A 114,717-nucleotide genomic window follows, 5' to 3' on the forward strand; every position below is an offset into this window, starting at 1 on the left:
GCGTGCGCTTCTGAATCCCTGAGCCATTGGCCACCATGGTCCCGGCCACCCCCGAGGACAGCACATGGGTGGTCGAAACCGGCAGGCCAAACATGTCCGCTGCGCCAATGGTGCACATTGCTACCACTTCGGCCGAGGCGCCTTGTGCGTAGCTCAAGTGGGTCTTGCCGATCTTCTCGCCCACCGTCACCACGATGCGCCGCCAGCCGACCATGGTGCCCAGGCCCAGGGCGATGGCCACGGCGACTTTGACCCACAGCGGAATGTAGCGGGTGGCGTCATCGAGCTGGGTCTTGAACAGTTGCAAGTGGCTGCGGGTATCGGCGTCGAAGGCCACCAGCTGATGCTTGTCGATCAGGCGGATCGCCTCGCTGGTCAGGTACATGTCATTGCGCACGTTGGCCATGGCCTCGGCCGGCACGCGGTTGAGCGAACCATAGCCTTTGACCTGGTCGCCGATCATCCCGGTCAGCGCAGCCAAGGCCGGCACCAGCTGCGGGCTGGCCTTGGGCGCGGTGATGAAGCTGGTCAGGGTCTGGCGTGGGTCCTGCGCAAGCAATTGCGGGTCGCTACGCAGCAAGGCCTGGCGGGTGACTTCGGCGACAGCAGAAAACTGCAATGCCTGTTCACTGGGCATGGTCTTGTTCAGCGCGTAGGCCATCGGCAGGGTGCCGACCAGGATCAGCATGATCAGGCCCATGCCTTTCTGGCCGTCGTTGGAGCCGTGGGCAAACGACACCCCGGTACAGGTCAGGATCAGGATCCCGCGGATCCACCACGGCGGCGGGGTCTTGCCTTGCGGCGCTTGATACAGCTCGGGGCGCTTGATCAGGATGCGCAGTGCCAGCAGCACCAACGCTGCGCAGGCAAAGCCGATCAGTGGCGAGAACAGCAAGGCATAGCCCACCTTGCTGGCCTGGCTCCAATCCACTCCGCTGGTGCCCTCGCGGCCGTGCATCAAGGCGTTGGCCACACCCACGCCGATGATCGAGCCAATCAAGGTGTGCGACGACGAAGCCGGCAGGCCCAGCCACCAGGTGCCCAGGTTCCAGATGATTGCCGCCAGCAGCAGGGCGAAGACCATGGCAAAGCCTGCGCCGGAGCCCACCTGCAAAATCAGCTCGACCGGCAGCAGGGCAATGATGCCGAACGCCACCGCGCCACTGGAGAGCAACACGCCAAGGAAGTTGCACAGCCCCGACCAGACCACAGCCACCGGCGCCGGTAGCGAGTGGGTGTAGATCACCGTGGCCACCGCATTGGCAGTGTCATGGAAACCGTTTACGAACTCGAAGCCCAGGGCGATCAAAAGGGCCAGGCCCAGTAACAGAAAAGGCGTGACCGTGGTCACCACTGTGCCGCTGGCGCTGACGTCCTGCTTCAGGCTCCAGGCGGTATACGCCAGACCCGCCAGCAGCAGGCCGATAAACAAGCTGAGGGTGGCGCGCCCCGGTTTGTGTGACAGCTGCGGGCGCGAATCGTGGTGGCTCAGGTCGGGTTGGCTGGCCAGTGACGGGGTTGCCATGATGGCTCCGATTGACGTCGGGCAAGGTTGCCGAAGGCCTTCAGCATAGAAACAATTCGTTACCAGGACGTGACCTCGGTCAATGAACGCCCTAGGCTGATAGGCAAAGAATGTCGCAGGAGAGGGCAATGATTCGCTGCAAACGGGTCTACGACGCGCTCGAGCCCAGTGACGGCCAGCGGGTGCTGGTTGACCGCCTGTGGCCGCGCAACACGCGCAAGGACGAGGTGCATGCACTGTGGCTGCGCGAGATCGCGCCGTCGGCTGCCTTGCGCAAGGCGTTCCACCAAGGCGAGGTGGATTTTGCCGGCTTCAGCCAGCGCTACCAGCAGGAGCTGGCCGCGCATCCCGAGCATTGGTATCCGCTGCTGGACCTGGCCGCCAAGGGCAACCTGACCTTGCTGTATGCCGGCAAGGACACCCAGCACAACAACGCCCAGGTGTTGGCAGCCTGGCTGGAAGATGAGCTGGAGCGCCGGGGGCCGGGCAGTTCGCCGGTGTGCTATGCCCCTTGAACTGATCCGCGCCAGTGACCAGTACCGCAACTTCGCCCGCGACCTTACCCGGCGGGCGATGCTGCCTTATTACCGCGAGTTCGACTTGCTGTGGATCGAAGAGGCCTTCGATGAAGCCTGGGGCTGGCGCGAACAGTGGCTGGTGGTCGAAGGGCCGCAGGTGCTGGGTTTTTGCAGCTTGAGCCAGGACCGGCAGGCGTTGTTCATTCGCGAGCTGCATCTGCTGCCTGAACAGCGTGGACGCGGGGTCGGCAGTTGGGTGTTGGAGCAATTGGCGCAGTGGGCGGGCGAGCGGCGGCTGCCGCTGGTGCGCCTGATGGTATTCAAGAGCAACCCGGCGCGGCAGCTGTATCTGCGTCACGGTTTTGTCGAGATGGGCGAGGACGAGTGTTTCGTGCGTATGCAGCGGACGGTTGGCTGATGGCGGGGGCAGTGCTGGCCTCTTCGCGGGGCAAGCCCGCTCCCACGAGGTCCGCGTCCATCGTGTGGGAGCGGCGGTGCGCCGCTGCGATTTGTCCTGCAATTAGGTATTACTAGAGCAATTCACCGCCAGCCGATCAACGTTGCGTCACCCGCACCGTTTCGCCCTGGCGCACCGTGGCATCGAGCAACGCCCCTTGCACCGGCATCAAATCGCCAATCAGCAGATTCTGCAGCACCGGCTTGCCATCGAAACTGTTACCACCCAGTTCCACCACGCGCATGCCTTCGACGCGCACCACCGCCTTGCCGACCTGCCCCAAACGGTTGCCGCTCAGCAGCAAGGGCCCTGCCATGGGCGTGCCATTACGCAAGCTGATCGCATACTCCGGGGTATTGCCAATGCGGTTGCCAATCAGCGTCAACGCCGCCACTTCGCTGGCATCGATAGCGCTGCCCTGGCTGCTGGCCAGCAGGTTGTCGTCGATCACCAGCGGCGCTGCCGGAGTGGGGGCGAGACTGCGCAGTTGAATGCCGTTGCCGCGGCTGTCGCCTATGCGGTTACCGACCAGCAAGACGGCGCCTTGTTGCTCGCTGACTTCGATGGCGGCTTTGGCGGCGCCGAGAATCAGGTTGTCCTCCACCCGCGCACGGGTCTGTCCACGCAGGCGCACGCCACTGTTGTTGTCGACCCCGCGCAGCTGATTGCCCGTGACGCTCAGCTGGCTGTCGCGGGCATCGATGGCGTACTGCTGGGACTGCTCGAACTGGCTGCCTTGGATGCTCGCCTGGCTGTGTTGCAGCTCCACTGCGGTGGACAGCTCGCTGAACTGGCTGTCGCGAATCAGCACCGTCGCCGGGCGGCTGTTGGGCGACTGCTGGGCACTGAGGGCGGTGGTCAGGCCGCGCGAGAGGTTGGCGTTGTAGCCCAGGCGCTTGAGGGTCGAGCCTATCACCTGGGTGTGGCTGCCAGCCCAGGCGATCACGAATGGCCGCCAGGCGCGATCGGTGTTGCCCGGTTTGTCGCCCGCCATGCTCTCCAGGTTGGATTGGTTCAAGCCCAGCCAGCCCTGGTTGATCAGCGCGGTGCCGGCGAAGCTGGACAGGTACAGGCTGGTGCCTTCCAGGACCAGCCCGGCATCGGCGCCGATCATCAGCGGGTAGCTGAGCAGGTAGCCATCTTTGTAGCGCTTGATGATCCGCGGGTCGTTCAACGCGTCGTGCAGTTGCGCCAGGCTGATGCTCCCGCCGCGCAGCATCACCACCTGGGGGTGATGCGCCTGGTAGCCGGCGATCGCCCGGAACAGGCCGTTGTTGACGAACGGCTCGAACGGCCAGCTGCCAGCCTGGGACGAGAACATCGGTTGCAGGCTGACACTGGCGCGGCCTGCCGGGCGCGGGCGTTCGGCCTGGCTGAAGGTGGTCGCCTGGCGTGCCTGCTGGCGCAGTTGCTGCAGATGCAGTTGGTGCTGTTCAGGCTGCAGCACCTCCAGTGCCTGGTTGACCGCCAGCGTCTGGGTGGCGGCCTGGGCAGTGTTGGCCAGCAGCAGCGCGGCCAGGCAAGTGAGGGAGAAGCGGGCGAGCGGGGCCATAGGGGACTTCCTTGTTCAACGCAAAGGGGAATAAGCCGGCTGGATCGGGCCGCCGAGCTGACTGTAGTTGTCCACTTCGCCGTCCTCACTGTCGTACAGCTCGCGGGCCAAGTGATGGCTGGGGTTGCGCTGCAAGAAGGGGATCAGCCAGGCCAGCTTGTACGGCGCGACATCGACTTGCGATTGGCCCTTGAGCTCGGGCAACTGGTCCGGATCGAGCACGCTGCGCGCGGCGAAGTTGGCCAGCAGGTCGAGGGTCTGCTGGTCTTCGGCGCTCCACGGCAAACCATTGGCGCGTGCCGATTCTGCCAGCAGCACCAGCGGCACCAGGGCGTATTGGCTGTAGGTAGCGGCCAGTTTGGAGCGGGCGACTTCCAGCGGCAGGTAGGCATAGCTGCCGTCGCTGCTGCGCACTGCTTGTTCGAGACCACGGCGCAGATTGCCGTCGGCCCACTGGATGAAGTCATCGCGCCCCACCAGCATGCCGGTAGCGGCTACGGCCCAGGCGGCCCAGTAGTCGTGGTTGTTGAAATACACACCGCTGGCGCTGCGGCGCGGATCGTACTCGCGGATGACCTGTTCACCCAGGCGGGTGAACCAGTCTTTCTGTACGGGCGTCAGCTCAAGCTTGCCGGCGCTGGCCGACTGGGTCAGCAGCACGGCGCCGGCCATCGACGCCAGGGCCCATTTGCGCGCGGCCATGCCGGTGCTGCTGGCGTCTGGGTTGAGCAGGGCGCCGGCGCTGGCCCAGTGTTGCAGCCACTGGTCCTGGCAGGCCAGGGCCATGTTGGCGTCCTGCGGTTTCTTCGCGCGCTGGAAGCGTTTGCTGGCGTAGATCAGACCGCCGACGAACTGTTTGACCTGCTTGGCGATGCGTTCGCTGTCGGCATCGGGGCTGGAGCGCAGGGTCGACTTGCTGGCGTCACGTTGGTCGTATTTGCTTTCCAGGCGCAGGGTGCCGGTGTAGGGCGCTGGCGGCTCCTTGTTGCAGGACAGGGTGCGGTAGTCGGCGATCATTGCCGCCTGCGGGGTGGCGCGGGCAGGCCAGATCGAGTGTGCGGCTTGGGCTTGGGGCAGCAATAGGGCGGTAGCGAGGGCCAGGAGGGTTCGGCGCCCAGGCATGCCCGTTGCTACAGGTTTGGATGGGTACTCAGCTACCGGCATCGACTCGATCCCTGTAGGCGCTGGCTTGCCTGCGATGGGCCGCAACGCGGCCCCAATCACGCGGTTCAAAGGCATAGTCGAGTTTCCACGTCAGTAGCCGCGCTACCGGCCTTGGTCGGCTCGAGGAACACCGAAAGCAGGTTGGCCCCGGCATACGCCGGATCCTTGCTCAGCTCCAGGTAATACTGCCCGCCGGTCACTGCCGCCTCACGACGGAACCACACTTTGTCGCGTGCGCCATTGTCGTAGTAGACGATCACGTAGAAGTCCTTGACGTTCTTGTCACTCAGGCGGATGTCGAGAAACCCTTTCGATCCACTGAGCGACTTGCGCTCACTGCCGGCATTGGACAGTAGCTCGATACGCTCGCCAATCTTCAGTGCTGGGCGTTGCAGCTTGGAACTGAGCACCTCTTGCGAGGCCTTGCAGCCACCCTGTACCGCCGGCACCAGTTGCCGGTACATCAGCGGCGAGTCGAGCCGGTAGTTGGCTGGCAACTCCCAGACGATCAACTTGGGTGGCGCCTCGGCCTTGTAGTCGTCCGACAGCAGGTACTCGAGCAACGAGCCATCCTCGCCGACACCGGGCAGGGCGTAGTTGAGGATGTCTACGCCCAGGTATTGCTTGAGGTAGCCGTCGAAGTTGAACTGCTTGCTCTCGTCTTCGCGCGCCGCGGCGTTACTGTCGCCGACCAGAATCACTTCCGGGTCCGGCGCCTCATCGAACAGGGCATCGGCGCCGTCCGCCACCGGGATGGTCTGGTAACCGCGCACGTACTGAAAACCGTAGTTGTTGCCACAGATGTAGCTCAGCGCCAGGTTCAGCGTGCCGTCCTTGGGCACCATCACCCCAGGCTCGGTGCGGTACTCCTTCTTGGTCAACCCGGCATAGAACGGTTGGCGGCGGATTTCATCGGCCATCAAGCGTGCGGTCGCCTCGGCGCCTGCTGGCGTCCAGTGGTGGTCGCGGCGGAAGAAGAACTCTTTGCTGGGCGGCTGCTGCACCAGCTGCATCATCGGCGCCACCACCGCACCGCCCTGGCGCAACTGGCCGAGGTAGGCGGCCAGGTTTGCGCTGGCGCGGTTGTAGTCAAAGCCCAGCGGGTGCTCGCTGGGCAGCTTGTCGCGGTGCATCAGGCCACGGGTCGGCTGAATCGCCATGGCCACGTGAATGCCTTGCTGGTCGAAGGCCTTCATCAGCCGGGCGAACTCCGGGCGCATCGGGGCCGGGATGCCGAACTCGTTGGTCAAGTCGACCACCGAGCGGAACAGCCAGCGGTCCTTGCCGGGCACGATCTCGCGCATCAGCTTCATACGCCCTTCGGCGTAGCGCTGCGGGTCGCTCAGGGCCGGGCAGACCATGCACTGCAGGTTTTCGCAGCCAGATTTGGCCGCAGCGCTCTGCTCGGCGGCCTGGCCGGCCTGGCTGAGCAGGGCCAAGGCGGCGCCCAGGCCCAGGGTTACGAGGATCTTCATGTGCCATTCATCCTTGCAGCGGGCGGTCACTCGGTCGGGTCGATGCTGTTGGCCAGGCTCATGCTGCGCCCACCTGGCAGCAGCACGTAGCTGTAGGAACGGCCTTTCTTGAGGAACAGTTCATCGAAGCTGGCCACCTTCTGCTCGGCCTCATAAGCGGCAAAGCCGATCTTGATCTCGTTGACCATGCGGCTGCCGGTCTGGCCATTGCTCAGCGGGTCGACGATCACGTGCTTGCCATCCACGGTCTTCAGCGCGGCCTGCTTGTCGGTCAGGTTGTAGAAGGCGATCTGCGCTTTCTTCGGCTCATTGACGTACTTGTCGGCGATCAGCGTCAGTTGCTTGCCGTCGTAGACCACGGTGCTGGCCGCATTGGCCTTGAGCTGGGGTTCGATGGCCTTGCCGCCGATGGCGATCTTGTGCGTACCGGCCGGGATGAAGCGGTAGCCGCTGAGCTGGCCGGCGGCGACGCGCTGCGGATTGACCTTGCCGCTGAGGCTGACATCGATGTTGCCCTCAGACAGGTTGAGCACGCGCACGAAGGCCGAGTCGGCCGGCGCCACGGCGTCGTACAGGTCGGCGTTGCCTTCGGCGGCAAGGGCGCTGTGGCTGGCAGCAGCCAGGGCGATGGCGGTAAACAGGCTCGAGAGTTTCATCAGGTACTCCTTTAATCGTCAGAAATGCTGGGGCTGGGCGCTACGGCTCAGCGATCCCGGGCGGTGGGCGAGCAGGGTGCGCAGGGGGAACTCCCAGACCACGGTGTCGATCTGCGGGTTGCTCAACTGGTCACTGGCAAGAAACTGGCTCATCGCCTCGAACGGCCCGCGGGCCTCCACGGCGATCGACAGCAGGTCGCGGTTCAGCGCTTCCTTGAGGAAGCCGACGAAGTTCCAGTCGTCGATCTTGCTGTAGCTGGTGCCGACCAGCAGCAGGCTCTGATCTTCCTCAGCGAACAGGTCGTCAGTGTTCTGCTCGGCCTTGAGGGTTTCGTACAGCTCGATCTGGTTGGGGCCGAACTGCGGCGCCAGGCGGCTATGGTCGAACTGGATGTAGTTCATCAGGTCGCCCTTGATGCTCTTCTCGCCGGACTTGTGCGACACATACACCTGGTCGCCCAACAGCTGCGGACGCTGGCGAGCCAGCTCGTAGGCTGACAGCCGGGCACCCTCCGGGCTCCAGTGGGTATCGGACTTGAGGAACAGTTGCGGCCCATTGAGGTTGCTGAGGAAGGCCCCCCGCAGCGGCACCACGTCCAGCTGGCGCGCCTGCAACTCGCCGACGAAGCGGTCGTACAGGCTCACCACGCGTGGGTCGAAGGCGTGCTGGGCATGTTCGGCATACACGTCGAGCTTCATCGGCAAGGGCAGCAGCACCAGCTTCTTGCCATGCTCGGCCAGCTGCTTTTCAACCTTGGCGATCTGCTCCAGCTGGGTGGCCACATTGGCGTCGAGGTCATTGGGCACGCGGTATTCCTGGCTGGTGTAGAGCCAGCCCTGCTTGCCCAGGACGACACCCTTGGTGCCTTCGCCGAACAGCTGGAACTGGGCATCGGCCCACAGCTCCACTGACGGGTCACGCAGGAAGAAGCGTTTGTCGTAGGCCTGCTCGAACTTGCGCAGCAGCTTGCCGTCGACGAACAGGTTCCAGGTGTCAGTCTGGGTGCGCGCGAAGCTGAACACTGGCGGCAGCGAGTAGACGAACATCGCTGCCAACACCAGGGCGAAGAGAATGCCGTTGACCTTGCTGGCCGTATTCATCACCGGATACATGGCCGTCTCCTAAAACTGGAAATACAGGAAGGGCGAGAACGAATTGGCCGCCAGGCTGCTCAACGCCAGCAAGAAACCACCCCACAGCAGCACGCTGTGCAGCGCGCCGACGTGACGCATGAAGTAGCCCTCTTTGTTGCCGGCGTAGAAGCGCACGTTGTTGATCCCGGCCAGCAGCAGCCAGACCAACGCCACCAGGGCAAACGACATGGCCATCTTCGAGGCACCGAGCACATACAGCTCCAGCGAGCCAAAGCCGTTGAAGCCGAACAACGCCTTGTAGATATCCAGGCTGTGGCGCAGGTCCATGGTGAAGAACAGCGGCATGCTCAACACGATCAGCAGCGCCGTACGCAGGTTGCGGCCCAGGTGGTAGGGCGTGGTGATCTTGGTCGCCAGGTTGAACTTGCGCTCGATGACCATGCCGACGCCAAAGAACAGCCCCCAGCAGATGAAGGCAAAGCTCGCGCCGTGCCACAGGCCCGACAGCAGCATGGTCCAGATCAGCGCCGGCAGGGCGCCGGTGACGCGCTTGCGCACCAGCGGCATGTACACGTAGTCGCGCAGAAAATGCGCCAGGGTCATGTGCCAGCGTGCCCAGAACTCAGTGATGCTTTGCGACACATAGGGCTGGTTGAAGTTCTCCGGAAAGCGAAAGCCCATCATCAGCGCCAGGCCCAGGGCCATGTGGCTGTAGCCGGCAAAGTCGAAGTACAGCTGCAGGGTCGAGACCACCAGGCCGAACCAGGCATCGCTGAACTGCAACGCGCCTTCACCAACGAACAGCACGTTGATCGGCGCCAGGCGGTCGGCGATCAGCACCTTCATGATGAAACCGAGCATGAACCGGCACACCCCCAGCGAGAACAGCTCCAGCGAATGGGTGCGCTCACGCAGCTGTGGCGCCAGTTGGCTGTAGCGCAGGATCGGCCCGGCCACCAGGTGCGGGAACAGCGCGACGAAGGCGGCGAAGTCGATGAAGCGGTTGGTCGGCGTGGCATCCTTGCGATAGATGTCGACGATGTAGCTCAGCGCGTGGAACACATAGAAGGAGATCCCCAGCGGCAGGAAGATGTTCTCCAAGGTCCAGGTATTGATGCCCAGCGGTGCCAGCAGCACGGCCAGCACTTCGGCGCCGAAGTTGGCGTACTTGAAGTAGCCCAGGGTCGACAGGTTGCCGATTATCCCGATCCACAGCAGGCGCAGCGCCCAGCGCTTGTCGCCGGCATCCAGGCGACCCTTGATGCGCAGGCCGAACCAGTAGTTCCAGTAGGTGATCGCCACGAACAGCAGCAAGAAGTCCGGCCGCCACCAGGCATAGAAGATGTAGCTGGCGGCGACGATCACGGTCGAGCGCCACTGTGGCCTGGACAGGAAATACACGGCCAGGAACAGCGGCAGGTAGAGGAACAGGAACACATTGGAGGCGAAGATCATGGCAGGGTCCGTCCTTAGTAGCTGATCACCACGCCGACGCTCAGCTGGTAGTCATCGCCGGTTTCCAGCGCACTCCCGGCATTGAGGTAGCTGGCGCTGACCAGGGCGTTGATATCCAGGTGCTTGCCGTCCAGGGCTACCGGGAACATCTTCCAGTAGTAGTTGACGTCGAGCATTTGCCCGACGTTGCGCCCATTGCCTTGGGTGCCTCGGTCGATGGCGCGGTTGCGCTCGGCACGTTGGTCGCCGTTCATACGGATCGGCAGGGTGCCGTCTTCATCGCGCAGGTTGAGCTGGGTCACGCGCAGGTCGAGGGCGCTGCGTGGGGTCGGGCGGGTCTCCAGGGACACGCCGTAGTAGCTCAGGTTGCGCAAATCGAGGGCCACGAACGAGCTGGTCAGGCGAGTGCTGTAGGAGCCACTGCGGGTGATGCGGTCCGACTGGATGGCGTTGAGGCGAAAGCCATCGTTCTCGTCGCTCGGTTTGTCGGTGAGGCCGCCGCGCAAGGCAACCCGTGGGGTCCAGGGCAAATCGTCGAAGCGCTTGCCCAGCTCGCCCAGGGCCGCCCAGCCTTTGCTGTTGTGGCCGTTGGTGGTCTGGCCGCGGCCGTCGGTGTTGTCCATCTTGCCGTCCAGCGCGGCCAGCTCCAGGTGGTAGTCGCTGAGCACCGGGTAGGCCAGGTTGTCACCGTTGAAGAACAATCCGTAGCGCACGCCCTTGAAGTCGTAGCGGTCGTCGGCGTCATGGCCGCTGTGATCGTTCTCGTGCATCAGGCGCACGCCGACCCGGTTGTTCTGGCTCCAGCGATAGGCGTATTCACCCATCACATAGGTGGTGCGTTCTTCGCTGTCGGCCAGCGAGTTGACGTCGGTGTTGTAGTTATGGAATTTCTGCCCGACGGCGATGAAGGCATCGGAGAACGTGTCCTGATAGTTGAAGCGCAGCGACTCCAGGCTGTCATCCCACCAGATGCCGTAGGTGTCGTAAAAACGCTGACGGCCGAGCGACAGCGAGAAGCGCGGGTCATCGCCGATCAGGTTGCGTTTGACGTACAACTCACGCAGTTCGGCGTACCAGCCTTCAGCTTGTTCGCGGGCCGTGTTGTTGGTCGATTCGTTGGTCAGGTTGCTCGACTGGCTGGAGTCGTAGTTCAGCCACAGGCGGCCGTAGACCATCCATTTGGCCCAGCGCTTTTCCGGTGAATACCAGGCGAAGGACGGCTCGTAGCGCAGGCTGTAGAACATCTCGCGGTCGCTGCCGACTTGCGAGTCTTCTGGGCCATAGCCGGTCTGTACGGTGAGCTTGTTGAAGAACTCCGAGGTGATCACCGGCTCGCTGCCATCGGCCGCAGCAACGCGCACCGGCTCGTTGCTGTCGGCCTCGGGGCCAGTGATTTCTTCAGCCGCCCACGCCGCTGGCAAGGGGGCCAGGGCGAGCAGGGCGCCGAACAGGGGGGAATGCGCTTTCACAGAGTAGCCTCCTTCAACAGATCGTTGCGTGCGGCCAGGGCGCGCTCGATGTCATCCTTGGGCAAAGTTCTTTCCAGTCGGCGGACCAGGCTGCGCGCACCGCGCTCACCCATGTCCAGCGCGATGCGGGCATAGGTGTAGGCTTTGACGGGGTCGTGGCAGATGGCGCGGCCATAGGTGTGCAGGGTGGCCATGCGGTACCAGGCGGTGGAGGAGCCCTTGTCGGCTTCTTCCCGGAACAGTGCCAAGGCTTTCTCCTGATCTGGCTGGTCTTCGACGCCTTTGCTGTAGTACTCGGCCAACAGCAAGCCGGCATCGGGGTAGCCGCTGGCGCGCAGTTCGTCGATCAGCGCGCGGGCTTTGTCCGGGTCCAGGGTCAGCCAGTTGTTGACCATGTAGAACGACGCTTGCAGGGCCTTGGCTCGGGTCGGGTCGCGCTGGCGCACCTGATCGATCAACGCTTGAGTCTCCTCGGCGTTGTGCTCGGTGGGGTTGGAGATCATGTAGTTGGCCTTGGACACCATCGCCGGCACGAAGCCACGCGCGACGGCATCGTCCCGCCAGCGCTGGACCTGCGCAGTGGCCAGCGCCAGGGCCTCGGCCTGGGCCTTGTCGCGGGCCAGTTGCTCAGGGCTTGGCGGCAGGTTGGCGGCGGCAGGATTGCTGGCTTGGCGCTCGAAGCGATCAGCCTCCTGTTCGGCACGCTGGACGCTGGTGATGTTGTCGAGCAAGGCGGCGATGCGGTGGACGATCTCTACCGGCAGTTGCGCACGTTCCGGCTCCAGCTGGGTGGCGAAGGCGCGGAACGCCTGGTCCTGGTTTTCGCCAAGGAACGCGTAGTAGCGATCGATGGCGCGTACGTCGGTACGCGCCGCCTCCCGGTACCAGCGCTCGGCGCCGGCGCGATCGCCCTGGCGCTCGGCCAGTACCGCGCGGTACAGCTGCGGCCGGCAGTTGAGCAGGCACGACTGCTCATACAAGCCGAGCAGTTCGGCGGCCTGCGGCACGTCGATCAGCTCTGGATATACCAGAAACACCTCCAGCGTGGTGCTGGCGTTGCGTGGATCGAGGCGGCTGGGATAGCGGCTCAAAGCCTGCTCGACCCAGGGCCGCTGGGCTTGACGCAGGCTTGGCGTGCGGTCGATCAGCCGCGCCAGCGAAGCGAGCGCCGGGATCAGCCCGCGGCCTTCGGCGAAGGCCTGGTGATACAGGCCAACCACTTCCTGGGCACTGGCGTCGGCCCGACCCGACAGCACGTCGCCCAGCAGCAGGGCGCTGGCCAGGTCACCGCGGCCGACCAGCTCGCGCAGGTCGCCAGTGACGTCGGCGCTGGGGTCCTTGTACAGGGCGTAGCGGATCTGCTCCAGGCTCTGCCCGGCACAGGCCGCGCTGGCGCAGGCCAGGGCCAGGCTGGCCAGCAGCAGGCGCGAAGGCGTCTTCAGCTTCATCAGGTCATCTCTCTCGACGCGCTCAGTTCGCGCTGGCAAACGGCAGGCCCAGGAACAGGTCGACCGCCACCGCCTTCTGATAGGCCGCTGCCGGCAGCGGGCTGTCTGGCTGGATGGTCAGCGCCAGGTTGCGATTGACTTCATCGACTCGCGCATCGACCACCTTGCCGCTGTAGTGCTGGTCGAGGCCGAACACCTGCATGTCCACCGAACGCACGCGGCTGACATCTTCGAGCTTGTCGAACGGCACGTTGGCGCGCACGAACAGGCCCTGATCCTTGGGCAGCAGGTGCATCAGTGGAGCGTCCTTGTAGCCATAGCCATTGAGCGGTTGGCTCGGGTAGTACACCTGGCAGTCGCACGGGCTGTTGATCACCGTCTCGATGGTGGCGCGGCCAAGCAGGGCTTGTAGGTCGCCAGGGGCGAGATCGGCCACCGCCTTCATGTCGGCCGGGCTGGTAAAGCTGGTCGCCAGCTGTGTGGAGATGCTTGCCAATGGCTGGCCGGCCTGGACTTCAGTGGTGCCGGCTGGCAGCAGGTACTTCACATAGCCGTTGTCGGGCATGCTGATGATCTGTGCGTTGGTCGCCACTTGCGCCTGCACGGCAGGAATGCGGAAGAACAGCAGGTAGCCCTTGTAGCCGACGAAACCCAGGGCTGCCAGGCCCGCGGCGGTGTACAGCAAGGTGCCGGCCATGGCCTTGAGGCGCGCGCCGGGGGTGCGTGCAGTGGCGTGCTTGTGCTTGCGTTCCTTGATGTAGTTTTCCCGCTGCATCACGTTGAACAGGCCATTGATGTCGGCGATCTCGCCAGACATGTAGGCGGTGATGATGTAGCGCAGGATGTCGCGCTTCTGCGCATCGAGGTCGACGAATTGCGCACCGACCTCGTTGCCGCGCTGGGAAACGATGCGCACCTTGCCTTCGATCGCCAGGTCGACCTGGTTCAGGCGCAGCTGGATCGAGGCGTCATACAGCGCGCCGATCTTCAGCGGGGCTTCGTGTAGCAGGCCGATACCGCCCAGGGAAATATCCTGCAGCTGGGTTTCGAAGGCAGTCTGGCCGCCACTGGAGAGGCGCACGCGGGCATTGATCCGAGTGCGCACGTACTGGCGCTCGTCGATCGCCTCGTGAACGATGTTGGCTGCGGACTTGCTCGGGGCTGCGGGGATGTTGGTTGTACTCATGTGCAGGCGCCTTTCCTTAACGTTGCGAGAGTTCTAGAAGCACGGTGATGACCCCGAAGAAGATGGCGATGGAGCTCAACAGCATCGCCTTCGAGGACCAGCGATTGAGGCTGGCGTCGAAGTCGACGCTGCCGGTGGCCAGGGTGGTTTTCTGCCGCGTCCAGCTTTGCTGGTCCATGTGGAACATCGCGTAGACCTTCATCACCGAGCCGACGATTTGGTTGTAATAGAGAACGAAGGGGTACATCGGGCTGACGGGGTGGCCGGCGAAGACGAACAGCACCGTCACCAGGCTGCGCGAGATCAATACCCAGAACAGGTACACCAACAGGTACTGGATACCGAACACCAAGCCGGCTACCACCGAGGCGGTCAGGCCCATCAGGCAGGTCCACATCGACACCCGCTGATCGAGCAGCACGTACAAGGTGAACAGCCCTAGGCGCGCACGGCCGAGCAGGGCGGTGGCACGGAAGTTCTGCCGCAGCGAGTTGCCGTACCAGCGGAACATCAGCTGGCGGGTGGCGACCCAGAAGCTGTCGCTGGGCGGGTGCTCGACGGTCAGGGTGTGGCTGTCAGGTACATAGAAGGTGTCCCAGCCGGCGCGCATCAGGCTCAGCCAGCTGGACTTGTCGTCGCCGGTGAGAAACTGGAAGCGCCCCAGTCGCCAGTGTTCGAGGAAGTCCGCCTCGACGTCGCGGATGAAGTCCGGGTCGGTCATCACGCTGGCGCGGAAGAACGACAGGCGCCCGGTCAGGGTCAGCACCCGATGCGACAGGGCCATCGAACACATGTTGATGTGCCGTTGGACGAAGCGCATCGAGTGCCACTGACGCATCCAGCGGCTGCCTTCGACCTCGCAGAACTCGTTGGTGGTCAGGCCGCCAACGTTGGGCAGCACGGCAAACAGCTTGACCGCCCGCTCGACGCAGCCAGGCAGCATCATGGTGTCGCCATCGACCACGCCGACCACCGCGTCTTCCATCGGCATCTGCCGCGACAGGGCGCGGAAGGCGTGGGCCAGGCCATCACGTTTGCCGGTGCCGCGGGCACGCACGATCACCAGCTTGATGTCGTCGCGATCGCGCACCTCGTTGCGCATGATGTCCTTGATGAAGTTCTCATCGCCTTTCTCGACGATCGAGGCGATCACCGTGCACGGCACTTTCAGCCGTTGCACTTCCTGGAACACCGACTGGTAGACCTTGAAGGTGGTCAGGGTCGGGATACGGAAGCTGGTCACCACCATGAACATGTGCGAGGGCAGCGCGGCATCGCCCAGGCGCTCGACCTGGCGGCGCATCCGTGGAAAGCGCCAATGCAGGAAGTACATGCCACGCAAGTAATGGACGATGGCGTTGCCATAGCGCCACATGCCCAGCGTGCCGATGATGAAGATGAACAGGTGATGGTTCGGGTCCAGGTACTGCGGCGCGATCATCTCCGACGCCAGCGCGATCAGCCCGGCCAGGCACGCCCAGGCGCAGAAGCTGGCGGCTGCGCGCAGGTAGCCGGGGGCCTCGAAAGGTCGCTGTTGCACTCGTTCCATGTAGCCTTTGCTCCTGTTTGCGCCCACCCCCACCCTTGAAAGGGCGGGGCGGGCGCGTGTCGGTTACCAGCAGATACCTTGGCGCTGGGTGTCGCTGGTGCCGTCCATGAAACCGACCAGGTCGATCACTTGCTTGTCGCCGCCCAGCTGCAGAGCATTGGCGAAGCGTTCGTCGTTGTTGCCCAGGACGATCACCTCGGCCTCGTCGATCACCTGCTCCAGGTCGCTGTGCAGCAACGACGAGACGTGCGGGATAACCGCTTCGATATACTCGCGGTTGGCGCCGAACACCCGTGCGTACTCGACGTTGGCGTCATAGATGCGCAGCTCGTAACCCTTGCCGATCAGCTGTTCGGCCAGGGTCACCAGCGGGCTTTCGCGCAAGTCGTCGCTGCCTGCCTTGAAGGCCAGGCCAAGCAGGGCGATCTTGCGTTTGCCCTGGCGCTCGATGAGGTCAAAGGCGATGTCGACCTGGTTGCGGTTGCTGGCCATGATCGAGGCCAGTAGGGGATGCTCGACGTCGAGCTGGCCGGCGCGGTAGGTGAGGGCGCGCACGTCCTTGGGCAGGCACGAGCCTCCGAAGGCAAAGCCTGGACGCAGGTAGTAACGCGACAGGTTGAGCTTGTAGTCCTGGCACACCACATCCATCACTTCACGACCATCGACGCCCGACGCCTTGGCAATGTTGCCGATCTCGTTGGCGAAGCTGACCTTGGTCGCGTGCCAGACGTTGCAGGTGTACTTGATCATCTCGGCGACTTCGATCGACTTGCGAATCACCGGCGCATCGAGGCCTTCATAGAGCGAGGCGAGCAGATCGCCCGACTGGCTGTCGAGCTCGCCGATCACGGTCATGGCGGGGAAGTCGTAGTCCTGGATGGCTGTGCTTTCGCGCAAAAATTCCGGGTTGACGGCAACGCCGAAGTCGACCCCGGCTTTCTTGCCCGAGCTCTTTTCCAGAATTGGAATCACCACGTTCTTGACGGTGCCCGGCAGAACGGTACTGCGCACCACGACCGTGTGGCGGCTGCCTTTGTCGCGCAGGGCGGTGCCGATTTCGCGGCATACCGCTTCCATGTAGACCAGGTCCAGGTCGCCGTTTTTCTTGCTAGGCGTGCCGACGCACAGCAGCGACAGGTCGCTTGCCAGAATCGCCGCTTGCACATCGGTAGTGCCGCGCAGACGGCCATTGCGTACACCGTCGAGCAGCAGCTGCTCAAGGCCCGGTTCGACAATAGGCGACTTGCCCTGGTTGATCAGGTCAATCTTGGCCTGGGAGATATCCACACCCAGTACATGATGCCCACGAGACGACAAGCAGCCCGCGCAGACCGCGCCCACATAGCCAAGTCCAAAGATACTGATATTCATAGATCCCTCTCCCAAGGCGCGGCAAGGCCGGCCGAGATTCTCAGTTCAAGAAGTGTTCAAAGTGGCAGACGCGCAGAAGTAAGCCGCGCTCAGGAAGTGGCGTTACAGGCTGTTTCTTAGTGGTCTATTTTTATCCTAAAGGCGTTTTTGTTTGTTTCGCAAGCTTTCAAATTGCTCGCATTGAAAATACTTTAATCGCGGCATGTGAAAGTTTAAAAACCGTTATGAATCAACGAGTTAAAGTTTGTCGTTAGTTAGGCGTCAAAAAATAGATTGCTGTGGTGGTGCCGAGAAAATGGCGTCAAAAGCGCGCTTGTTTGGCTTCCTGCGGTTTTTTTCATCGCTCGTTTTTTGTCATTTATTTGTTTGCGGTGCTGTTGCTCGATTGATTTTCCTGCTCTCGGACTCACCGTAAAACCTTGTTTTAACTGGGCGCTATACTGAATGGGCGGGACAATCTTCGAGTGTGACCTTTAGCTGTTTTGCGTGCTGCAAACGCGCCCCTTGCGCGGTTTGGATCCCATTGGCATAGTTCCATCTGGATTCATGGCTATTCACATGGGTGCGGGATGCATCCGTTCTGGGTTGTAAAGACAAGGAGTTGCAAATGAAAGGATTCGGGCCGCGTTTAAGGGAAGAACGCGAACGGCTGGGGCTCACTCAGCGCGTGTTCGGCGACATTGGTGGCGTCGAACCCAACGCCCAGGGCAAATACGAAAGCGGTGAGCGAACCCCGCGAGTCGATTATCTGGCCGCAGTCGCAGCTAAAGGGGTCGATGCGCTATATGTCCTCAGTGGTCAGCACACTCCGGCGCCGCTGGACAGCCTCAGCGCTGACGAAGACCGCCTGCTGGGCGCCTTCCGGCGCTTGCCGCCCAGCGATCAGGCAGCCCTCTGGCACTTGGTCGGACGCTTGCTGGGGGAGTCCGGTAGTGATGATTCTGTAAGGATTCGCCGGCTAGATCGTCAGGCATATCTCTAGGACGCATTCCACTAGGTTCAGGCTGAAATTTTTTGTTAAGGTGGCGGGATCCAATCGCCCCCATGACGAGGTGTCTGCTTGATAAGGGTCCTAGTGGTCGACGATCACGATCTGGTGCGTACCGGCATTACCCGCATGCTCGCCGATATCGACGGCCTGCAGGTGGTGGGTGAGGCGGATTCCGGGGAGTCGGCCCTCAAGCTTGCCCGTGAGTTGAAACCCGATGTGGTCCTGATGGACGTCAAGATGCCGGGTATCGGTGGCCTGGAGGCGACCCGCAAGTTGCTGCGCAGCCATCCGGACACCAAGGTGGTGGCCGTCACCGTGTGCGAGGAAGACCCGTTCCCTACGCGTCTGCTGCAAGCCGGCGCTGCCGGTTACCTGACCAAAGGTGCGGGGCTGGATGAAATGGTCCAGGCGATCCGCCTGGCGTTCGCCGGCCAACGCTACATCAGCCCGCAGATCGCCCAGCAGTTGGCACTCAAGTCGTTCCAGCCCCAAGGCTCGCCGTTCGATGCGCTGTCGGAGCGGGAAATCCAGATCGCCCTGATGATCGTCGGCTGCCAGAAAGTGCAAATCATCTCCGACAAGTTGTGTCTGTCGCCCAAGACCGTCAATACTTACCGTTATCGGATCTTTGAAAAACTCTCGGTTACCAGCGACGTCGAACTGACCTTGCTGGCCGTTCGCCACGGTATGGTCGACGCAAGCCTATAAAAGCCGCTCATGTCCCAAGTCTTTGATGCCAGCGCGTTCCTGGCGACCTGCAGTGGTCGCCCGGGCGTGTACCGTATGTTCGACGCCGAGGCGCGGCTGCTCTATGTGGGCAAGGCCAAGAACCTCAAGAAGCGTCTGGCCAGCTATTTCCGCAAAACCGGCTTGGCACCGAAGACCGCCGCGCTGGTTGGACGCATTGCCCAGGTCGAAACCACCATTACCTCCAACGAAACCGAGGCGCTGCTGCTTGAGCAGACCTTGATCAAGGAATGGCGGCCGCCCTACAACATTCTCCTGCGCGACGATAAGTCCTACCCTTATGTGTTTTTGTCTGACGGAGCCTTCCCGCGCTTGGGGATTCACCGTGGCGCGAAAAAAGCCAAGGGCCGCTATTTCGGCCCGTACCCTAGCGCCGGTGCTATCCGCGAGAGCCTGAGCCTGTTGCAGAAGGGCTTCTCGGTACGCCAGTGCGAAGACAGCTACTACGCCAACCGCACCCGACCTTGCCTGCAATACCAGATCAAACGTTGCAAAGGCCCGTGCGTAGGGTTGGTCTCCCCTGAGGAGTACGCCGAGGATGTGCGCCACTCGGTGATGTTCCTCGAAGGCCGCAGCCAGCAGCTTGGCAACGAGCTCAACGCCGAAATGGAACAGGCCGCCATGGCGTTGAACTTCGAGAAAGCCGCCGAGCTGCGCGATCAGATCGCCTTGCTGCGCCGGGTCCAGGATCAGCAGTACATGGAAGGCGGCTCCGGTGATGTCGATGTGGTCGCGGCGTTCGTCAACCCTGGTGGTGCCTGTGTGCACCTGATCAGCGTGCGCGGCGGGCGGGTACTGGGCAGCAAGAACTTCTTCCCCCAGGTGGGTATCGAGGAGGAGGTCAGCGAAGTCATGGCCGCCTTCCTGTCCCAGTACTATGTGGGCAATGCCGAGCGCGAGCTGCCGGGCGAACTGATCGTCAATGTGGTGCACGAGGACTTCGAAGCCATCAGCGAAGCCGTGCACACCTTGCGCGGCCGCGAGTTGGCCATCACCCACCGCGTGCGCGGCACCCGTGCGCGCTGGCAGCAACTGGCCGTGACCAACGCCGAGCAGGCGCTCAACGCGCGCCTGGCCAATCGCCAACACATGGCCGCGCGCTTCGAGGCGCTGGCCCAGGTGCTGGGCCTGGACGAGGTCCCGCAGCGCCTGGAGTGCTACGACATCAGCCACTCCAGCGGCGAAGCCACGGTGGCCAGTTGCGTGGTGTTCGGTCCCGAAGGCCCGCTCAAGTCCGATTACCGGCGCTTCAACATCGAAGGCGTCACCGCTGGCGATGACTACGCCGCCATGCACCAGGCGCTGATGCGCCGCTATGGGCGGATCAAGGACGGCGAGGGCAAGCGCCCCGATGTGCTGCTGGTGGACGGCGGCAAAGGCCAGCTGAACATGGCCCGTGACGTCATGCAGGAGCTGGGCATGACCGACATGACCCTGCTCGGCGTGGCCAAGGGCGTGACCCGCAAGGCCGGTTTCGAGACCCTTTACCTCAATGATGTGGCCCACGAGTTCACCCTCAAGGGCGATTCTGCGGCCCTGCACCTGATCCAGCAGATTCGCGACGAAGCCCACCGTTTCGCCATTACTGGCCACCGCGCGCGGCGCGGCAAGGCTCGCACCACCTCTAGCCTGGAAGATGTCGCAGGGGTTGGGCCAAAGCGCCGACGCGACCTGCTGAAACACTTCGGCGGCCTGCAAGAGCTCAACCGCGCCAGTGTCGACGAGATCGCCAAAGCACCGGGAATCAGTAAAAAGCTCGCCGAGTTGATTTATGCCAGCCTGCATAGCGAGTAGAATGCCTGGCTCAACCCGCAGCCAGTCGTACCGATGAATATTCCAAATCTGCTCACCGTTCTACGCGTCCTGCTCATCCCGATCTTCATTTTGCTGTTCTATGTGCCCTATCACTGGAGCTACATGGCCGCCAGCACAGTGTTCGCGATAGCCGCCGCGACCGATTGGCTCGACGGCTACCTGGCCCGACGCCTGCAGCAGAGCACCCCGTTCGGCGCCTTCCTCGACCCAGTGGCAGACAAACTGATGGTCGCCGTGGCCCTGGTGCTGCTGGTGCAAGTGCACGCCAACTTCTGGCTGACCCTGCCGGCTGCGGTGATCATCGGCCGCGAAATCGTCGTTTCGGCCCTGCGCGAGTGGATGGCTGAACTGGGGGCGAGGGCACACGTCGCGGTCTCCAACCTGGGCAAATGGAAGACCGCCGCACAAATGCTGGCGCTGGTGATCCTGCTGGCCAACCCACCGGTGCTGACCTTCTGGGTGGTGCTTGGCTATGGCCTGCTGCTGGTTGCCGCCGGCCTGACCCTGGTGTCGATGATGCACTACCTGATCGCCGCCTGGCCGCACCTGCGCGAAGGTTCCGAGCAGAAATAAAGTTTTTTTGAATCAAGGGGTTGACGTTGTTTGCTAGATCGCTAGAATAGCGACCTATCACGACGCGGGAATAGCTCAGTTGGTAGAGCACGACCTTGCCAAGGTCGGGGTCGCGAGTTCGAGTCTCGTTTCCCGCTCCAAATTCGATCCTTAGTGCGTCGCTGGGATCACAAGAAAGAGGCCTTAGGGCCTCTTTTTTGTGCCTGGAATTTGGCTCGCGCCTAAGCAGATGGGGCACGGCCAGGCTTGATCCTTTTCCCCTACTCATCCAGTAACCATCCGCTATCGCCCTCGACGATCACCCCACCGTGATCGCTGCGATCACCTTGGCGCGCGACGCATTGGCCGTCTATTTGATACTGCGCGGTGCCACTGACAATCAACGCCCCGCAACTGGTGCGATCTCCCACTCGAGCGACGGCTTTGCCATTGAACCGATAGCTCGTACTGCCGGTTTCCACCACGCCTGGACCATGTATCGGGCAGTCATGGCGATGGCCCACCAGGGCAACGGGTTTCATAGATTAGCTCCTGCAGAGGGTGCCGTACGCGACTCAAGGTCGATATCGGTTGGCCATTGAACTTTCGGGGCGATGCAGTGAATAGGGCTTAATTGCGAATCATCGTTCCAGTCTCGGGGAGGGTGGACGAACTCGGGCAGGGCCTGTGGGCCTTGTTGCATGAACAGCTGGGCAAGTGCCCAATATTGCTTTCCTCGCTCGATATCGTGGGTGAAAAACAGGCGGTCGATTACCTCTTCGGTGCCGGGCTTGATGACCGAAATCACGACGTTTTCGATTAGACCGCCATTGCCCATCGGTGCGTATACGCTGCAGGCTTCGGCGACCAGGTCATCCCAGTCGTAGACGACCGGGCGTACACCCCAGCGTTGGCGGCTGAATAGGTGGAATCGGTCAAAGTGGTATTGGTAGAAATAGACTTTGCGGCGTAACCGGTTGAAGCGGATGGGTTCGTCGCGGGGGAGTTCAATATCCATGCGTATGGTGGGGATGACTAGCCAGTACATTGCAGTTATGAATAACGATCCAGCGATCATCATTACAGGGCCAATCTCTTCTCTGGCTGTCAGTGCCAGATATAGAAAAAACAATGCGGCGGCGCTGTTTATTACGACGCAAATTCCGCCGCCGAAAATATTTACACCTCTAAGCCTTATTGTAGAGCGTGGTAATTCTAAGTAGGTTTTGCAAAAATGGTTTGGTGGTGTCTTAAGTTTTGCTGTGAGATAGCGTGGCTGTGGCGTGTCATTAGGCTTGTTTAGATCGTATTTCCAGCCTGGTGCACGACGCGGCAGGGGTGGTGTTTGAGTTTTCATTCGGACTCACTCTCAAAATGTTGCAGGTCATGTAACTGAAGTGATTTCGTCAAGTTTGTAGATGAGTGCAAATTTCCATGCGGCGTGTTTCGCCTAAAATTAAAAACGATGTATTGATTGCCAAGTTTATGCAGATTTGCAAGTGACACCGGACCTCATAGGCTTTAGCCCGAGAGCGGCGCGGTACGTGATTCGAGGTCGATCGCCTCGGGCCATCTAACTTTAGGGGCAATGCGCCGAATAAAGCTTAATTGTGCATTATCGTTCCAGTCTCGGGGAGGATGGACAAAATCGGGCAGGGCCTGGGGACCTTGTTGCATGAACAGCTGAACAAGGGCCCAGTATTGCTTTCCTCGCTCGATATCGTGGGTGAAAAACAGGCGGTCGATTACCGCTTCGGTGCCGGGCTTGATGACCGAAATCATGACGCTTTCGATTAGACCGCCATTGCCCATCGGTGCGTATACGCTGCAGGCTTCGGCGACCAGGTCATCCCAGTCGTAGACAACCGGGCGTACACCCCATCGTTGGCGGCTGAATAGGAGGAGTCGATCAAAGTGGTATTGGTAGAAATAGACTTTGCGGCGTAGCCGGTTGAAGCGGATAGGTTCGTCGCGGGGGAGTCCTATGTCCATGCGGATGGTCGGGATGACTAGCCAATATAAAACAATAGAGAAGCCAACTGTGAAAACTATGAGGCCCACGCCCGCCTCCCATTGGTGTGTCAGCGTCTCATAGAGGAACTGCAAGAGCCACACGGTATAGCTCGCAGTCAGTATTGTGCCCACGAGGCTGCCAAGTCCTCGTATTCTTAACGATGACCTGGGGAGTTCGAGATTAATGTTGTTGATTTGGTTTGGTGCGGGATATAGGTGTCTTAAACTTAGATTTAGCTCAGGCGGCTCATTAGGTTTGCTTAAGTCGTATTTCCGGCCTGGCGAACGGCGCGGCATGGTTGGTGCGTGGGTTTTCACTCGACGTCTCTCTTAAGAAATGGTGTGGAGTATGTGTTTGATTCAATGGGAGCGCGGCGCGCTGCGTGATTCAAGGTCTATCTCTTCGGGCCAATGAACTTTAGGGGCAATGCACCGAATAGGGCTTAACTGCGAATCATCGTTCCAGTCTCGGGGTGGGTGGACGAACTCGGGCAGGGCCTGGGGGCCTTGTTGCATGAACAACTGGGCAAGTGCCCAGTACTGCTTTCCTTGCTCAATATCGTGGGTGAAGAACAGGCGGTCGATTACCTCTTCGGTGCCGGGTTTGATGACCGAAATCACGACGTTTTCGATTAGACCGCCATTACCCATCGGTGCGTATACGCTGCAGGCTTCGGCGACCAGGTCATCCCAGTCATAGACAACCGGGCGTACACCCCAGCGTTGGCGGCTGAATAGGTGGAGTCGGTCAAAGTGGTATTGGTAGAAATAGACTTTGCGCCGTAGCCGGTTGAAGCGGATGGGTTCGTCGCGGGGGAGTTCTATGTCCATGCGGATGGTGGGAATAATCAGCCAGGACATAAGGGTCGCAAAGCCAAAGCAGGCAAGAATGAGGTGGGTTCCAATCTGAAGGTTTTGTGCCAGCATTAAATATATAATGAATAACAGCCAGGTTACATTGATTGCAAGCATCAATGTGCCGCCGATTATTCCAATTCCTCTGACGTTGAGGGTGCTTCTGGGTAGCTCAAGAAACGCTTCGTTAATATGGTTTGGCGAGGGTTGCAAGTAGCTTGAATCTGGATGCGGCTCTGGGATTTCATGAGATTTTGGTAAGTCGTACTTCCAGCCTAGCGCACGGCGCGGTAGAAATTTCTGCTTTCTATTCACTTGTTCTTCTGCTCTTGAATGATTTCGGCGTATGCATCTACAGCGCTTCTGTCCGGCCAATAGGTGACAGACAATGTTGCCGCTAAGATGTTGTGCTTGCCGATATCGGGATTCAATTCGATGCTTCCGCTGATCTCTTCATGGTAAAAGTGGTCGCTTGTATGGGGGCGAGTTTGGTGTCTGGATTTATTCACCACGATGCTGTCTTTTTTGTAGTCAGGAAATTTTGGAAGTCGAGAGGCTTGTAGTGAAACCTGTCTCAAGGATGTCGTGGAATGCGGTAAGGGGAGGAATTCGCCGCTAATGATAGTCTCGCCGCCGGTGTAGTTAGGTGAGTGACCATCTCCATGACGGTGCACAGTTAGCGTCCAGTGATAGGCGGACCTAGTCTCATCAAATCGAGGCAGAATTATTCTAAATTTTATAAAATGCTGGGTAGCTAAGGTCGCCAATCCTCCAGTTTTCGAACTTGTTGTTGGGTCAGCTCTTAGGGTTTTGAACTCCAGGTGGGTGAGAAGTCCTAGCGTGGCCGCATTGAGTTCAGCAAAAGCGATGTCGGCATGTTCCGGTTTGTTCCAGTGAACGACGGGAGTTTCATTAGCTTTACCGAAATAACATCGCTTGACCCAACGTTCCAAGGGTGTCGATTCAAGTTGTTCAGCCCATTGTGTAAAATTGTACGCGCTAATCGAAAGAATGATGGCGATGCCTAGCGGGCCTAGAAGCGCCGGATGGGTAATGGCTGCTACGGAAAAATAAACTCCAAAAGCTGATGTTACGGTTGCCATGAAGTAAGGTAAGGCTGCTAGTTTGTTCCCTTCAGCAAAAGTGCGTTTAACTGCCAGACTCGTTTGAGCTGCATCCAAAACGCCCGTCACCGCACTTACCATCGCGCCCACTCTAACCAACGAGTGGCCCACCGCTACCCCCGAGCTTGCACCTGACGCCCCGGCCGCCGCCAACGCCGCGCTTTTCTGAACCTGCAAAGCGCTCTGCCGGACAATCAACCCGACCGTTTCAACGCTCCCCCCGAGTATCGCCAAGCTGGAGCCCTGCAACGCCAGCCAGGCTTCCATGGACTTATCGCCAATTTCGGCCTCGGCCTTTTGCATGTTCTTTTCCAGGCTGTCACTGAGCAGGTACAGCCCGCCCATGGCCAGTAGCAACTCCCAGCTTCCCGCGACCCCGCGCAGCCCTGTGAAACTGGTGCCAAGCAACTGCGCCGCTTGTCGCGAGGTCACCCGCAGGCCCTGCAGCGCCTGGCGCGCATTCGGCTCCAGGGTGCCCACGGCGACGGTCAGATCGAGCATCGTCACCTGCGCTGCGCGGTTCAATTCCACAAGGCTGGCGCGTGTGCCATTGACCAGCGTGTCGCGCACTTGCTCTGCCGTTCCTTGGACCCAGACGCTGACGACAATCACGCTGTGCGCCAGCTTCGGATCGAGTACCGCCAGGCTCAGCAGCCCGTTCTGGATGATCGGCCGAACCTTGCGCAGGCTGGACTGCGACTGCTGCTGCAACTCCTCAAGGCTCACTTGCATGCGCTCGCGGGCCTGGGCCATCGCGGCATTGGCGGTATGCTGCATCTGCCGCAAGTGGGCACTTTGCAGGGCGTAGTACTCGCTGAGCTTCATCTGCACCTGCAACTCGACCAGCTGTACGCCGTTGTACAACCACTGGCTGGCACAGTTCAGGCGCATCACCGCACGCTGAACCCCGGGGCCTGCCAGCGGGTGCAGGCGTTGGCTGGCCGCGTTGAGTGCGCCTTGCGCGTCGCTGATCGCTTGTTGCAGCGCAGTGCGCAGGCGCAAGCCGGCATCGTCGCTGGCAATGACCTTGCTCAGCGCCGCATAGAGCTTGTCGCTGTCGTTCCACTCGGTGGGATCGGTGATGGAGAAGCTTGGCAGCAAGGCCGCCAGCAACGACTGATCGCGCAGGAGCAAGGCGCGATAGGGCGGGCTGTGCGGGTCTTGCAGCCATTTCAGCCAGAGCGCTGCGCTGCTGCCTGCAGCGGGCTGCGCCTCGCGGTTGGCGGTTGGCGCTTCGCTGATGCCGCCAGCCAGGCACAGCGCCATGGTCTTGCAGTAGGCAATGCCAGATTCGCGATCATTGCCGTCATAGTCGTATTGCTCGATGCGCTTGAACGTTGGGCTGGCGCACAGCGACGCGTAGAACCTGGCATTGAGGTCAATGTAATGTTGGTACTGCGCCTCCTGGCGGTCGTACTCGGCTTGGAAGGCGGCGCGCATCGGTTCGTGATAGCGCTGCTCGAGCCGCTCGTCGCTGTTCTGCGCCGTGTAATCGACTATTCGCTTGCGCTCCACCGCAGGGTCGACGAACAGCGGTGGGCCATCGCCGGTCTGCGCGTCGAACGCTGGCGTCTGTTGCTCGGCCCACTGCCGGTGCATGGCGCGGATGCTCAACAGCAGTTGCGAGGTTTGCAGTTGATAAGCCCGCAGCGGCTCTTCACGCCATCGCTGCCGGGTGCTGATCCAGTTCAGCCGCGCATGGTTGAACTCCTGCACCATGCCAACCGTGTCATCGAGGTCCAGGGCGAGCACGCCGTGCTCCAACTGGTGCTTGGCGATGGCGTTGAGCACATAGCCGCGCAGCGCAGTCTGGCGCAGGAAGCGGCTGTGAAAGCCATGCACGCTGTCGAAGTCGCCGGGCTGTTGTTCGGCGTATTCGAAGACCTGGCGATCGACTTTGAGGGCGTCCGGGGTCATCGCCAGGCCCAGTTCGCCAGGGGCATTGCGCACCTGGGCCAGGTCCAGCACCTGAAAGCGCTCGGGCGGGGCCTTGCCATCGCGGTAGGCATTGAGCACGCTCGGCGGCCAGGCATCGCTGGAGAAGGCAATCCAGGCGCTGCTGTAGGTCTTGCTGTCGAGGGTGAGGAAGGCAGACGGGATGTCGTGGTCTTTGCCCACGCACCGTTTGGGCAGCGGTCGCGGCGATGCCGGTGGGGGTTCGAGCGGGTTGAAGCGGCGCAAGTGAGCGTGCTCGGTGACCTCGAAGGCCTGCCAGACCTTGCGGTCGAGCAGCACATACAGGTAGCCCATGCGCAAGGTTCGCAGGCCCAGGCGGGTTTCCACGGGTTTGCCGCCAATTACGGGCGCGTTGTAGGCGGGACGGGTGTCGGGCACCAGCGCCCGGCGCAGGGGCAGGATTGGCAGGCCTTGGCGTTCGCAGGCCAGGCACTGGTCGGGGGGCATCGCCGACTCGGCGATGGCGTGGGCGATGTGCCGGCTGATGGTCATGAGTGCACCTCGGCTGCTGGCAAAGTGGTTGTCACGTGTTTCCAGTTCGCATTGGTGTATTGAGCGAACTGCTGCCCAAGCGATCGCTGCCCCTGCGCAGCGCTGTCGATCATGGCGCGCACGCTAGGGTGGTTAGGTAGCGCCGGGTGCAGACATAGCTGGTGCACCACCAGGTTGAGAATGTCGTCGACTGCGCTCAAGCCGAGCGCTCGCGCGTGACGGATATGTTCGGCCACCTGCGTGGCCGCAAAGCGGGTGATGGGCGTGAGTTGTTGCGCCAACGGACCTGTACGCAATGCCCGCCAGCTCGCCAGCACTGCCTCGATCAACGCCGTTTCTTCCTGGCCATCGCCAGCGTTAGCGGGAATCGGCCGGTGGGGCTGAGCTTCGCCGGTTACCCGAGCAGGAGCGCCGCCGCTGGTTAGAAACAGCCAATGCTTGATTGGCCACCAGTGGCCCTGGTCCGCTTGAGCGAAGGCTCCGGCGTACAGCTCAAAACGCACCGGTTCGAACAGCGGGTAAAAACCTACTGCGCCGGCACTGTTCTGAATTCGCCCCATGGACGACAGATAAGCGGCAGTCGCAGGGGCGGGTGCGCTGCTAAATAGCCACGCGCATACCTGGCGTTTACGGCGCCGCAGATCCCTTATCGCGGCGCTTGCTGTCTGCTCAAGCAAGCGCGGGCAAAGGCTGTTACCGGGGGATGCCAGGCAGGCCAGGATCGGCAAAGTTTCAGGAGAGTGGGCGAGGTCTGCACGCCAAATCCGGGTCAACGCACTTTCGCCCAATGCCTGGCGCAAACTGCCCGAAAGCGTCTGATCACTGGTAGCGGCTATCGCCAAGGGGTCTAGGAGTACGTAGCAGTACAGCTGGGGATCGTGATGTTTGCCGACGTACTCGATCAAGGCCTGGGTGCTCATCAGGCGTTTTCCTCGCACCGGCTGCCTTCGTCAGCAAGCAACTCCACGATCACGCTGTTACCGGCACCGGGGGTACTGGCTTGGGTCGGACCCTTGAACGTGAGCGTCAGGCCATCGAGGGTGATGCCGTGTTGATCCAGAATGATGCTGCCGCCGGGGCTTCTGAACTCAATGCGCTCATTTACCTGTAGTTGGTAGACAGTGGTCTGATGATTGACACCCTGACCGACGCTCACGGTCTGCCGGCCGTTGACGACCAGCTCGTTATCGCCGCCAACTGTTTGGTAGTGATTGGCATGGGTTGACTCGCGGCGCTCGTTACCCACCTGCTCGAGCAGATCCTGGCCAATGCTCACTTGGCATGTTCGACCTATGCTGTGGCTATGATCGCGACCCGTTTGCTGTCGTAGGTCGTTACCCACCGCGGTTTGCTCATCGTTACCCACGCGCTCGACACGGTTGCGGCCGATGCAGCTTGTTTCGTCATTACCAACGTGGTTGTTCTGATCCCTCTGCGCATGAATGAACACCTCCTCATGCCCCAGCTCATCCTCGAAACGCAGCTCATTGAAACCTTGGCCCTTGTGGGTCTGGCTTTTGATGGTCATGCGGGTCTTGTGCTTGGGCAGCTCGTACGGCGGTAGCTGGTTGGCGCAGTAGGTGCGGCCGGTGATCAGCGGCTGGTCGGGATCGGCGTTGACGTAGTGGATGATCACTTCCTGGCCGATCCGGGGGATGGCCATCGCGCCCCAGCTGCCGCCGGCCCAGCCTTGCGAGACGCGCACCCAGCACGAGCTGAACTCATTTTCCTGGCTGTCGCGGTCCCAGGGGAAGCTGACCTTGACCCGGCCCCATTCATCGCAATAGATCTGCTCGTTGGCCGGGCCGACCACGGTGGCCATGTGCGGGCCGTCGATATGCGGCTTGGGCAGCAGGGCGGGTTTCCACTCGATGCGCCCGGGAATCAACGTCGCCTGTTGCAGGTAGCGGGTGCCCTGGTCGGCGCCCACCGCCTCTTGCTGCAGGCTGGTGAACTGGCAGCCCTCGTGGTGCACGCCGATCACCCGCCAGTGGACGTTGAGGTCTTCGCGCGGGTGGTCGATCAGGTTGAAACTCAAGCCCGGTTGCAGGCGCACATCGTCGCCTTCGACCTGGGCGATGCGTGCATCGTGGCGCAAGGCGGTGAGGCGGTTGTGGGTGAACGGCTTGCCGACCACATCCCGCTTGTAGCGTCCGGGATAGTCGAAGCGCTCGTAGGCCGGGGACTGGTGCTGCAGGTCGCTGGCCGTGGCGGCATGCTCCTGGCGGTAGGCGGGGTGCTTGAAGCTGTAGTCGCGCTGCACCTGGCGGGCGCTGCGCACCTGTTCGCTGTAGCGAAAGCGGTGCAGGGCGGGTTTGGCCTGATCGCCGCCACCGTTGGGCTGGTAGAGTACGGCGATGGGGTCGGCGTCGGGTGTTTCGACGTCATCGACGAAGCCTTCATCGTCGTCTTCGGCCTTGATCACGCTGCGGCTGATCAGGCCCATCTCCAGCAGGCGGTCGGTGATGATCAGTTGATGGCCGGTGGCGCTATGCTCGAAGCTGTAGATAAAGCCTTCTTCGGCGGCCAGGCGGGACAGGAAGTCAAGGTCGGTTTCACCGGCCTGGACACAGAATTCGCGAACCTGATGGTCGAAACAGGCCACCAGGCTGACGTTGCTCAGCCGCTGGGCCTGGAACATCAGCTCAAGGATTTGCGGCACGGTCTTTTGCTGGAAGATCCGCCAGTTCGAGCGCAGGCTGGCGCGGGCCAGCTGCGGTTCGACCAGTGCCTGGTAGCGGGTGCGAGAGAAGCCGCTGTCACCCTGGCTGAAGCTGCTGACCAGGCCGTGCACGTAGCGCACCGGGCGTGGGCCGTCCCAGATAGTGAACAGCACAGGCTGGTCGAGCAGCTGGGCAAAGTCGACGTCGGCGTCTGCGCTGACCAGCTCCAGGTTGAGCTTGAACGGGGTGCTCAAGGCTTCATCGAGGGTGAACGAGACCACCTCGAATGCGGCGTCGCCGACCAAGGGTTGCACGCTGTAACGAAGATTGGATTGGCGGGGCATACAAGTCCCTGTGCGCGGTCTGAGAAAGAAAATGCCCGGGCAGGCTGACCCTGCCCGGAGCACTGCTGTCAGGAGGCGATAGGGTTGCGCCAATCGTCAGAACCCTCGGTCCCCGAGGTTTCGTGGGTCCAGGTGATTTTGCGATAGGACAGGGATACTTCGATCAGTTGGGTGTAGTTCTCGTTCTTCTTGTCTTGGGCGTGCGGCAGCACGGTGTTGATGTTGACGATGGTTGCGTCCTCAAGTTTGGTCGTGAAGAAATGCTCCTGTTTGCCCTCCACTGAAGTGCGGTACCAGTTGACCTCGACGGTTGGCAGCATTTCTCCGCTGGCCAGTGCGCCATACATCAGCGGCGTGGCTTTGTTCAGCGCGCTGGTGAAGGTGAAAGGCTTGTGCACCCGTTGGCCGGCAGGTTGACCACTTTGCGGATCGGTCGGGACGATCACCTGGTGTTTGATTTCCTGTACCAGGATCTCGTCTTCATGACCCTCGACAAAGACGTTGCCGACCGAGTCGGAGGTGAAGGCCCCAGCAGTGATGTTGCCCTGGGTTTTGCCTTCGATCTTGATGTAAGCGGGTGTTGGCATGGCAGACTCCTGTGTCCATGTAAAAGCACGCAGCCCTCAAGGGCAGGCGTGGCCATCGCGGGTCGATGGGCTTGTCAGCAAGGCATGGGCCTTGCTAATTCGTTGAATTCCAATCACGTGCTTGCCGGTCACTGCAGGATGCCGTTGAGCGACTGCAGCACCTCGGTGGTAATCACATGCAGGCGGTAGCTATAGAAGGCGTACAAGGCGGCAAGGGCGACTGCGCTGATCACCAGTGGGCTCCACCATGGCCATTGGCGGTTCATCCGAAAGTTACGCGGCGCGACATTGGTCAGTGGGTCGCTCAAGTACTCCGGGACCGGGCCTCGCAGTTCGCGAATCTGCCGGTGTAGCTTGACGATGAGGCTCTGCAAGGCCTCGTCGCCCTTGGGCAGGATGGCGTATTTGCCCTTCAAGCCCATGCACAGGCACAGGTACATGAACTCCAGCACCTGCTGATAGCGCTGTGGTTCGAGCATCATTCGCGAGAGCACGGTAAAGAACTTTTCCCCGCCCCAGGTTTCCTGGTGAAAATCGCTCAGCAGCGGCTGTTGGCTCCAGCTGGAGTTCTTGCCCCAGGGGGTGCTCATCACGGTTTCATCCAGGTACAGGCACAAGGAGTAGGAATAGGCCAGCAGGTGCGCAGGCTCATAGTTGTGCTGGCGCAGCTCTGCCAAGACGCTAGTGATCTGGTTGTGGACGTCCTTGTACAACTGCTTGATGTCTTGATGATCGTCCAGTGTCTGCAAGCGCATGGCCAAGCCAAACAAGGGCATTGCCGCATCGATCATGAGGTTGCTGAAGGCGCCGCGCAGTTGAAATTGCGGGTCAGCTGGGTAGCCCGGGTAGCCGGCTGGGGCCGCATCGCGCGATGCCGTGCTATGGGGTTGTTCGAGCAGCCCGTGCAACTCGGTATCGATGGCGCCAGGGGTATTTTGCTTGTCGCTCATGTCATTCGCTCCTGATCGCCCAGAATTGCAACTCAAGTCCTGGGAACTCGCCGGCGATATGCAAGCCAAAGCCGCTACTGTCGTTCATCACCTGCCAGGCCGGATTGCGTCGATCGAGTTCGAAGTAACTAAAGCCTGCATGGAACGGCAGCTCGCGCGGGGCTACCGGCAGCGGCAGCAGGGGAATACCAGGCAATTGCAGCGGCACCAGATCGGTCAGCGCTTCAAGTGAGGTGACCTTGGCTTTCTGCGTGAACTGCTGGCGCAGCGACTCTGCTGGCACGCTGGCGCGTATCGCCAGGATGAACTGCGCGCTGTCCAGCAGGCGCCGGTCTTCGAGGGTTGCGACCAACACACCGTACTGGCGTTGCTCAAGCGGCAGTGACACCGCCCGAGGTTGCAGGACAATGCTCAAGGTGCGCCGCAAGGCGTCCTCCAGCGGTTTGAAGGAAGTGTGCAACGCGCTGTGCTGATAAGCCGGATACTCCTGTGGCAAGCGACTCTCATCCGTGAAGGTCACCAGTTCGCCACAGGCTTGGCTCATGGCCAGGTATAACTGCTCAGGGTGGGTATGCGGCTGTCGCGCCAGATGCTGGAAGCACGGCCACCAGCGGTTCATGGCTTGCAGCAGATTGAAGTCACTGATGTCGGCCACCCCCGACTGTCCTGACGAACCTATCCGTGTCGCAAGGTTGCGAGCGCGCTCGCGAAGGGTATTGCAGACTTCATCGAGAAAACGTTTGAGCGAGGGCACCGCTTGCACAGAGATGCAGGTGGGGTAGACGTTTTCGTCCAGCACCAGGCTGCCGTCGGGGCGACGCTCCAGAATGCGCCCTAGGGCTAGGCGGGTGTAGGCGCTGGCGTCTTCACTGTCTCGTTTGAGTTGCAGGTTGAGCACTGCCAGATCCACAGCCGCGATGTCGCCGTCGTCGGTATGGGTATCTTTGATATCTTCGGTGTTGGCGATGTAGCGATAGTTGGCGCTACTGTCTGGCCAGCGTACTTCACGGCCGCCGTCGCTGCGCAGTGGCAGGCACAGGTACACGTCTTTCTGGTGCGTGAGGTTGTCGATGATTTCCAGCGGTGCAGGAGGCGGCAAGTCGCCGGGGATGTCGAACACCGTGCCGTCGGGCATGACGCCTCGAGCGCGAGTAATGGCGATTTTGCCAAAGCATAAGTACTCCTGATTCAGCTGCAATTCGCTGAACCCATAGAACGAGCTATTGAGGCTGCTCAGGCGCTGGTGAACGGCGGCTTCGCTGGCCCTCGCCAACTGCTGAAAGTGTTGCGGCTTGACGAACAAGCCCTCGCGCCAGACGACAGGGTTGCGTGAGCTCATGGGCGCTCCGAATCAGAAGGGTAGGTGCAGGGGGACAACAGCCAGGTGAGCATCAGCTTTCTTCCTTGAGCAGGATCTGTGAGTCGTTGATCTGCACGGCGAGCACCACCTTGCGACCACGCGGCTGGACGCGCAGGACCTGCTTCCAGGTGGCGTCCTGTTGGTTGCTGTAGTTAGCAATTACGGCAATGAAGCGGGTGTCGGCATCGATCGCTTCGAAGGGCACGAACTTGAACTGACCAGGCGTCAGGAGATAGTCATCGTCACGTATGTAAGTGCTGCGCAGGGCCTTGGCCGGTTCTTGTTCCAGGCCCGAGTAGACGGTGTTATGCAGCAGTGAGTCGTCCCGCAGCTGGAAGATCTTGATAGCGATAGGCGTGGCGATCTGCTCAGCCGATACCATCTGCGGCTGCGCCAGGCTCAGGTGCACTTCCGGATCGTCATAAGTGCCTGGGCTGCTGTCCTCCATGGACGAGCGCGGCAGGGTTGGCTGTTCCTGTTCCTGCTCTATAGGAGACACGGCTGGAAATTGCTCTTGCAGATACGCCAGCAGTACTTCGACCTTTTCAGTCAAGACCTGTGGGTTGCCAGCTGTGAGGCTGACTGCATAGGGGCTTGGCTCCAGCACTGCATCGGCAACCGGGGCATCAAGGCTTCGTGGGTTGCCATTGAGGGTGGGGCTGGCATACAGGCTGAAAGCAACCTGGGTTGGCTGATCACTCGCAGCGCCCACCGGTATGCTGGGGTCCATCAATACCTGGCCAACCTTGCCCAAGACCGTGCAGCCCGGCAGGGGTAGAAACAGTGCAGCGATTATCAGGGGACGCAGTTTCACAGCTTTTCCCCTGGGCGGATATTGGTCATGGTGGTGTCTCCAGCTGGGTGCAAAGTAGATGGCGCATCCAGTGCCAGTAGGGGGTCGCAGCCACTATCGGCTTTGAACGCCTGGCAGATGTCGAGCACGGCGGGGTAGGTGGGGGTAGCTGGCTCTAGGTCCAGGGTGCCGGCCGGCAGATCGTTCACCAAGGCATCCAATAGGCGCTCGCCTGGCTCGAACAGCTCTTCCAGGGCGCCGCGCCTAACCTGCTGGTTGGGCTGGTCGCTGTGGTAGTGGACCAACAGGCGATAGGCGCCGATACGCAGGCAATCGCCTTCCTGCAGGCGCACCGCAGCCGTGCCTGCAAGGCTCAGCTGGTTGTCATTGAGGAAGGTCTGGCCGCAGCGATCGATGGCGCAAAAGCTCTTCTCTCGCCAACGAATCTCGCAATGGATGGGCAGAATGCGCCGCTCGCGATCGATCAACAGCCAGTCGGCGCCGAGGCTGCCGAGCGTGCCGCCGCGGTTGTCGAATTGATGGCTGACGGTGACGCCATGCTGCAGTTGATCGGGATTGCTGATAGTCAGGGTCACTTTCATGAGCGCACCCTGATGAGTACCTTGGGGCTGGTCGCGCCGTGCCGATCATCGATAAAACTGGTCCAGCCCAGATGGCTGCCTTGCGTGCGGCTCAAGTTGAACGGTGGCAGTTGCTGCTGTTTGAGACGCAGCTCCAGGTCATAGGCCAGGCCGTCACGCAGGAGGAAATCAATCAGCGCTCGCAAGCGCCCAAAATTGATACCGCTGGGCAGGAAAGCGCGTAGTTGGGCTTGGTCAAGATCACCAATCAGGATGGCGAACTTGCTGCTGCGGGTACGGCTGCGATCACCGACAATGAAGGCGCTGCCCAACTGACCATTGGTCAGGCCAAGACTGACCCTCTGGCGGACATCGAATGACACCGAGCGCTTTTCAAATTCGCGGATCTGCACCTGCCGCAGATCAAAGCAGTGGGCGATGATCCCGGCCACCGTGCCGGGGGCGCGGCTGCGGCTGGCAATCACCCCGGCAAAGCTGAGCAGACGGCTCCAGGGCAATGCCGTATCAACCCGCAGTTGCTCGTTACCCAGGCCGATCAAGGCGTAGATATAGGCAGAAAAGTGGTCGCTGGCTTGGGTCTGGAAGCGGATGTAATAGCGGTATTTGCGCCAGATCCGGTGGAGCAGGCTGAGCAAATAGTGATTGAAGAAATCGAAGAATGCCGGGCGCACGCCTTTGCCCTGGGCATGCTCGTAAGCGAGCTGATCCAGGTAGTAGCTGGGCAGTGGTGAGTCTGTACCGTGCAGTCCCAGGAAGGTGGTGCAGACCCGGTAGCGGTCATCGTTTTCTGCCCGCTGAGGCAGGCGCTGCGCTTCCAGCACGTCGGCCACCGGAAAGGTCAGGCGAGGGTCGCTGCCAAGGCGTAGCCGCGGCTGCGTAGCGTCTGCTGGCCTATGTGGTTCAAGGTCATCATCGTGCAAGCCATGCAGCCTCTCCAGCAATTGGAAGAAATTGTGCAGATGAGCTTCGGCGAGCAGCGTGTCGGCTAGATCAGCGGTTGTCTGCCGGTCAGCAAGGGCCATGTGTAGTGCTCGTTGTTGGTGGTGTTGATCACTTCCAGTTGATGGAAGGAATTGATGCTGGCGTAGAGGGCAAAGAAGTGCGACAGCACGCAGCCGAACAGGTACAGGTCGCCTTCGCAGCGAAAGGCGTCCTGATCGAGTTGCAAGTGTGTGCGCAAGCCGCGAACGGGCAGGCCCTTGATCAGCCAGTCCAACGGTTCGGTCTTGGCTTGGCCAATGCCATCGAGGCGCTTGCGCGTGGCGCGTGCCTGCTGAATGTCATGCAGGGCGGCGAAGTCGTAGGCACCGAGCACCGCCTTGAGCGGTTCGGCCGAGAGCAGCGAGAGATAATTGAGCGACAGGTTGGAGATCAATGTCCATTGCAGCTGGCCATCCAGTACCGGTCGGTACGGCCGGGTCGGTCGGCAGATGTTGCGGTAGCTGGCCAGCGGTGGAGTGGCCTCGGTGGTGACACTGATGTCGCCAATGCCCAATGCCAAGGGTAAATCCCGATTGGTACAGGTCAGGTCGACCGAGGCGGTTTCCAATTGCCCGACATACAGGCTTTCGTCAGCGCGGACGAACGCCATGCGGTGCACCAGCCCGTCGCCGCGCAACGACTCTTCGACCCGGCAGCGGTAATACAGCGCGGTGCGTCCCTGGGCGTGTTCGATTTCATGGGCGAACGATTCAAAGGGTTGGAACACGCGTAGCTGCTCACCTCGGCTGCCATCTGCGGTTACTCGCCAGCTGGCCACGCGGTCGACGCTGAAGATCTCGTAGGCCTTCGGGCGCTGACCACTGGGCGTCAGCCGCACCTGCTCGGCCTGGCCAGACAGGTCGATGGGTTCGGCGCTGTGCTCGAACAGGTTGATGGCCGGCGTGCAGAACAAGCTGAAGTCAGCTTTGCTGATACGCATCGAGCTGGGCAATGGCCGGGTGAAGTGAAATTCGATGCGCACCCTGCGGCTGTCCTGGTTCGGCCACAGTTGGGTGAGGCCAGTCAAGCTGAAGAAGTGGAAGCGCTGCGGGAAGACAAAGTACTCCTGCACAATCCGGTAGCCGTCGAAGACGTTGCGCGGATAAGGCAGCAAGGCATCTTCGGGGCTAAACCCGGGAAAGCTGACGGTGCAAGCCGGTAGCCTGCGCACTTCACCGTTGATGATCACGCTGATGTTTTTCAGGTATTGCGATAGCCACAGGTACAGCGTTTGAGCGCTGCCATGATCGCCACTGAGGTGGAAGTCCAAGCTGTGGCAGGCCAGAGTGTTCAGCGGGCGCTCAACCAAGGTGTTCAGCTCAATGGCAACGCTGCAGTTGTCGAGTGTCTGTGTGGCACTGGCCTGGTGGACCTCAAAAGGATGAAGTGTCACCTCGGTACAGGTTCGATACTCGCAAGCGATGCCGTCCACAGGGCGGGAAAACAGCCGTGAGCCCTTGGCCACGCGTTGTGACTCACTCAAAGACTGCTCCAGCGGGGTGAACTGGATTATCGTCGCGCTGGGCAGCGGCCGTAGATAATTGGGCCATAGCATCTGCAGCATTGAATGGGTCAGCTCGGGCAGGTCATCGTCAAGTTTCAGGCGCAGTTTTGCCGTGAGAAACGCAAAGCCTTCGAGCAGTCGCTCGACATCTGGGTCGCTACTTTCTTTACCTAGATACTGCGCGAGCTGCGGGTTGTCCCGAGCAAAATCGGCACCCAGCTCGCGTAAATAACGCAGCTCTTCGCTAAAGCGTTGTTTCAATGGCATGGGTTACCTCACCCGGGTGTAGCGATTTTGGCCGTTGACCAGCAACTCGATCTGCAACTGCTCGGCACGGTTGTTTACCCGCACCTGGCAATCGAGGCGAAAGTGCAGCTCCAGCGGGGTGTTGGCGTCCGGTACGCCATGCAAGGTGCGAATGCGGATGCGCGGTTCATAGCGTCCAATGGTGCGACGGATGTCGGCACTCACTTGAGCCAGCAAATCACCGCTCCTCAGGTCGTGGCCGTTGAAGTCGCGCAGGCCCAGGTCAGGGCTGCTTTGCGAACAGCCCTGACGAGTATTGAGCAGTGTCTCGAGGTGGCGCTTGATGACCTCGAATATCTGGCCTGCCTGCTCATGGCGGCATTGCTGTCGACTGGGTGGGTTATCTGCAGCCAGGCGATCGAACAGGCTGCTCATTCGTTATCGAGCCGACCGACCAGGGAGATCTCGAAGTTCGCTCCCATGTACTTGAAGTGTGGTCGCACAGCCAGGGATACCTGGTACCAGCCCGGATCACCGGCGACTTCCGAGACTTCGACTTTGGCGGCGCGCAGTGGTCGACGGCTACGTACGTCGGCCGAGGGGTTTTCTTGGTCGGCGACATACTGCTTGATCCACTTGTTGAGCTCGCCTTCCAAGTCGGCGCGTTCCTTCCAGCTGCCGATCTGTTCACGCTGGAGCACTTTGATGTAGTGGGCCAGTCGGTTGACGATGAACAGGTACGGCAGTTGGGTACCGAGCTTGTAGTTGGTTTGCGCCTGCTGGCCTTCTGGCGTCTTGGGGAACGCCTTGGGCTTTTGTACCGAGTTGGCCGAGAAAAACGCCGCGTTGTCACTGTCCTTGCGCATGGTCAGGGCAACGAAGCCTTCTTCGGCCAGCTCGAACTCCTTGCGATCAGAGATCAACACTTCGGTCGGTATCTTCGCCTGCAGTTGGCCCAAGGACTCGTGCAGATGCACGGGCAGGTCCTCGACGGCGCCTCCGGATTGTGGGCCGATGATGTTCGGGCACCAGCGGTAGCGAGCGAAGCTGTCGTTGATGCAGCTGGCCATCAGGAAGGCGGCGTTGCCCCACAGATAATTGTCATGCTGACCGTTGATGGTCTCGTCATAGCTGAAGCTGCTGATGGGCTGCTCATGGCGGTCGTAGACCGAGCGCAGCATGAAGCGCGGCAACATCATGCCGACATGGCGGGCGTCTTCGCTGTCACGGAACGATCGCCATTTAGCGAATCGCGGCCCCTCGAAAATGTCTTTGACCTCCTTGAGGTTGGGCAAATCTTCGAAACTGCTCAAGTTGAAGAATTCAGGGGCGGGTGCGGTAATGAACGGCGCATGGGACATTGCACCTACCGAAGCAACATAACTTAATAGTTTTATATCGGGCGAGGAGGGGCCGAAGTTGTAATTACCGACCATGGCCGCCACCGGCTCGCCACCAAACTGGCCAAAACCTGCGGTATAGACATGTTTGTAGAGCCCGCTGCTGGTAATGTCGCCGGCATTGTCGAAGTCTTCGAGGAGTTCGGTTTTACTGACGTGGAGCACTTCGAGTTTTATGTTCTCTCGAAAGTCGGTGCGGTCCACCAGTAGTTTCAAGCCGCGCCAGGCCGATTCAAGTTGCTGGAACTCGGGTTGATGCAGGATGGCGTCCATTTGTTTGCTAAGGACTCGGTCGACCTCAGCAATCATCTGGTCCACGCGATGCTTGTTGATCAGTTGATCAGGCTCATCGCTTTTGAGGATGTTGGATATGAATGCAGCGACGCCTTGCTTCGCGACTTGATAGCCTTCTTGACTGGGAGTGAGCAGGGTTTCGGCCATGATCTGGTCGAGCAAGGTCTGGTTGCCGGTTGTCTGGTCAGCAACGTCAGAGGTGAGGGTCTGGGTATTTTGGCTGGGCATGGTGACGCTCCGTTGTCAGTGCTTCATTGACCTGATGCTCAGGTCTTGGCTGCTTCAGTCTTGTTCGGTGGCTTCGATCACCAGATCCAGCTCATGGGCAAGCTGCTTGCGTGCCTGCTCGTCAGTGAGCAGCTGTTGCAAGTGCTTGCGAAAGGCGGGGACGTTGCCCAGCGGGCCTTTCAGGGCCACCAGGGCTTCGCGCAACTCGAGCAGCTTGTTCAGTTCAGGTACTTGGCGGGCGATCTGGTCTGGGCCGAAGTCATTGATCGAGTTGAATTGCAGGCGCACTGCCAGTTCAGCATCGGGGGCTGCGCTGAGGCTCGAAGGCACGGCCATGCTCAAGCTCACAGCAGCCTCGCTCAGTACGCTGTTGAAGCTGTGCTTGTCGATGCGCATGAGCTGGCGATCTTCCAGGGTGCGTGTATCGATCAGGCCGAAATCGCCCAAGACCAGCATCTTGTGGGGCAGTTCTATTTCGGCCTGCTGGTCGCCGGTGGCAGGTACGTATTTGATGTTGATACGTTCCTTGGGGGCGACGGAACTTGAGCTTTTAGCCATGCGCTACATTAACTCCCTGTTAAGTTTGTAGGATGTTTCTTACATTGCTTCCCGTTAGGGTTGTTTTTGTAGGTTTATTCGTACAGTTGGTGTTGAAATTGTACTTATTGTTTATTTGTGATTTTGCTTTGCATTTAAACGATGCATGGGTGAAAGTGCCTTGGTCGAGTTTAAAAGTGTAAAGAAATATTTGTTTGTGACCTGGCCTGAATCTGCTCTAAGCTCTGCGCTTGTCGAGTTTTCTAGCTTTGTACGCGGCGCATTGCTCTTCAGGTAAATGCTTTGGAAGTGTGCGCCCGTATGGGTGTATGAGAGTGGAGTAGAGCTGCGGTGAACAAACAATGCACTTATGGAATGGGTGTTTTATTGTTGCTCGGCTTGGGGCAAGTGTTCGCCGAGCCTGTGCGCGATTGCACGCGGATTGTTTCCAATGTCGAACGTTTGGCCTGTTTTGATGAGGCGGCCGGAACCCCTTCGCGGGTGCCGCGGGTAAAAGCCACGTGGTCAGCACCGGAGCTGAGCGCACCTAGCGTGGCTCGGGTCATGACCAACGAGGCCCAGCGAATGCCGGACGACCTGGCGTTTCGCATGAGCGTGCAGCGTGAGGGGCAAGCGGGGCAGGCGCGACTGGTGATTTCGGCGCCTGCGATCGCTGCGGTCGAGCCGCGGCCTTACCTTGCGATCAGCTGCGTGCAGAACATCTCCAGATTGCAGTTGATCACCGCGCGACCTGTTGAGGGCAGCCGAGTGGTACTGCAGCTGCGCACCGAGCATCGGGCGACCAATGCGCAGCCCTGGCAAGTCATGGAAAACGGCCAAGTGTTGGATGCTGGCCGGGGTCTACCGGCTATTGAGCAGATCAGGGCGTTGATCGGCGCCAAGCGGATCCACATCGTCAGCGACCATCCGGCGCTCGATGGGCTGAGTTTCGATGCTCAAGGGCTAGACCCTTTGATTGATCAGGCGCGCCAAGCATGTCGTTGGTAGCCAGGGTGTCGAGCGATGACATCGCCAGGCTGCTGGCGCCCATTGACCCCAAGCTTGCCGCAGGTCTGTTCGATATCGAGGATGAGACCTACCAGGCGATCGATCAGGAGATGGTCAAGCTTGGCGGATTGCATGAAGGTGCTATCGATTGGCCATTCATCGAAGAAGCCTCCCGCCAGTACCTCAGTAGCCACTGCAAGCATTTGCGCATCGTCGGCCATCTGAGTGTCGTGTGGTTGCGCAAGCGCTGTTGGGAGCACTGGTGCCACACGCTGCAGTTGCTGGCGGGCATGGTTGAACACTATTGGGAAACCGCCCATCCCAAGCCCGGCCCGACGGGATTTCTGGGCAAGCGCAAATTGGTTGGTGTGCAGGTCAAGCGACTGACCGAAGCGCTGCCTCAGCTCGACCGCTTTAGCTATACACCGGCCTGTGCCGAAACGGCGCAGAAGGCGATTGCCTCCTTGTTGCAACAGGCGAGCTCGGCGCAGCTTGATCTGCCGGCGTTGCAGGCGCTTGAGCGCTTGCTGGTAATGCACAGCGAGTCTGTCATTGGAGTCGGCAACGAACCTGCTGGCAAGCCTGTTTCACCCGCTCGCAATGCTACCCCGCTCGCTGAAGCATTCCTCCCGGCCAAGACCACCGCGTCGCTCGGCAACGAGCGCGAAACCCGGCGCGCGGTGCTGAGCATGGCCGAGTTCATCAATCAGCAAGACCTGTACGACCCGACCGGCTATCAACTGCGAAGGTTTGGCTTGTGGGCGCACATCCAGGCTGCGCCGGGCGCCAGGCAGGATCATCGCACCGAACTGATGTCGGTCCCGACAGACATCGTCAGCGGATACGAGGAGGCGCTGTCGAGTACCGCTATTGATCCGGCCCTGTTGCTGCGAGTGGAGAAAAGCGTCACTGCTTCGCCGTATTGGATTCGCGGCAGTTTCCTCGCTGCAAGCATCGCATCGCGTTTGGCCATGGCTGAAGTCGCCGAAGCGATCCGCTGCGCAACGGCGCGCTTCGTCCGTCGCCTACCCGCCGTGCAACAGCTGTGTTTCAGCGATGGCGTGGCGTTTGTCGATGAGCAATGCCTGGCATGGCTCAAGGGCGCAGAAGCATCGCCTGCCCAGGGCGCAGGCTCGCAAGAATTTCTTGGGCTGCGCGAAGCGTTGGTCGAGCAGATGGAAGTTGAAGGGGTGGAAGCGGTGTTGTTGCGCCTACAGGCCCTGCAAACACAGCACAGCTCGCCGCGCGAGCGCTGCCATACCACGCTGATCGCTGCCGATCTGCTCGGTACCCGTGGCGTGTCTTGGCTGGCGCACGACCTGTGCGCCAGTGTTGCCCGAACCATGCAGGCCACCACCGCCCAGATGTGGGAGCCGCAGGTTTATCAAAAGCTCAAGCACTACGCAGGCACGTCATCACTGATTGACCAGGACAAGGAGTAGCAGTCCCCGATGAGCACATATTGGAGACATCTGAAACGTTTGGGCTTGCCGCTGGCCACCCGCGCAGGGCTGGCCATGCCGCTGCTGCTCGCAGCGGCTGGGGTGTTGTTGCTGGTCGCCATCTGGTGGCTTGGCCCGCAGTGGACTTGGCGTGCGCAGCAGCCCCTGGCCAGTCTGGCGCACCGCAGTATCGCCAGTTTGCTGGTGGTACTGGTGCCTTTGCTGTGCGCGTCGCTGGTGCTAGTTGCGCGCCTGCGTCGGCTCCAAGCACAGCGTCAGCAGGAGGCCGCTGTCGAGGCAGATCCGAGCCTGCCGTTCGTGCAAGCACAGGAGCGAGCGCTCGAACGAGGGCTGGCAAGCTATCTGGACAATGCCGGCGGTCGTCGTGGGCTCTATCAGTTGCCGTGGTATCTGGTTGTCGGTGAGCAAAACGCTGGCAAGACCAGCTTCATCACTCGTTCCGATCAGCATTTCTCTCTGACCCGTATCAGCAAGGCACAGGCGCTCAGTCGCCAGGATGACGATCTCGCCTACCCGGTGGACTGGTGGATCAGCAATGAGGCAGTGATCATCGATCCTCCTGGCGAATTGATTACCCAGCAGTCACTTGAGGGCCTTGTGCCTGACGCTGACGGCAAGCCGTCACCCGTCCTGCCTGTGGGTACTCAGGCCAAGCTCTGGCTGCACCTGCTGGATTGGCTGGCGCGCAAGCGCAGCCGTAGAGCCTTGAATGGTCTGGTGCTTGTGGTCGATCTGGCATCGTTGTTGCGTTCGACGCCCGAGCAGCGCATGGCCTTGGCTGATGTGCTGCATACCCGGCTGTATGAGGTGAGCCGTCAGCTGGGCTCACGTTTGCCTTTGTACGTGGTGCTGAGCAAGTTCGATCTGCTTGACGGTTTCGATCAGCTGTTTGCGCGCATGAGCCAGTCTCAGCGAGAGCACATGCTTGGATTCAGCTTCAAGCTCGATGCCATTCGTTCATTCGACGCGTGGCTGGATGAGCTAATCGCCCATTACGATCAGTTGATCGAGATCGCCCAGGAAATGGTGCTCGATAGCATGAGCGGCTTGAGCAGCGCTGAGCAGCGCCAGCGGCTGGTTTCGTTGCAGGGGCAGTTGATGGGGCTGCGCCCGGCATTGATGACGTTCCTTCAACACGCATTGGCCAGCGATCGCTTCACGACGCCGGCGCTGGTGCGCGGACTGTACTTGTCTTCGGTGTTTCAGCAGGGAGAGATGAACAACGCGTTTGTCCGCGAAGCGGCGCAACCCTACAAGGTTCTGCCACCGCTGAGCGATGGCAAGCCGCAAGGCAAAGCCCTGGTCTATTTTGCCCAGCATGTGTTCAAGCGGGCGATATTTCCCGAAGCGGGATTGGCGGGTGACAACGTCAAAGTCGCTCGCGACAAACGCCGTCTGTTGTGGCTCAGTTCGGGCGTTGGTGTGCTGGCCTTTGCCGTGCTTGGGACAAGCTGGCATCGCTACTTTGATCACAACCGGGAACAAGCGATCAGCGTGCTGGCCAAGAGTCAGGCGTTCAGCGAGGGTGAAGTCGATCAGCGCCTGGATCCTACCGGCCGCAACCTGCTGGTGCCTTTGGATCAGATCCGAGAGGCCGTTTCGGTGTTTGGCGACTATCGCGCTGCGTGGCCGGTGGTGGCCGACTTTGGCCTCTACCAGGGCCGTGCAATTGGTCCGATGGTCGATCAGGCCTACCTGACGCTACTGTCGCGGCGTTTCCTGCCGGCCCTTGCCAGTGGAGTCGTCGACGCGATAAATGCCGCCGACGAGGGTAGCGAGCAACAGATGGCGGCGCTCAGGGTCTATCGGATGATCGAGGACCGGCAGAACCGGCGAGCGAAGTGGGTAGAAGATTGGATGGCACACCAATGGCAATCTGCTTACCCTGGGCAGGGGCAGCTACAGCGTGACCTTATGCGTCACCTGCAGTACGCCTTGGCCTACGCCGACACCGATCTACCGCAGTTCCGGCAGCGAATCAGTGAAGTCCAGCAGATACTGGGTAAAGTCCCGCTGGCGCAGCGTGTCTATGCAAGCCTTAAGCGGCAGGCTCAAGATCAGTTGCATACAGGCTTGGATTTGCGCCATCAGATAGGGCCTGCGTTCGACGTCGTCTATCAGCCAACCTCAGAAAACGTGACAACGAGCGACCGCATCCTGCTGGCGCCATTGCTGACGGCTAAGGGTTTCAGGGACTATTTCGAACCGCACAGCGAGCACATTACAGACATGGCCATGATCGACCAGTGGGCCCTGGGTGAGCGGCGTCAACTGGACTACTCCGCGGCTGACCGCGCTGCACTGACTGAGAAGATCAGCAGCCTGTACCGCGCTGACTACATCGACAGTTGGCGACGGGCGTTGAATGAGTTTACGGTGACGGACTTTCACGACTTGAGCCATGGGGTTTCGGTCCTCGACCACATCACAGGACCAGCAGCGCCGCTGCGCCGCTTGTTGGAGACGGTGCGCGACAACACCACCATCGATTCGTTGGCCGCCGCACAGTCCAAGCAAGCAGAGGCTGTCACGGCGCTGGCGGGAGGTGTGGAGCCTGCCCAACAACAGGCCGGAGGAATACGCAGGGCGTTCACCGGCTTGAATGAAATGCTCGAGGCGAGGGGTGAGCGGCCAAGTTATTACGACGAAACCCTCAGCGCTATCATCGCGCTCTATGACTACGCCAAGGCCGTGCAAGATAGCCCCGATCGAGGCAAGGCTGCCTTGCAGGTGGTGCTGCAGCGCTTTTCGATGAAGGGGCCTGATCCGATTGCAACCCTGCAGCGGGTCTCTACCGGCCTGCCTGATCCCATCCGCCAGCAGGTTAAAAAGGTTGCCGAGCAAACTGCCCAAGTGTTGGTAATCGAAGCTTTGCGAGAGCTGGAGCGGCGTTGGGATGCTGATGTCTACAGCTTCTTCCAGCAGCGGCTCGCGGGGCGTTATCCATTCCTTGCGCGAGCCCCCGATGCGGCGTTGGATGATTTCGAGGCCTTCTTTGGGCCCAAGGGGCGCCTGCAGCAGTTCCAGGATCAATACCTTAAGGTGTTTCTGAAGGACAACCTCGATGCACTTTATGCCGACAATCGTGGCAGCTACCTGATACGCACCGATGTCATCGAACAGTTAGAGATAGCAGATCGAATCCGCGAAACCTTTTTCGATCACCGAGGCAATCTGAGTGTGCAGTTCAGCATCGAACCCTTGGGGCTCAGTGCGAACCAGCGTACCAGTGTGCTTGACCTGGATGGCCAGCTGATTTCCTACACCCATGGACCCAGCTTGATCACCGGGGTGATCTGGCCCAATACCTTGAACCCGCAGGTGCGTAGCAACCTGACCTTGCTCAAGCTCAATGGCAACAGCAGCAGTCTCGAGTATCGCGGGCCCTGGTCGATGTTCCGCTTGCTCAGTCGGGGCGCCCTCAATGGGCGTACGGCGACCAGTGTCGACCTGAGCTTCCGTACAGGAGACGGCATGATGCGTTATCAACTGAGTTCGGAGAAAGCATTCAACCCGATCACCCAGCAGCCGTTCAAAGGCTTCAGGCTACCGCGCACCTTGCTTGAGCAAGGTAGCCCGCGGGCGGTTCAGGCTGCGCTTACCAGCACTGGCGTACGGTAGGCGCAAGGAGCGAGTCGAAAGCAAAACCGGGCCATCAAGGCCCGGTTTTTTTATCGTGTGAGAGACCACTTACTCGGTTGTCTTCGGCGCCCAGCGCAAGATCACGCAAGCAATCACCGCCGACAGCAACGACCCCAGCAGAATCCCGATCTTGGCCTGATCGATCAGCTCCGGCTGCCCTGGAAACGCCAGTTCGCCAATGAACAGGCTCATGGTAAAGCCGATTCCGCAGAGCATTGCCACCCCGTAGATCTGCAGCCAGCTGGCGCCCTGCGGTTTAGAGGCCAAGCCGGTTTTCACTGCCAGCAGCACCCCTGCGAACACGCCCAACTGCTTGCCCAGCAACAGGCCAAGGGCGATCGCCAGTGGCAGTGGCGCCAGCGCATCGCTCCAGCTCAGGTTGGCGAACGAAACACCGGCGTTGGCAAAGCCGAATACCGGCACGATCAGGAACCCTACCCAGGGCGCGATGGCATGCTCAAGCTTGAGCAGCGGGCTGTCGCTGGTGCCTGCGCTGTACGGAATCAGCAGGGCGCCGACGACGCCGGCAATGGTCGCGTGGACACCGGACAGCAAGGTGAAGTACCACAGCGCCGCAACGCCGATCAGGTAAGGCCACAGCGTCACCACGCGCATGCGGTTAAGGCCAAGTAGCAGGGCAACGATGCCCGCTGCAGTGCCCAAGGCGAGCAGGTCGATCGATGAGGTGTAGAACAAGGCGATGATCGCCACCGCACCCATGTCATCGATGATCGCCACTGACACCAGCATCACCTTCAATGACAGCGGCGCGTGCTTGCCGAGCAGGGCCAGGGCGCCAACGGCGAAGGCGATGTCGGTGGCGGCGGGGATCGCCCAACCGCTGGCCAGGCCCGGTTCGACCGCTGAAACCTTGAGGTAGATCAGCGCGGGTACGGCCATGCCCATTAGCGCTGGCAGCGCCGGCAGACGGCGTTGCTCCCAGGTCGCCAGGCGGCCGTCGACCATCTCGCGCTTGATCTCCAGGCCTACCATCAGGAAGAAAATCGCCATCAGGCCATCGTTGATCCAGTGGTGCACGGTCATCGGGCCGAGCTTGTCAGTGAAGGTCGGGCCTACCGGTAGATGCAGCAGGTGTTGATAGGCGCTGGCCCAGGGGCTGTTGGCGATGACGATGGCGAGGGCGGCAGCGAGCATCAGCAGCACGCCACCAGCAGCCTCGCTGGCCAGCAAGCGCTGCAGCAAGGGCCGGCGCTCGGCGGTAGGTAGGGAAACGTTCATGGGAAGGTCCTCGTTCATGGATTCGCCCTCGATGCCGCTGCGGTTGGCCAACTAGCGAGCACAGCAAAGCGCCGGTAGGGGTTGACCCGAACCAGTGCGGCGGTAGGCGAGAAGAAGGGAAGGGGCGTGCGCAACCCGGCTAAAAAAAGCGGGAACGGCAAACACCATAGACATTGGACAGCTGCATGCAACATGGACGGACTCTCGGAAAACAAATGAATGTTCTCCGTATTCGGGATGGCTCCCGGGCGCACGCAGCACACGCCAGGCGAAAATTTTACAGAATATTGGCGGCAATGTTCCAGTTTTATGCATCGAAATGTTGCTAATAGCCGGTTTTGGTCAGCAGCGGTTTATCCCTCGGTACGTGCGTTAGAAGCGCTCCTCCAGCCGTCACGGCGCTCCAGGGGCATGAGCTGGCTCGAACTGGGGTGCTTGGCCTATCTTGTTAAAATGCATATTAGGTTATTCCTAAAATCAATTTAATTAATTAAGAAATGCTCTATAGAGTCTGTCCCAGACAGCTAGTACCTGGCCAGGGACAACCCTTAAGGAGCACCATGCCAATCCGCTCGCGTTTTCTGCTTTTCGCCGCCGCTTTGCTGGCGGCTACCCAGGCGCTCGCCGCCGACCGCCTGACCCTGCGCATTGGCGATCAGAAGGGCAACATGCGCGCTCAGCTCGAAGCTGCCGATGCCCTGCGCGACTTGCCCTACGACATCCACTGGGCCGAGTTCCCCGCCGCCGCGCCGTTGGCCGAAGCACTGAATGCTGGCGCCATCGATGCCGGCATCATCGGCGATGCGCCGCTGTTGTTCGTACTGGCCTCCGGAGCGCCGGTCAAAGCGGTTGCGGTGGACAAATCCGACCCCTATGGCACGGCGCTGTTGGTGCGTCCGGATGCGCCTCTACAGTCTGCAGCTGATCTCAAAGGCAAACGCATCGCTACCGGCCGCGGCTCGATCGGTCATCACCTGGCACTCAAGGCTTTGGACAAGGCCGGCCTGAGTGAAAAGGACGTTGAGTTGCGCTTCCTTGGCCCAGTCGACGCCAAGATCGCATTGGCCAATGGCTCTGTCGACGCCTGGTCGACCTGGGAGCCCTATACCGCACTGGCTGAGTTGAGTGGCCAGGGTCGGGTGCTGGTCGATGGCCGTGGCCTGTCCACCGGCAACAGTTTTCTCGCCGTGACCGATAAGGCGCTGCACGACCCAGCTCGCCATGCGGCTTTGCAGGACTACCTCAAGCGGCTGGCTGGCGCTCAGGTGTGGGCGTATCAGCACCTGGACAGCTATTCGCACACCCTGGCCAAGATCATCGGCTTCCCTGAGGACGCCGCTCGCCTGCAGTTCGAACGACGCCAGTTACGCTGGCAGGCTATCGACGCCAAGACCATCGCCGAGCAGCAGGAAACCGCCGACTTCTATCACGCCCATGGGCTGATGACTCAGCGCCTGGATGTGTCACCCACCTTCGCCAAAGATTTCAGCGTGCCGAACGCCGAGGCGGTTGCGGCGCAACATTGATCGGGAGAACAGCTCATGCTTGCATTCAAACACTTGCGCCATCTGGCCGTTGGGCTAGTGCTCGGCGGCTTGCTGCCGGGTATCGCCAACGCCGAACAGACCCTGCGCATCGGTTATCAGAAATCCTCGACCTTGCTCACCCTGCTCAAAGCCCGTGGCACCCTCGAGCAGCGTTTACAGGCCGAGGGTATTCGGGTTAGTTGGCATGAATTCCCCAGTGGCCTGCCGTTACTTGAAGCGCTGAACCTAGGCAATGTCGACCTGTCGGCAGACGTCGCCGACACGGTCCCCGTGTTCACCCAGGCCGCGGGCGCGCGCTTGACTTACTTCGCTCGAGAAACGCCTTCACCCAGTGCCCAGGCGATCCTGGTGCCTGCTGATTCTCCGCTCAAGACCCTCGCCGACCTCAAGGGCAAGCGCGTGGCCGTGACCAAGGCGGCGGGCAGCCACTATCTGCTGATCCAGGCTCTGGCCAAGGCAGGCTTGACCTTCAAAGATATCAAGCCGGCCTACCTGATCCCCGCCGATGGCCGCGCCGCATTCGAGAACGGCAAGGTCGATGCCTGGGTCACCTGGGACCCGTATGTAGCCAGCGCCCAGCGCCAGCAAAATGCGCGAATCCTCGCCGACGGCACAGGGCTTGCCAGCTATCAGCGCTACTACCTGGCTGGCAGTGACTATGCCAAGGCGCATCCTCAAGTGCTGGAGCAAGTCTACAGCGCGCTGCGTGACATCGGCGCCTGGACCAAGGCCAACCCCGCGGCCGCAGCACGTGTACTTGGCCCGCTGTGGGGCAACCTGGACAGCGCTACGGTGCAGCAGGCCAATGCCCGGCGCAGCTATGAGGTGCAGCCGGTACAGGCGGATAACCTGGTTGAGCAACAGCGCATTGCCGATGCTTTCTTGCGTGAAGGCCTGCTGCCCAAGGCGGTAGATGCGCGTGCGGTGACCCTGTTCGAGCCGCGAGTGGGGAAATGAGTGCCTGAAACGGGGTAGTGCAGACATAGCTAGTGCCGTTGCCCTGACGTTAGAGGGTAGCTACGGGCAGTCCATGGCAAGGCCCTCGAGGCGCTCGACGCGCTCGACGCGCCGTGAGCCTGAGCGAACTTTGCAAAGCACCATTGCTTTAAGTAATGCCGATGCTGGCTTGTGGGATGGTCTGCTTAGGGCCTTCTCATCAAGGACAGGATTGCCCCATGACAGCAGGATTGTTTCGCCAGGATTGCGTTGATGCACTGATTGCCAGCCAGCTACCCGCTTGGCTGACCGGCTCATCGGCAGAACACATTGGCCGGCTGCGCATCAGCCTGAACCAGCAACAGCGCAGTCAGCACCAGCTGGCGGCGCTGTTTGCCAAGATTACGCCGCTCGATACATTCGCTGAACGCGTGCTCGCCAATGGTATGCAAGCGGAATTTAAGCTCACCATCGATGTGCGTCAGGCCAAGCTGCGTCGCACCAGCAGCGTCATCATTGCCCCAGTTGCCCCCGGCGCGCTGGGCAGGACCGTGAAGGAAACCCGCGAAATCAGCCTGCTGGCAGCTGCGCTGCATAACTTCGCTGCGGCCGAGAGGGCGCCATCGGGTGGGCTTGAAACTGCCGTACTGGTGGACGCTCAAGGCGCGCTGGCGCCGTCGGTGCAGTCGTTCATGACGTTGTGCCGTAGCCTGGACATTGGTGCGCAGTACCAGCAGCACTTGCGCTCAGTCCTACCGGCGACCGGCGCTGCCGGAAAGAAAATCGAAGCGTTGCTGGAAGAGGGCGCTCGGGCAAACCTTGACGCGGCTGTACGCCTTGCGGCGCTGCGCGGCGATATTGATCAGCGCACTTATTTCCAATTCCTTCCGGTCGTGGCCAAGGCGTCGGTGGTGGCCTCCGATGCTTCGCGGCTGCTGCCTTTTGATCTGCGGGTGCTGGGTATGCAAGTACGCGGGGCGGTGGCGTTCGAAGTGCGTCGCGGTGGTTTGGCCTCTGCGCCGTTGGAGGGAGTAGTGGTGTGGATTCCAGATGATCCGCAGGGCGCGCTGAGCCGCTACGAAACCTGGGATGAGTTGTTTTCAGGTCTGGGCCGGCGGTTACAAAGCCCAGGCTACCAGGCGTTTTTCCAGCGCTTTATCAGTGAACGTGATCGTGTCGCGTTCACTAGTGCCCTGGCGCGTCTGTTGAGCGCTGGCACAGCGGCTGCGATCGAACTTGACGGGCGCTACTTCAGCATCGGCACGCCACTGTTCGCCCATCTACGTAAAGTGCGCATCGACACCGTGCTCGACGACGCGCGGGTGTTGGCCACGCCCAGTGCCGAGGTAGTCAGCGCAGAGCGCGACAGGCGCTCGGACGCCTATGCCAGCGCCGGCTTGAGTGTGCTTGGCTTGGCTAGTTTTTTCCTACCTTCACTTGGCTTGCCATTGTTGGGCATTGCTGCTTGGCAAATTGCCAAGGAAGTCTATGAGGGGTATACCGATTGGCGCTTGGGCGATCGTCAGGGCGCGCTCAATCACCTGCTGGGGGTCGCTGAGAATCTGGCCATTGGCACTGCGGTTGCGGCAGTGGGCGTAGCCGCTGGCAGGCTGATCGAGCGATCAGCGTACGTTGATGCGCTGATCCCGATCCAGGCCGCAACAGGTGCGCTCAAGTTGATCGACGCCGAGCTGCCTGGCTATGCCCTGGGCGATCTCGGCTTGAAGGTGGGAGAGCGCAGCGACATGGCCGGTCAGTTGCGGTTGCGCACGCCCTCGGCAACCTATCAAGTGCTCGAGTCTGCTGCTGGCGAGGGCCTGCGCATCCAGCATCCGAGCAATCCTGATGCCTATATGCCGCTGCTGGAGGACAATGGCGAAGGTGGTTGGCGCCATGAGCTGGAAACCCCCCAGCAGTGGCAGGGTGCCGCGCTGCTGCTGCGTCGCTTAGGCAGCGACTGGGCCGAGCTGGATGAGCACACAGCAGAGCGGATCATGCACATCACCGGCTTCGATGAAGATCGCCTGCGCCGCTTGCATCTGGATCATGCACCAGCCCCGGCGCGCTTGCACGACGCATTGCGCGTGTATCAACTGCGTGAACAGCAGCCCGGCCTGATCGGCGCTGCATTCGACCAGCAGTTCGCCGCCCTGCAAGAGGCATTGACGCCTGCCCAGCAATTGTTGCGCCGCGACTTCCCCAGCCTGAGCGCACGTGCAGCGCAGCAGATCGTCAGCCAGGCAAGTGCCGAGATGGTCGAGCAGATGCTTACCTCCCAGCGCGTGCCGCTGGCCCTGGCGAGCGAAGCGCGTTGGTTGATCCGCGATTATCGACTGGACCGCGCCTGTGCCGGTTTCTATCAGGCCTCGGCGATCAACGCTGATGGACAACGTCTGGCACTGGGCCTGATCGCCGACTGGGCGCCATGGCCGTCGGCAGTGCGTATCGAGTTGCGCGATCTGACTTCGACCGGCGCCCTGCTGGCCGAAGCGGGCCCGGCCATGGCCGCGCAAGTGCGGCTAATCGTCAAGACTGCGGAGGGTTATAAAGCCCTGGCAGCCACTGGCGCCTTGCCGACGACTGCTGCACCGAGCGACAGCTTGTTCACCGCGCTGTGGCTACATCTGGATGAGGCGCAGAAGCAGCTCATGGGGGGCGCTGGGCGCTCAGCACAACAGTTGGCTGAGGCCCTGGCAGTTCGTGCGTCGACTCGACGCGAGCGAGTCGCTCAGTTGCTGGGTATGGCGCCGATCAAAGACAGTGTGCGTGCGCCGGTGCGCTTGGGTGATGGTCGTCTGGGCTACCCGTTGAGCGGTGGGCAGCCCGACAGGATACTGACCGGGTCGGTACTCACTACCGAAGATCAAGCCGCTCGACGCTCGATCCATGCCGGCTTGCGTCAGCTCTTCCCGCATTGGCACGCGGCGGATGTAACCTGGATGGCCCATCAGCTTGGCCAGCGCCCCGCAAGGACGATGTGGACCGCCTTTAGCGAACTGAGCAGCCAGGTGCGTGGTTTGCGATCGAGTCTATGGAGCTGGTACGTCCAGGCGACAGGTGCAACCTACACCAGTCGCCAGCGCGTTGGGCGGTTGCTTGCTCAGGCCTGGGAACCTCACGACTTCGGCCCCGGTGGCACGAGTACCTTGAGAGTCGAGGGCGAGCGTGTCGGCACGCTGCCCACGTTACCGGCCAACGTGCACTTCGCTCATATCCGCAACCTCAGCTTGAGCAACATCGGTTTGGCGACACTCGATCAGTCATTTTTGGCTCATTTTACCAATCTGACCAGCTTGATCCTGAGCGGTAATCAATTGACCACGATTGCGGATTTGGCGTCGTTCACGCGTTTGACGCGATTGGACCTGCAGCGCAATCAGCTGAGCCAGGTTCGCGGACTTGGCCAGCTTACGCAGTTGACTCTCTTGAGCCTCAATGACAATCAGCTGAGCGAGCTACCAGGGCTGGAAAACCTTACGCGGTTGCTGCGTCTGGACTTGCAGGACAATCAACTGACCGGCGTACCTGGCCTTGAAAACCTCGTTTCACTGACTCAACTGGACCTCAGCGGTAATCACCTGACGGCACTCACTGGGCAGCTTGAACGCTTGACTGGGCTGCAGTACCTGAACTTGAGCAGGAATCAGCTTACGGTTGTACCGCCGGGTATCGAGCGCATGGCCGGGTTGAATCAGTTGAACCTGGCCAACAACCAGCTGACGGAACTGCCTGACTCGCTTGGCCAGTTAGTCGGGTTGCTGCATCTGCATCTGGGCGCGAACAACTTGTCTGCGGTGCCAACTGCGCTTGGCAATCTGACGCGATTGAGGATTCTCAACTTGGCCTCCAACCAGCTCACTGAAGTTCCGCTTGGTCTGGAACGGTTACGGCAAATGACCGAGTGTTATCTGGGCAATAACCAGATCGTCATCGATCTCGCAGGCGGGCAGCGGCTTGAGGCATTTAGCCGCTTGCAGACCTTGAGCCTGAACCGTAACCCGATAGGCATGATCCCGCCGCTGCGCAATTTGGACCACCTGCGTCACTTGGCGCTACGCGAGGCCCGCTTGACTGAGTTTCCGCTAGCGTTCCTGCAGGCCCATCCGCAGCTGCATGTAGATATGGCCGGCAACTTGATCGTGGAGTTGAGTGAGCAGGCGCTGCAATGGGTCCACCAGCATCCGCATCGGGTCAATCTGGCCAATAATCCGTTGGACGAGCAGGCTTTGGCGCGCTGGCGGGCTGCACAGATGCGTATCGATACCTTGAGCCGCCAGGGACGTAGTGTTTAGTGGGAACAAGCGAGGCTTTGACAGGCCTGGGAAACCGCGCTCATTGAGGCAAAAGACCTGAATGAGCGCGACTCGCAGCAGGCTTAGCCGGCAATCGCCGACGGCGCCGACTGCAGCTGCCAGCGGCTGCGCAAGCTTTGCAAGGCGTCATCGAGGATCGAGGCGCCGGTTTGCTCGCGAGCGTTGCGCTCACGGCGCATCACATCATCGAGCACGCCCAGCAGATTGCGCGACTGGCGTGCCGAGGCCGGTGTGGTCACATCTTCGGTGAGTTCACCTTTGACGTAGGTGCGCACTCGCTCGCTTTGGCTGGCTTGCTGAGTAGCACTGGCCTCTACTAGCCGGCCTTTGTCATAGGCCAGGCGGGTGGAGCTGCTCGATTGGTCGTTGATCTCGTGGTAGCTGTAGTTCTGGGATTCGCGGTCCATCCCAAGCTGCATGTCCACCAGGGGGTTCAGGCCTTTGTGATAGGCAGCCTTGAGTTCAGCTTGCTGGTCTTGTTGCACTGAGCGGTTCAAGCCACTGCCCTTGAGGCTGGTCGACTGCGAAGCGCGATAGCTGAAGCGGTCTGATTCCTCAGGGTGCAGGGGGTTGCTTTGCCCAGGTGTCTGGCTGATCGAGGCGGAAAAGTCCGCCAGGCCACTGAGCAAGGCGCGCGAGCCGGTATCGATCAGCGAGATACGGTCGTTGACTGCCTTCTTGCCATTGTCCGCGGCATTGAGCTGCGTGAAAGCGTCCTTGAACTGGCGCATCAGGTTCTCGTCGCCCTTGCCACGTTTTTGCGCCGCGTCGAACTGGCTCAGGTAGTTGTCGATCGCCGCCTGACGCTGCGCTGAGCTGCCAAGCCGGGTGCTGGAGGCGTCGAGGTCAAGCTGCACGCGCCCTGACGGACCTTGCAAGGCCAGGCTGCGCGACTGCTCGTCCAGGCGCAGGTCAAAGGTCTGTTTTTCTCCGCCTACATCAAGGCTGGCGTTGAGCTGTAGTGAGGTGAACAGCGCAGGATCGACCTTTACCAAGTCGCCAATCTGTACCCGCGGTGGTACTTGGGTCAGGCCGGTGAGGGCGGACTGGAAACCATCCGCCAGCCCGGCCAGGCCCTTGAGTTCGTCTGCGTTCAGCTGGCCGCCTTGCACTTCTGCGCTCACCGCCAGCCCTTGTTCGCCGCTGGCCAACGACAGCGTCACCGTAGCGCCTGAAGCCGTAGTGAGATTGAACGTCACCTTATTGGCGGCGTTTTCGCGCAGGCTGTCCTGTTGCAGGCGCAGTCCTGTGGCATCAGGTTGTTCAGTGCCTGAGAAGGTGAGCACAGATTGCGAGATGTTGTGCCCACCATTGGCCGCTAACTGGTCGAGCAGTGCTGCGCCAATGCCGCCGAAGCGGCCGCCATTGGACGAGGCTTGCACCGCGATGGTCATGGCCGTGCCGAGCTTGTTGCCGCTGTCTTTTTCCCAGATGTAGCGCACCTGGCCAGTGCTGGCCAAGCCGTTGGGGCTGTAGGTTTGCACCGGCGTGGTTTGACTCTGGCCGAGGCTCACGCTAGTGCTGGGTGTGGCTGCGGCGGTGTTGCTCTGGCTGTTGGTGCTAATGGGCGCCAGCGTACGCACCGGTGGCGTGTAGACAGGTGTGAAGCGCTGTGCGGCAGTGATCGCATTCATGGTCGGCTTCCGTGCAGATCTTAGGCTGTAGCCCTTGATATCGGCATGCCACTAGAAAACCTGAGGACTTATTGCGCTCTGCGTGTTCAGCCAGGAGATTACGGCAGCGCAAAAACCAACCAGCCCGCTCAAGGGCGGGCTGGAGGGTGAAGCGATAACGATCAGCGTCGACGGAACAGCGGCAGCGGTTCGTCAGTGGCGGCCTGGTAGGTCACCGAGAAGTCCTTCAGGCCTTCAAGGGCATCCACTGGATCCTTGTCGGGGCGAATGGCGAATGCATCGAAACCGCAGCGAGCCAGGAAGAACAGCTGGTCGCGCAGGACGTCACCGATGGCACGCAACTCACCTTTGAACTTGTAGCGGTCACGCAGCAGGCGCGCATTGGAGTAGTTGCGCCCGTCGGTAAACGCCGGGAAGTTCAGGGCGATGACCTGGAAGTGCTCGACGTCGTCACCGATCTCTTCGGCTTCTTCGTCGCTATCCAGCCAGATGCCCAGGCCACCATCGCGCGCCTTGAGGGCATGCGCGTGGTCGCGCCACAACTGCAGCGGCACGATGTAGTCGTCGCAGTTGGTCAGCTCGTCGAACGAGGTTTCCTTGGGCAGCAGGTGCCAGGTTTCGTCGACCAGCTGATTGTTCTTAATGATTCGCTGCATAGACGCGCTCCTTGAAGGGGTCGATGCCAATACGTTGGTAGGTGTCGATGAAGCGCTCTTCTTCGGTACGTTGTTCAACGTAGACGTCGATCAGCTTCTCGATCACATCAGCCATTTGGTCTTGCGCGAAAGACGGGCCGAGGATCTTGCCCAGGCTCGCGCCACGCGCGGCGTTACCGCCCAGCGAGACTTGGTAGAACTCTTCACCTTTCTTGTCCACGCCGAGAATACCGATGTGGCCAACGTGGTGGTGGCCGCAGGCGTTCATGCAGCCGGAGATGTTCAGGTCGATCTCGCCGATGTCGAACAGGTAGTCCAGGTCATCGAAACGGCGCTGGATCGATTCGGCGATCGGGATCGACTTGGCGTTGGCCAGCGAGCAGTAATCGCCGCCTGGGCAGCAGATGATGTCGGTCAGCAGGCCAATGTTCGGCGTGGCGAAGCCGCTTTCACGCAGTTCCTGCCAAAGCGCATGCAGCTGGCGCTGCTCGACGTCGGCCAGGATGATGTTCTGCTCGTGCGAGGTGCGCAGGAAACCGAAGCTGTAGCGCTCGGCCAAGTCGGCAACGGCGTCGAGTTGCTTGTCGGTCAAGTCGCCTGGGGCAACGCCGGTCGGCTTGAGCGACAGGGTCACGGCAACATAGCCCGGACGTTTGTGCGCGCGAGTGTTGCGCGAACGCCAGCGGGCAAAGCCTGGGAATTGTTGATCGAGCTCGGCGTAGTCGACGTTGTCCAGGGCCTGGTAGGCCGGATCGACGAAGTGACGCGAAACGCGCTCGACTTCGGCCTCGGTCAGGGTGGTGTTGCCGCCACGCAGGTGGACCATTTCGGCCTCGACCTTCTCGGCGAAGACTTCTGGGGTCAGTGCCTTGACCAGGATCTTGATCCGCGCCTTGTACTTGTTGTCACGGCGGCCGTAACGGTTGTAAACGCGCAGGATCGCGTCGAGGTAGCTGATCAGGTCCTGCCACGGCAGGAACTCATTGATGAACGAACCGACTACCGGGGTACGCCCCAGGCCGCCACCCACCAGGACCCGGAAGCCCAGCTCGCCGGCCTCGTTGCGCACCGGCTCCAGGCCAATGTCGTGCACTTCGATGGCGGCGCGGTCTTCCTTCGAGCCGTTGACGGCAATCTTGAACTTGCGCGGCAGGTAGGCGAACTCGGGGTGGAAGGTGGTCCACTGGCGGACGATCTCGCACCATGGGCGCGGGTCGACGATTTCGTCGGCGGCGACGCCTGCGAACTGGTCAGTGGTGGTGTTGCGCAGGCAGTTGCCGCTGGTCTGGATCGCGTGCATCTGCACGGTGGCCAGCTCTGCCAGAATCTCGGGGATGTCTTCCAGCGCCGGCCAGTTGTACTGCACGTTCTGGCGGGTGCTGATGTGCGCGTAACCCTTGTCGTAGTCGCGAGCGATCTTCGCCAGCATGCGCACCTGAGTCGAGTTCAGCTGGCCGTAAGGCACCGCGACACGCAGCATGGGCGCGAAACGTTGGATATAGAGGCCGTTCTGCAGGCGCAGAGGGCGGAATTCTTCTTCGCTCAGCTCACCGGCCAGGTAGCGGCGGGTCTGATCACGGAACTGCTTGACGCGGTCCTCGATGATCCGCTGATCGTACTCGTCGTATACGTACATAAAAGTCCTGTCTCAGGCTGCATGCAGCTAATCGCGCGCACGGCCGCGCACTCCGGTTCGGAGCCGGGGAACGATATCAGGTTGTATTTATGCGCTAAAGTGATGTTTTTGCATATGAAAAGAACTAAACGGACTAAGTGAGACTGACTGGCATTTATCCGCGCAGCCGGGGCGAATAGGTATAATCCGCGGTTTGCTCCGCAAGGATATACCTCATGCTCAAGGCGCTGCTGCGCACCGTCGGTCAGGGCCTGTGCTTGAGCCTGCCCCTGGCAGCGGGCGCGCAGGCCGCTTCGGTGGTGTTTCTCAATCCGGGTCACTCCAATGAAAACTTCTGGGTCAGCTACTCGCGCTTCATGCAGGCGGCAGCACAGGACCTGGGGATGGAGTTGCGCGTGCAATACAGCGAGCGGCGTGCGGACCTTGCCCTGAGCCAGGCGCGGGCGATTCTCAAGGGGCCGCAGCGGCCCGATTACCTGGTGCTGGTCAACGAGCAATACGTGGCGCCGGAGATCATCCGCTTGTCACGTGGCAGCGGGGTCAAGCTGTTTCTGGTCAACAACGGCCTGACCGCGACCCAGGCCAGCAGTATCCAGGCCCAGCCCGAGCGCTATGCCCCGGTTTTGGGGACTCTCACCGGTAACGACGAGCAGGCTGGCTACCAGATGTTGCGCGAGATGGTCGCGTTGCTGCCGCGCTCCAGCGGGCCGGTGGATCTGCTGGCGTTCGCCGGGATCAAGACCACTCCCGCCTCGCAGCTGCGTGAGCAGGGTATGCGCCGCGCTTTGGCTGATTTCCCTCAGGTACGCTTGCGTCAGGTGGTGTATGGCGGCTGGAGCCGGCAGCGCGCGTACGAACAGGCTCAGTTGCTTCTCGAGCGCTATCCGCAGACCCAATTGGTCTGGTCGGCCAATGACGAAATGGCATTCGGCGCCATGCAGGCGTTCGAGGCGGCTGGGCGCAAGCCGGGCGTCGATACCGTATTCAGCGCCGTCAACAGCTCGCCTGAAGCCCTGCGTGCGCGCATCGATGGGCGCCTGGGGGTGTTGATGGGTGGGCACTTCAGTGTGGGTGGTTGGGCCATGGTGATGCTGCATGATGATGCCCGGGGCGTGGCGATCAACCGTGATGGTCTGCGCGAGCACAGCCTGCCCGTGCTGCAATCGATCGATCAAGCCAAGGCCCGGCGTTGGCTCAAGCTGCTGGAGGAGGACGATCATGGCGTTGATTTCCAGCGCTACAGCGCTGAAGGGCGGCCGGCCGATTATCAGTATCCTTTTCTTACGTCACCCGTCGACTATTGAAAGACCCTGCTTGAGGGAAGGGCATTGCTCGTCTTAACTGCTGGTGGTGAAGTGCATTCCCATAACCACTACAAGAGGCAATGCAATGGGAAACTCAACCAAGGTCCGCAAGCCTGACAGCAGTGTCGATGCCTGGGCGATCCTGTGCCTGATCGTTCTGGTGGTCGTCACCGCTGTGTATTGGGTCAGCCATCAGTAGCGCAAAAACTTCAGACCGTGGATTCAACCTGAACCGCCCGTGGAAGGGATTTCCACGGGCGGAGTGCGTTTTAGCGGGCAGTCAGGTGCAGGGCCAGTTGCACCAGGCCGATCAGCACCAGGATGAAGATCAGGGTGAACAGCGTGCCGAGGGCGATGAAGTGACTGGCCTTGCCGTGGGTGAAGTCACGTGCGCGGTTCTTGCCGCTTTGCACGCCAAAGGCGGCGGCGAGAATGCTGTGCAGCATTTGCCAGAAGGTGGGCGGTTTGCCCTGGCTTGAGTCATCCATGAGGGGCTCCTGAAGGTTTTCAGAAACGATCAGGGACAAGTGTAGACCTTTCGATTTTTGGGGCCGCTTTGCGGCCCTTCGCGGGACAAGCCCGCTCCCACAGGTACCGCGTCGTTCGGATAGTCAGCGCTATCCTTGTGGGAGCGGGCTTGTCGGGGCGCCGAACCGCCGTGAAGGGACGCAAAGCGGCCCCAATCAATCTCAGCTGTCGTACCCGAGGTTCGGCGCCAGCCAGCGCTCGGTCACGCTCAACTCCTGGCCCTTACGCGCGCTATAGCGCTCGACCTGGTCCTTATCCACCTTGCCCACGGCAAAATACTGCGCCTGCGGATGGGCAAAGTACCAGCCACTGACCGCCGCCGCCGGGAACATGGCGAAGTGCTCGGTGAGAAACACACCGCTAGGGCCCGTTTCGCCAATCGCCGTGCCGTCGAGCAGGCGGAACAGGGTTTCCTTCTCGGTATGATCCGGGCAGGCCGGGTACCCCGGGGCAGGGCGGATGCCGCTGTACTGCTCCTTGATCAGCGCCTCGTTATCCAGGTGCTCGTCGCGGGCATAGCCCCAGTGCTCTTTACGCACCTGCTCATGCAGCCATTCGGCGCAAGCCTCGGCCAAGCGGTCGGCCAGGGCCTTGACCATGATCGAGCTGTAGTCGTCGCCTTTGTCCTGATAGGCCTTGGCCACCTCCTCAGCGCCAATGCCCGCGGTGGTGATGAAGCCGCCGACATAGTCGGTGACGCCGCTGTCCTTGGGCGCGACGAAGTCGGCCAGCGACAGGTTCGGCTTGCCATCGGGCTTGATGGTCTGCTGGCGCAAGTGGTGCAGGGTGGCCAGCGTCTGGCCGTCGTCGCCATACACTTCGATGTCGTCATCGGCGACCTGGTTGGCCGGCCAGAAGCCGAACACGGCGCGGGCGCTGATCAGCTTTTCGTTGATCAGCTTGTCGAGCATTTCCCGGGCATCTTTATACAGCGCCGAGGCCGCTTCGCCGACTACCTCGTCGGTGAGAATGCGCGGGAACTTGCCGGCCAGGTCCCAGGAGATGAAGAACGGCGTCCAGTCGATGTATTCGGCCAGCACCCGTAGGTCGATGTTCTCCAGCACCTTGACGCCGGTGAAGGAAGGCACCGCCGGCGAATAAGTGGCCCAGTCGTACTTGGGCTTGGCGGCGATCGACTGGGCGTAGCTCAGGCGCTCGGTGCGGGCACTGCGGTTGGCGGTGCGTTCGCGTACCTCGACATACTCCTGGCGAGTCTTCTCGACGAAGCCGGCCTTGAGTTCCTTGGACAGCAACTGGGTGGCCACGCCGACCGCGCGCGAGGCGTCGGTCACGTAGATCACCGCATCGTTGGAGTACTTGGGCTCGATCTTGACCGCAGTGTGCGCCTTGGAGGTGGTAGCGCCGCCGATCATCAGTGGCAGATGGAAGTCCTGGCGCTGCATTTCGCGGGCAACATGCACCATTTCGTCCAGCGAGGGGGTGATCAGCCCGGACAGGCCAATGATGTCGCACTTCTGCTCGCGGGCGGTCTGCAGGATCTTCTCGGCCGGGACCATTACGCCCATGTCGACGATGTCATAACCGTTGCAACCGAGGACCACGCCGACGATGTTCTTGCCGATGTCGTGCACATCGCCTTTGACCGTGGCCATGAGGATCTTGCCCTTGGCTTCAGGTTTGTCGCCTTTCTCGGCTTCGATGAACGGGATCAGGTGGGCCACGGCCTGCTTCATCACCCGCGCCGACTTGACCACCTGCGGCAGGAACATCTTGCCCGCGCCAAACAGGTCGCCAACCACGTTCATGCCGCTCATCAGCGGGCCTTCGATGACTTCAATCGGCCGCGCCGCTTGCTGGCGGCACTCTTCGGTGTCTTCGACGATGTAGGCGGTGATGCCTTTGACCAGCGCATGTTCGAGGCGCTTGTCGACAGGCATCGAGCGCCATTCTTCGTTTTCCACTTCCTTGGCCGCGCCGCCGCCTTTGTAGTCGTCGGCAATGGCCAGCAGGGCGTCGGTGCCTTCCGGGGTGCGGTTGAGTACCACGTCCTCGACCTTGTCACGCAGTGCGGGCGGGATCTCGTCGTAGATCTCCAGCTGGCCGGCGTTGACGATACCCATGGTCAGACCATTCTGGATCGCGTGGTAGAGGAACACCGAGTGGATCGCCTCACGCACCGGGTTGTTGCCACGGAACGAGAACGACACGTTGGATACCCCGCCACTGGTCAGGGCGTGGGGCAGGTGGTCGCGGATGTAGGCGCAGGCTTCGATGAAGTCCACGGCATAGTTGTTGTGCTCTTCGATGCCGGTGGCGACGGCGAAGATGTTCGGGTCGAAGATGATGTCTTCGGCCGGGAAGCCGACTTCATTGACCAGGATGTCGTAGCTGCGTTTGCAGATCTCACGCTTGCGCGCCGCGGTGTCGGCCTGGCCGACCTCGTCGAAGGCCATCACTACTACCGCAGCGCCATAGCGCTTGCACAGGCGGGCGTGATGCTTGAAGGCTTCGACGCCTTCCTTCATCGAGATCGAGTTGACGATGCCCTTGCCCTGGATGCACTTGAGGCCCGCTTCGATCACTTCCCACTTGGAGGAGTCGATCATGATCGGTACGCGGGAGATGTCTGGCTCACCGGCGATCAGGTTGAGGAAGCGAACCATGGCTGCCTGGGAGTCGAGCATCCCTTCGTCCATGTTGATGTCGATCACCTGGGCGCCGGCCTCGACCTGCTGCAGGGCGACTTCCAGGGCCTCGGTGTAGTTCTCTTCGCGAATCAGGCGGGCGAACTTGGCGGAACCGGTGATGTTGGTCCGCTCGCCGACGTTGACGAACAGCGACTGGCGATCGATGGTGAACGGCTCCAGGCCCGACAGGCGGCAGGCCTTGGCGATCTCGGGGATTTCACGCGGCTTGTACTTGGCCACCGCTTCGGCGATAGCCTGGATATGTGGCGGGGTGGTACCGCAGCAACCCCCGATGATGTTGAGAAAACCACTGGCGGCGAACTCTTCGACCACGGCGGCCATCTCGGCCGGCGTTTCGTCGTACTCGCCGAAGGCGTTCGGCAGGCCGGCGTTGGGGTGCGCCGATACATGGGTGTCGGCCTTGGTCGACAGCTCTTCCAGGTACGGGCGCAGGTCCTTGGCGCCGAGGGCGCAGTTCAGGCCCACGGAAATTGGCTTGGCGTGACGCACCGAGTTCCAGAACGCTTCGGTGGTCTGCCCGGACAGGGTCCGGCCGGAGGCGTCGGTGATGGTGCCGGAGATCATGATCGGCAACTCGATGCCGTCATCTTCGAACACTTGCTGCACGGCGAAGATCGCCGCCTTGGCATTGAGGGTGTCGAAGATGGTTTCGATCAGGATCAGGTCGGCACCGCCGGCGATCAGGCCGCGGGTCGCTTCGATGTAGTTGGCGACCAACTCATCGAAGGTGACGTTGCGATAGCCCGGGTCGTTGACGTCCGGGGAGATCGAGCAGGTGCGGCTGGTCGGGCCGAGCACGCCAGCGACGAAGCGTGGCTTGTCTGGCGTCTCCAAGGTCTTGGCATCGGCCACGCGGCGGGCAACCCGCGCGCCTTCGACGTTCATCTCGTAGGCCAGCGATTCCATGCCGTAGTCGGCCTGGGAAATCTGCGTGGCGTTGAAGGTGTTGGTTTCGAGGATATCGGCCCCGGCGTCGAGGTAGGCCTTCTCGATCGCAGCGATGATATCGGGCTGGGTCAGCAGCAACAGATCGTTGTTGCCCTTGATGTCGCTTGGCCAATCGGCAAAGCGCGTGCCACGATAGTCGTGTTCCTCCAGACGGTAGCTTTGGATCATAGTACCCATGCCTCCGTCGAGGATCAGTATGCGCTCCTTGAGGGCTTGCTGAAGTGCTTGGAGACGAGCGCTACGGTCGGACATAGGACTACCTGGTCGGGCGAATAACAGAAGGTGCGCAATGATAGCAAAGCTGTGCGGTTTTTAGGCACGCTGGGCTTTTGCATGAATTTCCCTCATGTTGACGCACCCCGCGACCGGTAGGCAATCGTGATGGCTTTACTAGAAACCAGGACAATCTGCACATGGTGCATCGCTGTTTACTTGCCATGACCACCGCCTTGACCCTGATGATCAGCGGTCTGGCGGTGGGGCAAGCCCCGCAATCGAGCCCGGCAATCTCCTACACCCGGGATATCCAGCCGATCTTCACCGAGAAATGCGTCGCCTGCCACGCCTGCAACGACGCCGCCTGCCAGCTCAATCTGGGTAGTGCCGAAGGCGCCGAGCGCGGAGCCTCCAAGGTGCCGGTGTATCAAGGCGAGCGGAGCCAGGCGGTGCCTACCACGCGGCTGTTCTACGACGAGCAGAATGAACAGGGCTGGCGCCAGCAGGGCTTCTATTCGGTGCTCGATCGCCAGGGCAGCCAGGCCGCGCTGATGGCGCGTATGCTCGAGCTGGGGCACAAGACCCCACTGACGCCCAACGCCAAGCTCCCTGAAGAGATCGTGTTGGGGCTCAACCGCAACAACATGTGCCCCTTGCCCCATGAGTTCGACGCCTATGCCGGCGCCCACCCCAAGGAGGGCATGCCGCTGGCGGTCACCGGCCTGACCGATCAGGAGTACCAGACCCTGCAGCGTTGGCTGGCGGCCGGTGCGCCGGTCGAGTCGCAGCCGATCCAGCCCAGTGCGGTCGAGGCCAAGCAGATCGCCGATTGGGAAGAGCTGCTAAACCGCCCAGGTTCCACCGAAGCGCTGGTAGGCCGTTGGCTGTATGAGCACCTGTTCCTGGCGCACATTCATTTTGTCGGCGGCGAGCAGGAGCATTTCTTCCAGTGGGTGCGCTCACGCACGCCAAGCGGCCAGGCAGTAGACTTGATCGCCACTCGCCGACCCAACGATCCACCGGGCACCGACTTCTATTACCGCTTGATGCCGGTGCAGGGCGTGATCGTCCATAAAACCCACATCACCTACCCAATGGGGCCGCAGAAGCTCAAACGGGTCAAACAGCTGTTCTACAGCGGCGACTGGCATGCCGCCGCGCTGCCGGGTTACGGCCCGCGTCACCGGGCCAACCCGTTCGAAACCTTCGAGGCGATTCCGGCCGTGGCGCGTTACCAGTTCATGCTGGATAACGCCGAGTATTTCGTACGCACCTTCATTCGCGGCCCGGTGTGCCGCGGGCAGATCGCCACCGACGTGATTCGCGACAACTTCTGGGCGCTGTTCCAGGAGCCTGCGCATGACCGTTATGTCACCGATGCCCAGTACCGTGGCGAGGCCACGCCGCTGTTGGCCATGCCTGGCCAGATCGATGATGTTGGTAGCGTGCTGAGCCTCTGGCACGCCTACCGCGACAAGCGTAACGAGTACGAGAAACTGCGCCGCCAAGCTTATGCCGAACTGCCGGCGCCGGGCTGGTCGACCTTGTGGGCGGGCAACGACAACGCGTTGCTGAGCATCTTCCGCCACTTCGACAGCGCCTCGGTGACCAAGGGCTTGATCGGTGACGTGCCCAAGACCACCTGGCTGTTCGACTATCCGTTGTTCGAGCGCACCTACTATCAATTGGCAGTCAACTTCGATGTGTTCGGCAACGTCTCGCACCAGTTGCAGACGCGTCTGTACTTCGACTTGATCCGCAATGGCGCCGAGGTCAACTTCCTGCGCCTGATGCCGGCTGACAAGCGTGGGGCAATCCTCAGCGACTGGTACCAGAACAGCGGCAAGGTGAAGATGTGGCTCGATTACGAGGACATCGACACCGATACCCCGAGTGGGCTCAAGCTCGATGAGCGCGACCCCAAGCGCGACTTTGGCCTGAAACTGCTGCAGCGCACCGGCAGCCTCAACGCGGCGCCCGATCCGATCAACCGCTGCACCGGCGCATACTGCTCGCGGCCAGAGATGACGGCTGAGTTCCGTGATGTCGAGCAGAGCCTCAGTCGCCTGGTCTCGCGCCCAGCTGCGGGCTTGAAGGTGATCAATCAATTGCCTGAGGCGACCATGCTGCGCATCGAAGGGCAGGGTGGCCAGCGCCAGGTCTACAGCCTGCTGCGCAACCGCGCGCACAGCAACGTGGCATTCCTGCTCGGTGAGGCTTATCGCTATCAGCCGGGGCTGGATACCTTGACCTTGTATCCGGGGGTGCTGAGCAGCTATCCCAACTTCATCTTCAACATTCCGGCGAGCGATGTGCCGGAGTGGGTCGAGGACATGGAAGCGGCTCGCGATGACCCTGCCAAGTTCGAACGGATCGTCATGCGCTGGGGGGTGCGGCGCAGCCACCCTGAGTTCTGGCGCTACTTCCATGACCTGAACAGCTTCATCAAGCAAACCCAACCGCTTGAGGCGGGGGTGCTGGACATGAACCGCTACGAGAATCTCTGAGGTGACCGCCGGGAAGATTGGCTGACCTTTCCCGGCATCCTGCGGTCCGACTCTGGGAGTGGTCCCGGATTGTGCTATCGCGGGGCAAGCCCGCTCCCACGCCATCGCTCGAATGCCAAGGGGCCTGGGAGCGGGCTTGCCCCGCGATAACCATTGACGCCGATACGGGACCTGAATGCACCCGGACACGCAGGGCTTTTCATGCTGTATTCGCTTCAGGCACTTCGGGCGTTCGCCGCCTGGGTGGTGGTCTGCCACCACTTCATGCAGATCTTCTTCGACTTCCACGCAACCGGCCCGGTCGGTCAATTGCTCAGCGATCGCGGGGCGGTGGGCGTGGACATCTTCTTCGTCATCAGCGGGTTGGTGATCTACCTGTCGACCCGCGACAAAGACATTGTGCCCAGCCAGTTCCTGCTCAATCGAGCACTGCGGATCATTCCGGCCTACTGGTTCTATACGGTATTGATGGCGGTCCTGCTGCTGGCGGCCAGCCGTTGGATGCCGCACCAGGTGTTCGACTGGCAGCACCTGCTGTTGTCTTTGCTGTTCATTCCGGCGGAAAACCCCGGCGGATATGGGCTGTATCCGACGCTTAACGTAGGTTGGACGCTGAACTTCGAGATGTTCTTCTATCTGTTGTTCGGCTTGGCATTTCTGGTGCGTCAACGCCATCACCTGCTGCTGGTGACTGCCGCATTGCTGCTGGTGAGCGAGGTGCTGGGCCGGCTTGGCGTGCTCAGCCGGTTCTACAACAACGACATCATCTATGAGTTCTTGCTGGGCATCGGCCTGGGGGTGCTGTACCGCCGCGGCCTGATCCGTGAAGGGCTGTGGCTACCGCTGGCGATGCTGATGACCGCCGGTTACGCCCTTTATCACCTGGATGCCTCGCTGCGCCTGCTGCATTGGGGCCTGCCCAGCGCACTGGTGGTGTTGGCGTTCATCTCCCTGGAGCCGTACTTTCGCGGCAACCAGCTGCTCAAGGCGCTGGGTGATTGCTCCTATTCGGTGTACCTGATTCACGTGCTGGTACTGTATGCCGGCTGGTTCGTCAGTGAGCGATTCGCGCTTAACCCGTACCTGGTATTCGCCTTCTGCGTGCCGTCCATTGGACTAATGTCGTGGCTCAGTTATCAGTGGCTCGAACGTGGCGTGTATCAGCGGATGAAGGCCTGGTTCGCCACACGTTCGACGCAGGAGCCGGCATTGGCGCTTTCCCGAGTCAAATGCTAGGACTTTGTTCAAGGCCTGGGTTGGCGTACACTTGCCAGCAAGTCTGTGAGGAACTTCCATGAGCGCTATAACCATTACCGACGCCGCCCATGATTACCTGGCCGATCTGCTCTCCAAGCAGAACACCCCGGGTATCGGCATTCGTGTTTTCATCACTCAGCCGGGCACCCAGTACGCAGAGACGTGCATTGCCTACTGCAAGCCAGGCGAGGAAAAGCCCGAGGACACCGCCTTGGGTCTGAAGAGCTTCACCGCATACATCGACGCGGTCAGCGAGCCGTTCCTTGAGGACGCGCTGGTCGACTACGCCACCGATCGCATGGGTGGCCAGCTGACCATCAAGGCGCCGAACGCCAAGGTGCCGATGGTCAACGAAGACAGCCCGATCAACGAGCGGATCAACTACTACCTGCAGACCGAGATCAACCCAGGTCTGGCCAGCCATGGTGGCGCGGTGAGCCTGGTCGACGTGGTCGACGATGGTATCGCGGTGCTGCAGTTTGGCGGTGGTTGCCAGGGCTGTGGCCAGGCCGACGTGACCCTCAAGGATGGCATCGAGCGGACCTTGCTCGAACGTATTCCTGAGCTCAAGGGTGTTCGCGATGTGACTGACCACACGCAGAAAGAGAACGCCTACTACTGATAGTCGGTGGTTGTCTTGCCGGCCTCATCGCGGGCAAGCCCGCTCCTACACGAATCGTGTCGAGCACAGGTTTCGCGTAGGCGCGGGCTTGGCCCGCGATGAGGCTGAATAAGCGCCCCAAGAATCAGCTCTCTAGCAACAATCTGTTACCGATTCAACCCCTGCGACAACAGGCCGCAGCCGCGAAATTCAAGGCTTGCAGCCCTATCGACCCCATCGTCGGGTAGAACACCCCAAGGTGTCATGCCAGAATGCCGCGGTTTTCGACCGGCCCTGCCCAAGGGCTGGCGCCTTCCCTGTAAAGGATGGTTCCATGAATGATCTGTTGACCCGGCGCGCGGTTGTCGCCGGGATGGGCGTACTCGGGCTTGGCCTGCTGGCGGGTTGCAACCCGGCGCGGAGCTTGGACTTCAAGTACGGCAAGAACATGAGCAACGAGATCCTCGGGCGTTCTTTCCGCCTCAAGGACACTCAAGGCAATGTGCGCACCCTGTCGAGCTTCTATGGCTCGATGCCGATGATCTTCTTTGGTTTCACCCAGTGCCCGGCGGTCTGTCCGACCACCCTGGCGCGTGCGGCGCAGATCAAGAAGCTGATGGGCCGCGATGCCGGCTTCCTGCAAGTGGTGTTCATCACCCTCGACCCTGAGCGCGATACGCCAGAAGTGCTCGACGCCTACGTCAAGGCCTTCGACCCGTCGTTCACCGCGCTGACCGGCACCCCTGAGGAAATCGCCGAGGTGGCCCGGGAGTTCAAGGTGTTCTACGAGAAGGTGCCAGCGGGCGATACCTACACCATCTCCCACTCGTCCACCAGCTACGTCTATGATTCGCGCAGTACCCTGCGCTTGAGCCTGGGGCACTCCTTGAACGCCAAGGAATGCACAGAGGACCTGCTCACTTTGATGGAGATTTGCTAATGGCTGTTTTGCTGCAACCGATCAAGCGCGGCCTGGCCGCCCTGGCCCTGTTGGGCATGACTTTACCGGCCCTGGCTGAAACCAGCGTAAGTGATGCATGGGTACGCGCCACTGTGCCGCACCAGCAGTCCACTGGAGCCTTCATGGTGTTGACCGCGACCAGCGACAGCAAGCTGGTCGGCGTTGCCTCGCCAGTGGCCAAGACCGTTCAGGTGCATGAAATGACCATGAATGGCGACGTGATGGGCATGCGTGAAGTCAAGGCGGTCGAGCTGCCGGCAGGCCAGAAAGTGAGCCTCGATCCCAACGGCTTGCACGTGATGCTGATGGGCTTGCATGAGCAGGTCAAAGAAGGCCAGCAAGTGCCGCTGACCCTGACTATCGAAGATGCCAAGGGGGCCAAGCAGACCCTGCAAGTGCAGGCGCCAGTACGCGCGCTGACCGCTGAAGCGGGCGCAGGCCACGAGCACGCTCACCAGCACTAAGCGCTTGGGCTGCTGTGCAGCTCATTGGCGGCTCAAGGCCGCTCTCGCAGCGGCCGCGTTGCCCTCTGCGGGAGCGGCCTTTTTGCTCGACGGTGGGCTCAACCGCGAAAACGTGGCAGTGGCCGGTCGATCGTCAGCGAGGTCAAGGTTTTACGTACTTGTGCCTCTTCTGCCTCCAGCGCTTTGAGGCTATCGCGAATCTTGCCAGCTGCGGGCACATCGCCCTGCCGGTCGATCCATTCGGCGATTTCCTTGCACGCACTGGTCAAGCGGGTTTGGCGCTGGTTCATCAGCGTCAGGAGGGTGTTGAGCTCTTTTGCGGACATGACAGGATCCTCCGTTCAACCCTGTCAGTGTAGCAGTGGCTGGCATTGCTGCCGGATCCGGCTACAGGCTTAGGCAGGCCGTGCGATAGGTGCCGGGAGTCACTCCATAGGCCTGCTTGAACTGACGACTCAGATGGCTCTGGTCAGCGAAACCCAGGACAAACGCCACCTCGGCGGCGGCCATGCCCCTTTTCAATAGCTCCCGCGCGCGACCCAGTCGGCGTTGCTTGAGCCAGGCATGCGGCGGCAGGCCAGTGGCTTGGCGAAATACCCGGGCGAAATGGAAAGGCGAGAGGTTGACTGCCGCCGCCAGGCTTTCCAGTGACGGTGGATCGGCCAGCTGGCTTTCCAGCAGCTCGCGGGCGCGAGCTACCGCCAACGGTTCGTTACCCGGTGCGCGCGGCTGGGCGCCATGGCCGTGCCGCTGCACCAACGCCAGCACGGCGTGGCGCCAGGCGGTCTGCTGTTCCAGGGCGCTGGCACCGGATTCGGACAACTGATGCAATTGGCTGAAGGCAGCGGCCAGGGTTGGGTCCTGGATCACGCTCTGCTGAAAATGCGGCATGCCATGACGGCCCAGCTCCAGCTCTTCCAGTACCCCGGTGACCCGGGTATGTTCCGGATAAAAGCCGCGATAACGCCAACCGGCTTCATGAGCGGTGGCGCCGGTGTGCAGTTCATCGGGATTGATCAGTACCATGCTGCCGACCGGCGCCAGGTGCTCGCTGGCGCGGTGCCAAAAGCGTTGCGCGCCGGACTCGATCACGGTGAAGACGTAGCCTTCGTGCACGTGTGGGGCGAAGCGCTGCTGGAAATACCGCGCATGCAGCATCTCGACATCGCCAAGTGCAGGCGCCTGCCACAGATGGGTTTGTTCGCGCAGGGGCATGCTCATGCCAGCCAGCCGCGCAGCAAAAAGAAGATCAACATGCTCACCAGCATGCTCAGCAACACGCTGCGGGTCAACAGCACCAGGGCTATGGCGGCCAGGGCCCCGAGTAGGTAAGGGTTGCTGGGGCTCAGGTCGAGCTGATGGCCGGGCAGGAAGATGATCGGCCCGCAAATCGCAGTGAGCATGCCCGGTACCGCGAAACCAAGAAACTGCCGGGCATTTGAGCTCAGGCGCAGCGGCAGGCGCGGTTCCAGAAACGCATAGCGGTTGAGGAACACCACCAGGCCCATGGCCAAGATCAGTAGCCAAGTCATGTGCGTGCTCCCGAGAATTTCTGGCAAATGAAGCCGGCGCCCATGCCCAGCAGGCCGGCGGCGACCAGCGCGGTTTCCCAATGCCAGGCACTGAACAGCACCGAGCAAAACAGCGACACCGCCACGCACACTACGGTCGGCAGATTGCGCACTACCGGCGCGATCAAGGCGACGAACGTGGCGACAATCGAGAAGTCCAGGCCGAGTTGGTCCAGGTGGGGGATGTTCTGGCCCAAGATGATGCCGGCCAAGGTGAACAGGTTCCAGGCGACATAGAAGGTCAGGCCCACGCCCAGGGCATACCAGCGGTTGAATTGCTGCTGGTCGTAATGGCTGGTCAGGGCGAAGAATTCATCGGTCAGCAAGAACCCCAGGCCCAGCCGCCAGCCCAGCGGCTGGCCCGACAACAGCGGACGCATGGACAACCCGTACAGCAGGTGTTGGGAGGTCAGTAGCAGCGTGGTCAGCAGGATCGAGAGCAGGCTGGCGCCGCTTTTGAGCATGCCAATGGCCACCAGTTGCGCAGCCCCCGCAAACACGATGGCCGACAGGCCTTGGCCCTCCCAAGGGCTGAGGTTGGCTTCGATGGCCATCGAGCCTGCCAGCAGGCCCCATGGGGCTACGGCCAGGGATAGCGGCACAATGGCGATGGCGCCATGGAGGAAGGCGGTACGGGCGATGGGCTGACGACTGGACATGGTGGCTCAAACACATCTACAGGGCAGAGCAGCATGGCAGAGGGCGGGGGGCGCTGGCTTGAACGATCTTGCTCGTTTGTCTCCTGCCCGGCGCTATCGGCGGGCAGAGGACTTCTTCAGCGGTGGCTGGTCAAGCGCTGCTGCGCGGCAGCACAGCCATTGATCTCCACGGCTTTTTGCAGCAGCAGCTGACGATGCTGCGGATCAAGGTCGCCCAGCAGACGGTATACCTCGGCCTGATAGTCGCGCTGACGGCCCCACTGCATTTCCAGCCCCTGCGGCTGGCTGCGGTTGCAAGCCAGGCGTACCGCTGGCTGCGGATAGTACGGCGCATACAAGGTGGCCATGTTCGGAATCGCTTCCATGGCGTCACGGTAGGCAGGGCTGGCGTTATAGGGCGGGCACCAGGTAGAGATCGCTGGCGCGGGAGGCGCAAAGCCTTGCTTGAGGCTGGCTTGCAGCAACGGGCAGGCCGCATCGGGGATTTGCGCCGCTGGCAGGTAAGTCATGTAGTACAGCGCCAAGCGGTATTGCGCTACCGGATGACCCAGAGCGACCGACTTTTTCAGCAGGTCTACCGCAGTTGGCAGGGTACGGGCCAGCGCTTGGCCCTGACGGCTGAGTTCTGGATCGCTGTCGATCGCCGTGCGCAGCGCGCTGGGGCTGGCTTCGCGGTTGTCTGCCTGTTCCAACAAGGGTAGGGCCTGGCGGTACAGCAGATCGGCGTGCGGATCGATCTGGATCTCCAGTGCTTGCGCGCCGAGCGGAGCCAGGGCCATGAGCAGGGGCGAGAACAATACAGCGCGACTCACGGATGAGCCTCGTAGGCGGTCAGTTGCGACCAGATGGCGGTGGTGTTCATTGCGGTTACGCATGTGCCTCAGGCAAATCAGAGCGACGACGGCGTATTCTAGCCACCCCAAGGCCCCTGCCGAAAGACCATTGCCGCGTTTATCAGACGAGCTTGATCGGCGTCACTTTGCGTTGGCTGTACTTTTCCTGGGCCAGGCCCAGCTTTGCGGTGATCACCTTGGCCAGGGCATTGTTGCCTAAGTCATTGAAATGCAGGCGATCGACGAACAGCGACTGGCCAAAAACCGGTGAGCTGCTGAGCATGCTGTTCATGTCGTAGCAGGGCACCGCCTCGGCTTCGCTTTTAATTCTTCGGAAAAAGGCTACATGCTGTTGACTGTCCTGCACGTCTGCCAGCAGGCGATCGAAGTTGGTCGGTTGACGTTGCGCCGCCATCATCCGTTGCTCGCCATCGGGCAAGCTTTCCCGGCACCAGGGCAACAATGGCTGGAGAATGAAGGTCAGGGTGGCGTGGCTGTCGGCCAGCAGGCGATCCCATTGGCGCAGAGTGCGCCCGATGCAGTCGGCGGCGCGCATCAGGCGTTTGTCCGGTGCGGGCAGTGACCAGTCGGGGGGTGGCGCCTCATGACGCGGCAGCAGGGCCTGGCCCAGGCGCTGCCACAGCGATTCGCGGCGCGGCGTGTCGAGCATCGGTACGCCTTCGTTGAAGCTGTTCAGGTAGCTCTGATAGGCGCCGCCCTGGTGCTGCGCATGACCGGCCGCCATGATTTCGCCCAAGGCTTCCTGGGCGAGGGTGTTCAGCCCGCTCAGAACCACCACGTGGCCAATGTTGCCCAAGCGATGCTGGTGACTGAGAAACATCAGCAATTCTTGAGTGGCATTGAGGCCACACCCGGCCAGGCTCAACCAGACTTCGCCGGTGAGCATCGACAGGTGCGAGGCCACCGTGTGTTCATCGTTGCTGGCGCCGATGCCTAGTGCGGTCGATCCGCCTACCAACAGGTTGACCCGGGCACTGGCGCCGCGCTCGGCGGGCGAGTAGCGCTTGCCCGCACAGTGGCTGTAGCGCAGGCCTAGCGCATCGGTATTGATCGTGTCGGAGCGATAGGCACGCTCGTGCATATATAGGGTATGCGGGGCTCGGCGACTGCCCAGTTGCAGGAAGCGTTGGTAGTCCTCCTGCAAGGGGAGGGGCGCGCCCAGGACGTCCGTAGCGGTGTCGATCGGTCTCATGGGCGTTCCTTGTGGGTGGGGAGTTCGGCGGCCGCGTCAGGCCGTCAGCTCCTTGAGGTTGTAGAGCAGGCCGCCAGCGGCAATCAGCAGCAAGGCCACGCCCGAAGCCAGGCTGATCAGGCGGTTGCTGCGCTGCGAGGCAATCTTGCCGATGGCGAAGATGTACAGGCTGAGCACGGCGAAATCGATGGCGATCCACAGCAATGACAGCACCACCATGCTCTTTTCGAACGACTCGGTGATCTGGATGAACTGGGGGAAGAAGGAGATGAAGAAGATGATGTCCTTGGGGTTGGAGATGCCCACCATGAACCCTTGCAGCAAGCCGCCACGCCCCGGTTTTACCGGCGCTGGCGCCATCTCGGTGTCGGCTACCGGGGCATGCAATGCTTCACGCAGCGTGGCGACGGCGATGTAGCCGATGAACAGGCAGCCCAGCAAACTCATGCCGTTGAGCCAGACCTTGTCGATGGCGGCGCTGGTCATGATGATCCAGGCTGCGGCGCCAATCAGCACCAGCGACGCCCAGTTGGTGCCGATCGCGGTAAACAGGGCTTTGCGCGACCCGGAGGCGGCGGCAGTGTTGACGATCAGCGCGACGACCGGGCCAGGGGTGGCGATCAGCAGCAGCACGGTCAGGGCGTAAGTGGCAGTCAATGCGGTATTCACGGTCAGTTCTCGATCAATGTGTCGGGTGTCGCATGGGCGTGGAAAGGGCAACGTGCAGGGTTCAGCGAGCCGTGCTCCTGCAACTGGTATTGCTTCCACTCGTAGTTGTCTTGTTGGCCGAAGAAGCCCAGGGAGTCGGGCATCACGCCATCGTTGTAGTGCCTCACCCGCTCGCGGATCTTGCCGCGAATGCGCTGGCCGCTTTCGGTGGCAGCGCTGGCTACTTCGTCGAAGCTTTCCCGTGGGTTGATCACAAACACGATGCTGTCACCCAGGTTGCGGCTCTTCATCACGCGGTGGGCGGGAAAGTTCATGTTGATGAACAGCGGCATGCCGGCGAAGCAGAATGACCATTGGCTGTCATGCGGGTCACCGGGCACGTCCTGCGGCCAGGGTTGGGGGTCGCGCGCATGCACGCCCTGCAGGACTTTCCAGGCCAGTGCCTGCTGTTGCTCAAGGCTGCCGCCGGGGGCCGTTTCGAGAAACACCAGCAGTGGCGTGCCGATGCGCTGCTTGAGCGGGATCGGTTCGATGGTGCGGACATAATCGGCCAGGCCCTGAGCCATGTCGTCGGCCATGTGCTCGGCGCGGGCGAAGACGATGTGACAGGTCTTGGCGGCTACCGCCTTGCGCCCGAACAGGCAGGGAAAGTCGGGGTTGGCGAGAATGTCGCGAAAATGTTGGATAGTTTTGTACGTCCAGTGATTGGCATTCTGGACATGTTCATTGGCCAGCTCTAGCGCATCCAAGCGATAGCAGTTTCCGTAACCCGTAAACATGGTTTCCCCAGGAGTTCTAATAATCATTTCCGCCGTTAGTTAGGCGGTTTCGCTCTATGTATTTGTTGTTTTCAAGCATTTTCTGAGAACCACTTGCAGTTGTAAAACGCCTGGAACTATGACCTACTATTAGTCTCACTCATGATTGGGAAGGCGATCGATGTCGGAACGGATTCAGGCACTGCATGCGCTGCGCGCCTTCGAAGTGGCCTCGCGCTATGGCTCGTTCACCCGCGCGGCAGAGGAGCTGGCGCTGACCCAAGGCGCAGTGAGCCATCACATCAAGACCCTCGAGTCGCTGTTTGGCTGCGATTTGTTCGAGCGACGCGGCCCCAAATTGCGCCTGACCGAGCACGGCCGGCTGTTGGCCCAGGAGCTCAAGGTCGGCTTCAAGATCATCGAGAACGCTTGCGCGCTATTGCGTCAGGACCGCTATGGCCTGCGCCTCAAAGCGCCGTCGACCTTGACCGTGCGCTGGCTGCTGCGGGCGCTGGATGCGTTCAAGAAGGTCGAGAACAGTTGCAGCGTGCAACTGTCGAGCGTGTGGATGGACATCGACAGCGTCGATTTCTATTCCGAGCCCTACGACTGCGCCATCCTTCTGGCCAACGGACGCTTTGCGGCCGACGTCGAGAGCTTCAAGCTGTTTGATGAATGGCTGATCCCGGTCTGCCATCCCGACTACCTGCAGGACGATGCCCCCGCTCTGTCGGCGCTCAAGCAGTGCGAGTTTCTCCATCCCTCGACCGACCGGCGCGACTGGCGGCGCTGGCTGGCGCGGATGGACGCGCTGGACATCAGCATCGACCAGGGCCAGGTGTTCGACACACTCGATCAAGGTATCTCGGCGGCCCAGCAGGGGCTGGGGATTTCCGTGGTCGACCTGGTGCTGGCCAGTGCCGATATCGGCGCCGGGCGCTTGGTCACGCCGTTCAAGCACGCCGTGGCCACCGGTGATGGCTATTACATGACCTGGCTCAAAGCCAGCCCCAAGGCCCGGCAGATGCAGCGCCTGCGCGATTTTCTCCTGGCCCAGGTGCCGCCGCTGGCCTCCAAGGAGATCAACTACCTGTATGGCTAGGCCTGCGGTTCCTGGAACACCCGCTGCAGCATGAAGTCGATAAAAACCCGCAGCTTCGGCGGCATCTGCCGACCTGAGGGCCACAGCAGGTAGAAGCTGCCGCGCCGCTCCATGAAGTCGTCGAGCACGCTCACCAGGCTGCCGCTGGCCACTTCCTTGCGCACGTTGAAATCTGGCAGGCAGGTAATGCCGCGGTGGTTGAGGGCGAAGCAGATGCGTGTCTCGACATGGTTGCAGACCATCGAGATGGGGATGTCATAGGCCTGCTCGGGATGTTCGCGGCGCAGTGGCCAGCTCTCCAGCTTGCCGTTGCTGGGGAAACGGTAGTGCAGGCAGGTATGGCCGCTCAGGTCACGCGGATGGTCCGGCACGCCGCGTTCGCGCAGGTACTGCGGCGAGGCTACCAGGCGATGCTGGAAGTGGCCGAGGAATTTGGCATTGAGCCGCGAATCCACCGGCTGGCCGCCGCGCATGACCACGTCGAAGCCTTCGCCGATGATATCGACCATGCGGTCGCTGAAATCCAGGTCCAGTTCGATCTGTGGGTACAACGCCATGAAGTCGGCAAGGGCCGGCATCACTAAGCCGGTAACCTGCGGCAGGCTGACTCGCAGCCGCCCGCTCGGTGTTTCGCTGGCCTGCGACAGCGCCTGCTCAGTGGCTTCTATCTCCGCCAGGATGCGCCGACTGCGTTCCAGGAACAGCGTGCCCTCGGCGGTCAGGGTGATGCTGCGCGTGCTGCGATGGAACAAGCGTACTCCCAGACGCGCCTCCAGCCTCGCCACCCGCTTGCCCACCGCCGATGCACTGATGCCCAGCGATTGCCCGGCGGCGACGAAACTGCGGGTTTCGGCGACCCGGTTGAAGACCACAAAGCCGCTGAGGCTGTCCATGTGCTGCTCCCGATTACGGACATCAACGTCCGAGGTGAGCGGAATTCTACCCATCTTTTTCCGTAATCTACACCGACGCAAGATGCCTGCCTCTTGATCAGCAACATGAGGCGTTCTTGCCATGCACCAGACTTCTCAAGCGGCCATCGCGACAGCGGCCGATACTCCCTCCTCAGCGCAGCGCTTGCCGCTCAGTGGCCTGCTCGCGCTGGCCATGACCGGCTTTATCGCCATTCTCAGCGAGACCCTGCCGGCCGGACTGCTCGGCCAGATTGCCGGTGGTATGCAAATCAGCCAGGCGATGGCCGGGCAATGGGTTACCGCCTATGCCTTGGGTTCGCTGCTGACCGCGATCCCCTTGGTGACCCTGACCCAGGGCTGGTGGCGGCGGCGCACGCTGCTGCTGGCGATTGCTGGGTTCATTGTGTTCAACGGTTTGACGGCGATCTCCGAATCCAATGGCCTGACCCTGGTGGCGCGCTTTCTTACGGGGGCCGCCGCGGGTTTGGCGTGGGGGCTGATCGCCGGGCATGCCCGGCGCATGGTGCCGGTGGCGCGCCAGGGCAAGGCGATGGCAGTGGCCATGGTCGGCGCGCCGATTGCGCTATCGCTGGGGGTGCCGGTTGGCACCTGGCTAGGTGAGTGGCTGGGCTGGCGCGCGACTTTTGTGCTGGTTACCCTGGCGTCGGTAGTGTTGGCGCTGTGGGTATTGCGGGCGGTGCCGGATTTCCCTGGACAGGCGCCAGGGCAGCGCGCCGGAGCCTTGCAGGTGTTGCGCACACCCGGTGTGGCAGTCGTTTTGCTGGTCATCCTGGCGTGGGTTCTGGGTCATAACATCCTTTACACCTACATCGTGCCGCTGTTGGCGGCAGCAGGCATGGCGGCGGACACTGGCCTGGTGCTGCTGACCTTTGGCCTGGCGGCGTTGCTGGGCATCGTGGTGGTTGGCCTGTGGGTCGATCGTCACTTGCGACTGCTGGTGTTGTTGAGCTTGGCAGGTTTTGCCTTGGCAACCCTGGCGCTTGGCCAGGAGGCGCCGACGCCTGGTTGGGTGCACGTGAGCGTAGCGCTCTGGGGGCTGACCTACGGCGGCGCGCCGACCCTGCTGCAAACGGCCTGTGCAGATGCCGCAGGTGAGGGCGGTGATGTCGCCCAGTCGATGTTGGTGACCGTGTGGAATAGCGCGATTGCTTTGGGTGGCGTGGCAGGTGGCTTGTTGCTTAGCGGTAGCGGGGTCGGCGCGTTTGGCAGTGTGGTGCTGGTGATGATCGCGCTGGCCGGGATTCTCGCCTGGTCGGGTCGCCGGGCCGGATTCGTCGCGGGCGGGCGCTGAAGCGAACGGCTGGCGATAAGGTCGACAACGCCGCAACAAGGTAGAATCGGCGCCTATCAATGTGTGGAGTTCAACGCGGTGGAGTTGCAGCAGGGTTTCGTTCTCACCCGGCACTGGCATGACACGCCCGAGGGCACCTGCGTGGAGTTCTGGTTGGCCACTGACCAAGGCCCGCGCCAGCTGCGCCTGGCGGTTCAGGCGTCGGTTGCGTTCATTCCAGCGATCCATGCCGCGCATGCCCGTGCCCTGCTCAAGGATGAGCAGGGCGTTGAGCTCAAGCCACTGCGTCTACGTGACTTCGAGCAGCGTCCGGTACTTGGCCTGTATTGCCGCCAGCATCGCCAGTTGATGCAGTTGGAACAGCGTCTGCGTGGCGCCGGGGTCGAGGTCTACGAGGCCGATATCCGCCCGCCGGAGCGCTACCTGATGGAGCGCTTCATCACCGCGCCGGTGCTGTTCGATGGCAAGCCCGATGCCCATGGCGTGCTCTGCGACGCCCAACTCAAGCCGCACCCCGACTACCGCCCGCCGCTGCGCCTGGTGTCGCTGGATATCGAAACCACTGAGCGCGGCGAGCTGTACAGCATCGCCCTGCAAGGGTGCGGCCAGCGCCAGGTGTACATGCTCGGCCCGGCCAATGGCGAGGCCAGCGGCTTGGATTTCGATCTGCAGTACTGCGACGACCGCGCGCAGCTGCTGCGTTGCCTGAACCAGTGGATGGCCGATCACGACCCCGATGCAATCATTGGTTGGAACCTGGTGCAGTTCGACCTGCGCCTGCTGCATGAGCACGCCGCCCGGCTGCACGTACCGTTGGCCTTGGGGCGCAATGGTGCGTCAATGACCTTGCGCGCCCATTCAGGCCGCAACCATGTGTTCGCCGACGCCCCGGGCCGGCTGTTGATCGACGGTATCGAGGCGCTGCGCTCGGCGACCTGGAGCTTTCCTTCGTTCAGCCTGGAAAACGTTGCCCAGACCTTGCTTGGCGAGGGCAAGGCGATCGATACGCCCTACCAGCGCATGGATGAGATCAACCGCATGTTCGCCGAGGATAAACCGGCCTTGGCCCGTTATAACCTCAAGGACTGCGAGTTGGTCACGCGGATCTTTGCCCACACCCGGCTGCTCGAATTTTTGCTTGAGCGTTCTACTGTCACCGGTTTGCCGGTGGACCGCAGCGGCGGTTCGGTAGCTGCGTTCAGCCATTTGTACATTCCCCACATGCACCGGTTGGGCTACGTCGCGCCGAACCTGGGCAGTCGACCTGATGAAGCCAGCCCGGGCGGCTTCGTCATGGACTCGCGACCTGGTCTGTACGACTCGGTACTGGTGCTGGATTACAAAAGCCTTTACCCATCGATCATTCGTACCTTCCTGATCGATCCGGTGGGCTTGGTCGAAGGCTTGCGTCAGCCCGACGATGATCACTCGGTAGAGGGCTTTCGCGGGGGGCGTTTTTCGCGCGCTCGCCACTGCCTGCCGGCTATCGTCGAGCGGGTGTGGCAGGGCCGCGAGGCGGCCAAGCGCGCCGATAACGCGCCGCTGTCTCAAGCGCTGAAGATCATCATGAATGCCTTCTATGGTGTGCTCGGCTCTAGCGGCTGTCGTTTCTTCGATCCGCGCCTGGCCTCGTCGATCACCATGCGCGGCCACCAGATCATGCGCCAGACCCGCGCGCTGATCGAAGCCGAGGGCTTCGATGTGATCTATGGCGATACCGACTCCACCTTTGTCTGGCTAAAAAGCGCCCACGATGAACAGGCTGCGGCGCGCATTGGCCGCGCGCTGGTGGCCAAGGTCAATCAGTGGTGGCGAGAGCATCTACGCCAGAGCATGGGCCTGGAGTGTGCTTTGGAGTTGCAGTTCGAAACGCATTATCGGCGCTTTTTGATGCCGACCATTCGTGGCGCTGAAGAGGGCAGCAAAAAGCGCTATGCCGGCCTGGTGCAGCGTGTCGATGGCCAGCAGCAGATGGTCTACAAAGGCCTGGAGTCGGTGCGTACCGACTGGTCGCCGCTGGCCAGGCAATTTCAGCAGGAGCTCTATGAGCGGATCTTCCGTGGCCAGCCCTATCGCGACTATGTGCGGGAGTATGTGCGTGCCACCCTGGGTGGCGAGCAGGATCAGCTGCTGATCTACCGCAAACGCCTGCGCCGGCCACTGGCTGACTACCAACGCAACGTCCCGCCGCATGTGCGCGCCGCGCGACTGGCCGATGAATTCAATCTGCGTCTGGGCCGACCACGGCAATACCAGAATGGCGGTTGGATCAGCTATATCATCACCACGGCAGGGCCTGAACCGTTGGAGAACCTGCAATCGCCGATTGACTACGATCACTACCTCAGTCGCCAGCTTCAACCGGTTGCCGACGCCATTCTGCCTTTTGTCGACGATGACTTTGCCGCGCTGACCGATCGGCAACTGCTGTTGTTCTGAGCGCCCGTAGTAGATATTTAGCTCTTCTCCTGTGCAGCGATCCTTAGGCTGGTCGGTTTAAACTCACAGGAGGTCCTGCCCATGGGTGCCGACCAGGTATCACCAGCAAACACCGATAAAGCCACCGCAAGCGCGGACGATCCACGGCTTCAGACGCTGCGCAACACAGCGGCAGCGTTTCAGGACAGCATCATCGGCAAGCGCTTACCCAATTGGCTGGTCAAGGTCCCGGTCGACCAGATGATCGTATTGGGCGAGGCACTGAGTAAAAGCCTGGAATATCGTCAGCAGTTGGCTCGAATGCTTGCGCGAGTAGACAACATTGACGATTTCGTCGCATCCGCCCTGCAGACCGAATTGGACGAGCGATATGCACCAGGATACAACGTGCGGCGTTTGAGGTTTTTACAAGGCCACGGTGAGCCAATCATCAATGCGCAACCGGTGGGTAGCCATCTCACCAAAGTCGTGTACGAAGAGAAACCCTTGCTCGAAGTCGCCATGCGCAACTTCACCGCCAAGCAGGCCAAGGCTGACGGCCAGCCTAGTGGTAATCGCCTGCTTATCAGTCGCCAGGGAAAGCGCCCGGCACCCACTGCGATCGAGTTTGCCGCGTTGTGTCGCGAGCTCGACCTGGGTGAACACTACCAGCGTCACCTCAGCGCTGTTCTCATTCCAAGCGATGATCCAAAAGGTGTGGAGTCGCTGCTGGTCGACGCATACCGCTACGCCATGGCGGTAGATGCCTATCAGGCGCGGTTCACGGGCATCTTGGATGATAGCGAGTTGCAGTTGGTACTGGGGATGTCGTTCGAGGGCAAAACGAGGCGTCTGGCTGGAGATCTGGTGGTAGCCAAGCAGTTGCGCCTGGTAGGGTGCATGCTGGAGCAAATTGTCGTGCTCGAGGTCATCGACCAGGGTCCGCTTTTTAATACCACCCGCCAGATACTGTTGTACATCCCAGGTGATCCCTATGGCGCTTGGAGCAAATTCTCAAGTTTGACCCGGATGTCCAGAGCCCTCGGCCAGCGCTTTCGGAGCAACGCTTATCTGCAGTTTTTCAGGCGGTTTGTGCGCCTGCGCGACAGTCAGGCGTTCTTTTCCGTCATCATTCCTGCCTATGCAGACTTGCCTGTCTGGGCCAGTTTCGACTTGCAGGAGCACCTAGAGCCGTATCCGGTGCCCCTGTTCAACAGCCTGGCGCGTGCGCGTATCCGCCAGATCAAGGATGATGCGGCGCTGATTGCAACGCCCGTTGCCCAGCTTGATCGTGAAATTCAGCGTATGCATGACCAGCGTTTGGCTGCCGAAGGCTGGACGCTGGTCAATATCGCAGGATTGTTTGTTCCGGAGATTGGCATCGTGCTACTGGCGGTGACGGCCTGGGAATTGCTGGGCGAGGTTTACCACGGTATTGAGACATGGCGTGAGGGTGACACCAGCGAAGCGCTTGAGCACCTGCACAATGTTGCAGTCGATCTTGCGACAATCGCCGCCACTGCTGTCGGTGTAACGGCAGTGCGACGGATATGGAATCGCTCTGTGCTGGTCGACAACCTAGTACCCGCACGGTTGGAGGATGGCAGCACGAAATTGTGGCGGCAAGATCTGATGCCCTTTCGCAGTTCTATAACCCCCAGTGAAGCAGCGGTTGATGCGCAGGGAATCCAGCATCTGCATGGCCAGTCTTGGATCGAGATGGACGGCCATACCTATCCAGTCATCCGCCCTGGTCCCCATCGACCTTGGCAACTGCGCCCGATTGATGGGCATGGTCCGCAACTGCAGAGCAATGGGGCGGGCGCCTGGCGTCTGTGGCACGAGCAGCCGGCTGAATGGGACGACAGATTTCATCTATTTCGGCGTCTAGGTGGCAATTTTATTGGACTGGATGACGAGCAGATCGATCAAGTTTTGAGCTGTCATGGTCTTGAGGCCGATCATCTGCGGGCGCTGCATGTGAGTGACAAGCCTGCGCTGGCGGGACTGCTCGACAGCGTGTTGCGCTGCCGGTTGGATGCGCGTATTCGCCGCTTGGTTGGTCACTTGCGTTCAGGCAAAAAGGTTGAGGACATTACTGTGCTCCAGCATGCGCAAAGATTGACCGGAGCGTCCGGGCTTTCTGATCAGGCGCTTGCCGAACTGGCCTGGTCTGAACGTCGGCAGTTGTTCCAGCGCCTTTACGATGCCATGCAAGCCACTCAAAGCCCTGCCAGCAGCGCGCTGCGGCGGGTTTTCCCAAGCCTGCACCAGCCGGCTGCCGATGAGCTGATAGAGGCGGCGATCAGCAATGACCGGCGCCGCCTGCTGGAAAGTGGGCGGATCCCTTTGCGCCTGGCCGAGGCTGCGCGGGCCAGTTCGCTGGCCATCCGCGCGGTCCGTGGCTATGAAGCGTTCTACCTGGATACGCCACAGACTGCAGATTTGGCCAGGATAGCCCTTGGCATGTTCAAGCATCTTGCCGGGGCCGCACCGCGGGTTCGCTGGCGCTTGTTTGAAGGCGATGTCCATGGGCCCTTATTGCTGGCGACGGAGGAAGGTGGGCAAACGCTGGATCTGGCACATGTCAGTGGCCGATTCCTGCGCCTGGATGCTCAAGGGCAGGCCGACGGCGTGGCAGGCGAGTTGTTCGAAGTGATGGCGAGTGCCCGAACCGCGCAGCAGTGGGCCTCCATGGGTATTGGCGAGCCGTTCTCGCACAACTTGCGTGTGCTGCTGGCGCGCCAGGCTGTACAGCGGCGCGAAGAGGTCGCCCAGCTATTTACCCGAGTGCAGCGCAGTGGCACCTTCCGCCCACCGCAACGCCTGGCAGATGGACGCCTTGGCTATCTGATGGGAGGGTGTACGCCCAGTGGCTTGTGTGGTCGAGATAGGTCGATGCCCGCGATGTTGCGAGAGCTGTTTCCTACCTTCACTGACGAGCAAGTCATCGCCTGGGTCGAGAATGTCCTGCAGTCTGGTCGCAGGCCAGAAATCGTCATGGCCAGCCTGCGCGCGGAGCTGGCTGATCTCAACAGTTGCCTGGATAACTGGGTCATGGAGGGCGACGTCGAGCTGGCAGCTGAGCGCGTTTTCGTCAGGCGGACGCTGCTCAATGGCTGGCGACGCCGGACGGCCGCTCCCTACGATACCAGCCAACCAAACGCCAACTTTCACATGATGCTGTATGGGGCCAAGCCAGAAGGTTTGCCGCAGTTGCCGGCGCGGGTCAGCTTCGGTCATATATCCAATCTCGCACTGCTACACATGGATCTCGAGGAGATACCGACGAGTTTCCTGTTGGCGTTCAGTCGCCTGCGGGTGTTGGACTTGGGTGATAACCACTTGACCCGACTGCCGCAACTATTGTTACAGATGCAGCACCTGCGCTCGTTGGTGCTGACCAACAATCAGATCGTCCTGGATCGGGCCCAGGCATCTGTTTTAGCCAGTTGTGAAGGGCTCGAGTACATCGACCTGTCTCATAACCCCTTGGGTCGTACCTTTACCCTGAGCGGAATGAGCCGACTGCGCTGGCTGAACCTGCGCGCCACCCGCATCAGCCAGCTCCCTTCGGCACTGACCGATCGACCGATGATGTATTACGCGGACTTGCGCGACAACCGCATCACCCACTTACCAGAACAGTTCTATCAAGCGCCGTTGCAAGTCAGGCGCAGGATCCGCCTGGCTGGTAATGCATTCGGGACGGCTGAGGTCTTGCGTTTGCAGAGGGCATTGATGGCACCCATGGAGCCAATCGATGCAGAAGCTGCAGGAGAGCAGTCGATCAATGCGCGCGAACTGTGGGGCGATGCCGTGGGGCCGGATTATCGCGGTTCGATGGTTAGTCGCTGGGACGCGATTGAGCAGCGGCCACAGTCAGAGCGTTTTTTCCAGGTATTGCGCCAGTTGCTGCACTCGGCGGACTTTCATCGTCGACCTCATCCGGTCGCGTTACGTGTGTTGGCGTTACTGCAATTGATGACTGACAACCAGGTACTGTGCGATGAACTGCTCAGCGTGGCCAATGATGAATGGGGCTGTCAGGACGGTGCTACCTGGTGTCTGAGTAATCTGGAATTAAAAGTCCTGGTGTGGAATGCCCGGAACAATACCCAAGGGGATCCAGAAAGCGCATTGCTGGACTTGGGTAAGCGCCTGTGGCGTCTGGATGAGGTCGATCGTTTGGCAGTGCAGGACATCGTTGCTCGCGCTGGCAATCCTGACGAAAGCGAAGTTGGCCTTGCTTATCGACTTGGTCTGCGTGAACGCCTGAACTTACCGCTGGAGGTGGGCGACATGAGCTTTCGGCCCATTGCCGGAGTTGATGAGACGCGCCTGGAGCAGGCGCATATGCAGGTCTTGGAGGCTGAAACACAAGAGCGACTGGCGCGTTCGTTGGTAGAGCGCGATTTTTGGCAGGCCCATCTGGAGCGCGCCCGGGCTGACGAATTCAGTCGCATGGATGAGCCATTTCATGAACGGCTCGAAGCGCTCTTGGATGATCAGGCATTGTCCGACCAGGACAAGAAGCTGCAATCGGACGCGATCAGAGATGAGCAGCTGGCCGCGCGTCGAGGGCTGATGCTTGAGGTGACGATCCGCGCCCTGGAGGAGGGACCGGCGGACCCGCCAATTCACGTACGTTGACTATCGTCTAGCTGAAAGCGGCATGTCAGCTCGCCTCAGGCGGCTTTGAACTATGCTCTGTTTGGGTGTCGGCATTTTCCGGAGATGCCGATATCCCGGTCTGGATAAAGCTTGGAAATCGCCGGTAACTTTTCCTCTAACCACTTGCTCTGTCAGGTGGTTTAGTCTCCAGAGCGGATTTTTCTCCATGATCTGTAGTCACTGATTTATCGAGATAGTAAGGAGATGCACATGCTCGTCCGGTCACTGACCCTCGCCACCTTGCTCGCCGTTAGTGGCCCATTGTTCGCCGCCGACAGCGATGCCCCCCTGGCCAAAGAATTGGGTAAGGCACGGCCTTTGGTAGTCATTGCCCCAAGCTCGGCGGATCCAACCCTGCGTGGATTGAATGAAGCCCTGAAAGATCCTGCTACCCAGGCTGCTTTCAAGGAGCGTGGGCTGGTCCTGTATAGCGTTGCCAACATGATGGGCATGCGCGAGGACAAGAACCTTGAACAACAAACCACCATGGCCCTGATCCGTGAACTCAAATTAGGCGCAAGCAAAGGCACCAAGGTGATCTTGGTGGGCAAGGACGGCGAGCGGCACGTGCTCAAGGATGATGACAGTGGTGAGAAGATCGACCCGCAGGCGATCATCAAGGCTGTAGACGAACTGCCCGCTAACGAGAAAGCCGTAACGGCTCCAGAACCTGTCGCTGCCGCTGTGGCCGAGCCCAAGGCAAAGGACGCTAAACCGAGCAAACCGGCCAAGCCCGCGGCGCCTCCCAAGCCGTTGGAAGACTGAGGATCAAAGCCCCCGGTTAAAACCTTAGGCCGTCGTACCCAAGTCACCCCAACCTTAGGTACGATGGGCGATCAATTTTGTGCTTTGAGGATTACTGTGGAATTTCTTGCCGAATACGCAAGCTTTCTCGCCAAGACCGCAACCCTGGTAATTGCCATTCTGGTGGTGCTGTCGGCCATTGCTGGCCTGCGGGGCAAAGGGCGGCGCAAGCCAGGTGGGCAGTTGCAGGTCACCCGCCTCAACGATTTTTACAAGCAGCTGCGAGAGCGTCTAGAGTCAGGCCTGTACGACAAGGCTGAGCTAAAGGCCTTGCGCAAGCAGCAAGCCAAGGCGGATAAAAAGCTCAAGAAGACCAAGGCTGAGGATAAGGCCCGGGTCTTTGTGCTCGACTTCGATGGTGATATCAAAGCCTCGGCCACTGAGAGCCTGCGCAATGAGATTACTGCTTTGCTCACGCTCGCCACCCCTAGAGATGAAGTGGTGCTGCGCTTGGAGAGCGGCGGCGGCCTGGTGCACAGCTACGGCCTGGCAGCTTCGCAACTGGCGCGCATTCGCCAGGCTGGTATTCCGCTGACCATCTGTATCGACAAGGTGGCTGCCAGCGGCGGTTACATGATGGCCTGCATCGGCGAAAAGATCATCAGCGCGCCGTTCGCCGTGCTTGGCTCGATTGGCGTCGTGGCACAACTGCCCAACGTCAACCGCTTGTTGAAAAAGCACGACATTGACTTTGAAGTGCTGACTGCGGGTGAATACAAGCGCACCTTGACCGTGTTTGGCGAAAATACCGAGAAAGGGAAAGAGAAGTTCCAGGAAGACCTGGACGTCACCCATCAGCTGTTCAAGGATTTTGTCGGACGTTATCGTCCGCAGTTGCACATTGATGAGGTGGCAACCGGCGAAGTCTGGTTGGGTGTCGCTGCATTGAACCGCAAGCTGGTTGACGAGCTGCGCACCAGTGACGAGTACCTGAGCGATCGCGCTCGCGAAGCGAATCTGTTTCACCTGCATTTCGCCGAGCGCAAGAGCCTGCAGGAGCGCATTGGCATGGCGGCTAGCGGAACTGTCGAGAACACGCTGGTGGGTTTATGGAGCAAACTCGGCCGCCTACGCTAAGACCTTGAACCCCTTGAAGATTTTTTCGGTTCAGGGGTTGCAAGGAACATCGAATGCAGACATAATGGCCTCCATCGAAACGCAGGTTGCTTGAAAAAGCGCTTAAGTTTCAAGGAGATAGCAAAGCGTAAGCCGCTAGATCCGAACTTTTTGAGGCCGAGTAGCAAAGTGGTTATGCTCCGGATTGCAAATCCGTCTACGCCGGTTCGATTCCGACCTCGGCCTCCATATTCGAAAGCCCCGCAGATTAACGTCTGCGGGGTTTTTCTTTGTGGGTCGGAAAATCTGTGAGTGGCTAAGCGGGGGCCTGCGCCATCCGGCCGATTGTATCTTGTCGAGATCTGCAGAAATTTTGCGGCGATTGGGCTTTATTTGTCATTTAAGCCTGCCTTGCCGGGAGTAGGTGTATAGTGGCGGGCGAGTCCTCTCTTTGGGTGGCTCACCAATGAGGTGTCAGCATGTACCATTCCACTACCCAGCAGGCGCAACTGCGCTTGAATGAGCAAATCGAGCAATTCCTCTCCAAAGGCGGCACGATCAAGGAAATTGCCAGGGGCGTTAGCGGATTTAATCCTGCCGCGCCTAAGGTGCACTGGACCAAAGCTCAGGCTGCCAAGGCCTGAGAGTCAATTGGGTGGTTGATCCATTCAAGGTCATCATGGCCACTGAGCTTGGTCAGCGACTGATTGGCAGTTTAAAGGTCAGGATCTGCCGAGCCTCAGCAGTGGCTCGGCAATTGGATCTTTCCTGATTCCCCCTGGCGCCGTTGAGCGCTCTTCGCGATCAGAGATTTGACACCTGCGGTTCGACAACTTCAGTAGAAGCTTCGGCGGTTGATGCTGCTGGCGTGTTGGAAAGTGGGGAGATCGTTACCGCATAGCGGCCAAGATCGCTCTCCTGGCGCTGGAAGTTGATCGCGACGTTCTCGCCTTTCCAGCTCATGACCTCGGCCAGATAGGACGCGCCCGAACTCATCTTGATCCAGTGACTCTGCTGAACACCAGGTTCGCCGAAGCGATCAGTGAGCATTTCAGTGACCAGATAGAGGCTGTTGGCGTTGCCGCTGAAAACCAGCTCATTCACCTTCCCGTCGGTGATGCTGGCGATCAGGCTGTAGCCTGGCGAGATAGGCAGGTAGGGCAGTCCACGAACTTCGAATTGGTTCGGTTGCGCGGTGGTGACACGGCACAGGGTGGTGGGTCTGACGCTATCGGTAGGGCACTCTTCAACTTGTTCGAGGAAGTTGCCCTGTAGGTCGATGCCGAGAAAATCCGTAGGTTCCTGGGTCCAGGGAGTAACGGATTCAGCAGCGGCAAATGCCGCCCACGCAGGAAGCGCGACGCACAGGCTCATCCTGGCGGCCAGGGAGAGAAGCGGTCTCATAAGACCTTCCTTGGATATAAGTGGAAAAAGGCAGCAGAATACTGCCCTGAGAATGATTTTCAATAATACTAGTATGACATCATTCTGGGCTCTAAATCAACCTTCAGGTCGGCCTGGGGGCGGCTTGGCCTACCTCAAGATTGGGCAAGAAGGCGTGTTTAGCGGGGCGAGGAAAAGCCGGCAGAAAAAGAAAACCCGCCAGCAAAGGGGCGGGTTGAAAGAACGTACGAAGCACCATGATTCTGCCTACGCAGATGTCAGAAATTTGTGAAGACCATGTCGCCAGTCTGTTGAGGGCTTTCTGCTGAGCAGGCGTGCGCTCAGACCGATGTCAGCCAGCAGCGTTGCAGTAGGCGCTGGTGCCTGATGGTGCCCACAAAAAAGCCCGCCAGGAGGCGGGCAAGGACGTTTTGAAGGGAGAGGTTGCAGTCTGGTGTCGGGCAGTTAAGTCAGCATTAACGGCTCGGTGATTGACCGCGGCCGTTGAACGGCCTATACAGGCGTGCTTATTTCAGGAGCCCGGCATGCACGACGAAGATGACCTTCCAGAACCTGAGCATGATCATCTGCTCGACCACGAGTTTCTCTACCAGGATCTGGATTCCGAGGCCGATGCCCAGGGCCTGGAAGATGACATTGAGGAAGATGAAAATACCCTCGATGACTTCGATGAGCAGGATCATCCCGCCTGGCATGATGATGTCGACGACGACTGAGCCTGCGCTGAACGGCCCTTACGCAGCGCAGCTCGGTACGCTGTCTTCAGCGACGATCAAGCGAGAATCGTCCAGCCCCAGTGACTGCCAGCAAAAGTAGACCGCCGACGATACTCAGGTTCTTGAAGAACTGGGTCATGTTGGCGCTACGTTCGGGGTCGACCATGTTCCAATAGGGATGGCCGATCAGCGCCGTTCCAAGCACGAACAGGGCAAACAGAAACGCCAGCGGCCGAGTATAGAAGCCCAGGATCAACACGATGGCGACGAAGAACTCCATGATCACCGCGATTGCCGCCGCCAGCGTTGGGGCCGGAGCGCCCAGTGAGCCGAGGTAGCCAACCGTACCTTCGAAGCCAGTGAGTTTGCTCCAGCCAGACATGACGAACAGGATCATCAGCAGGATACGCGCAAGCAGAATTATCGCATCGCGTTGACCGTCGAACAGGGAGTAGCGCATGGCGGCATTCCAATGAACCGAGACATGTTCCACTCTAGCAGGCGCGCAAAGGTTTTGCGCCAGGCATGAAAAAGGCGCCTCATGGGCGCCTTTTCAAAGAAGATTGGTGCGAGTGGCGGGACTCGAACCCGCAAGGCTCACGCCGACAGATTTTAAGTCTGCTGTGTATACCAATTCCACCACACTCGCACGCTTGAAAGGGCCGCAAGGACCGGGCGCTTCGTAGTGAAGGGCCACACAATCAAGCGCGCTTTATAACCCATCGTTATAGGTGAGTCAACTCAGCGGCTGGTAGGGCCCGATCAAACCGAGGCGTTCTCAAGGCTTTAGGCCATAATTGGCAAAGATGCAATTGACACGGTGCCAGCATTAGGCCACTGTTCGAAACTTTGGATCCAATGAGCTAAATGCCATGTCTGCTGAGCTCTCGTCTGTACCCTCAACGCGCGTCGTACGGCCTAGGCTGTTCTGGCGCATACTGTTCGCTCAGGTCTTCGTTCTAGCGGCTTTCCTTTACTTCAGCCTGTTGTGCCTGGGTGGCTATCTGCTGATGATCGGCTTCGACGCACAGCACACGGTTCAGCAGAGAGGGCTGGCAATCGCGGCTGGCGGCGGCGTTGTGTTGGCATGCCTGTGGCTGCTTAGGGTAACGATGCCGCGCAGACTCAGCCCGGTTGTAGTAGAGCGCATGACCTGAAGAGTTTCGCTTGATGGCCCGAGGGCGAGTAGACTCTGAACTACGCTCAATTTGTCTTTCCCTGCGGTGCCTGTGGAGCTTGCATGGTTTCAACCGACCGCCTGGATCAGCCTGAAGTGCCCACCAACCGCTATGAACAGCTGGTTCAGTCGGTAGTGGACTACGCCATCTATATGCTCGACCCTGACGGTAACGTGGTGTCGTGGAACGCCGGTGCCGAGCGCATCAAGGGTTATCGCGCCGATGAAATCATCGGCAAGCATTTCTCGCTGTTTTTCACGCCCCGAGATTGTGCCGAAGGGCGCCCTGCGCACCTGTTGCGCCAGGCACTGGAGCAGGGCGTTGCCCAGGATGAGGGCTGGCGAGTACGCAAGGACGGTACGCAGTTCTGGGCCTTGGCGGCCCTGGATGTGATTCGTGACGAGCACGGCCAGATTGTCGGCTTGGCCAAAGTTACCCGCGACATCACCGACCGGCGCGAGTCGGCACTGCAACTGGATACCATGCGTGCCCAACTATTCCAGGCGCAGAAGCTCGAAGCCCTAGGACAGTTGACCGGCGGCTTGGCGCATGACTTCAACAATCTGCTGACCATCATCCTCAGTTCTGCCCGCCTGGCTGCAAGTAGCCAGGATCCTGAGCGCGTGCGGCGCCTGCTCGAGCATATTCTCGATGCGGGCCAGCGCGGAACCCAGCTCACCCAGCGCTTGCTCAGCTTTGCTCGCCATCAGCAGTTGAACGTCACGCGTATCGCGCCAGCCGAGCTGATCGATTCTACCCGTGGTCTATTGGAGCACGCGCTGCCCAGTGAGATAGTGCTTGAGCAACATCTGCAACTGGATGTACCGATGATCCAAGCCGATGCCGGGCAGTTGCAGATGGTCCTGCTCAACCTGTTATTCAATGCCCGTGACGCCATCGACGGTGAGGGGAGTATTCGCCTTGAGGTGAACGCTGTTGAGTTGTCAGGCGAAGTTGAGGGGTTGCACGGCAGCTTTGTGTGTTTCGCTGTGCAGGACACCGGTCAAGGTATCGAGGCGAAGGTGCTGCCACGCATCTTCGAGCCGTTTTTTACCACCAAGGCCTTCGGCAAAGGCACCGGGCTTGGGTTGAGCCAAGTCTATGGCTTTGCCAAGCAAAGCAATGGTGCGATCTGTGTAACTAGCGAAGTAGGGGTTGGCACGCGCATGAGCTTGTACTTGCCCGTTGCCCAGATTGGCCCATAGCACGACATCCAATTAGGTGGACACCATGGTAGAAGCACTCAAACGGCTGACCACTGGCATCGATGGGCTTGATGCGTTGCTCAAGGGCGGCTTGGTGGTGGGTGCCTCCTACATCATCCAAGGGCCGCCTGGCGCAGGCAAGACGATCTTGGCCAACCAGCTGGCCTGGGGGCATGTGCGTGAGGGCGGCAGAGTGTTGGTGGCGACCTTGCTTAGCGAGTCTCACGAGCGCTTGTTCCAATACCTTTCGACGCTGGAGTTCTTCGATCAGGCCCTGGTCGGCGATCAGATCCAGTTCGTCAGTGCCTTCGATACCCTGGAGCAGGAGGGGCTGGAGGCGGTGGTCAAGCTGTTGCGTCAGGAAATCGCCCGGCAACAGGCGACCTTGCTCATCGTCGATGGGTTGCTCAATGCCCGGGTGCGCGCTGAAACGACCCTGGATACCAAGAAATTCGTTGCTGAGCTGCAGGGCCATGCCGCCTTCGCCGGTTGCACAGTGTTGTTGTTGACCAGTGCTCGACTACAGGAAGGCAGCCCCGAGCATACGATGGTCGACGGGGTGGTTGAGCTCAGCGAGCAGTTGGTTGGAAGCCGGGCAATACGCCATATCCAACTGCGCAAGACCCGCGGCAGTGGTGCCCTGGCAGGATTGCATGAGTGCCTGATCGATGAGACCGGGCTCAAGGTATTTCCACGTCTGGAGTCGCTCTACAGCCATCCTAGCCAACCAGGCACCGCGACCCTGAGTCGGGTCACCAGCGGTGCGCCTACGCTGGACGAGATGCTTGGCGGTGGTGTGGCCACTGGCTCAACCAGTCTGGTGATGGGGCCCTCGGGGATTGGCAAGACGTCGCTGGGGCTGACCTTTCTGGCTGCCGCCACCGCGCAGGCGCCGGGTTTGCATTTTGGCTTCTATGAAACCCCAGCGCGTTTGCGCCTGAAGGCCGCCGCGTTGGGTTATGACTTTGCCACCCTGGAACGCGCGGGCGCCGTGCAGCTGTGTTGGCAACCAACTACCGAAGGCTTACTCGATCAGCTAGGTGCGCGCTTGCTTGCTCAAGTTAAGGCGTTGGGCGCCAAGCGAGTGGTCATCGATAGTCTGGGGGCGTTCAGTCGGCTGGCTGCTGACCCTGCGCGGCTCAATGGTTTTTTCCGTGCGCTGATCGGCGAGCTGCGCGCTCATGACGTCAGCGTGCTGATGACCTGGGAGATGCGTGACCTGTTCGGCGCCGAGATCAGCGCGCCCGCGCCGGATCTGTCGAGCATTGTCGACAACCTGCTGCTGACTCGCTTCGTCGAGCTGGATGCGCAGTTGCGGCGGATGCTGTCAATTCTCAAAGTGCGCGACAGTCACCACGATCCTGCGCTTCATGAACTGTGCCTGGGGCCTCAGGGTGTCACTCTGCGCAAAGCGTTCGAGGGGGCCTCGGGAGTGCTCTCTGGTAGCGCTGTGCCGCAGGAGGGTGGGTGATGGGATGAGGCGATGAATACCATCCTGATCGTCGATGACGAGTACCTGATAGTCGAAATCCTTGCCTATGCATTGGAGGATGAGGGCTTTGCGGTTGAAAAAGCGGGTGATGGCACCAAGGCACTGGAAACCTTGAGGCAGAAGCGGGTAGACCTGGTCATTACTGACTTCATGATGCCGAAGAAAAACGGCGAAGAGCTTGCCAGGGAAATCCGTGACGAGCTGGAGCTTGCAGACCTGCCGGTGATTCTCATGAGTGGCGCGCAAGCCAGCCAGGCCAGTCCTGATCTGTTCGTTGCGGTGTTTGAAAAGCCATTCAATCCGATAGAGCTGATCGCCAAAGTGCGGGAACTGCTGGGCGGCTGAAGGCCAGGCAAAATCCCGCATCGGCGGGCCGATCGGTCAAGCGCATCCGTGCGGCTTCAGGCGATGCAGATCAGTGCTATTCGTCGTTATGTTTTTCCGGCGCCGGGTTGCCAGCCTGGATACGTTTGAAAATCTCTTCACGATGAACCTGAACATCCTTCGGTGCATCGATGCCGATCCTCACTTGCATCCCTTTAACGCCCAGAATGGTGACTTTGATGTCATCGTTGATGACGATGCTTTCGCCAACCTTGCGGGTGAGTATCAGCATGTAGTTCTCCTTGGTAATGATGAAAACCGTGCGGCCATTTACCGCTGCGGCGGGAGCTTGTCCCTCTTCCTTCTCATTAAAGACGCTTTCGGCGGACAGGAATTCCCCCGCTGACAAAATCTGTTGCCTGTCTCTAGTTGCAGGTGCCGACTTAACCCATTAAAGCGCTATCGGCGAAGGTGCTCGGTGGCAAGAATAGGGGGCTTACGCTCATATTGGAAATTTCTCTGCTTGATGGTGAGGATAGGGTGAGTCAATCGAGGGTTTGCAGGCCCTGCAGAAAACGCAGCAAGGCGACTTCTTCAGGCTCCAGGCCCTTGCGCGTGCGGCTTTTGGGCAGTGTGGCGAGCCGGCCCAGGTGGAAGTGCTCGAGCACCGCTGGGTGAATGTAGCAACGGCGGCAGACTGCAGGGGTGTTGCCCAAGCGGCTGGCAACCTGGCGAACGATTGCGCTGACCTGGCGCTTGGCTTCGCTGTCCGGCTCCCAGGCCAGTGGGCGCAGCAGGCTCAGAGCCAAGCTGCTGCCGGCCCAGGTGCGGTAGTCCTTGGCCGTGAAGTCGGCACCGGTCAGCTGTTGCAGGAACAGGTTGATTTCACTGGAACCGATGCTGTGGCGTTGGCCATTTTCATCCAGGTATTGAAACAGCGACTGCCCCGGTAGCTCCATGCAACGCTTGATCAACCCGGCAAGACGGCGGTCGCGTAGCGTCACGTTGTGCTCCACGCCGCGCTTGCCGCGAAACTGAAAACGAATCGTGCTGCCCTCGACCTTGACGTGCCGCGCGTGCAGGGTGGTCAGACCATAAGACTTGTTATCGCGCAGGTATTGGCGGTTGCCAATGCGAATCAGCGTGGTGTCGAGCAGGCTGACGACCAGCGCCATGACCTTTTCCCGGTCCAGGCCTGGCCGGCGCAGGTGGTTGTCCAGTTGCTTGCGCAGCGCGGGCAGTACTTTGGCGAACGCCAGCATCCGGCCATATTTGTGCTGGTCACGCAGCTCGCGCCACTCACTGTGGTAGCGGTATTGCTTGCGCCCGCGTGCATCGCGCCCGGTCGCCTGCAAATGCCCCTGCGGGTCGGCGCAGATCCACACATCGGTATAGGCGGGTGGGATTACCAGTGCAGCGATGCGCGCCAGGGTCTGGCTATCTCGCACGCGATTGCCATCGGCATCCAGATAAATGAAGCGGTCGCGCCAACGACGCCGGCTCAGGCCGGGCTGGCTGTCGTCGACATAATGCAGGGTGCGGGGCAGGGGGCAATCGAGCATGAGGCGGCATCCATCGACCAGTTACCTGAGCAATGGACAACGGCAAAGCCGCCGATGCTCAGATCAACAGCGCCACTGATTTGATCTGGGCCCAGAGCATCTGGCCTGGGCGCAGGCCGAGCTGGTCTGCAGAGTAGCGGGTCACGCGTGCGAGCAGGGCGCTGTCGGCAGCGTCCAGACTGACCAGCACATGGGCGGGATTGTCCGCCTCGCGGAATTCACGAACCCGTACCGGCAAGCGATTGAGAATGCTTGAAGTGCTGTCGGCGGCCAGGGCCAGGCTGACGTCGCGCGCCTGCACCTTGAGCCGGTGAGTGCTGCCGACCACCAAAGACGGGTGGGCGATACGCAACACCTGAGCGTCACTGCCGGGTAGGCGCAGATCGAACAGCTGATAGTGCGGATCATGTCCCACCACCACGCCCTCGAGCACCACGCCTGCATCTTCGCCTTGGGCCAGCGACAGGTCGAGGCGGGCCAGGGTCTGGCCAATCGGCCCGCAGGCCACGGCCTTGCCCTGCTCGAGCAGTACCAGATGATCAGCCAGGCGGGCGACTTCATCCTGCGCATGACTGACGTACACCACGGGGATGTCCAGTTCATCGTGCAGCCGTTCCAGGTAAGGCAGGATCTCGCGCTTGCGCGGTCCGTCCAGGGCTGCCAAGGGTTCATCCATCAACAACAGCCGCGGGCTGCTGAGCAGAGCCCGAGCAATGCCTACTCGTTGCGCTTCGCCGCCTGACAGCGTGGCTGGCTTGCGCTCGAGCAAATGGCCGATACCGAGCAGTTGGCAGGCTTGGTCCAAACTGACTTTGCGCTCACTGGCCTTGATGCGTCGCCAGCCGAACTCAAGGTTGCCGCGCACCGAGAGATGCGGGAACAAGCTAGCCTCCTGAAACACATAGCCGACCGGGCGCAGATGCGGGGCCAGAAACCAGCCGCGTGCGCTGTCTTCCCAGACCTCGCCATTGACTTCGATATAAGCGCTGCTGGGGCGCTCAAGCCCAGCCAGGCAGCGCAGGCAAGAGGTCTTGCCGGAGCCGGAGTGGCCAAACAGCGCGCTGATCCCGCGACCAGGCAGGTGCAGGTCGACATCCAGGGTAAAATCGTCGCGGCCAAGGGTCAGCCGCGCCACTATTGATGAGCTCATTTCAGCTCCAGCCAGCCTTGCCGCGCCGGCCCGCATAGAGCAGGAGCAGCACCAGGAAGGAGAATACCAGCATGGCCCCGGCCAGCCAGTGCGCTTGCGAATAGGCCATGGCCTCGACGTGATCGAAGATCTGCACCGAGACCACGCGGGTCTTGTCCGGAATATTGCCGCCGATCATCAGCACTACGCCGAATTCGCCCACGGTGTGGGCAAAGCCAAGGATGCTGGCGGTGACAAAGCCTGGCCGGGCCAGCGGTAGAACCACGTGCACGAAGGTATCCCAAGGGCTGGCGCGCAAGGTTGCGGCGACTTCCAATGGGCGTGGGCCGATGGCGCTGAATGCGTTTTGCAACGGCTGCACCACGAACGGCATCGAATACACCACCGAGCCGATCACCAGTCCGGCAAAACTGAACACCACGCTACCCAGGCCGAGCGCCTGGGTGGCCTGGCCGATCCAACCGTGCGGCCCTAGGGCGATCAGCAGGTAGAAGCCAATTACCGTCGGCGGCAGCACCAGCGGCAAGGCCACCACCGCGCCGATTGGCCCGCGCAGCCATGACTGGGTACGCGCCAGCCACCAGGCGATAGGCGTACCCACCACCAGCAGGATCAAGGTGGTCAAGCTGGCCAGTTTGATGGTCAGCCAAATCGCCCCCAGGTCACTGGCGTCGAGTGGCATCAGATTTCATAGCCGTAGGATTTGATCAGCGCGGCGGCTTTGGGGCCCTTCAGATAATCGACCAGGGCTTTGGCCGCCGGATTGTCCTTGCCTTTATTGAGGATGACTGCGTCTTGACGGATCGGCTCGTGCAGATCGGCAGGCACGATCCAGGCCGAGCCGTTCTCGACCTTGCCGTCCTTGTAGATTTGCGAAAGGGCGACGAAGCCCAGTTCGGCATTGCCGGTGGAGACGAATTGGAACGCCTGGGTGATGTTCTGACCTTCGACGATCTTGCCTTTGGTGGCTTCGGTCAGTTGCAACTTGTGCAGAACCTGGGTGGCGGCCAGGCCGTAGGGCGCGGTCTTCGGGTTGGCGATGGACAGGTGCTTGTAGTCATTACTTTTTAATACAGCGCCTCTGTCGTCGACATAGCCAGGCTTGGCCGACCATAGCGCCAGAGTACCGATGGCATAGGTGAAGCGCGAGCCTGCCACGGTTTGTTTTTCCTGTTCCAGTTTGGCCGGGGTGCTGTCGTCGGCGGCGAGGAACACTTCGAATGGCGCGCCATTCTTGATCTGCGCATAAAACTGGCCGGTGGCACCATAGGCAGCCACCAGTTTGTGGCCGGTGTCCTTTTCAAAGTCCGTGGCAATGGCCTGGATCGGAGCGGTGAAGTTGGCGGCAACGGCAACCTGGACCTCATCTGCCCACGCGCTATTGAGGGTAATCAGGCCGGCCAGTGCGGTGACGGCCAGGTGGGACAGACGAATACGCATGAAGCAGCTCCAGAGGGCAGGTTATCGTTATGTTGTCGACTATATAGCGATAACCCGCTGATCGGGAAGAGGCGCGCCGTACTTGTAGAAGCAGGCTTGACCCGCGAGAGGGGCCAGAACGATGACAATCCCTGACTCAGCGCCCCAATTGCGCCAATGCCTTCTCTGCAATGTCCCGGGTCAACTCGCCCGCCGGCATCGCTCGCCCTAGACGCAATGCCTGCCCCGACCACAGATTGCTGAAATCACTGCTGCCTTTGGCATCACTGATTGCCCGCAACGGCATTAACGCACCGCCGGCCAGCGGAAAGCGCGGCGCCAGGTCACTCATGGGCCCTAGCTCGCGCATGATCCGATTATTGATGCCACGTGCCGGTCGCCCGGTGAACAGGTTGGTCAGTGCCGTATCGCTGGCAGGTGCGCTGTCTAGCGCCTGCCGGTGGGCAGGCGATACCTTGGCTTCGGGGCAGAACAGGTAGGCTGTGCCAATCTGCACTGCCGAGGCGCCCAGCGCCAGGGCCGCGACCAGTCCGCGGTGGTCGCTGATACCGCCCGCGGCGATCACGGGCACGCGTACCGCATCCACCACCTGCGGCACCAGGGCAAAGGTGCCGATCTGGCTGGTGATCTCCTCGCTCAAGAACATGCCGCGATGCCCACCCGCTTCATAGCCCATGGCGATGATCGCGTCGCAGCCATGGGCCTCTAGCCAGCGCGCCTCTTCTACCGTGGTGGCACTGGACAGCACCTTGGCGCCCGTTGCCTTGACCCGCTGGAGCAGGTCGGCACATGGCAGGCCGAAATGGAAGCTGACCACTTGCGGCCGTAATTGCTCGACTAGCTGGCAGCTGTGTTCATCGAACGGTGCGCGGTTGGAAACTGGGGTCGGGGCGTCAAAGTCTGCCCCCACTTCTTCATAGTACGGCTTGAGTGCCTGCTTCCAGCGCGAGTCACGCTCAACGTCGGCGACTGGCGGTTGGTGGCAGAAGAAGTTGAGATTCAGCGGTCCCAGGCTGGCTGCGCGGAAAGCGTCGATCTCGCTGCGCACCTGCTCCAGGCTGAGCATGGCGCAAGGTAACGCTGCCAGCCCACCGGCATTGCCCACCGCAATCGCCATGGCCGAGCCCGTGGCGCCGGCCATGGGCGCCTGGAGAATGGGTACCTCGATGCCCAACAGATCGAGAATGCGGCGGTCTGACCAGGTGCTCATGCGCGGCTCCTTGTGCGGTGTGACGACGGGGGCTTACCTCAGGGGGGGTTACAGGGCCTTGCTGACTTGGATGTCGCTGATCTTCTCAGCGTCATCGCCATGGATCTTGCGCAGTGCTTGCAGGGCCTGCTCGGTGGAGCTATCGGGCATCAGGGCGAAGTCCCAACGGCGCTCGCCATCGAGTTTGTACTTGATCACGTATTTGATGGTCTGGGTCATGAGGCTTATCTCAGTTGCGACGACGAGCGACGGATGATCTTGATCTTGTGGGTGAAGGTCGGCTTACGCGTGACCGAGATCGGGCGCGGGGTGACGGTATCGATGGTGATGTTCCAGAAACCGGTGCTCGGCACGGTGATCTTGGCCGGGAAGCGATCGAAGGCGCCGCCGTGGTAGGTGTGACGGCCGCCATTCTTGAAACTGCGGAAGTTGGCGTCGTTCATCAGGCGGATGTTGCAGCGCTGGGAACACTCGATAACGACGATATCGTCCTCGTTGAGATGCTCGCGCTGGTGTACGAATTTCATGTGATGCTCCGCAAGGTTTATCTCTGCAAACGCGAAAGATATCACGATGTAAGGGTACACTCGCGCCCCTGTTGACCGGGCTAGGGATAAATCCGCCAAAGCAGGGAGCAAATCCGCCCGGGCGTTGTCATACACAATCTTAAAGGGCAGAGGTACAACGAATGAAGTGGGTGGTGGCGGCGATGACCTTGACTTTGGGCGGCTGCGTCAGTGTTTCGGAACTGGAGCAATCGCGAGAAACCATGGATGTGATTTCTGGCAAGACCCCGCGCGCTTACGCTGACTGCGTCAAGGCTGAGCTGGCTGATAGCCGCGATGCTTTGCACGAAGAGCAGCGTGGTGATGGCTTGCGCCTGATCGTGCCGCAAAAGCTGACCGCAGGTACCGGCCCGGCCGCGCTGCTGGACATCGACAAACGCGGCAGTGGCAGCAGCATCAAGCTGCGTGAGCGTTTGAACAACTTCCCCCTGCGGTTGGGCGACGTGCGTACCGCCGCGACCAAGTGCATCTCAGGATCTTGATCTAGCTCAGCTCAGGAGCAATTAACGGGCAGATTACATCTTCTTGTCCGGTAGGCGTTGTTCCCTGCCGGAGGTTAAGCCTAGACTTTTCCTGCTTATACCAATTAAGCCTAAGCTTATAACAAGGAAATGGAGCGTCCCGTGATCAAACCGTTAAGTCGCGTCGCGATCGGCACTGCGCTGATCCTGGCCTGGTCTGCGGCGCATGCCGCCGATGGCCAGAAAATCTTCACGCAAGGCGGGCAGAATCCTGCCGCCATGGCTTGCCTGGGCTGTCATGGCGCCGATGGCAAGGGCATTGCCGCCGCAGGCTTCCCCCGCTTGGCTGGACTCCCCGCTGGATACCTCAACAAGCAACTGGGCGACTTTCGTAATGGCACTCGTAAGCAGGCTGTCATGGAGCCGCTGGCCAAGGCCTTGAGTGACGAAGAAGCCAAGGCCGTCAGTGCCTACCTGGCCAACCTGCCCAGTGACCCCGCCCCCGAGCAGCGCCGGCAACAGATCGCCACCGATCCGGTGACGCGCCTGGCGCTGTATGGCGACTGGAGTCGGCACATTCCAGGTTGTGTGCAGTGCCACGGGCCGGGCGGTAGCGGCGTTGGTGAGCACTTTCCGCCGTTGGCCGGGCAGCCGGCCAGTTACTTGGTGGCGCAACTCAATGCCTGGCGCGATGGCAGCCGCAGCAACGACCCCAACCAGTTGATGGTCGGCGTGGCCAAGGCGATGACCGATGCTGAGGTTACGGCAGTTGCCGCGTTCTTCGCCGAGCCCGGCAGCCAGGAGGTCAAGCCATGAAGCCGATGATCCCAGCCCTGTTACTGTTGGCCGTGGGCAGCCTTCAGGCGGCGCCGATTGCCATGGAAGATCAGTCCCAGCTCAAGGTGCCAGGCACCCAGGCTGCCCCGCAGTTCACCCCGCCAGCGGAAAGTGAGCTGCCGGACAACGCGTTTGGCAAAATGGTCCGCGAAGGTCATGCGCTGTTTGTCGATACGCGCAGACTGATGCCCGAGGCCGTGGGTAATGGCATGAACTGTAGCAACTGCCACCTGGACCAGGGACGCATGGCCTTCTCTGCGCCGTTGTGGGGTGCGTATCCGATGTATCCGGCGTATCGCAAGAAGAACGACAAGGTCAACACCTTCGCCGAGCGCATCCAAGGCTGCTTCCAGTTCAGCATGAACGGCAAGCCACCGGCTGCCGACAGCCCGCAGATGACTGCACTCAGTGTCTACGCCTACTGGCTCTCGACCCATGCGGCTACCGGTATCGAGACACCGGGTCGCGGCTACCCGGAGGTTCCTCAACCCAAGGGCGGCTACGACTTCAAACGTGGCCAGCAGGTGTATCGCGAGCAATGCGCGATTTGTCACGGCGACCAGGGCGAAGGCCAGCAAGTGGCAGGGGAATACGTGATGCCGCCGCTGTGGGGCAAGGACTCCTATAACTGGGGCGCAGGTATGCACCGAATCAACACCGCGGCGTCGTTTATCAAGTACAACATGCCGCTGGGCCGACCCGGCAGCCTGAGCGATCAGCAGGCGTGGGATGTCGCCGCCTGGATCAACCGTCACGAGCGCCCGCAGGATCCGCGCTTGGTCGAAGGTTCCATCGAAAAGACCCGGCTAAAGTTCCACGCCAATGATGGGGTAAACCTTTATGGACAGACGGTCGAAGGACTGCTGATAGGCCAGGGGAGCGATTAATTGCCGCAGAGGGGGCTGCAAGGCAGCCCCTACGCCTACAGTGCGGGTCTGAATGCTTTGATTCAATTAGCTGAATCAAAGCGCTTCGCGCAGCTGCAATTGCCGCAGGATCGCGGGGGTGGTTAGTTTTCACTGAGCGCAATATTTACGATTGGCCGGAACTATCTACACTGGGTTATCTCTATCATGGCATCGGTCGCCCGAGGGCGGGGCATTGTAAGGTGCGTGCCGCCTGATTAGACTGCGCCGAATTTCGTACGCAAAGCCCTTGTTAAGGACGTATATGATCAAAAAATGCTTGTTCCCGGCAGCCGGCTACGGCACTCGCTTCCTGCCCGCTACCAAAGCCATGCCCAAGGAAATGCTGCCGGTGGTCAACAAGCCACTGATCCAGTATGGCGTTGAAGAGGCACTGGACGCTGGCCTGAACGAGATTTCCATCGTTACCGGCCGCGGCAAGCGTGCCCTGGAAGACCATTTCGACATCAGCTACGAGCTGGAAAACCAGATCAAGGGCACCGACAAGGAAAAATACCTGGTCGGTATCCGTCGCCTGCTTGACGAGTGCTCGTTCTCCTACACCCGTCAGACCGAAATGAAAGGTCTGGGTCACGCGATCCTCACCGGCCAGCCGCTGATCGGCGATGAACCGTTCGCCGTGGTGTTGGCAGACGACCTGTGCGTCAACCCGGAAGGCGATGGCGTGCTGACCCAGATGGTCAAGCTGTACAACCAGTTCCGCTGCTCGATCATCGCCATCCAGGAAGTCGATCCGCAGGAAACCAACAAGTACGGCGTCATCGCCGGTGACATGATCCGCGACGACATCTTCCGTGTGACCAACATGGTCGAGAAGCCGGCTCCAGAAGACGCTCCGTCGAACCTGGCGATCATCGGTCGTTACATCCTGACCCCGGATATCTTCGATATCATCAAGAACACCCCGCCGGGCAAAGGTGGCGAGATCCAGATCACCGACGCCCTGATGCAGCAGGCGCAGAACGGCTGCGTGATTGCCTACAAGTTCAAAGGCAAACGCTTCGACTGCGGTGGTGCCGAGGGCTACATCGACGCGACCAACTTCTGCTTCGAGAACTATTACAAGACCGGCAAGGCGTACTGATTCGCCACGCCAGGCCGACAAGCCACCCCTCGGGGTGGCTTTTTTGTTTGTGGCGGCCAACGGCGGTATGCTGAGCGCCAGCCAAGGAGACTGAATACATGGCCTACGATTTTGATCTGTTCGTGATTGGCGCCGGTTCCGGCGGTGTGCGTGCCGCGCGCTTCGCCGCGGGCTTCGGTGCAAAGGTCGCTGTGGCCGAGAGCCGCTACCTGGGTGGCACGTGCGTAAACGTTGGCTGCGTGCCGAAAAAACTGCTGGTCTACGGGGCTCACGTGGCCGACGAGCTGGAGCAAGCTGCAGGCTTCGGCTGGACCTTGGAAGAAGGGCACTTTGACTGGGGGACGCTGATCGCCAACAAAAACCGCGAGATCGAGCGCCTCAACGGCATCTATCGCAACCTGCTGGTCAACAGTGGAGTCACCTTGCTGCAAGGCCATGCTCGCCTGACCGGCGCCCACGAAGTGGAAGTCGAAGGCCAGCGCTACAGCGCCGCGCACATCCTCATCGCCACCGGTGGCTGGCCGCAGGTGCCGGACATTCCTGGTAAGGAGCTGGCTATCACCTCGAACGAGGCGTTCTACCTCAAGGAGCTGCCACGGCGGATCCTGGTAGTGGGTGGCGGCTATATCGCTGTCGAATTCGCCGGCATTTTCCAGGGACTGGGCAGCGATACCACGTTGCTTTATCGCGGCGACTTGTTCTTGCGCGGCTTCGATGGCTCGGTGCGTACCCATCTCAAAGAAGAGCTGGATAAACGCGGCCTGAATCTGCAATTCAACAGCGATATCCAGCGCATCGACCAGCAGGACGACGGCAGCCTCAAGGCCACCCTCAAGGACGGCCGCGAGCTGATCACCGACTGCGTGTTCTACGCCACCGGCCGACGGCCCATGCTGGATAACCTCGGACTGGAAAATACCGGTGTGGAGCTCGATCCGCGTGGCTTCGTGCGCGTCGACGAGCAGTACCAGACCACCGAGCCGTCGATCCTGGCCATTGGTGATGTCATCGGTCGCGTACAGCTGACGCCGGTCGCGCTGGCTGAAGGCATGGCGGTAGCGCGGCGGTTGTTCAAGCCTGAGCAATACCGCCCAGTGGACTATCAGAACATCCCGACTGCGGTGTTCAGCCAGCCGCCGATAGGCACGGTTGGACTGACCGAAGAGCAGGCGCTGGAAGCCGGGCACCACGTGCAGATATTCGAGAGCCGCTTCCGGGCGATGAAGCTGACCCTGACCGACATCCAGGAAAAGACCCTGATGAAGCTGGTGGTCGACGCCGACACCGACAAGGTACTGGGTTGTCACATGGTTGGGCCTGATGCCGGCGAGATCATCCAAGGCTTGGGTATCGCGCTCAAGGCGGGCGCCACCAAGCAGCAGTTTGACGAAACCATCGGCGTACACCCGACGGCGGCCGAAGAGTTCGTGACCATGCGTACGGTAACGCGATGAGTAAACGCTCACATACGTTCTGCTCTGCAGGTTTCTGATCAGCTCGGTCGAGCTTTCCTGCCTGTTCTCTCTGCTTGCCTTACAGCGTGCTGCTGACGCCTTCTTGATACTGCCCCGGCGCTGCGCAAGCGGCGTCGGTCGGTATTGGCTGATCGTATTCATCAGCGTTGAGAGGAAAGCGAACATGCACACTTTGTCGAAGGTATTCTTTGTAGCGAGCAGTTTGCTGGTCTGGGCAGGGCAAGTGTCGGCTGATCGTGGTCAGATTAACTTCCAGGGTGAGTTGCGCTCATCGACTTGCGCCGTCAGCAACGAGAACGGAAACCCACAAGTTCAGCTTCCTGTCATCGATACCAGCGAGCTGCGCAGGGCAGGGAGTGTTGCTGGGCCAATACTGTTCAGACTCGAAGTGGAAAACTGCCCACCTGGGTTGAGTGAGATTTCTGTGTACTTCGAGGGCCAGAACATAAGCCCGGAGGGACGCCTTAATGTCGCAGAAGGTGGCGCTGAGAATGTTCAGCTGCAGTTGCTCAATAACCAACAGCAGCCAATGGACCTTGCCGCCGCGAAAGGTTCTCAGAATGTGCAACGCATAGGTGTGCAAGACGGACGAGCCAACTTGGCCTTCTTCGTACGCTACTACTCAACCGGAAATGCCACGCCAGGCCCAGTAAGCTCCAACGTCCAGTACTCCCTCGACTACCTCTGAGTACTTCGCGCAGCTCGCATGCGGCTGCATTTTCCTGCGTATCCAAGTGAAAGTTCATGGAACGTTTTCTCAGCGTATTCAGGCGTGGAGCGCTGCTGGCTGGCTGTTTGCTTTCCATGCAGACCGACGCCGGTGTGGTCATCGGCGCTACGCGCCTCATCTTTCCCGCTGAACAGCGTGAAGTCACCGTGAAGATGAACAATGTTGGCAGTCACCCATCATTGATCCAGTCCTGGGTCGATGATGGCCGCCCTGAGGTCCCTCTCGAGCAACTGCGCGTACCGTTCAGGCTGGCGCCGCCGCTGTTTCGTCTTGACCCCGGCAAGGCGCAAAGTCTCAGGTTGTTCCACACGGGCGATGTGATGCCAGGGGATCGGGAAAGCCTGTACTGGCTCAATGTTCTGGAGGTGCCTGCCAAGGGGGCGGGCAATTTTCTGCAGTTTTCTCTGCGTTCCCGGATCAAGCTGCTGTATCGCCCGCAGGGCCTGGCGGGCAACGCTACTGATGGACATAGAGCAGTCACCTGGCGAGTGGTGCGTGATGGCCCCGCCTGGGCGATGCAGGCAGACAATTCCGGGCCTTTTTTCGTCAATCTGGCAAGGTTGGAGATAACCCTGGGTGAGCAGGTAGTCAGCCTTGTGCCTACTCATGTCCCGCCTTTCTCGAGCGTCCGCTTTGCGCTACAGGCACGCGAGCGGCCTGCCGCCATTGAGCTGCGTTATGCGGTCATTGATGACTATGGTGCGGTGCGTGACGCACCTGCGGTTTCTGTGGCGCAATGGGAGCAGTGAGGTGGGGTGCTTCAGCCCTGGCAAGGGCCGGTTCCTTAGCCCCTGTGGCCAAGTTCTTGTTGGATCGCTTAGCGCACTTGGTGCTGCTGTAGCAGTGGCTGTCGAATTCGACGCCGCACTGTTACGCCAGGGTTCGTCGGCTGACTTGCGTCGCTTTGAGCAGGGCGCTCAAGCGCCGCAAGGCAGCTTCAGCCTCGATATCACTCTGAACCAACAGTGGAAGGGGCGCCACGTCGTGGTGCTCAAGATTCCACCGGGAGCCGTAGAGAGCGCGGCTTGTTACAGTGAAACGCTGCTGCACAGCTTAGGGCTGGATGTGCAGCGGTTTGGTGATAGCGTCCGCGAGGCGTTGGTAGGCAGAGACGCGTGTGTTGCCCTTGACAGGCTCGGTGTAGTTGCCACTGAAACGCTGGACCTGGGCAATCAGGGTCTGGATCTACAGATCGCGCAGGACGCTTTGCGCCGGCAGCCAAACGGCTATCTACCCCCTGATCAATGGGACAGTGGAGTCAGCGCGGGCTTCATCAATTACACTTTCAGCCACTATCAACGTCAGGACCGGCAACAGCGCAGCAATTTGCAACAGAGCTTTCTGGGGGTGCGCGCTGGGGTGAATACGGGTGACTGGTATTGGCGTCACGATGGCAGTTGGCAGGCTTCAAATACCCGTGCGACCCGCTATCAAGCGGGTGCTACTTCAGTCAGAACCGACGTCCCGACCTGGTCGGCGCAGATTACCCTAGGTGATGGCTACAGCAATGCGGGTGTGTTCCCCGGTAGCGCATTTCGCGGGGTGCTGCTGGGCACTGATGAGCGCATGCTGGCGCAGGAGCTGCGAGGCTTTGCGCCGACGGTAAAAGGAGTGGCAAGCAGCACCGCTTTATTAACTGTTCGTCAGCGGGGCGTACTGCTGCATGAGTCTACGGTCGCGCCAGGCCCCTTCGAGATCGATGACCTGCCTGCCAGTGGTCTGAGCGAAGAGCTTGAGGTGAGCTTGCGCCAGGCCGATGGCAGCGTGCGCACGTTTTTTCTGCCAAATCAGGTAGCGCCTCTAGCCTTGCGGCCTGGCGCCAGCCGGTTCGAATTTAGCAGTGGCGTCTGGCGCAACGATTCAGGGCGGACCGGTCCAGGCTTTATTCAAGGTAGCTGGCAACAGGGCGTGGACAATCGCTTCAGCGTGCACGGCGGCGCCTGGCTCGCTGAGGATTATCTTGCCAGCGCTATGGGGGCCGCAATCAATAGCGGTGTCGGCGCCTTTGGCTTGACCCATTACCACAGCCGGACCACGTTATCCTCAGGGCAGAGTGGCAGAGGCCATGCCATGCGCCTGAGTTGGCGTCATCGCCTGTCACGGGCGGGAACGGACCTCGGCGCCACCCTTACCCAAAGCAACAGCGCGGATCACTACAGTTTCGATGAGTTCGCCAACGGAAGTCGCAGAGGCCGCGCAAGGCCGCTGCGAAGACGCCTGCAGTTGAGCGTGCATCAGCACTTGGGCGACAAGGCCGGGCGCTTGAGCTTCACCACCAGCGACCGGCTTAATTGGTCTGGGGGTGGGCGCAGGATGGGCTACAACCTGGGCTACAGCAACTACCTCGGCGCGTTGACCTATGGGCTCAATATCAATCGTGAGCAGGGCGCCTTGGGACAAGCCTTCACGAACTATACGTTCAACGCCAGTGTGCCATTTGGAGAGCGCCGACGCTCGACACTCAGTAGTGGTGTCAATGTCGATTCGCTGGGGCGTAGTACCTCCAACCTGCGCTGGAGTGCTGTCGATGGCGAGCAGGGACAATGGGGGTATGGACTGGCAGTGGCCCAGCAGCAGGGCGTGCGCAACGATGCAGGGTTGGATGCCACTTTGCGCCACAGTGGCGCTGGCGGTCAGATCAGTGGCTCGCTGGTCAACCGCGGTGGCTATCGCCAGGCGGCGGTGGGGGCGCAAGGCGCGTTGGTCGCCCATGGGGGAGGGGTAATTGCCGCACCGCCGTTGGGCGATAGCTTCGCCATCGTGCAGGCGCCTGGCGCCGCCGGCGCGGGTATCCGCCAGCATCCACAGGTGCGCCTCGATCAACGCGGATACGCCGTGCTACCGTCGCTCGCGCCTTACCAACTCAATAGCGTGGAACTCGACCCTAAGGGCACCGCTCAGGATGTCGAACTGCAACTCACTGGCCAGTCGGTGGCGCCGCGGGCCGGCGCCGCCACGCTGCTGCATTATCCGACGCGTGTTGGCAGTCTGCAGGTGATCGAGGCTCGACTGAACGATGGCACAGCGCTGCCGTTTGGCGCACAGGTCTTTGATGAGCAAGGCCTGGAGCTGGGATTGGTTGGGCAGGGTAGCCAGTTGTATGTACGTAGCGCTGGCGATCAGCCTAAATGGCAGGTGGTGTGGGGCGATACTGAGGGTGAACAGTGCTGGATCGCATCCGAACCGAGGACTGAGCAAGAGCAGTCCGCAATCATTTGTACGCCGAGTGTTCGGGGCGGGTCTTAGATCTGCCGGTAGCCTAGGAATCAAACAATCTATCGGTAACCCAGCTTTATAGCCAAAACCAATCAGCAGCATCAGGTTTGCCAATGAGCCTTTATCGGAGTGCGCGGTTAGGATTCTCTGCGTCAACCCATTTCAAACCCCATGAAGGAGCGCATCTCATGCCTATCATCAACAGCCAGGTCAAACCGTTCAACGCTACTGCCTTCCACAACGGCGAATTCGTTCAGGTGAGCGAAGCCGATCTGCAAGGCAAGTGGTCTGTCGTGTTCTTCTACCCGGCCGACTTTACCTTTGTCTGCCCAACCGAGCTGGGCGATCTGGCCGACAACTACGCTGAGTTCCAGAAGCTGGGCGTGGAAATCTACGGCGTGTCCACCGACACCCACTTCACCCACAAAGCGTGGCACGACACCTCGGAAACCATCGGCAAGATCAAGTACCCGCTGATTGGTGACCCGACCCACGTCATCTCGCGCAACTTCGACGTGCTGATCGAAGAAGCCGGCCTGGCCGATCGCGGTACCTTCGTGATCAACCCAGAAGGCCAGATCAAGATCGTCGAAATCAACGACGGTGGTGTAGGCCGCGACGCTAGCGAACTGCTGCGCAAAGTCAAGGCTGCCCAGTACGTTGCCGCCCACCCAGGCGAAGTCTGCCCTGCGAAGTGGAAAGAAGGTGAAGCTACCCTGGCGCCATCGCTGGACCTGGTTGGCAAGATCTAACGTCATGCCCCGGCTGCGGGCGGTGAGCAACCGCCACTTCTAAGTTGTCACCGCCCCGTAAAAAACGCCCGGGCGACCTCGCCTGGGCGTTTTTATTTACACGTTTGAACAAGGAATCGCCCGTATGTTGGACGCCACGCTTAAATCGCAACTGAAAACCTACCTGGAGCGGGTCACCCAGCCGATCGAGATCGTTGCCTCCCTCGACGACGGCGCGAAGTCCCGCGAATTGCACGACCTGCTGGTGGAAATCGCCGGCCTGTCGAACCTGATTACCTTGAGCAAGGATGGCACCGACGCCCGTCGTCCATCGTTCTCGCTCAATCGCCCTGGTGCGGACATTAGCCTGCGTTTCGCCGGCATCCCTATGGGCCACGAGTTCACCTCGCTGGTACTGGCGCTGCTGCAAGTCGGCGGCCATCCGTCCAAGGCCAGTGCTGAAGTGATCGAGCAGATCCAGGCGCTGGAGGGTGAGTTCACCTTCGAGACTTACTTCTCGCTGTCGTGTCAGAACTGCCCGGACGTGGTCCAGGCGCTGAACCTGATGGCCGTGCTCAACCCTAACGTGCGCCATGTGGCCATCGACGGTGCCCTGTTCCAGGAAGAGGTCGAGGCCCGCAAGGTCATGGCCGTGCCGAGCATCTACCTCAACGGCGAGGTGTTCGGCCAGGGCCGGATGGGCCTGGAAGAGATTCTTGGCAAGATCGACACCAACTCCGGTGCTCGCCAGGCCGAGAAGATCAACGCCAAGGACGCTTTCGACGTGCTGGTGGTCGGCGGTGGCCCGGCTGGCGCCGCAGCGGCGATCTACGCCGCGCGTAAAGGTATCCGCACCGGTGTTGCCGCTGAGCGCTTCGGCGGTCAGGTGCTCGACACCATGGCCATCGAGAACTTCATTTCGGTTCAGGAAACCGAAGGGCCGAAACTGGCTTCGGCGCTGGAAGAGCACGTCAAGCAGTACGACGTCGACATCATGAACTTGCAACGCGGCGAAGCGCTGATCCCGGCCAGCGATGGCGGCCTGCATGAAGTGCGCCTGGCTGGCGGTGCGTCGCTCAAGGCCAAGACCGTGATCCTGGCCACGGGCGCCCGCTGGCGCGAAATGAACGTGCCCGGTGAGCAGCAATACCGCGCCCGTGGCGTGGCCTACTGCCCGCACTGTGACGGCCCGCTATTCAAAGGCAAGCGCGTGGCAGTGATCGGGGGCGGTAACTCGGGGGTGGAGGCGGCCATCGACCTGGCGGGTATCGTGGCCCAGGTAACCCTGATCGAGTTCGACAGCCAACTGCGCGCAGACGCTGTCTTGCAACGCAAGCTGTACAGCCTGGCCAACGTAAAGGTGATCACCAGCGCACTGACGACTGAAGTGCTCGGTGATGGCGAGAAGGTCAACGGTCTGCGCTACAAGGACCGCACCAACGACCAGCAGCACGACCTGGCGCTGGAAGGCATCTTTGTGCAAATCGGCCTGCTGCCTAACACCGATTGGCTCAAGGGCACGGTCGAGTTGTCGCCGCGCGGTGAGATCATTGTCGACGCCAAGGGCCAGACCAACATCCCGGGCGTGTTCGCCGCAGGTGATGTGACCACGGTGCCGTACAAACAGATCGTGATCGCGGTGGGCGAGGGAGCCAAGGCATCGTTGTCGGCCTTCGATCACCTGATCCGGACCTCTGCGCCAGCTTGACTGCGCTAGCTGAATGAGAAACGCCGCCTGCTTGGGCGGCGTTTTTTTGCGCCAGTCAGCCCCGCCCTCATCGCGGGGCAAGCCCGCTCCCACGCCGACTTGCCCCGCGATAAGCTCGGACTGACACCTGATGATCATCGTTCGTACAGAGGCGTTCCAGGTGGGGTGTCTATAGTAAAGACAGACACCTGCCAAAGAGGCTTCTGATGCGTTTGATCAGCCGCGAACCCTGGTGGCTAAAGCCACCCCAGCCTGGGCAGAACGAGCAGGACCTGCACTGGGGCTATCTGGAAATCTACGCCGACGGTAGCACGATCTTTGTCGACCAGCGCCCCAGCGATCAGGAGCTGGCCGAGCGCAAGAGCTGTCGCAACTTCCCCGATCCCGCACCGCCCTGATTCAGCCTTCGAGCAGCGCCAGGCGCTCTTCCAGCGCAGCGATGCGTGCTTCAAGTGCTTCAATGCGCTCTTGCGAGACGCCCGCTGCCGGGCTTCTCTCGCCAGCACTTTGTTGGCGCGCAGCCAGAATGGCCTCGATTTCCGCCGGGTCACCCAGGGCATGGGTGTAGCGGTCTTCACGCTGCCCTGCCTGACGTGGCAAATGCACCGCCAGCTCACGGGAAATCAAGCGCTCCAGCTGATGCTGAACTTGATCGCCATCCTCGAATTCATGCAGACGATTGCTGCGTGTCAGCAGCTCATTAATGGTTTGTGGCCCGCGCAGGAACATCAGGCCCATCAACACCAACTGCGCCGGCACCAGCTCCAGCGCCTTGTCCACACGCTGCTCCCAGCGATCGGCACGGCTGCCCATCTGCAGGCGGGCAAAACCTTGCCCTTCGAGTGCGCGCAGTGCCTGGCCGACCTGGCCTGGAGAGAGGTTCATGACCGGCTCACGGCTGGTTTTCTGGTTACAGGCCAGGACCAGGGCATTGAGGGTCAAGGGGTAACTTTCAGGGCTGGTGGCCTGCTTTTCGATCAGCGAGCCAAGAATGCGGATTTCGGTGCTGGTGAAGCGGCCTTCGCTGGCGTTTTGCTGTTCTGACATGGCCCTGTCTCGTTGCGAGGAAAGGCCCCTAGACTAGGGGCCTGGCAGGGTAAAGACAAGCAGCCTCAGGCGCCGCGACGCGCCTGGGCTTCGCAGGCTGCGGCGGTGAAGATGACGTCGGTGGAAGAGTTCAGGGCTGTTTCCGCCGAGTCTTGCAGCACGCCGATGATGAAGCCGACTGCCACCACCTGCATGGCGATCTCGCTGGGGATGCCGAACAGGCTGCAGGCCAGTGGAATCAGCAGCAGCGACCCACCTGCCACACCCGAGGCGCCGCATGCGCACACCGCAGCGACAACGCTGAGCAGCACGGCGGTCGGCAGGTCGATTGCGATACCCAAGGTGTGCACTGCCGCCAGGGTCAGCACGGTGATGGTGATTGCCGCGCCGGCCATGTTGATGGTCGCACCCAGGGGGATCGACACCGAATAGGTATCCTCGTGCAGGCCGAGCTTGTGCGACAGTGCCAGGTTGACTGGGATGTTGGCCGCTGAGCTACGGGTAAAGAATGCGGTGATACCGCTTTCGCGCAGACACAGCAGTACCAGTGGGTAAGGGTTGCGGCGGATCTTCCAGAACACGATCAGCGGGTTCATCACCAGCGCCACGAACAGCATGCAGCCAATCAGTACCGCCAGCAGGTGCAAGTAGCCAAGCAGCGCTTGCAGGCCGGACTGGGCCAGGGTCGAGGCGACCAGGCCGAAGATCCCCAGCGGCGCGAAGCGGATCACGACGCGCACGATCAGGGTTACCCCGTTGGACAGGTCATCGACCACGGCGCGGGTAGTTTCGCCGGCATGGCGCAGGGCAATGCCCAGGCCGATGGCCCAGGTCAGCACGCCGATGAAATTGGCGTTCATCAAGGCGCTGATGGGGTTGTCTACGGCGCTGAGCAGCAGGTTTTGCATCACCTCGGTGATGCCCCCAGGGGCACTCAGCGAGGCCTCGCTGGCGCTCAACACCAAGGAGGAGGGGAACAGCATGCTGGCCACTACTGCGACAACGGCAGCGGCGAAAGTGCCCAGCAGGTACAGCCACAGAATAGGGCGGATGTGGGTTTCCTGACCGTGACGATGGTTGGCGATCGACGCCATGACCAGGATGAACACCAACACTGGCGCCACCGCTTTGAGGGCGCTGACGAATACCTTGCCCAGAAACGCCATATCACGCGCCACGGCAGGGGCGAGCAGGGCCAGGGCAATGCCGGCGACCAGGCCGATGACGATCTGGGTCACCAGGCTGGTACGGTTGAGCAGACGAAGGACGGGGGACATGTGCAGCACGATCTCAGGGACTTGGACGGGCGCGACTTTACCATAGACCTTTGTCGGCTGGTTTGGGCCTCTGCGCCGGTAATCGCTGCGCCGGACCGCTGGTAAACGCCCTGGCAATCACCAATTGAACAGCTCCCGCCGCGCGCCCTCGGTAATGGCCACGATCCCCGGATGCTTGACCTTGCGCTCCACCGAGATCGCATAGAACGACTCGTTCACTGCCTCGGTCTGGCCAATCAGCACTACCCCATACTGGCGGCAGACCTCCTCGGCAATCACGCTGGGGGCGACGAAAATGCCGCTGCCAGATTGGCCGAACGCCTGCATCAAGGCACTGTCGTCGAATTCGCCAATGATCCGCGGTTGCACATGTTGCTCGGATAACCAACGCAGCAGCCGGCTACGCACCACGGTTTCCTGGCCAGGGATCAGCAACGGCGCATCGTTGAGGCAGGCGGGGAAGGGCGGGTGGTGGCGTTCGGCCAGGGCAGGGGTGGCGAAGAAGCTCAAGCCACATTCGCCGAGCTTCTGGCTATAGCCCTTGATATCCAGGTGGCTCGGCATCGGACTGTCGGAAATCACTAGGTCCAGGCGCTGAATGGCCAGGTCCGCCAGCAAACGCTCGAGCTTGTCTTCCCGGCAATTGATGCGCAGCACGCCTTCAAGCTCCATGGTCGGCGCCAGCAGTCGATAGACGATCGACTTGGGCACCACGTCAGCCACCCCGACCCGGAACAAGATCTGCTCCTGCGGCCCGGCGCGCAGCATGGCCTCCAGCTCCCCGCCAATCTGAAACATCTGCTCGGCGTACACCAAGGCCTGGCGCCCGGTTTCGGTCAGCTCAAGCTGCCGACCCACTCGCTGGAACAGCTCCAGGCCGTGGGTCTGCTCGAACAGGCTGATCTGCCCGCTGATGGTCTGCGGGGTGAGGTTCAATTGCTCGCTGGCGCGGGCAATGCTGCCTGTGCGGGCGACCACCCAGAAATAATGCAACTGCCTGTAGTTAAGCATCTCGGGATTACCATTATTCGGAATAGCCGAAGTATAACCGCTAAAAAAACGAATTTTCCGGATGTTTCCATTTCACTAGAATGCCTTCCCATCAGGCATCGTGCGTGCCGCCCGGACATGACAAGTGAGGAACCCATGCTACAACTGAAATCCATTGGCACCCCATTGGTGCTGGCTTTGGCGCTGTTCACCATGGCAGGCTGCGACCAGGCGGAAAAATCTGCCCAGCAGATGCTCGATCAGGCCGCCGAATCGGCCAAGCAGGCGATCGACGACACTAATAAAGCCGCCCAGCAGGCTTTGAATGACGCCATCGGCGGCGAGGGCGAGAAGTCGTCCAAGCCAGCCGCTGAGCAAGACAAGACCCAGGACATCTGATTTACAGACCCCAAACAGGATTGATTCATGGAATATTTGCTGGAACTCGCCGCAAGCCCGACCGCCTGGGTTGCCCTGGCCACTCTGGTGGCGATGGAAGTCGTACTGGGTATCGACAACCTG

100 protein-coding genes and 3 tRNA genes (2 of these 103 running past the window's edge) are annotated in these 114,717 nt (G+C 60.8%); 45 read left to right on the forward strand and 58 right to left on the reverse strand.

The window, feature by feature from the left end; genetic code table 11:
- Positions 1-1,525: the 5' portion of an inorganic phosphate transporter gene (locus ACI2JX_RS05120; protein ID WP_264235868.1), read on the reverse strand. The gene continues 92 nt to the left of window position 1, outside the view; the window shows 1,525 of its 1,617 coding nt (coding positions 1-1,525); its start codon is at positions 1,523-1,525; its stop codon lies beyond the left edge, outside the window.
- A gap of 128 nt (positions 1,526-1,653) precedes the next feature.
- Here ACI2JX_RS05120 and ACI2JX_RS05125 point away from each other — a divergent pair, with 128 nt between their 5' ends.
- Together ACI2JX_RS05125 and ACI2JX_RS05130 are read left to right on the forward strand one after the other, a co-directional pair.
- Positions 1,654-2,040, forward strand: a complete 387-nt coding sequence (locus ACI2JX_RS05125) for a DUF488 domain-containing protein (protein WP_404689542.1) — start codon at positions 1,654-1,656, stop codon at positions 2,038-2,040.
- Positions 2,030-2,461, forward strand: a complete 432-nt coding sequence (locus tag ACI2JX_RS05130) for a GNAT family N-acetyltransferase (protein ID WP_404689543.1) — start codon at positions 2,030-2,032, stop codon at positions 2,459-2,461. The genes ACI2JX_RS05125 and ACI2JX_RS05130 overlap by 11 nt, the downstream gene beginning before the upstream one ends.
- A 136-nt stretch (positions 2,462-2,597) precedes the next feature.
- Here the strand turns inward: ACI2JX_RS05130 and ACI2JX_RS05135 are convergent, their stop codons facing one another.
- The 11 genes from ACI2JX_RS05135 to ACI2JX_RS05185 all read right to left on the reverse strand — a co-directional run bounded on the left by ACI2JX_RS05135 (position 2,598) and on the right by ACI2JX_RS05185 (position 16,920).
- Entirely contained in the window at positions 2,598-4,052 is a 1,455-nt protein-coding gene (locus ACI2JX_RS05135) for a right-handed parallel beta-helix repeat-containing protein (RefSeq protein ID WP_404689544.1), read from the reverse strand.
- Between the two features lie 15 nt (positions 4,053-4,067).
- On the reverse strand, positions 4,068-5,216 hold the full coding sequence (locus ACI2JX_RS05140; RefSeq protein WP_404689545.1) for a polysaccharide lyase: 1,149 nt from the start codon (positions 5,214-5,216) through the stop codon (positions 4,068-4,070).
- Positions 5,217-5,281: 65 nt separating this feature from the next.
- Positions 5,282-6,691, reverse strand: coding sequence for an alginate biosynthesis protein AlgX (locus ACI2JX_RS05145; RefSeq protein ID WP_404689546.1), 1,410 nt, complete (start codon positions 6,689-6,691; stop codon positions 5,282-5,284).
- A gap of 26 nt (positions 6,692-6,717) precedes the next feature.
- Positions 6,718-7,347 carry an alginate O-acetyltransferase AlgF gene (locus tag ACI2JX_RS05150; RefSeq protein WP_368971999.1) on the reverse strand — a complete coding sequence of 210 codons (630 nt, stop codon included), beginning with the start codon at positions 7,345-7,347 and terminating at the stop codon, positions 6,718-6,720.
- Positions 7,348-7,365: 18 nt separating this feature from the next.
- On the reverse strand, positions 7,366-8,460 hold the full coding sequence (locus ACI2JX_RS05155; protein ID WP_404689547.1) for an alginate O-acetyltransferase: 1,095 nt from the start codon (positions 8,458-8,460) through the stop codon (positions 7,366-7,368).
- A 9-nt stretch (positions 8,461-8,469) separates the two neighbouring features.
- The gene (locus tag ACI2JX_RS05160; RefSeq protein ID WP_264235876.1) at positions 8,470-9,897 is read right to left on the reverse strand and encodes an MBOAT family protein; all 1,428 of its coding nucleotides are present in this window, start codon (positions 9,895-9,897) and stop codon (positions 8,470-8,472) included.
- A 14-nt stretch (positions 9,898-9,911) separates the two neighbouring features.
- Positions 9,912-11,366: an ion channel protein AlgE gene (locus tag ACI2JX_RS05165; RefSeq protein WP_368971998.1), complete on the reverse strand. Its 1,455-nt coding sequence runs from the start codon at positions 11,364-11,366 to the stop codon at positions 9,912-9,914.
- Complete coding sequence (locus ACI2JX_RS05170; protein WP_404689548.1) at positions 11,363-12,814, reverse strand: tetratricopeptide repeat protein; 1,452 nt, start codon at positions 12,812-12,814, stop codon at positions 11,363-11,365. Before ACI2JX_RS05170 ends, ACI2JX_RS05165 begins: the two co-directional genes overlap by 4 nt.
- A gap of 22 nt (positions 12,815-12,836) precedes the next feature.
- Positions 12,837-14,000, reverse strand: a complete 1,164-nt coding sequence (locus ACI2JX_RS05175; RefSeq protein ID WP_264235879.1) for a PilZ domain-containing protein — start codon at positions 13,998-14,000, stop codon at positions 12,837-12,839.
- Positions 14,001-14,016: 16 nt separating this feature from the next.
- The gene (locus tag ACI2JX_RS05180; protein ID WP_186557121.1) at positions 14,017-15,549 is read right to left on the reverse strand and encodes a glycosyltransferase; all 1,533 of its coding nucleotides are present in this window, start codon (positions 15,547-15,549) and stop codon (positions 14,017-14,019) included.
- A gap of 63 nt (positions 15,550-15,612) precedes the next feature.
- Positions 15,613-16,920, reverse strand: coding sequence for a nucleotide sugar dehydrogenase (locus ACI2JX_RS05185; protein ID WP_264235880.1), 1,308 nt, complete (start codon positions 16,918-16,920; stop codon positions 15,613-15,615).
- A 607-nt stretch (positions 16,921-17,527) separates the two neighbouring features.
- Between ACI2JX_RS05185 and ACI2JX_RS05190 the strand changes: the two genes are divergently transcribed.
- The 5 genes from ACI2JX_RS05190 (at position 17,528) to ACI2JX_RS05210 (ending at position 21,186) form a co-directional block, all read left to right on the forward strand.
- Complete coding sequence (locus ACI2JX_RS05190) at positions 17,528-17,902, forward strand: helix-turn-helix domain-containing protein (protein ID WP_264235881.1); 375 nt, start codon at positions 17,528-17,530, stop codon at positions 17,900-17,902.
- Between the two features lie 78 nt (positions 17,903-17,980).
- Positions 17,981-18,619 (forward strand): UvrY/SirA/GacA family response regulator transcription factor, encoded by a 639-nt coding sequence (gene uvrY, locus ACI2JX_RS05195; RefSeq protein WP_023631421.1) that lies wholly within the window; start codon positions 17,981-17,983, stop codon positions 18,617-18,619.
- A gap of 9 nt (positions 18,620-18,628) precedes the next feature.
- The gene (uvrC, locus tag ACI2JX_RS05200; RefSeq protein ID WP_404689549.1) at positions 18,629-20,452 is read left to right on the forward strand and encodes an excinuclease ABC subunit UvrC; all 1,824 of its coding nucleotides are present in this window, start codon (positions 18,629-18,631) and stop codon (positions 20,450-20,452) included.
- Between the two features lie 33 nt (positions 20,453-20,485).
- The gene (gene pgsA, locus ACI2JX_RS05205; RefSeq protein WP_186557107.1) at positions 20,486-21,046 is read left to right on the forward strand and encodes a CDP-diacylglycerol--glycerol-3-phosphate 3-phosphatidyltransferase; all 561 of its coding nucleotides are present in this window, start codon (positions 20,486-20,488) and stop codon (positions 21,044-21,046) included.
- A gap of 64 nt (positions 21,047-21,110) precedes the next feature.
- Positions 21,111-21,186 (forward strand) — tRNA-Gly (locus tag ACI2JX_RS05210).
- 120 nt (positions 21,187-21,306) lie between these two features.
- Here ACI2JX_RS05210 and ACI2JX_RS05215 read toward each other — a convergent pair.
- The 17 genes from ACI2JX_RS05215 to tssB all read right to left on the reverse strand — a co-directional run bounded on the left by ACI2JX_RS05215 (position 21,307) and on the right by tssB (position 39,975).
- Positions 21,307-21,567, reverse strand: a complete 261-nt coding sequence (locus tag ACI2JX_RS05215; RefSeq protein ID WP_264235884.1) for a PAAR domain-containing protein — start codon at positions 21,565-21,567, stop codon at positions 21,307-21,309.
- Positions 21,564-22,382, reverse strand: coding sequence for a DUF6708 domain-containing protein (locus ACI2JX_RS05220; protein ID WP_404689550.1), 819 nt, complete (start codon positions 22,380-22,382; stop codon positions 21,564-21,566). Before ACI2JX_RS05220 ends, ACI2JX_RS05215 begins: the two co-directional genes overlap by 4 nt.
- 164 nt (positions 22,383-22,546) lie before the next feature.
- Complete coding sequence (locus ACI2JX_RS05225) at positions 22,547-23,140, reverse strand: DUF6708 domain-containing protein (protein ID WP_404689812.1); 594 nt, start codon at positions 23,138-23,140, stop codon at positions 22,547-22,549.
- Between the two features lie 258 nt (positions 23,141-23,398).
- Positions 23,399-24,208: a DUF6708 domain-containing protein gene (locus ACI2JX_RS05230; RefSeq protein ID WP_404689551.1), complete on the reverse strand. Its 810-nt coding sequence runs from the start codon at positions 24,206-24,208 to the stop codon at positions 23,399-23,401.
- On the reverse strand, positions 24,205-27,465 hold the full coding sequence (locus tag ACI2JX_RS05235) for a T6SS effector BTH_I2691 family protein (protein ID WP_404689552.1): 3,261 nt from the start codon (positions 27,463-27,465) through the stop codon (positions 24,205-24,207). Before ACI2JX_RS05235 ends, ACI2JX_RS05230 begins: the two co-directional genes overlap by 4 nt.
- The gene (locus ACI2JX_RS05240) at positions 27,462-28,385 is read right to left on the reverse strand and encodes a hypothetical protein (protein WP_404689553.1); all 924 of its coding nucleotides are present in this window, start codon (positions 28,383-28,385) and stop codon (positions 27,462-27,464) included. The genes ACI2JX_RS05235 and ACI2JX_RS05240 overlap by 4 nt, the downstream gene beginning before the upstream one ends.
- Positions 28,385-30,472 carry a type VI secretion system Vgr family protein gene (locus ACI2JX_RS05245; RefSeq protein ID WP_404689554.1) on the reverse strand — a complete coding sequence of 696 codons (2,088 nt, stop codon included), beginning with the start codon at positions 30,470-30,472 and terminating at the stop codon, positions 28,385-28,387. Before ACI2JX_RS05245 ends, ACI2JX_RS05240 begins: the two co-directional genes overlap by 1 nt.
- Positions 30,473-30,540: 68 nt before the next feature.
- Positions 30,541-31,059 carry an Hcp family type VI secretion system effector gene (locus tag ACI2JX_RS05250; protein ID WP_404689555.1) on the reverse strand — a complete coding sequence of 173 codons (519 nt, stop codon included), beginning with the start codon at positions 31,057-31,059 and terminating at the stop codon, positions 30,541-30,543.
- Positions 31,060-31,187: 128 nt separating this feature from the next.
- Positions 31,188-32,009 (reverse strand): type IVB secretion system protein IcmH/DotU, encoded by an 822-nt coding sequence (gene icmH, locus ACI2JX_RS05255; RefSeq protein ID WP_404689556.1) that lies wholly within the window; start codon positions 32,007-32,009, stop codon positions 31,188-31,190.
- Between the two features lies 1 nt (position 32,010).
- On the reverse strand, positions 32,011-33,348 hold the full coding sequence (tssK, locus tag ACI2JX_RS05260; protein ID WP_404689557.1) for a type VI secretion system baseplate subunit TssK: 1,338 nt from the start codon (positions 33,346-33,348) through the stop codon (positions 32,011-32,013).
- A 52-nt stretch (positions 33,349-33,400) separates the two neighbouring features.
- Positions 33,401-34,183, reverse strand: coding sequence for a type VI secretion system lipoprotein TssJ (gene tssJ, locus ACI2JX_RS05265; RefSeq protein ID WP_264235891.1), 783 nt, complete (start codon positions 34,181-34,183; stop codon positions 33,401-33,403).
- Positions 34,180-34,764, reverse strand: a complete 585-nt coding sequence (locus ACI2JX_RS05270; protein WP_404689558.1) for an FHA domain-containing protein — start codon at positions 34,762-34,764, stop codon at positions 34,180-34,182. Before ACI2JX_RS05270 ends, tssJ begins: the two co-directional genes overlap by 4 nt.
- Positions 34,761-35,786, reverse strand: coding sequence for a type VI secretion system baseplate subunit TssG (gene tssG, locus ACI2JX_RS05275; RefSeq protein ID WP_264235893.1), 1,026 nt, complete (start codon positions 35,784-35,786; stop codon positions 34,761-34,763). The genes ACI2JX_RS05270 and tssG overlap by 4 nt, the downstream gene beginning before the upstream one ends.
- Entirely contained in the window at positions 35,750-37,516 is a 1,767-nt protein-coding gene (gene tssF / locus ACI2JX_RS05280) for a type VI secretion system baseplate subunit TssF (protein WP_404689559.1), read from the reverse strand. Before tssF ends, tssG begins: the two co-directional genes overlap by 37 nt.
- A 3-nt stretch (positions 37,517-37,519) precedes the next feature.
- Positions 37,520-37,930, reverse strand: a complete 411-nt coding sequence (gene tssE / locus ACI2JX_RS05285; protein WP_264235895.1) for a type VI secretion system baseplate subunit TssE — start codon at positions 37,928-37,930, stop codon at positions 37,520-37,522.
- Complete coding sequence (gene tssC / locus ACI2JX_RS05290) at positions 37,927-39,417, reverse strand: type VI secretion system contractile sheath large subunit (protein WP_404689560.1); 1,491 nt, start codon at positions 39,415-39,417, stop codon at positions 37,927-37,929. Before tssC ends, tssE begins: the two co-directional genes overlap by 4 nt.
- A gap of 54 nt (positions 39,418-39,471) precedes the next feature.
- Positions 39,472-39,975, reverse strand: a complete 504-nt coding sequence (gene tssB, locus ACI2JX_RS05295; protein ID WP_186556804.1) for a type VI secretion system contractile sheath small subunit — start codon at positions 39,973-39,975, stop codon at positions 39,472-39,474.
- A gap of 354 nt (positions 39,976-40,329) precedes the next feature.
- On the opposite strand from tssB, the gene vasI reads away from it, so the two are divergent.
- The 3 genes from vasI to tssM are packed head-to-tail and all read left to right on the forward strand — an operon-like array spanning position 40,330 to position 46,046.
- A complete protein-coding gene (vasI, locus tag ACI2JX_RS05300; RefSeq protein WP_404689561.1) occupies positions 40,330-40,962 on the forward strand; it encodes a type VI secretion system-associated protein VasI in 633 nt (210 codons plus the stop codon).
- Positions 40,950-42,404 carry a type VI secretion system protein TssA gene (tssA, locus tag ACI2JX_RS05305; protein WP_264235898.1) on the forward strand — a complete coding sequence of 485 codons (1,455 nt, stop codon included), beginning with the start codon at positions 40,950-40,952 and terminating at the stop codon, positions 42,402-42,404. The genes vasI and tssA overlap by 13 nt, the downstream gene beginning before the upstream one ends.
- Positions 42,405-42,413: 9 nt before the next feature.
- The gene (gene tssM / locus ACI2JX_RS05310) at positions 42,414-46,046 is read left to right on the forward strand and encodes a type VI secretion system membrane subunit TssM (RefSeq protein ID WP_404689562.1); all 3,633 of its coding nucleotides are present in this window, start codon (positions 42,414-42,416) and stop codon (positions 46,044-46,046) included.
- Between the two features lie 69 nt (positions 46,047-46,115).
- Here the strand turns inward: tssM and nhaA are convergent, their stop codons facing one another.
- Positions 46,116-47,306, reverse strand: coding sequence for a Na+/H+ antiporter NhaA (nhaA, locus tag ACI2JX_RS05315; protein WP_404689563.1), 1,191 nt, complete (start codon positions 47,304-47,306; stop codon positions 46,116-46,118).
- 560 nt (positions 47,307-47,866) lie between these two features.
- Here nhaA and ACI2JX_RS05320 point away from each other — a divergent pair.
- The 3 genes from ACI2JX_RS05320 to ACI2JX_RS05330 all read left to right on the forward strand — a co-directional run bounded on the left by ACI2JX_RS05320 (position 47,867) and on the right by ACI2JX_RS05330 (position 54,081).
- Entirely contained in the window at positions 47,867-48,832 is a 966-nt protein-coding gene (locus tag ACI2JX_RS05320; RefSeq protein ID WP_404689564.1) for an ABC transporter substrate-binding protein, read from the forward strand.
- A 15-nt stretch (positions 48,833-48,847) separates the two neighbouring features.
- A complete protein-coding gene (locus ACI2JX_RS05325) occupies positions 48,848-49,810 on the forward strand; it encodes an aliphatic sulfonate ABC transporter substrate-binding protein (RefSeq protein ID WP_404689565.1) in 963 nt (320 codons plus the stop codon).
- Between the two features lie 218 nt (positions 49,811-50,028).
- Positions 50,029-54,081, forward strand: coding sequence for a dermonecrotic toxin domain-containing protein (locus ACI2JX_RS05330; protein WP_404689566.1), 4,053 nt, complete (start codon positions 50,029-50,031; stop codon positions 54,079-54,081).
- 83 nt (positions 54,082-54,164) lie between these two features.
- On the opposite strand, the gene ACI2JX_RS05335 is transcribed toward ACI2JX_RS05330, so the two are convergent.
- From ACI2JX_RS05335 to ACI2JX_RS05345, 3 genes are all read right to left on the reverse strand, one after another.
- A complete protein-coding gene (locus tag ACI2JX_RS05335; protein WP_404689567.1) occupies positions 54,165-55,736 on the reverse strand; it encodes a hypothetical protein in 1,572 nt (523 codons plus the stop codon).
- 161 nt (positions 55,737-55,897) lie between these two features.
- Positions 55,898-56,392 carry a DUF934 domain-containing protein gene (locus tag ACI2JX_RS05340; RefSeq protein ID WP_264235906.1) on the reverse strand — a complete coding sequence of 165 codons (495 nt, stop codon included), beginning with the start codon at positions 56,390-56,392 and terminating at the stop codon, positions 55,898-55,900.
- Positions 56,376-58,028 (reverse strand): nitrite/sulfite reductase, encoded by a 1,653-nt coding sequence (locus ACI2JX_RS05345; RefSeq protein ID WP_264235908.1) that lies wholly within the window; start codon positions 58,026-58,028, stop codon positions 56,376-56,378. Before ACI2JX_RS05345 ends, ACI2JX_RS05340 begins: the two co-directional genes overlap by 17 nt.
- Positions 58,029-58,243: 215 nt before the next feature.
- On the opposite strand from ACI2JX_RS05345, the gene ACI2JX_RS05350 reads away from it, so the two are divergent.
- Positions 58,244-59,332, forward strand: a complete 1,089-nt coding sequence (locus tag ACI2JX_RS05350) for an ABC transporter substrate-binding protein (protein ID WP_404689568.1) — start codon at positions 58,244-58,246, stop codon at positions 59,330-59,332.
- Between the two features lie 269 nt (positions 59,333-59,601).
- On the opposite strand, the gene ACI2JX_RS05355 is transcribed toward ACI2JX_RS05350, so the two are convergent.
- A complete protein-coding gene (locus ACI2JX_RS05355; RefSeq protein WP_186556771.1) occupies positions 59,602-59,820 on the reverse strand; it encodes a DUF2970 domain-containing protein in 219 nt (72 codons plus the stop codon).
- Between the two features lie 201 nt (positions 59,821-60,021).
- Positions 60,022-63,729, reverse strand: a complete 3,708-nt coding sequence (gene metH / locus ACI2JX_RS05360; protein WP_404689569.1) for a methionine synthase — start codon at positions 63,727-63,729, stop codon at positions 60,022-60,024.
- 185 nt (positions 63,730-63,914) lie between these two features.
- On the opposite strand from metH, the gene ACI2JX_RS05365 reads away from it, so the two are divergent.
- From ACI2JX_RS05365 to ACI2JX_RS05385, 5 genes are all read left to right on the forward strand, one after another.
- Positions 63,915-66,200, forward strand: a complete 2,286-nt coding sequence (locus ACI2JX_RS05365; RefSeq protein ID WP_404689813.1) for a fatty acid cis/trans isomerase — start codon at positions 63,915-63,917, stop codon at positions 66,198-66,200.
- A gap of 201 nt (positions 66,201-66,401) precedes the next feature.
- The gene (locus tag ACI2JX_RS05370) at positions 66,402-67,436 is read left to right on the forward strand and encodes an acyltransferase family protein (RefSeq protein ID WP_368971564.1); all 1,035 of its coding nucleotides are present in this window, start codon (positions 66,402-66,404) and stop codon (positions 67,434-67,436) included.
- 58 nt (positions 67,437-67,494) lie between these two features.
- Positions 67,495-68,079 carry a Fe-S biogenesis protein NfuA gene (gene nfuA, locus ACI2JX_RS05375; RefSeq protein ID WP_186556756.1) on the forward strand — a complete coding sequence of 195 codons (585 nt, stop codon included), beginning with the start codon at positions 67,495-67,497 and terminating at the stop codon, positions 68,077-68,079.
- Positions 68,080-68,392: 313 nt separating this feature from the next.
- On the forward strand, positions 68,393-68,998 hold the full coding sequence (locus tag ACI2JX_RS05380; protein ID WP_186556755.1) for an SCO family protein: 606 nt from the start codon (positions 68,393-68,395) through the stop codon (positions 68,996-68,998).
- Positions 68,998-69,483 carry a copper chaperone PCu(A)C gene (locus ACI2JX_RS05385; protein ID WP_368971563.1) on the forward strand — a complete coding sequence of 162 codons (486 nt, stop codon included), beginning with the start codon at positions 68,998-69,000 and terminating at the stop codon, positions 69,481-69,483. Before ACI2JX_RS05380 ends, ACI2JX_RS05385 begins: the two co-directional genes overlap by 1 nt.
- A gap of 98 nt (positions 69,484-69,581) precedes the next feature.
- Here the strand turns inward: ACI2JX_RS05385 and ACI2JX_RS05390 are convergent, their stop codons facing one another.
- From ACI2JX_RS05390 to ACI2JX_RS05425, 8 genes are all read right to left on the reverse strand, one after another.
- Positions 69,582-69,809 carry a hypothetical protein gene (locus tag ACI2JX_RS05390; protein ID WP_186556753.1) on the reverse strand — a complete coding sequence of 76 codons (228 nt, stop codon included), beginning with the start codon at positions 69,807-69,809 and terminating at the stop codon, positions 69,582-69,584.
- A gap of 61 nt (positions 69,810-69,870) precedes the next feature.
- Positions 69,871-70,704 carry an AraC family ligand binding domain-containing protein gene (locus tag ACI2JX_RS05395; protein WP_404689570.1) on the reverse strand — a complete coding sequence of 278 codons (834 nt, stop codon included), beginning with the start codon at positions 70,702-70,704 and terminating at the stop codon, positions 69,871-69,873.
- A complete protein-coding gene (locus tag ACI2JX_RS05400) occupies positions 70,701-71,015 on the reverse strand; it encodes an AzlD domain-containing protein (RefSeq protein ID WP_264235915.1) in 315 nt (104 codons plus the stop codon). Before ACI2JX_RS05400 ends, ACI2JX_RS05395 begins: the two co-directional genes overlap by 4 nt.
- On the reverse strand, positions 71,012-71,713 hold the full coding sequence (locus ACI2JX_RS05405) for an AzlC family ABC transporter permease (protein WP_368971561.1): 702 nt from the start codon (positions 71,711-71,713) through the stop codon (positions 71,012-71,014). The genes ACI2JX_RS05400 and ACI2JX_RS05405 overlap by 4 nt, the downstream gene beginning before the upstream one ends.
- A 116-nt stretch (positions 71,714-71,829) precedes the next feature.
- The gene (locus ACI2JX_RS05410; RefSeq protein WP_264236052.1) at positions 71,830-72,492 is read right to left on the reverse strand and encodes a sel1 repeat family protein; all 663 of its coding nucleotides are present in this window, start codon (positions 72,490-72,492) and stop codon (positions 71,830-71,832) included.
- Between the two features lie 175 nt (positions 72,493-72,667).
- On the reverse strand, positions 72,668-73,759 hold the full coding sequence (locus ACI2JX_RS05415) for a hypothetical protein (protein WP_404689571.1): 1,092 nt from the start codon (positions 73,757-73,759) through the stop codon (positions 72,668-72,670).
- Positions 73,760-73,795: 36 nt separating this feature from the next.
- Positions 73,796-74,428 (reverse strand): LysE family translocator, encoded by a 633-nt coding sequence (locus ACI2JX_RS05420; protein ID WP_264235918.1) that lies wholly within the window; start codon positions 74,426-74,428, stop codon positions 73,796-73,798.
- Between the two features lie 2 nt (positions 74,429-74,430).
- On the reverse strand, positions 74,431-75,207 hold the full coding sequence (locus tag ACI2JX_RS05425; protein WP_186556747.1) for a YqcI/YcgG family protein: 777 nt from the start codon (positions 75,205-75,207) through the stop codon (positions 74,431-74,433).
- A gap of 160 nt (positions 75,208-75,367) precedes the next feature.
- On the opposite strand from ACI2JX_RS05425, the gene ACI2JX_RS05430 reads away from it, so the two are divergent.
- Positions 75,368-76,288, forward strand: coding sequence for a LysR substrate-binding domain-containing protein (locus ACI2JX_RS05430; RefSeq protein ID WP_264235919.1), 921 nt, complete (start codon positions 75,368-75,370; stop codon positions 76,286-76,288).
- On the opposite strand, the gene ACI2JX_RS05435 is transcribed toward ACI2JX_RS05430, so the two are convergent.
- Positions 76,285-77,181: a LysR family transcriptional regulator gene (locus ACI2JX_RS05435; RefSeq protein ID WP_264235920.1), complete on the reverse strand. Its 897-nt coding sequence runs from the start codon at positions 77,179-77,181 to the stop codon at positions 76,285-76,287. The genes ACI2JX_RS05430 and ACI2JX_RS05435 overlap by 4 nt on opposite strands.
- 121 nt (positions 77,182-77,302) lie before the next feature.
- On the opposite strand from ACI2JX_RS05435, the gene ACI2JX_RS05440 reads away from it, so the two are divergent.
- The 7 genes from ACI2JX_RS05440 (at position 77,303) to ACI2JX_RS05470 (ending at position 88,110) form a co-directional block, all read left to right on the forward strand.
- Positions 77,303-78,514, forward strand: coding sequence for an MFS transporter (locus ACI2JX_RS05440; RefSeq protein ID WP_264235921.1), 1,212 nt, complete (start codon positions 77,303-77,305; stop codon positions 78,512-78,514).
- Positions 78,515-78,592: 78 nt separating this feature from the next.
- Positions 78,593-80,953 (forward strand): DNA polymerase II, encoded by a 2,361-nt coding sequence (locus tag ACI2JX_RS05445; protein WP_404689572.1) that lies wholly within the window; start codon positions 78,593-78,595, stop codon positions 80,951-80,953.
- Between the two features lie 81 nt (positions 80,954-81,034).
- Positions 81,035-85,585 (forward strand): NEL-type E3 ubiquitin ligase domain-containing protein, encoded by a 4,551-nt coding sequence (locus ACI2JX_RS05450; protein WP_404689573.1) that lies wholly within the window; start codon positions 81,035-81,037, stop codon positions 85,583-85,585.
- Between the two features lie 231 nt (positions 85,586-85,816).
- Positions 85,817-86,371 carry a DUF4174 domain-containing protein gene (locus tag ACI2JX_RS05455; RefSeq protein WP_264235924.1) on the forward strand — a complete coding sequence of 185 codons (555 nt, stop codon included), beginning with the start codon at positions 85,817-85,819 and terminating at the stop codon, positions 86,369-86,371.
- A gap of 96 nt (positions 86,372-86,467) precedes the next feature.
- The gene (sohB, locus tag ACI2JX_RS05460) at positions 86,468-87,487 is read left to right on the forward strand and encodes a protease SohB (RefSeq protein WP_264235925.1); all 1,020 of its coding nucleotides are present in this window, start codon (positions 86,468-86,470) and stop codon (positions 87,485-87,487) included.
- A 154-nt stretch (positions 87,488-87,641) separates the two neighbouring features.
- Positions 87,642-87,715, forward strand: a tRNA-Cys gene (locus tag ACI2JX_RS05465).
- 230 nt (positions 87,716-87,945) lie between these two features.
- On the forward strand, positions 87,946-88,110 hold the full coding sequence (locus ACI2JX_RS05470; protein WP_186556739.1) for a hypothetical protein: 165 nt from the start codon (positions 87,946-87,948) through the stop codon (positions 88,108-88,110).
- A 160-nt stretch (positions 88,111-88,270) separates the two neighbouring features.
- On the opposite strand, the gene ACI2JX_RS05475 is transcribed toward ACI2JX_RS05470, so the two are convergent.
- A complete protein-coding gene (locus ACI2JX_RS05475) occupies positions 88,271-88,870 on the reverse strand; it encodes a hypothetical protein (RefSeq protein WP_264235926.1) in 600 nt (199 codons plus the stop codon).
- A gap of 524 nt (positions 88,871-89,394) precedes the next feature.
- Between ACI2JX_RS05475 and ACI2JX_RS05480 the strand changes: the two genes are divergently transcribed.
- Positions 89,395-89,586, forward strand: a complete 192-nt coding sequence (locus ACI2JX_RS05480; RefSeq protein ID WP_404689574.1) for a hypothetical protein — start codon at positions 89,395-89,397, stop codon at positions 89,584-89,586.
- Between the two features lie 46 nt (positions 89,587-89,632).
- Here the strand turns inward: ACI2JX_RS05480 and ACI2JX_RS05485 are convergent, their stop codons facing one another.
- Both ACI2JX_RS05485 and ACI2JX_RS05490 read right to left on the reverse strand, forming a co-directional pair.
- Positions 89,633-90,046, reverse strand: a complete 414-nt coding sequence (locus tag ACI2JX_RS05485) for a DoxX family protein (protein ID WP_264235928.1) — start codon at positions 90,044-90,046, stop codon at positions 89,633-89,635.
- A gap of 104 nt (positions 90,047-90,150) precedes the next feature.
- A tRNA-Leu gene (locus tag ACI2JX_RS05490) sits at positions 90,151-90,235 on the reverse strand.
- Positions 90,236-90,458: 223 nt separating this feature from the next.
- Here ACI2JX_RS05490 and ACI2JX_RS05495 point away from each other — a divergent pair.
- The 4 genes from ACI2JX_RS05495 to ACI2JX_RS05510 all read left to right on the forward strand — a co-directional run bounded on the left by ACI2JX_RS05495 (position 90,459) and on the right by ACI2JX_RS05510 (position 93,806).
- Entirely contained in the window at positions 90,459-90,743 is a 285-nt protein-coding gene (locus ACI2JX_RS05495) for a hypothetical protein (protein WP_404689575.1), read from the forward strand.
- An 83-nt stretch (positions 90,744-90,826) separates the two neighbouring features.
- Positions 90,827-91,969: a nitrogen regulation protein NR(II) gene (locus tag ACI2JX_RS05500; protein WP_404689576.1), complete on the forward strand. Its 1,143-nt coding sequence runs from the start codon at positions 90,827-90,829 to the stop codon at positions 91,967-91,969.
- 25 nt (positions 91,970-91,994) lie between these two features.
- On the forward strand, positions 91,995-93,440 hold the full coding sequence (locus tag ACI2JX_RS05505) for an ATPase domain-containing protein (protein WP_404689577.1): 1,446 nt from the start codon (positions 91,995-91,997) through the stop codon (positions 93,438-93,440).
- Between the two features lie 12 nt (positions 93,441-93,452).
- Positions 93,453-93,806 (forward strand): response regulator, encoded by a 354-nt coding sequence (locus tag ACI2JX_RS05510; protein ID WP_404689578.1) that lies wholly within the window; start codon positions 93,453-93,455, stop codon positions 93,804-93,806.
- A gap of 76 nt (positions 93,807-93,882) precedes the next feature.
- On the opposite strand, the gene csrA is transcribed toward ACI2JX_RS05510, so the two are convergent.
- The 8 genes from csrA to ACI2JX_RS05550 all read right to left on the reverse strand — a co-directional run bounded on the left by csrA (position 93,883) and on the right by ACI2JX_RS05550 (position 99,674).
- On the reverse strand, positions 93,883-94,077 hold the full coding sequence (csrA, locus tag ACI2JX_RS05515) for a carbon storage regulator CsrA (RefSeq protein ID WP_186556731.1): 195 nt from the start codon (positions 94,075-94,077) through the stop codon (positions 93,883-93,885).
- Between the two features lie 253 nt (positions 94,078-94,330).
- Entirely contained in the window at positions 94,331-95,347 is a 1,017-nt protein-coding gene (locus tag ACI2JX_RS05520; RefSeq protein ID WP_264235933.1) for a DNA topoisomerase IB, read from the reverse strand.
- A 58-nt stretch (positions 95,348-95,405) separates the two neighbouring features.
- Positions 95,406-96,497, reverse strand: coding sequence for a molybdenum ABC transporter ATP-binding protein (gene modC, locus ACI2JX_RS05525; RefSeq protein ID WP_404689579.1), 1,092 nt, complete (start codon positions 96,495-96,497; stop codon positions 95,406-95,408).
- Between the two features lies 1 nt (position 96,498).
- Positions 96,499-97,179, reverse strand: a complete 681-nt coding sequence (gene modB / locus ACI2JX_RS05530; RefSeq protein ID WP_264235935.1) for a molybdate ABC transporter permease subunit — start codon at positions 97,177-97,179, stop codon at positions 96,499-96,501.
- Positions 97,179-97,937 carry a molybdate ABC transporter substrate-binding protein gene (gene modA, locus ACI2JX_RS05535; RefSeq protein WP_404689580.1) on the reverse strand — a complete coding sequence of 253 codons (759 nt, stop codon included), beginning with the start codon at positions 97,935-97,937 and terminating at the stop codon, positions 97,179-97,181. The genes modB and modA overlap by 1 nt, the downstream gene beginning before the upstream one ends.
- A gap of 136 nt (positions 97,938-98,073) precedes the next feature.
- Positions 98,074-99,147, reverse strand: a complete 1,074-nt coding sequence (locus tag ACI2JX_RS05540; protein ID WP_404689581.1) for an NAD(P)H-dependent flavin oxidoreductase — start codon at positions 99,145-99,147, stop codon at positions 98,074-98,076.
- Between the two features lie 48 nt (positions 99,148-99,195).
- Positions 99,196-99,366, reverse strand: a complete 171-nt coding sequence (locus ACI2JX_RS05545) for a hypothetical protein (protein ID WP_186556725.1) — start codon at positions 99,364-99,366, stop codon at positions 99,196-99,198.
- A 5-nt stretch (positions 99,367-99,371) separates the two neighbouring features.
- A complete protein-coding gene (locus ACI2JX_RS05550; protein ID WP_186556724.1) occupies positions 99,372-99,674 on the reverse strand; it encodes a DUF1883 domain-containing protein in 303 nt (100 codons plus the stop codon).
- Positions 99,675-99,835: 161 nt separating this feature from the next.
- Here ACI2JX_RS05550 and ACI2JX_RS05555 point away from each other — a divergent pair, with 161 nt between their 5' ends.
- From ACI2JX_RS05555 to ACI2JX_RS05605, 11 genes are all read left to right on the forward strand, one after another.
- Positions 99,836-100,195: a hypothetical protein gene (locus ACI2JX_RS05555; RefSeq protein ID WP_264235938.1), complete on the forward strand. Its 360-nt coding sequence runs from the start codon at positions 99,836-99,838 to the stop codon at positions 100,193-100,195.
- 144 nt (positions 100,196-100,339) lie between these two features.
- Complete coding sequence (locus ACI2JX_RS05560) at positions 100,340-100,990, forward strand: c-type cytochrome (protein ID WP_404689814.1); 651 nt, start codon at positions 100,340-100,342, stop codon at positions 100,988-100,990.
- Positions 100,987-101,898, forward strand: coding sequence for a c-type cytochrome (locus tag ACI2JX_RS05565; RefSeq protein WP_404689582.1), 912 nt, complete (start codon positions 100,987-100,989; stop codon positions 101,896-101,898). Before ACI2JX_RS05560 ends, ACI2JX_RS05565 begins: the two co-directional genes overlap by 4 nt.
- Before the next feature lie 283 nt (positions 101,899-102,181).
- The gene (galU, locus tag ACI2JX_RS05570) at positions 102,182-103,021 is read left to right on the forward strand and encodes a UTP--glucose-1-phosphate uridylyltransferase GalU (protein ID WP_016391540.1); all 840 of its coding nucleotides are present in this window, start codon (positions 102,182-102,184) and stop codon (positions 103,019-103,021) included.
- 98 nt (positions 103,022-103,119) lie between these two features.
- Positions 103,120-104,475, forward strand: coding sequence for a glutathione-disulfide reductase (gorA, locus tag ACI2JX_RS05575; RefSeq protein WP_264235940.1), 1,356 nt, complete (start codon positions 103,120-103,122; stop codon positions 104,473-104,475).
- A 184-nt stretch (positions 104,476-104,659) separates the two neighbouring features.
- Positions 104,660-105,184 carry a fimbrial protein gene (locus ACI2JX_RS05580; protein ID WP_264235941.1) on the forward strand — a complete coding sequence of 175 codons (525 nt, stop codon included), beginning with the start codon at positions 104,660-104,662 and terminating at the stop codon, positions 105,182-105,184.
- A gap of 56 nt (positions 105,185-105,240) precedes the next feature.
- Positions 105,241-105,975, forward strand: coding sequence for a molecular chaperone (locus ACI2JX_RS05585; RefSeq protein WP_404689583.1), 735 nt, complete (start codon positions 105,241-105,243; stop codon positions 105,973-105,975).
- 94 nt (positions 105,976-106,069) lie between these two features.
- Positions 106,070-108,472 (forward strand): fimbria/pilus outer membrane usher protein, encoded by a 2,403-nt coding sequence (locus ACI2JX_RS05590; RefSeq protein WP_404689584.1) that lies wholly within the window; start codon positions 106,070-106,072, stop codon positions 108,470-108,472.
- Between the two features lie 158 nt (positions 108,473-108,630).
- Positions 108,631-109,194, forward strand: coding sequence for an alkyl hydroperoxide reductase subunit C (gene ahpC / locus ACI2JX_RS05595; protein WP_186556717.1), 564 nt, complete (start codon positions 108,631-108,633; stop codon positions 109,192-109,194).
- Between the two features lie 124 nt (positions 109,195-109,318).
- A complete protein-coding gene (ahpF, locus tag ACI2JX_RS05600; protein WP_404689585.1) occupies positions 109,319-110,881 on the forward strand; it encodes an alkyl hydroperoxide reductase subunit F in 1,563 nt (520 codons plus the stop codon).
- Between the two features lie 206 nt (positions 110,882-111,087).
- Complete coding sequence (locus ACI2JX_RS05605) at positions 111,088-111,279, forward strand: hypothetical protein (RefSeq protein WP_264235947.1); 192 nt, start codon at positions 111,088-111,090, stop codon at positions 111,277-111,279.
- Between the two features lies 1 nt (position 111,280).
- Here ACI2JX_RS05605 and ACI2JX_RS05610 read toward each other — a convergent pair whose 3' ends face one another.
- From ACI2JX_RS05610 to nhaR, 3 genes are all read right to left on the reverse strand, one after another.
- Positions 111,281-111,928 (reverse strand): YceH family protein, encoded by a 648-nt coding sequence (locus ACI2JX_RS05610; protein ID WP_264235948.1) that lies wholly within the window; start codon positions 111,926-111,928, stop codon positions 111,281-111,283.
- A gap of 65 nt (positions 111,929-111,993) precedes the next feature.
- Entirely contained in the window at positions 111,994-113,205 is a 1,212-nt protein-coding gene (sstT, locus tag ACI2JX_RS05615; protein WP_404689586.1) for a serine/threonine transporter SstT, read from the reverse strand.
- A 117-nt stretch (positions 113,206-113,322) separates the two neighbouring features.
- Positions 113,323-114,216, reverse strand: coding sequence for a transcriptional activator NhaR (gene nhaR, locus ACI2JX_RS05620; protein WP_404689587.1), 894 nt, complete (start codon positions 114,214-114,216; stop codon positions 113,323-113,325).
- 135 nt (positions 114,217-114,351) lie between these two features.
- On the opposite strand from nhaR, the gene ACI2JX_RS05625 reads away from it, so the two are divergent.
- Positions 114,352-114,594, forward strand: coding sequence for a hypothetical protein (locus ACI2JX_RS05625; protein ID WP_186556711.1), 243 nt, complete (start codon positions 114,352-114,354; stop codon positions 114,592-114,594).
- Between the two features lie 27 nt (positions 114,595-114,621).
- Positions 114,622-114,717 carry the 5' portion of a TerC family protein gene (locus ACI2JX_RS05630; RefSeq protein ID WP_186556710.1) on the forward strand. The gene runs 657 nt beyond the window's last position, so only the first 96 of its 753 coding nucleotides appear in the window; it begins with the start codon at positions 114,622-114,624; its stop codon lies off the right edge, out of view.

It is taken from the genome of Pseudomonas sp. NPDC088890 (genome assembly GCF_044900155.1).
Classification (GTDB): domain Bacteria; phylum Pseudomonadota; class Gammaproteobacteria; order Pseudomonadales; family Pseudomonadaceae; genus Aquipseudomonas; species Aquipseudomonas urmiensis.

Coding starts and splice junctions, on each gene's coding strand:
- ACI2JX_RS05125 (WP_404689542.1), top strand. CDS start 1,654: ATGATTCGCTGCAAACGGGTCTACGACGCGCTCGAGCCCAGTGACGGC.
- ACI2JX_RS05130 (WP_404689543.1), top strand. CDS start 2,030: ATGCCCCTTGAACTGATCCGCGCCAGTGACCAGTACCGCAACTTCGCC.
- ACI2JX_RS05135 (WP_404689544.1), bottom strand. CDS start 4,052: ATGGCCCCGCTCGCCCGCTTCTCCCTCACTTGCCTGGCCGCGCTGCTG.
- ACI2JX_RS05140 (WP_404689545.1), bottom strand. CDS start 5,216: ATGCCGGTAGCTGAGTACCCATCCAAACCTGTAGCAACGGGCATGCCT.
- ACI2JX_RS05145 (WP_404689546.1), bottom strand. CDS start 6,691: ATGAAGATCCTCGTAACCCTGGGCCTGGGCGCCGCCTTGGCCCTGCTC.
- ACI2JX_RS05150 (WP_368971999.1), bottom strand. CDS start 7,347: ATGAAACTCTCGAGCCTGTTTACCGCCATCGCCCTGGCTGCTGCCAGC.
- ACI2JX_RS05155 (WP_404689547.1), bottom strand. CDS start 8,460: ATGTATCCGGTGATGAATACGGCCAGCAAGGTCAACGGCATTCTCTTC.
- ACI2JX_RS05160 (WP_264235876.1), bottom strand. CDS start 9,897: ATGATCTTCGCCTCCAATGTGTTCCTGTTCCTCTACCTGCCGCTGTTC.
- ACI2JX_RS05170 (WP_404689548.1), bottom strand. CDS start 12,814: ATGAAGCTGAAGACGCCTTCGCGCCTGCTGCTGGCCAGCCTGGCCCTG.
- ACI2JX_RS05175 (WP_264235879.1), bottom strand. CDS start 14,000: ATGAGTACAACCAACATCCCCGCAGCCCCGAGCAAGTCCGCAGCCAAC.
- ACI2JX_RS05180 (WP_186557121.1), bottom strand. CDS start 15,549: ATGGAACGAGTGCAACAGCGACCTTTCGAGGCCCCCGGCTACCTGCGC.
- ACI2JX_RS05185 (WP_264235880.1), bottom strand. CDS start 16,920: ATGAATATCAGTATCTTTGGACTTGGCTATGTGGGCGCGGTCTGCGCG.
- ACI2JX_RS05190 (WP_264235881.1), top strand. CDS start 17,528: ATGAAAGGATTCGGGCCGCGTTTAAGGGAAGAACGCGAACGGCTGGGG.
- uvrC (WP_404689549.1), top strand. CDS start 18,629: ATGTCCCAAGTCTTTGATGCCAGCGCGTTCCTGGCGACCTGCAGTGGT.
- pgsA (WP_186557107.1), top strand. CDS start 20,486: ATGAATATTCCAAATCTGCTCACCGTTCTACGCGTCCTGCTCATCCCG.
- ACI2JX_RS05215 (WP_264235884.1), bottom strand. CDS start 21,567: ATGAAACCCGTTGCCCTGGTGGGCCATCGCCATGACTGCCCGATACAT.
- ACI2JX_RS05220 (WP_404689550.1), bottom strand. CDS start 22,382: ATGAAAACTCAAACACCACCCCTGCCGCGTCGTGCACCAGGCTGGAAA.
- ACI2JX_RS05235 (WP_404689552.1), bottom strand. CDS start 27,465: ATGACCATCAGCCGGCACATCGCCCACGCCATCGCCGAGTCGGCGATG.
- ACI2JX_RS05240 (WP_404689553.1), bottom strand. CDS start 28,385: ATGAGCACCCAGGCCTTGATCGAGTACGTCGGCAAACATCACGATCCC.
- ACI2JX_RS05245 (WP_404689554.1), bottom strand. CDS start 30,472: ATGCCCCGCCAATCCAATCTTCGTTACAGCGTGCAACCCTTGGTCGGC.
- ACI2JX_RS05250 (WP_404689555.1), bottom strand. CDS start 31,059: ATGCCAACACCCGCTTACATCAAGATCGAAGGCAAAACCCAGGGCAAC.
- icmH (WP_404689556.1), bottom strand. CDS start 32,009: ATGAGCGACAAGCAAAATACCCCTGGCGCCATCGATACCGAGTTGCAC.
- tssK (WP_404689557.1), bottom strand. CDS start 33,348: ATGAGCTCACGCAACCCTGTCGTCTGGCGCGAGGGCTTGTTCGTCAAG.
- ACI2JX_RS05270 (WP_404689558.1), bottom strand. CDS start 34,764: ATGAAAGTGACCCTGACTATCAGCAATCCCGATCAACTGCAGCATGGC.
- tssG (WP_264235893.1), bottom strand. CDS start 35,786: ATGGCCCTTGCTGACCGGCAGACAACCGCTGATCTAGCCGACACGCTG.
- tssF (WP_404689559.1), bottom strand. CDS start 37,516: ATGCCATTGAAACAACGCTTTAGCGAAGAGCTGCGTTATTTACGCGAG.
- tssE (WP_264235895.1), bottom strand. CDS start 37,930: ATGAGCAGCCTGTTCGATCGCCTGGCTGCAGATAACCCACCCAGTCGA.
- tssC (WP_404689560.1), bottom strand. CDS start 39,417: ATGCCCAGCCAAAATACCCAGACCCTCACCTCTGACGTTGCTGACCAG.
- tssB (WP_186556804.1), bottom strand. CDS start 39,975: ATGGCTAAAAGCTCAAGTTCCGTCGCCCCCAAGGAACGTATCAACATC.
- vasI (WP_404689561.1), top strand. CDS start 40,330: ATGGGTGTTTTATTGTTGCTCGGCTTGGGGCAAGTGTTCGCCGAGCCT.
- tssA (WP_264235898.1), top strand. CDS start 40,950: ATGTCGTTGGTAGCCAGGGTGTCGAGCGATGACATCGCCAGGCTGCTG.
- tssM (WP_404689562.1), top strand. CDS start 42,414: ATGAGCACATATTGGAGACATCTGAAACGTTTGGGCTTGCCGCTGGCC.
- nhaA (WP_404689563.1), bottom strand. CDS start 47,306: ATGAACGTTTCCCTACCTACCGCCGAGCGCCGGCCCTTGCTGCAGCGC.
- ACI2JX_RS05320 (WP_404689564.1), top strand. CDS start 47,867: ATGCCAATCCGCTCGCGTTTTCTGCTTTTCGCCGCCGCTTTGCTGGCG.
- ACI2JX_RS05325 (WP_404689565.1), top strand. CDS start 48,848: ATGCTTGCATTCAAACACTTGCGCCATCTGGCCGTTGGGCTAGTGCTC.
- ACI2JX_RS05330 (WP_404689566.1), top strand. CDS start 50,029: ATGACAGCAGGATTGTTTCGCCAGGATTGCGTTGATGCACTGATTGCC.
- ACI2JX_RS05335 (WP_404689567.1), bottom strand. CDS start 55,736: ATGAATGCGATCACTGCCGCACAGCGCTTCACACCTGTCTACACGCCA.
- ACI2JX_RS05340 (WP_264235906.1), bottom strand. CDS start 56,392: ATGCAGCGAATCATTAAGAACAATCAGCTGGTCGACGAAACCTGGCAC.
- ACI2JX_RS05345 (WP_264235908.1), bottom strand. CDS start 58,028: ATGTACGTATACGACGAGTACGATCAGCGGATCATCGAGGACCGCGTC.
- ACI2JX_RS05350 (WP_404689568.1), top strand. CDS start 58,244: ATGCTCAAGGCGCTGCTGCGCACCGTCGGTCAGGGCCTGTGCTTGAGC.
- ACI2JX_RS05355 (WP_186556771.1), bottom strand. CDS start 59,820: ATGGATGACTCAAGCCAGGGCAAACCGCCCACCTTCTGGCAAATGCTG.
- metH (WP_404689569.1), bottom strand. CDS start 63,729: ATGTCCGACCGTAGCGCTCGTCTCCAAGCACTTCAGCAAGCCCTCAAG.
- ACI2JX_RS05365 (WP_404689813.1), top strand. CDS start 63,915: ATGACCACCGCCTTGACCCTGATGATCAGCGGTCTGGCGGTGGGGCAA.
- ACI2JX_RS05370 (WP_368971564.1), top strand. CDS start 66,402: ATGCTGTATTCGCTTCAGGCACTTCGGGCGTTCGCCGCCTGGGTGGTG.
- nfuA (WP_186556756.1), top strand. CDS start 67,495: ATGAGCGCTATAACCATTACCGACGCCGCCCATGATTACCTGGCCGAT.
- ACI2JX_RS05380 (WP_186556755.1), top strand. CDS start 68,393: ATGAATGATCTGTTGACCCGGCGCGCGGTTGTCGCCGGGATGGGCGTA.
- ACI2JX_RS05385 (WP_368971563.1), top strand. CDS start 68,998: ATGGCTGTTTTGCTGCAACCGATCAAGCGCGGCCTGGCCGCCCTGGCC.
- ACI2JX_RS05390 (WP_186556753.1), bottom strand. CDS start 69,809: ATGTCCGCAAAAGAGCTCAACACCCTCCTGACGCTGATGAACCAGCGC.
- ACI2JX_RS05395 (WP_404689570.1), bottom strand. CDS start 70,704: ATGAGCATGCCCCTGCGCGAACAAACCCATCTGTGGCAGGCGCCTGCA.
- ACI2JX_RS05400 (WP_264235915.1), bottom strand. CDS start 71,015: ATGACTTGGCTACTGATCTTGGCCATGGGCCTGGTGGTGTTCCTCAAC.
- ACI2JX_RS05405 (WP_368971561.1), bottom strand. CDS start 71,713: ATGTCCAGTCGTCAGCCCATCGCCCGTACCGCCTTCCTCCATGGCGCC.
- ACI2JX_RS05410 (WP_264236052.1), bottom strand. CDS start 72,492: ATGGCCCTGGCTCCGCTCGGCGCGCAAGCACTGGAGATCCAGATCGAT.
- ACI2JX_RS05415 (WP_404689571.1), bottom strand. CDS start 73,759: ATGAGACCGATCGACACCGCTACGGACGTCCTGGGCGCGCCCCTCCCC.
- ACI2JX_RS05425 (WP_186556747.1), bottom strand. CDS start 75,207: ATGTTTACGGGTTACGGAAACTGCTATCGCTTGGATGCGCTAGAGCTG.
- ACI2JX_RS05430 (WP_264235919.1), top strand. CDS start 75,368: ATGTCGGAACGGATTCAGGCACTGCATGCGCTGCGCGCCTTCGAAGTG.
- ACI2JX_RS05435 (WP_264235920.1), bottom strand. CDS start 77,181: ATGGACAGCCTCAGCGGCTTTGTGGTCTTCAACCGGGTCGCCGAAACC.
- ACI2JX_RS05440 (WP_264235921.1), top strand. CDS start 77,303: ATGCACCAGACTTCTCAAGCGGCCATCGCGACAGCGGCCGATACTCCC.
- ACI2JX_RS05450 (WP_404689573.1), top strand. CDS start 81,035: ATGGGTGCCGACCAGGTATCACCAGCAAACACCGATAAAGCCACCGCA.
- ACI2JX_RS05455 (WP_264235924.1), top strand. CDS start 85,817: ATGCTCGTCCGGTCACTGACCCTCGCCACCTTGCTCGCCGTTAGTGGC.
- ACI2JX_RS05470 (WP_186556739.1), top strand. CDS start 87,946: ATGTACCATTCCACTACCCAGCAGGCGCAACTGCGCTTGAATGAGCAA.
- ACI2JX_RS05475 (WP_264235926.1), bottom strand. CDS start 88,870: ATGAGACCGCTTCTCTCCCTGGCCGCCAGGATGAGCCTGTGCGTCGCG.
- ACI2JX_RS05480 (WP_404689574.1), top strand. CDS start 89,395: ATGCACGACGAAGATGACCTTCCAGAACCTGAGCATGATCATCTGCTC.
- ACI2JX_RS05485 (WP_264235928.1), bottom strand. CDS start 90,046: ATGCGCTACTCCCTGTTCGACGGTCAACGCGATGCGATAATTCTGCTT.
- ACI2JX_RS05495 (WP_404689575.1), top strand. CDS start 90,459: ATGTCTGCTGAGCTCTCGTCTGTACCCTCAACGCGCGTCGTACGGCCT.
- ACI2JX_RS05500 (WP_404689576.1), top strand. CDS start 90,827: ATGGTTTCAACCGACCGCCTGGATCAGCCTGAAGTGCCCACCAACCGC.
- ACI2JX_RS05505 (WP_404689577.1), top strand. CDS start 91,995: ATGGTAGAAGCACTCAAACGGCTGACCACTGGCATCGATGGGCTTGAT.
- ACI2JX_RS05510 (WP_404689578.1), top strand. CDS start 93,453: ATGAATACCATCCTGATCGTCGATGACGAGTACCTGATAGTCGAAATC.
- csrA (WP_186556731.1), bottom strand. CDS start 94,077: ATGCTGATACTCACCCGCAAGGTTGGCGAAAGCATCGTCATCAACGAT.
- ACI2JX_RS05520 (WP_264235933.1), bottom strand. CDS start 95,347: ATGCTCGATTGCCCCCTGCCCCGCACCCTGCATTATGTCGACGACAGC.
- modC (WP_404689579.1), bottom strand. CDS start 96,497: ATGAGCTCATCAATAGTGGCGCGGCTGACCCTTGGCCGCGACGATTTT.
- modB (WP_264235935.1), bottom strand. CDS start 97,179: ATGCCACTCGACGCCAGTGACCTGGGGGCGATTTGGCTGACCATCAAA.
- modA (WP_404689580.1), bottom strand. CDS start 97,937: ATGCGTATTCGTCTGTCCCACCTGGCCGTCACCGCACTGGCCGGCCTG.
- ACI2JX_RS05540 (WP_404689581.1), bottom strand. CDS start 99,147: ATGAGCACCTGGTCAGACCGCCGCATTCTCGATCTGTTGGGCATCGAG.
- ACI2JX_RS05545 (WP_186556725.1), bottom strand. CDS start 99,366: ATGACCCAGACCATCAAATACGTGATCAAGTACAAACTCGATGGCGAG.
- ACI2JX_RS05550 (WP_186556724.1), bottom strand. CDS start 99,674: ATGAAATTCGTACACCAGCGCGAGCATCTCAACGAGGACGATATCGTC.
- ACI2JX_RS05555 (WP_264235938.1), top strand. CDS start 99,836: ATGAAGTGGGTGGTGGCGGCGATGACCTTGACTTTGGGCGGCTGCGTC.
- ACI2JX_RS05565 (WP_404689582.1), top strand. CDS start 100,987: ATGAAGCCGATGATCCCAGCCCTGTTACTGTTGGCCGTGGGCAGCCTT.
- galU (WP_016391540.1), top strand. CDS start 102,182: ATGATCAAAAAATGCTTGTTCCCGGCAGCCGGCTACGGCACTCGCTTC.
- gorA (WP_264235940.1), top strand. CDS start 103,120: ATGGCCTACGATTTTGATCTGTTCGTGATTGGCGCCGGTTCCGGCGGT.
- ACI2JX_RS05580 (WP_264235941.1), top strand. CDS start 104,660: ATGCACACTTTGTCGAAGGTATTCTTTGTAGCGAGCAGTTTGCTGGTC.
- ACI2JX_RS05585 (WP_404689583.1), top strand. CDS start 105,241: ATGGAACGTTTTCTCAGCGTATTCAGGCGTGGAGCGCTGCTGGCTGGC.
- ahpC (WP_186556717.1), top strand. CDS start 108,631: ATGCCTATCATCAACAGCCAGGTCAAACCGTTCAACGCTACTGCCTTC.
- ahpF (WP_404689585.1), top strand. CDS start 109,319: ATGTTGGACGCCACGCTTAAATCGCAACTGAAAACCTACCTGGAGCGG.
- ACI2JX_RS05605 (WP_264235947.1), top strand. CDS start 111,088: ATGCGTTTGATCAGCCGCGAACCCTGGTGGCTAAAGCCACCCCAGCCT.
- ACI2JX_RS05610 (WP_264235948.1), bottom strand. CDS start 111,928: ATGTCAGAACAGCAAAACGCCAGCGAAGGCCGCTTCACCAGCACCGAA.
- sstT (WP_404689586.1), bottom strand. CDS start 113,205: ATGTCCCCCGTCCTTCGTCTGCTCAACCGTACCAGCCTGGTGACCCAG.
- nhaR (WP_404689587.1), bottom strand. CDS start 114,216: ATGCTTAACTACAGGCAGTTGCATTATTTCTGGGTGGTCGCCCGCACA.
- ACI2JX_RS05625 (WP_186556711.1), top strand. CDS start 114,352: ATGCTACAACTGAAATCCATTGGCACCCCATTGGTGCTGGCTTTGGCG.